84 protein-coding genes (2 of these 84 cut by a window edge) are annotated in these 115343 nt (G+C 56.6%); 35 read left to right on the forward strand and 49 right to left on the reverse strand.

What is annotated here, in order from left to right:
- The 12 genes from B3075_RS08570 to larC form a co-directional block, all read right to left on the reverse strand.
- Nucleotides 1-1445 carry the 5' portion of a GspE/PulE family protein gene (locus B3075_RS08570; RefSeq protein WP_094135865.1) on the reverse strand. Its footprint begins 214 nt before the window's first position, so only the first 1445 of its 1659 coding nucleotides appear in the window; it begins with the start codon at nucleotides 1443-1445; the stop codon falls past the left edge of the window.
- A 28-nt stretch (nucleotides 1446-1473) separates the two neighbouring features.
- The gene (locus B3075_RS08575; protein ID WP_290488104.1) at nucleotides 1474-3114 is read right to left on the reverse strand and encodes a GspE/PulE family protein; all 1641 of its coding nucleotides are present in this window, start codon (nucleotides 3112-3114) and stop codon (nucleotides 1474-1476) included.
- A 211-nt stretch (nucleotides 3115-3325) separates the two neighbouring features.
- Nucleotides 3326-4330, reverse strand: a complete 1005-nt coding sequence (gene dusB, locus B3075_RS08580; protein WP_290488103.1) for a tRNA dihydrouridine synthase DusB — start codon at nucleotides 4328-4330, stop codon at nucleotides 3326-3328.
- Between the two features lie 268 nt (nucleotides 4331-4598).
- Complete coding sequence (locus tag B3075_RS08585) at nucleotides 4599-5108, reverse strand: YlbF family regulator (protein ID WP_012420623.1); 510 nt, start codon at nucleotides 5106-5108, stop codon at nucleotides 4599-4601.
- Nucleotides 5109-5266: 158 nt separating this feature from the next.
- Nucleotides 5267-6433, reverse strand: coding sequence for a pyridoxal phosphate-dependent aminotransferase (locus B3075_RS08590; protein ID WP_094135869.1), 1167 nt, complete (start codon nucleotides 6431-6433; stop codon nucleotides 5267-5269).
- Nucleotides 6434-6602: 169 nt separating this feature from the next.
- Nucleotides 6603-8168, reverse strand: a complete 1566-nt coding sequence (gene murJ, locus B3075_RS08595) for a murein biosynthesis integral membrane protein MurJ (RefSeq protein WP_290488102.1) — start codon at nucleotides 8166-8168, stop codon at nucleotides 6603-6605.
- Between the two features lie 12 nt (nucleotides 8169-8180).
- Nucleotides 8181-9272, reverse strand: a complete 1092-nt coding sequence (locus B3075_RS08600; protein ID WP_094135871.1) for an adenylyltransferase/cytidyltransferase family protein — start codon at nucleotides 9270-9272, stop codon at nucleotides 8181-8183.
- A gap of 147 nt (nucleotides 9273-9419) precedes the next feature.
- Entirely contained in the window at nucleotides 9420-10064 is a 645-nt protein-coding gene (locus B3075_RS08605; protein ID WP_290488101.1) for a superoxide dismutase, read from the reverse strand.
- A gap of 217 nt (nucleotides 10065-10281) precedes the next feature.
- Complete coding sequence (locus B3075_RS08610; protein WP_290488100.1) at nucleotides 10282-11742, reverse strand: glycoside hydrolase family 10 protein; 1461 nt, start codon at nucleotides 11740-11742, stop codon at nucleotides 10282-10284.
- 98 nt (nucleotides 11743-11840) lie between these two features.
- Complete coding sequence (gene larB / locus B3075_RS08615) at nucleotides 11841-12596, reverse strand: nickel pincer cofactor biosynthesis protein LarB (RefSeq protein WP_290488099.1); 756 nt, start codon at nucleotides 12594-12596, stop codon at nucleotides 11841-11843.
- Nucleotides 12593-13408, reverse strand: coding sequence for an ATP-dependent sacrificial sulfur transferase LarE (larE, locus tag B3075_RS08620; protein ID WP_290488098.1), 816 nt, complete (start codon nucleotides 13406-13408; stop codon nucleotides 12593-12595). Before larE ends, larB begins: the two co-directional genes overlap by 4 nt.
- Nucleotides 13405-14601, reverse strand: a complete 1197-nt coding sequence (larC, locus tag B3075_RS08625; protein WP_290488097.1) for a nickel pincer cofactor biosynthesis protein LarC — start codon at nucleotides 14599-14601, stop codon at nucleotides 13405-13407. The genes larE and larC overlap by 4 nt, the downstream gene beginning before the upstream one ends.
- A 200-nt stretch (nucleotides 14602-14801) precedes the next feature.
- Between larC and B3075_RS08630 the strand changes: the two genes are divergently transcribed.
- On the forward strand, nucleotides 14802-15812 hold the full coding sequence (locus B3075_RS08630) for a polyprenyl synthetase family protein (RefSeq protein WP_290488096.1): 1011 nt from the start codon (nucleotides 14802-14804) through the stop codon (nucleotides 15810-15812).
- Between the two features lie 178 nt (nucleotides 15813-15990).
- Here B3075_RS08630 and B3075_RS08635 read toward each other — a convergent pair whose 3' ends face one another.
- Nucleotides 15991-17346: an MFS transporter gene (locus tag B3075_RS08635; RefSeq protein WP_290488095.1), complete on the reverse strand. Its 1356-nt coding sequence runs from the start codon at nucleotides 17344-17346 to the stop codon at nucleotides 15991-15993.
- Nucleotides 17347-17491: 145 nt separating this feature from the next.
- Nucleotides 17492-19267, reverse strand: a complete 1776-nt coding sequence (locus B3075_RS08640; RefSeq protein ID WP_290488094.1) for a peptidylprolyl isomerase — start codon at nucleotides 19265-19267, stop codon at nucleotides 17492-17494.
- A gap of 319 nt (nucleotides 19268-19586) precedes the next feature.
- On the opposite strand from B3075_RS08640, the gene sufT reads away from it, so the two are divergent.
- Nucleotides 19587-20132, forward strand: coding sequence for a putative Fe-S cluster assembly protein SufT (gene sufT, locus B3075_RS08645; RefSeq protein ID WP_290488093.1), 546 nt, complete (start codon nucleotides 19587-19589; stop codon nucleotides 20130-20132).
- 6 nt (nucleotides 20133-20138) lie between these two features.
- Nucleotides 20139-20612, forward strand: a complete 474-nt coding sequence (locus B3075_RS08650) for a hypothetical protein (RefSeq protein WP_094136497.1) — start codon at nucleotides 20139-20141, stop codon at nucleotides 20610-20612.
- A gap of 227 nt (nucleotides 20613-20839) precedes the next feature.
- Here B3075_RS08650 and B3075_RS08655 read toward each other — a convergent pair whose 3' ends face one another.
- Nucleotides 20840-20968, reverse strand: a complete 129-nt coding sequence (locus tag B3075_RS08655; protein ID WP_256943703.1) for a hypothetical protein — start codon at nucleotides 20966-20968, stop codon at nucleotides 20840-20842.
- A 26-nt stretch (nucleotides 20969-20994) separates the two neighbouring features.
- Nucleotides 20995-21879, reverse strand: a complete 885-nt coding sequence (locus tag B3075_RS08660; protein WP_094136496.1) for a DUF3472 domain-containing protein — start codon at nucleotides 21877-21879, stop codon at nucleotides 20995-20997.
- Nucleotides 21880-21977: 98 nt separating this feature from the next.
- Between B3075_RS08660 and B3075_RS08665 the strand changes: the two genes are divergently transcribed.
- Nucleotides 21978-22166 (forward strand): hypothetical protein, encoded by a 189-nt coding sequence (locus B3075_RS08665; RefSeq protein WP_290488092.1) that lies wholly within the window; start codon nucleotides 21978-21980, stop codon nucleotides 22164-22166.
- Between the two features lie 66 nt (nucleotides 22167-22232).
- Here B3075_RS08665 and B3075_RS08670 read toward each other — a convergent pair whose 3' ends face one another.
- From B3075_RS08670 to nuoD, 11 genes are read right to left on the reverse strand one after another with little or no spacing between them, the layout of a single operon-like run.
- Complete coding sequence (locus B3075_RS08670) at nucleotides 22233-23615, reverse strand: NADH-quinone oxidoreductase subunit N (RefSeq protein WP_290488091.1); 1383 nt, start codon at nucleotides 23613-23615, stop codon at nucleotides 22233-22235.
- A gap of 52 nt (nucleotides 23616-23667) precedes the next feature.
- Complete coding sequence (locus tag B3075_RS08675; protein ID WP_290488090.1) at nucleotides 23668-25092, reverse strand: complex I subunit 4 family protein; 1425 nt, start codon at nucleotides 25090-25092, stop codon at nucleotides 23668-23670.
- A gap of 22 nt (nucleotides 25093-25114) precedes the next feature.
- Nucleotides 25115-26947 (reverse strand): NADH-quinone oxidoreductase subunit L, encoded by a 1833-nt coding sequence (gene nuoL / locus B3075_RS08680; protein WP_094136492.1) that lies wholly within the window; start codon nucleotides 26945-26947, stop codon nucleotides 25115-25117.
- Nucleotides 26948-26970: 23 nt separating this feature from the next.
- Entirely contained in the window at nucleotides 26971-27288 is a 318-nt protein-coding gene (gene nuoK / locus B3075_RS08685; RefSeq protein WP_215834112.1) for an NADH-quinone oxidoreductase subunit NuoK, read from the reverse strand.
- Between the two features lie 25 nt (nucleotides 27289-27313).
- On the reverse strand, nucleotides 27314-28024 hold the full coding sequence (locus tag B3075_RS08690) for an NADH-quinone oxidoreductase subunit J (protein ID WP_290488089.1): 711 nt from the start codon (nucleotides 28022-28024) through the stop codon (nucleotides 27314-27316).
- Nucleotides 28025-28052: 28 nt separating this feature from the next.
- On the reverse strand, nucleotides 28053-28616 hold the full coding sequence (locus tag B3075_RS08695; RefSeq protein WP_094136489.1) for a NuoI/complex I 23 kDa subunit family protein: 564 nt from the start codon (nucleotides 28614-28616) through the stop codon (nucleotides 28053-28055).
- A gap of 34 nt (nucleotides 28617-28650) precedes the next feature.
- On the reverse strand, nucleotides 28651-29919 hold the full coding sequence (locus B3075_RS08700; protein WP_094136488.1) for a complex I subunit 1/NuoH family protein: 1269 nt from the start codon (nucleotides 29917-29919) through the stop codon (nucleotides 28651-28653).
- 35 nt (nucleotides 29920-29954) lie between these two features.
- Complete coding sequence (locus B3075_RS08705; protein WP_290488088.1) at nucleotides 29955-31691, reverse strand: molybdopterin-dependent oxidoreductase; 1737 nt, start codon at nucleotides 31689-31691, stop codon at nucleotides 29955-29957.
- A 52-nt stretch (nucleotides 31692-31743) separates the two neighbouring features.
- Nucleotides 31744-33144 (reverse strand): NADH-quinone oxidoreductase subunit NuoF, encoded by a 1401-nt coding sequence (nuoF, locus tag B3075_RS08710; protein WP_290488087.1) that lies wholly within the window; start codon nucleotides 33142-33144, stop codon nucleotides 31744-31746.
- A gap of 31 nt (nucleotides 33145-33175) precedes the next feature.
- Nucleotides 33176-33757: an NAD(P)H-dependent oxidoreductase subunit E gene (locus B3075_RS08715; protein WP_290488086.1), complete on the reverse strand. Its 582-nt coding sequence runs from the start codon at nucleotides 33755-33757 to the stop codon at nucleotides 33176-33178.
- Between the two features lie 49 nt (nucleotides 33758-33806).
- On the reverse strand, nucleotides 33807-35051 hold the full coding sequence (nuoD, locus tag B3075_RS08720) for an NADH dehydrogenase (quinone) subunit D (protein WP_012420649.1): 1245 nt from the start codon (nucleotides 35049-35051) through the stop codon (nucleotides 33807-33809).
- A gap of 421 nt (nucleotides 35052-35472) precedes the next feature.
- Between nuoD and B3075_RS08725 the strand changes: the two genes are divergently transcribed.
- Nucleotides 35473-36828 carry a DUF6056 family protein gene (locus B3075_RS08725; protein ID WP_290488085.1) on the forward strand — a complete coding sequence of 452 codons (1356 nt, stop codon included), beginning with the start codon at nucleotides 35473-35475 and terminating at the stop codon, nucleotides 36826-36828.
- A 10-nt stretch (nucleotides 36829-36838) separates the two neighbouring features.
- Here B3075_RS08725 and B3075_RS08730 read toward each other — a convergent pair whose 3' ends face one another.
- Complete coding sequence (locus tag B3075_RS08730) at nucleotides 36839-38272, reverse strand: polysaccharide deacetylase family protein (RefSeq protein ID WP_290488084.1); 1434 nt, start codon at nucleotides 38270-38272, stop codon at nucleotides 36839-36841.
- A 223-nt stretch (nucleotides 38273-38495) separates the two neighbouring features.
- Between B3075_RS08730 and B3075_RS08735 the strand changes: the two genes are divergently transcribed.
- Entirely contained in the window at nucleotides 38496-40109 is a 1614-nt protein-coding gene (locus tag B3075_RS08735; RefSeq protein WP_290488083.1) for a putative Na+/H+ antiporter, read from the forward strand.
- A 24-nt stretch (nucleotides 40110-40133) separates the two neighbouring features.
- Complete coding sequence (locus B3075_RS08740; RefSeq protein WP_290488082.1) at nucleotides 40134-40736, forward strand: riboflavin synthase; 603 nt, start codon at nucleotides 40134-40136, stop codon at nucleotides 40734-40736.
- A gap of 198 nt (nucleotides 40737-40934) precedes the next feature.
- Here B3075_RS08740 and B3075_RS08745 read toward each other — a convergent pair whose 3' ends face one another.
- Nucleotides 40935-41795: a 50S ribosomal protein L11 methyltransferase gene (locus B3075_RS08745; RefSeq protein ID WP_290488081.1), complete on the reverse strand. Its 861-nt coding sequence runs from the start codon at nucleotides 41793-41795 to the stop codon at nucleotides 40935-40937.
- A 421-nt stretch (nucleotides 41796-42216) separates the two neighbouring features.
- On the opposite strand from B3075_RS08745, the gene B3075_RS08750 reads away from it, so the two are divergent.
- Complete coding sequence (locus tag B3075_RS08750; protein WP_290492073.1) at nucleotides 42217-43068, forward strand: PEP-CTERM sorting domain-containing protein; 852 nt, start codon at nucleotides 42217-42219, stop codon at nucleotides 43066-43068.
- 332 nt (nucleotides 43069-43400) lie between these two features.
- On the opposite strand, the gene B3075_RS08755 is transcribed toward B3075_RS08750, so the two are convergent.
- Complete coding sequence (locus tag B3075_RS08755) at nucleotides 43401-45260, reverse strand: 4-alpha-glucanotransferase (protein WP_290487896.1); 1860 nt, start codon at nucleotides 45258-45260, stop codon at nucleotides 43401-43403.
- 384 nt (nucleotides 45261-45644) lie between these two features.
- On the opposite strand from B3075_RS08755, the gene B3075_RS08760 reads away from it, so the two are divergent.
- Entirely contained in the window at nucleotides 45645-46256 is a 612-nt protein-coding gene (locus B3075_RS08760) for a hypothetical protein (RefSeq protein ID WP_290487898.1), read from the forward strand.
- Nucleotides 46257-46371: 115 nt separating this feature from the next.
- Here the strand turns inward: B3075_RS08760 and rimO are convergent, their stop codons facing one another.
- A complete protein-coding gene (rimO, locus tag B3075_RS08765; protein ID WP_094136475.1) occupies nucleotides 46372-47730 on the reverse strand; it encodes a 30S ribosomal protein S12 methylthiotransferase RimO in 1359 nt (452 codons plus the stop codon).
- 26 nt (nucleotides 47731-47756) lie between these two features.
- The gene (locus B3075_RS08770; protein WP_290487902.1) at nucleotides 47757-49193 is read right to left on the reverse strand and encodes an NfeD family protein; all 1437 of its coding nucleotides are present in this window, start codon (nucleotides 49191-49193) and stop codon (nucleotides 47757-47759) included.
- A 154-nt stretch (nucleotides 49194-49347) separates the two neighbouring features.
- Between B3075_RS08770 and dnaG the strand changes: the two genes are divergently transcribed.
- The 3 genes from dnaG to B3075_RS08785 are packed head-to-tail and all read left to right on the forward strand — an operon-like array spanning nucleotide 49348 to nucleotide 54082.
- On the forward strand, nucleotides 49348-51177 hold the full coding sequence (dnaG, locus tag B3075_RS08775) for a DNA primase (RefSeq protein WP_290487904.1): 1830 nt from the start codon (nucleotides 49348-49350) through the stop codon (nucleotides 51175-51177).
- Between the two features lie 59 nt (nucleotides 51178-51236).
- Complete coding sequence (gene rpoD / locus B3075_RS08780; protein WP_290487906.1) at nucleotides 51237-53303, forward strand: RNA polymerase sigma factor RpoD; 2067 nt, start codon at nucleotides 51237-51239, stop codon at nucleotides 53301-53303.
- A gap of 38 nt (nucleotides 53304-53341) precedes the next feature.
- Complete coding sequence (locus B3075_RS08785; RefSeq protein ID WP_290487908.1) at nucleotides 53342-54082, forward strand: M15 family metallopeptidase; 741 nt, start codon at nucleotides 53342-53344, stop codon at nucleotides 54080-54082.
- A 104-nt stretch (nucleotides 54083-54186) separates the two neighbouring features.
- Here the strand turns inward: B3075_RS08785 and B3075_RS08790 are convergent, their stop codons facing one another.
- Together B3075_RS08790 and B3075_RS08795 are read right to left on the reverse strand one after the other, a co-directional pair.
- On the reverse strand, nucleotides 54187-55854 hold the full coding sequence (locus B3075_RS08790) for an SGNH/GDSL hydrolase family protein (protein ID WP_290487909.1): 1668 nt from the start codon (nucleotides 55852-55854) through the stop codon (nucleotides 54187-54189).
- Nucleotides 55855-55943: 89 nt separating this feature from the next.
- Entirely contained in the window at nucleotides 55944-56651 is a 708-nt protein-coding gene (locus tag B3075_RS08795) for a LamG-like jellyroll fold domain-containing protein (RefSeq protein WP_290492077.1), read from the reverse strand.
- 1132 nt (nucleotides 56652-57783) lie between these two features.
- On the opposite strand from B3075_RS08795, the gene B3075_RS08800 reads away from it, so the two are divergent.
- Nucleotides 57784-58854 (forward strand): hypothetical protein, encoded by a 1071-nt coding sequence (locus B3075_RS08800; RefSeq protein ID WP_290487911.1) that lies wholly within the window; start codon nucleotides 57784-57786, stop codon nucleotides 58852-58854.
- 111 nt (nucleotides 58855-58965) lie between these two features.
- On the opposite strand, the gene B3075_RS08805 is transcribed toward B3075_RS08800, so the two are convergent.
- The 3 genes from B3075_RS08805 to B3075_RS08815 all read right to left on the reverse strand — a co-directional run bounded on the left by B3075_RS08805 (nucleotide 58966) and on the right by B3075_RS08815 (nucleotide 63838).
- Nucleotides 58966-59490: a hypothetical protein gene (locus B3075_RS08805; RefSeq protein ID WP_290487912.1), complete on the reverse strand. Its 525-nt coding sequence runs from the start codon at nucleotides 59488-59490 to the stop codon at nucleotides 58966-58968.
- A gap of 264 nt (nucleotides 59491-59754) precedes the next feature.
- Entirely contained in the window at nucleotides 59755-61443 is a 1689-nt protein-coding gene (rpiB, locus tag B3075_RS08810; protein ID WP_290487913.1) for a ribose 5-phosphate isomerase B, read from the reverse strand.
- A 175-nt stretch (nucleotides 61444-61618) separates the two neighbouring features.
- A complete protein-coding gene (locus B3075_RS08815; RefSeq protein WP_290492074.1) occupies nucleotides 61619-63838 on the reverse strand; it encodes a carboxy terminal-processing peptidase in 2220 nt (739 codons plus the stop codon).
- Between the two features lie 523 nt (nucleotides 63839-64361).
- Between B3075_RS08815 and B3075_RS08820 the strand changes: the two genes are divergently transcribed.
- From B3075_RS08820 to B3075_RS08870, 11 genes are all read left to right on the forward strand, one after another.
- A complete protein-coding gene (locus B3075_RS08820) occupies nucleotides 64362-65327 on the forward strand; it encodes a phosphatidate cytidylyltransferase (protein ID WP_290487915.1) in 966 nt (321 codons plus the stop codon).
- Nucleotides 65328-65363: 36 nt separating this feature from the next.
- Nucleotides 65364-67949: an ATP-dependent helicase HrpB gene (gene hrpB, locus B3075_RS08825; RefSeq protein ID WP_290487916.1), complete on the forward strand. Its 2586-nt coding sequence runs from the start codon at nucleotides 65364-65366 to the stop codon at nucleotides 67947-67949.
- A gap of 114 nt (nucleotides 67950-68063) precedes the next feature.
- On the forward strand, nucleotides 68064-70304 hold the full coding sequence (locus tag B3075_RS08830; protein WP_094136466.1) for an inorganic phosphate transporter: 2241 nt from the start codon (nucleotides 68064-68066) through the stop codon (nucleotides 70302-70304).
- 503 nt (nucleotides 70305-70807) lie between these two features.
- Nucleotides 70808-72106 (forward strand): TlpA family protein disulfide reductase, encoded by a 1299-nt coding sequence (locus B3075_RS08835; RefSeq protein WP_290487918.1) that lies wholly within the window; start codon nucleotides 70808-70810, stop codon nucleotides 72104-72106.
- 8 nt (nucleotides 72107-72114) lie between these two features.
- The gene (locus B3075_RS08840; RefSeq protein ID WP_290487920.1) at nucleotides 72115-73497 is read left to right on the forward strand and encodes a CCA tRNA nucleotidyltransferase; all 1383 of its coding nucleotides are present in this window, start codon (nucleotides 72115-72117) and stop codon (nucleotides 73495-73497) included.
- A gap of 71 nt (nucleotides 73498-73568) precedes the next feature.
- Nucleotides 73569-75293 (forward strand): alpha-amylase family glycosyl hydrolase, encoded by a 1725-nt coding sequence (locus B3075_RS08845; RefSeq protein WP_290487922.1) that lies wholly within the window; start codon nucleotides 73569-73571, stop codon nucleotides 75291-75293.
- Between the two features lie 135 nt (nucleotides 75294-75428).
- Nucleotides 75429-77930, forward strand: coding sequence for an Amuc_1098 family type IV pilus outer membrane protein (locus B3075_RS08850; protein WP_179218399.1), 2502 nt, complete (start codon nucleotides 75429-75431; stop codon nucleotides 77928-77930).
- Nucleotides 77931-78008: 78 nt separating this feature from the next.
- Nucleotides 78009-79592: a hypothetical protein gene (locus B3075_RS08855; RefSeq protein ID WP_143245622.1), complete on the forward strand. Its 1584-nt coding sequence runs from the start codon at nucleotides 78009-78011 to the stop codon at nucleotides 79590-79592.
- 15 nt (nucleotides 79593-79607) lie between these two features.
- Nucleotides 79608-80336: a lysophospholipid acyltransferase family protein gene (locus B3075_RS08860; RefSeq protein WP_094136460.1), complete on the forward strand. Its 729-nt coding sequence runs from the start codon at nucleotides 79608-79610 to the stop codon at nucleotides 80334-80336.
- On the forward strand, nucleotides 80309-81184 hold the full coding sequence (folD, locus tag B3075_RS08865; RefSeq protein WP_290487927.1) for a bifunctional methylenetetrahydrofolate dehydrogenase/methenyltetrahydrofolate cyclohydrolase FolD: 876 nt from the start codon (nucleotides 80309-80311) through the stop codon (nucleotides 81182-81184). The genes B3075_RS08860 and folD overlap by 28 nt, the downstream gene beginning before the upstream one ends.
- Before the next feature lie 66 nt (nucleotides 81185-81250).
- Nucleotides 81251-82033, forward strand: coding sequence for an enoyl-ACP reductase FabI (locus B3075_RS08870; protein ID WP_012420677.1), 783 nt, complete (start codon nucleotides 81251-81253; stop codon nucleotides 82031-82033).
- Nucleotides 82034-82164: 131 nt separating this feature from the next.
- Here the strand turns inward: B3075_RS08870 and B3075_RS08875 are convergent, their stop codons facing one another.
- From B3075_RS08875 to B3075_RS08885, 3 genes are read right to left on the reverse strand one after another with little or no spacing between them, the layout of a single operon-like run.
- Entirely contained in the window at nucleotides 82165-83022 is an 858-nt protein-coding gene (locus B3075_RS08875; RefSeq protein WP_290487956.1) for a diacylglycerol/lipid kinase family protein, read from the reverse strand.
- Nucleotides 83019-84158 (reverse strand): transglutaminase-like domain-containing protein, encoded by a 1140-nt coding sequence (locus tag B3075_RS08880; RefSeq protein WP_290487958.1) that lies wholly within the window; start codon nucleotides 84156-84158, stop codon nucleotides 83019-83021. Before B3075_RS08880 ends, B3075_RS08875 begins: the two co-directional genes overlap by 4 nt.
- Nucleotides 84159-84170: 12 nt before the next feature.
- On the reverse strand, nucleotides 84171-85229 hold the full coding sequence (locus B3075_RS08885) for a tRNA dihydrouridine synthase (RefSeq protein WP_290487960.1): 1059 nt from the start codon (nucleotides 85227-85229) through the stop codon (nucleotides 84171-84173).
- A 70-nt stretch (nucleotides 85230-85299) separates the two neighbouring features.
- Between B3075_RS08885 and B3075_RS08890 the strand changes: the two genes are divergently transcribed.
- The gene (locus B3075_RS08890; protein ID WP_290487962.1) at nucleotides 85300-86499 is read left to right on the forward strand and encodes a 4-hydroxy-3-methylbut-2-enyl diphosphate reductase; all 1200 of its coding nucleotides are present in this window, start codon (nucleotides 85300-85302) and stop codon (nucleotides 86497-86499) included.
- Nucleotides 86500-86634: 135 nt separating this feature from the next.
- Here the strand turns inward: B3075_RS08890 and B3075_RS08895 are convergent, their stop codons facing one another.
- Both B3075_RS08895 and rpsT read right to left on the reverse strand, forming a co-directional pair.
- Nucleotides 86635-86856, reverse strand: a complete 222-nt coding sequence (locus B3075_RS08895) for a hypothetical protein (protein ID WP_094136454.1) — start codon at nucleotides 86854-86856, stop codon at nucleotides 86635-86637.
- 80 nt (nucleotides 86857-86936) lie between these two features.
- Nucleotides 86937-87200: a 30S ribosomal protein S20 gene (gene rpsT, locus B3075_RS08900; RefSeq protein ID WP_094136453.1), complete on the reverse strand. Its 264-nt coding sequence runs from the start codon at nucleotides 87198-87200 to the stop codon at nucleotides 86937-86939.
- A 160-nt stretch (nucleotides 87201-87360) separates the two neighbouring features.
- Here rpsT and B3075_RS08905 point away from each other — a divergent pair, with 160 nt between their 5' ends.
- The 3 genes from B3075_RS08905 to B3075_RS08915 all read left to right on the forward strand — a co-directional run bounded on the left by B3075_RS08905 (nucleotide 87361) and on the right by B3075_RS08915 (nucleotide 91620).
- Nucleotides 87361-87969 carry an HAD family hydrolase gene (locus B3075_RS08905; RefSeq protein ID WP_094136452.1) on the forward strand — a complete coding sequence of 203 codons (609 nt, stop codon included), beginning with the start codon at nucleotides 87361-87363 and terminating at the stop codon, nucleotides 87967-87969.
- Between the two features lie 149 nt (nucleotides 87970-88118).
- Nucleotides 88119-89972 carry a biosynthetic-type acetolactate synthase large subunit gene (gene ilvB / locus B3075_RS08910; RefSeq protein WP_094136509.1) on the forward strand — a complete coding sequence of 618 codons (1854 nt, stop codon included), beginning with the start codon at nucleotides 88119-88121 and terminating at the stop codon, nucleotides 89970-89972.
- A 751-nt stretch (nucleotides 89973-90723) separates the two neighbouring features.
- Nucleotides 90724-91620, forward strand: a complete 897-nt coding sequence (locus B3075_RS08915; RefSeq protein ID WP_094136451.1) for a phosphatidylserine decarboxylase — start codon at nucleotides 90724-90726, stop codon at nucleotides 91618-91620.
- 138 nt (nucleotides 91621-91758) lie between these two features.
- On the opposite strand, the gene rpe is transcribed toward B3075_RS08915, so the two are convergent.
- Nucleotides 91759-92412, reverse strand: a complete 654-nt coding sequence (gene rpe / locus B3075_RS08920; RefSeq protein WP_290487967.1) for a ribulose-phosphate 3-epimerase — start codon at nucleotides 92410-92412, stop codon at nucleotides 91759-91761.
- A gap of 24 nt (nucleotides 92413-92436) precedes the next feature.
- The gene (gene leuS / locus B3075_RS08925; protein WP_290487969.1) at nucleotides 92437-95010 is read right to left on the reverse strand and encodes a leucine--tRNA ligase; all 2574 of its coding nucleotides are present in this window, start codon (nucleotides 95008-95010) and stop codon (nucleotides 92437-92439) included.
- Nucleotides 95011-95192: 182 nt separating this feature from the next.
- On the opposite strand from leuS, the gene B3075_RS08930 reads away from it, so the two are divergent.
- Nucleotides 95193-96878 carry a sulfatase gene (locus B3075_RS08930; RefSeq protein ID WP_290487971.1) on the forward strand — a complete coding sequence of 562 codons (1686 nt, stop codon included), beginning with the start codon at nucleotides 95193-95195 and terminating at the stop codon, nucleotides 96876-96878.
- A 326-nt stretch (nucleotides 96879-97204) separates the two neighbouring features.
- Here the strand turns inward: B3075_RS08930 and B3075_RS08935 are convergent, their stop codons facing one another.
- A complete protein-coding gene (locus B3075_RS08935) occupies nucleotides 97205-97939 on the reverse strand; it encodes a hypothetical protein (RefSeq protein WP_290487972.1) in 735 nt (244 codons plus the stop codon).
- A gap of 221 nt (nucleotides 97940-98160) precedes the next feature.
- On the opposite strand from B3075_RS08935, the gene nspC reads away from it, so the two are divergent.
- Together nspC and speA are read left to right on the forward strand one after the other, a co-directional pair.
- Nucleotides 98161-99363, forward strand: coding sequence for a carboxynorspermidine decarboxylase (nspC, locus tag B3075_RS08940; protein WP_290487974.1), 1203 nt, complete (start codon nucleotides 98161-98163; stop codon nucleotides 99361-99363).
- A 23-nt stretch (nucleotides 99364-99386) separates the two neighbouring features.
- The gene (gene speA / locus B3075_RS08945) at nucleotides 99387-101324 is read left to right on the forward strand and encodes a biosynthetic arginine decarboxylase (protein WP_094136506.1); all 1938 of its coding nucleotides are present in this window, start codon (nucleotides 99387-99389) and stop codon (nucleotides 101322-101324) included.
- 71 nt (nucleotides 101325-101395) lie between these two features.
- Here speA and B3075_RS08950 read toward each other — a convergent pair whose 3' ends face one another.
- A complete protein-coding gene (locus B3075_RS08950) occupies nucleotides 101396-102490 on the reverse strand; it encodes a tyrosine-type recombinase/integrase (protein ID WP_290487976.1) in 1095 nt (364 codons plus the stop codon).
- A 327-nt stretch (nucleotides 102491-102817) separates the two neighbouring features.
- On the opposite strand from B3075_RS08950, the gene B3075_RS08955 reads away from it, so the two are divergent.
- The 4 genes from B3075_RS08955 to B3075_RS08970 all read left to right on the forward strand — a co-directional run bounded on the left by B3075_RS08955 (nucleotide 102818) and on the right by B3075_RS08970 (nucleotide 111567).
- Nucleotides 102818-104956, forward strand: coding sequence for a glycoside hydrolase family 2 protein (locus tag B3075_RS08955; protein ID WP_290487978.1), 2139 nt, complete (start codon nucleotides 102818-102820; stop codon nucleotides 104954-104956).
- A gap of 22 nt (nucleotides 104957-104978) precedes the next feature.
- Nucleotides 104979-106175, forward strand: coding sequence for a glycoside hydrolase family 2 protein (locus B3075_RS08960; RefSeq protein ID WP_290487980.1), 1197 nt, complete (start codon nucleotides 104979-104981; stop codon nucleotides 106173-106175).
- 11 nt (nucleotides 106176-106186) lie between these two features.
- Nucleotides 106187-108838 (forward strand): glycoside hydrolase family 2 TIM barrel-domain containing protein, encoded by a 2652-nt coding sequence (locus B3075_RS08965; protein WP_290487982.1) that lies wholly within the window; start codon nucleotides 106187-106189, stop codon nucleotides 108836-108838.
- 152 nt (nucleotides 108839-108990) lie between these two features.
- Complete coding sequence (locus tag B3075_RS08970; protein WP_290487984.1) at nucleotides 108991-111567, forward strand: glycoside hydrolase family 2 protein; 2577 nt, start codon at nucleotides 108991-108993, stop codon at nucleotides 111565-111567.
- Here the strand turns inward: B3075_RS08970 and B3075_RS08975 are convergent.
- From B3075_RS08975 to B3075_RS08985, 3 genes are all read right to left on the reverse strand, one after another.
- Nucleotides 111562-112941, reverse strand: a complete 1380-nt coding sequence (locus tag B3075_RS08975; protein ID WP_290487986.1) for a replication-associated recombination protein A — start codon at nucleotides 112939-112941, stop codon at nucleotides 111562-111564. The two genes, B3075_RS08970 and B3075_RS08975, sit on opposite strands and share 6 nt — an antisense overlap.
- 500 nt (nucleotides 112942-113441) lie before the next feature.
- Nucleotides 113442-114437: a hypothetical protein gene (locus B3075_RS08980; protein WP_290487988.1), complete on the reverse strand. Its 996-nt coding sequence runs from the start codon at nucleotides 114435-114437 to the stop codon at nucleotides 113442-113444.
- A gap of 520 nt (nucleotides 114438-114957) precedes the next feature.
- Nucleotides 114958-115343, reverse strand: the final stretch of a protein-coding gene (locus B3075_RS08985; protein WP_290487990.1) for a 6-phosphofructokinase. Its footprint extends 859 nt past the window's final position; the window shows 386 of its 1245 coding nt (coding positions 860-1245); the start codon falls outside the window, past its right edge; the stop codon is at nucleotides 114958-114960.

A 115343-nucleotide genomic window follows, 5' to 3' on the forward strand; every position in this document is an offset into this window, starting at 1 on the left:
TCACAGCCGCGGCCCGTGAAAAAGTGCTTGTCCCCCAATTCATAGGGAGATACGCCAAGCTGGGAGAGGATGGTGGATGAGGGTTCATACGGCGTGCGGCAGTCCGGACAGATGGTGCGCACCAGGCGCTGGGCAAGCACCCCTTCCAGGGAGGCGGCCACCAGGAAAGGTTCGCACCCCATGTCCACCAGTCGCGTAATGGCTCCGGCAGAGTCGTTCGTATGCAGGGTGGAGAGAACCAGGTGCCCCGTCAGGGATGCCTGGATGGCGATTTGAGCTGTTGCCATGTCTCGCATTTCCCCCACCAGAATACGGTCCGGGTCCTGTCGCAGGAAGGCGCGCAGCACCATTGGGAAGTCCAGGCCGATGGCTTCATTGATGGGAATCTGGATGATGCCGTCAATGTCGTATTCAACGGGGTCTTCCGCCGTCAGAACCTTGGAATCAATGGTATTGATTTCACGCAGGGCGGCATACAGCGTGGTTGTCTTGCCGGCGCCGGTGGGGCCGGTAACGATGAAAATGCCGTTGGGTTTGTGGACTGTGTCCAGAATATACTCGTGGATATGCGAGGGAAGCCCCAGATTGTCCATGTTCAGGTTGACGGAAGAACGGTCCAGGACGCGGAGCACTACGGATTCTCCGTACTGAGTGGGGAGGGAAGAAACGCGCATGTCCACGGAACGGTCCCCTATCTGCTTGACGATGCGGCCGTCCTGCGGAATGCGACGTTCCGCAATGTTCATGTTCGCCATGACCTTGACGCGGGAAATGACCGGCACAGACAGGTGAACGGGGGGCGGCTGCATTTCATACAGGGCGCCGTCCACACGGTAGCGGATTTTGAATTCCTTCTCAAAGGGTTCAAAGTGAATGTCGGAGGCCTTCTCCTTGATGGCCTGCGTAATGACGAGGTCCACAAAGCGGATGACGGGAGCGGCAGCGGAATCTTCCGTCTCATTGTTGACCTGCATGTTGTTTAGTTCCTGCATCAGGTCGGACATGGCGGCGGATTCGCCTCCATAGAGTTCATTGATACGGTCGGAAATCTGGTAATCCGGCGCTACCAGAACATGGATGTCCTGGCCGAGGGCGAAGCGCAGGTCTTCTACCGTCTGGGGATTCAGGGGATCCACCAGGCAGACGTACAGGCCTTCCGGGCCGTGCCGGACAGGGAGCGCCCCGTGCAGGCGCACGAGCGTGGCCGGCATCATGTTCTGCACATTCGGGTCAGGCTGGAAGTTGTCCAGTGTAATAAATTCCGTGCCCAGGTCGCTGGCGATCATCTGCCAGATGTCGTCCTTGCTGCCGATAATGCCGAAGTCCGCAAGCACTTCCGGCAGTTCCTTGCCGGAGGCGGTCATTTCCTCCTTGATGTCCTTTGCCAGGGATTTGTCGATCATTCCCCGGCCGATAAAAAGTTCCAGTGTGAGGTTGGTGTCCATAATAAGCAGAATGAATAGCGGGGAAAAATCAGTTGGCGTCTCCCATGGTGACGTTCAGCACTTCTTCCGGAGAAGTAAGCCCGGCCAGCACTTTGCGTACGCCGTCTTCTCTCAAGGTTCTCATGCCCAGTTCCCGGGCGCGCTGGCGCAGCTGGGGGGAAGTCAGGTTCTCGTTAATCATGCGGCGCACCTCGTCGTCGATTTCGAAAATTTCAAACAGGCCCATTCGTCCCTTGAATCCGCCGCCGCGGCAAAAGTCGCAGCCGTGGGGCGCCTTGATTTGGCCCTGGGCAAGACGGGACATATCAATGTTCAGCGTATGCGCCTGCTTTTCCGTCAGAGCGCCGTCCACCTTGCAGCGGTCACACAGCTTGCGGACGAGACGCTGGGCCATGATGGCGCGGACGGAGGAGGCGATCAGGAAGCGTTTGATGCCGATGTCTGCCAGACGGGCCACGGCGCTGGGAGCATCATTGGTGTGAAGGGTGGAGAATACGAGGTGCCCCGTCAGGGAGGCGTTGATGGCGATACTGGCTGTTTCCATGTCTCGAATTTCCCCAATCATAATGATGTTGGGAGCCTGGCGGAGCATGGCGCGCAGGGCGGCGGCGAAGGTCATGCCGATATCCGCTTTCACCATGACCTGGTTGATGCCGGAGAGTTCATATTCCACAGGATCTTCCACCGTGATGATTTTTTTATCCGGGCGGTTGATGTGGTTCAGGCACGCGTAGAGGGTCGTGGTCTTACCGGAGCCGGTAGGCCCCGTTACCAGGATAATGCCGTCCGGCAGGGTGATGAGGCGGTCGAACACGGCTTCATCATCCGAGAAAAATCCGAGCTGGGGAAGGCCCAGCACCAGGGCGGATTTATCCAGAATACGCATGACGATGCTTTCCCCGTGGTTGCTGGGGACGGAGGAAACACGGAGGTCGATTTGCTTGCCGCCGATGCTCATCTGGATGCGTCCGTCCTGGGGCATGCGTTTTTCCGCAATGCTCATGGTGGTGCTCATTACCTTGAGGCGCGCGATGATGGGGCTGAGCAGTTTTTTGGGATGCGTGGCAACCTCCACCAGCTTGCCGTCCACGCGGTAGCGGATGCGGAGCCTGTTTTCCATGGGTTCAATGTGAATATCGGAGGCCCTCATCTTGAAAGCGTCCGTCAGCATTTGCTGCACCAGCCGGATAATGGGAGCGTCCTCCCCTTCCAGTCCGTCGGTTTCTTCCGGAACGCTCAGATCCCGGTAAAATTCATTTAACCGGCTTTCTACCGCGCTGCGGGTGGCGACGCTGAAAATCACGTCCCGTCCCATCAGCTGGGGCAGGCTGTCCATCGTCTCCAGATTCAGGGGATCGTCAATGGCTATGTTGATGGAAAAACCGTCGTCGGAAATGGGAATGGCCCGGAAACGTCTGGCAAGTTCCGGCGTGATGAGTTCGCGCACCTCCTGGGGAATGTGCATGGCGCCCAGGTCTACAACGGGGAGAAGGGAGTTGGACGCCGCCACCTGGGCGATGACGTCTTCCGTAAGATAATTGGCCTGAATCAGAAAATCGACCAGGTCCTGGGTGGGAGATTTTTGACTGCGCGCGTACTGAAGAATTTCTTCATTCAGATATCCGGCCTGCGTAAGAAGTTCGATGAGATATGATTCGTTGGAGTACACGTCGATCTCTGGATGCTATTGTTGAAAGTCTGCCGAAATGGAGCGGCAGGATACTCCCCTATTTCTGACAGGTTCGGAACGTAAAGTCAACTTAGCTTCCCTCAAAATGGCATTTTTTTTCAGGCGTGTGCGGAGGAGGAAAAAAACTCTTTCCCTCTCCGCCGTTTCCCGAACCTGCGGAATCTCCCGGAAGGAGGGATTTTCCCTGTTTTCAGGGCTTCTGGCCGGGAAGGTTGGAAAGCAGGTCTTCCAGTTCCGACATGCTGGATACGCGCACCAGGCGGGAGCGCATTTCCTTGGCGCCGGGAAATCCCTTCGTATAAGTCAGGATTCGTGACCTCATATGGCGCATGGTGTGAAGTTCGTCCCCATAATGGCGGGACTCCAGGGCCATCCGGGCATGCCGCAAAATCAGGTTTGTCTTTTCCTGCGGGGCTCTGGCCGGCGGCATGGCCCCGTGCAGCAGATAATACTTGGCGTCTCCGAAAATCCATGGGTTTTCCATGGCCGCACGACCAATCATGACGCCGCTGACGGCCGTATTCTCTTTTACATACGCTACTGCCTGCGGGGTGGAAATATCCCCGTTCCCGATAACCGGCACGGACATGGCCCGCGCGCATTCGTCAATAATGTCCCAGTTGGCCGTCCCCGAATACTGCTGGGAGCGGGTGCGTCCGTGAATGGTAATCATGGAAATTCCCTCATTCTCCAGCAGGCGGCACGCGTCCATGGCGCACAGGCTCTGGAAATCCCAGCCAATGCGTATTTTGGCTGTGACGGGGATTCGTTCTCCTACGGCTTTCACGACGCTTCCGGCTACGGAAGCCAGCAGGGGCAGATCTTTCAGGAGGGAAGAACCTCCATTTTTGCCAACCACTTTGGGAACCGGGCAGCCGAAGTTGATGTCGATAAAATCCGGCTTCTCATGGTCAAGGATCATTCTGGCCGCCTCTCCCATGTGGTTTCCGTCCGCCCCGAAGAGCTGGATGCCTATGGGGCGGTGGGCATTTTCTATCTTTGCGTACCTGCGGTTCCTCTCCCATGCCTGGAGAATGCCTTCCGCAGAGACGAATTCCGTCACCATCACATCCACTCCCAGTTCCTTGCAGATGGTGCGGAATATAGGGTCCGTCACTCCTGCCATTGGAGCCAGGAACAGTGGGAAATCCGTTTTGAAGAACGGGAGGGGAGCGGGACGGTTGGAAAAAGTCATGATTCCTTAGGGTGAGGCTAGCACGGGTTTCTATTCCATTCAAGCATCTTGCCTGTTTGGGCGGGGAGGGGAAGACGCAACATGACGGTACTGCGCAGGCATCGGAACTTTGGAAAAATACGGTGAGCGATAAAGAGGCGCGGTATTCCTCCCGGTTTCCCGGAGGGAATTGCAGGCGTGCAGGACAACATCTTTGCGTGCGTTTTCAGGAAGAAAAAACGGCTTCACTTGTTGAGTGAAGCCGTTTGGCAAAAGTTGAAAGATTGTTTTAATGGTTGCCGCAGCCGCAACCGCCGTCCTTGTGGTCGTGGTCGCACTTGCCGTCGCAATCACAATTTTCCTTGTCGCACTGGCCGCCGCAGGAGCAGGAGGACTGGGCGCTCATGGCGCGCTGGCGGGCTTCCTCTATTTCTTCTGGAGTGGGGGCGCGGCCCAGGTCAATGGACATGCCCAGATAATGATTGATGGTGTTCAGAAGTTCGTCAATGGTCTGGCGCGCTTCCAGGAAGCCGCGGGCCGCATCATTTTTGATGACGTTTTCACGCAGGGCGTCGAACTTGGAAATTTCCTCTTCGGTAGGAGGCATCCCGGCCAGGTGCTTGTTGCGCAGTTCTTCGCCGTAAGCGTTGACTTCTTCAAAAAGCTTGGTTGCTTCAGGATTCTGGAAAAAGAGACCTATTTTTGCCTTGGAGGCCACAACTTTGTCTTCCTTGGCGAGCAGGTTGCAAAGGGCTTCCGTGGCGGCGCGCAGGTTGTCGTTGAGAACGGGAGTATTCATATGGAATTTATTTAATCATGTCTTTTCGTGCAGGGCAATCCGGTTGCGAGGCATGGCGTGCATTTCCTTGACGCAGATTTGCTGCAGGCGGGAAGTCCAGAAGAATAAAAAGGCGTTCCACGTCAAGCGGAACGCCTTTTGATGACGATCAACGTTTTTTAATGCGCCTTGCAGAATTCTTCAAAACGGTCCAGCGCTTCCTTCAGAATGTCCAGCGTGGTGCAGTAGCTGATGCGGATGGCCTTGTCATTGCCGAAGGCGATGCCGGGGACGGCCGCGACCTTGTAGCGTTCCAGAAGCTTGTCGCACAGGTTCAGGGAGGTGAGCCCCAGCCTGCTCGTGTCCACAAAGAAATAGAAAGCGCCCTGCGGTTCCACAACGCTGATATTCGGGATGGCGCTGAGGCGGGAGTAAACGTATTGGCGTCGCATGTCGTATTCGTCGCGCATGTCGCTGATGAAACTCTGGTCTCCCGTAAGGGCCTCAATACCGCCATACTGGGCGAAGGTGCAGACGTTGGACGTAGTGTGGTCCTGAATCATCTGGATGGCCTTGGCAATGGCGGCCGGAGCTGCGGAGTAGCCCAGGCGCCAGCCGGTCATGGCGTAGCCCTTGGAAAAGCCGTTGATGGTGATGGTCAGGTCGTACAGTTCCGGACTGAGGGAGGCGATGCTGACGTGCTTGGTGTCTCCATATACGAGGTGTTCGTAAATTTCATCAGCCAGGATGAGGATGTCTTCGCTCAGGGCCACTTCTCCCAGGGCGCGCAGTTCTTCTTCGGAATAAACGGCTCCGGTCGGATTGTTCGGGGTAGTGAGGATGACCATTTTGGTGCGGGGGGTCATGGCTTCCTCAAATTGTTCGGCGGTAAGCTTCCATCCGTTTTCCGCCGTAGTTTCCACGATGACGGGAATGCCGCCGCACATGCGGACCATTTCCGGATAGCTGACCCAGTACGGTGCGGGGATGATGACTTCGTCTCCCTCGGATACGGTCGCCATGATGGCGTTGAAACAGGCATGCTTGGCGCCGGCTCCCACAGTGATCTGGGTGAAATCGTATTCCAGGTTGTTTTCCCTCTTGAGCTTTTCAGCAATGGCCTGGCGGAGTGCGGGCAGACCGGCGGAAGGCGTATATTTGGTGGCTCCGTTGTTCAGGGCCTCGATGGCTGCCTGTTTGATGTTTTCCGGGGTGTCCATTTCAGGTTCACCGCCTGCCAAACCGTAAACTTCTTCACCGGAGGCTTTCATAGCCTTGGCCCGGTTGGTCACCTTGAGGGTCAGGGAAGGGGTCAATGCCGCAATGCTGGGGGAAATCATGTCCATTGTTGTGGTGCAGTCGTAAATTTTGATGCCCTGGCGGAAAACAGGCTATTCTCCGCATAAGCGGAAAAACTTTACTCACTGAGCGCACCCCTGGCAAGGAGAATGCTTGCGGCGGCCATTCTTTTTCTTGCGGAGGGCGTTTCTCCCTTTGTAGAAGGGAATTTTCCCGTCAGCGTTTCAGGAGTTTGGCGCGCACCGCTTCCAGCTCCGGCGTTTTCAGCAGGAAAGCGGCCGCCAGATAAACGATGCCGGCACAGCCGCAGACCAGGGATATCCCCAGCACTCTGGCCGGGAAGGGCCAGTTCAGGAAGCCCTGGAGGAACCATGTCTTGCCTGCCCAGCACACCGCACCCAGCAATATTCCCGCCGCCATGATTCTGGACAGCCCGGAAAGCAGCGTCCGTCCGTCTGCGCCGCCCAGCTGGCGGCGCAGGTAAAGGAAGTAAAAGAGAAAATTGAAGGTAGTGACTACGGAGGTGGTCAGCGCCAGCCACGCCGCGTTTTTATGCAGGATATAGACAAAACAGTAGTTGAGGCCGATGCTGATGGCCAGAGCCGCGGCGGCGGCGATCAGAGGAACCCAGCGTTTTTCAAGAGCCAGGAAGACGGGCTGCACCACCTTGGTTCCGGCATAGCCCAGCAGGCCCAGGGAATAGGCCCCCAGCACTTCCCCCGTGTAGCGCACGGCCTCCTGGTTAAAGCGCCCCCACTGGTACACGGCGGAGACGAATTCCGTTCCCAGGATGGAGAGGATGAGAAAAGCGGGTACCGCAAAGAATGCCACCAGCCGCAACCCCTTGGCGATGTGGACGGCCACTTCCTTTCTCCCGTCTCCCACCATCATGCGGGAAACGGCGGGCAGCACCACCATGCCCGTCGCTACTCCGAAGAGCCCCACGGGAAGCTGCCAGAGGCGGAACGCCGTGGTCAGGGCGGTGACGGAGCCTTTTTGGAGATCCAGAGCGAACCCCGTATTGATGAAGATGGTGAATTGCGTCACGCCTGAAGCCAGCACGGAGGGAAGCATCAGCCCCCAGATTTTGCGCATGCGGGGATCGTCCCAGCGGAAATTGGGTTTCCAGCGGAAGCCGGTTTTTCTGAGTTTGGGAAGCTGCACGGCAATCTGGGCCATGCCCCCGATGGTAACGCCGCAGGCAAAACCATACAAAGCTTTGGGGCCGAAGGATGGATCAATGAAATATCCGATCAGCAGGCCGAACAGGACGGAAGTAACGTTGAAAGCGGCGGAGGCCAGCATGGGCAATCCGAAAACTCCCACTATGTTCAGCGCTCCCATGATGAGGGCGGACAGGGAGGCGAAGCCGATGAAAGGCCACATGAGGCGGCTCAGGTCCGTGGCGAACAATTGCTCCGCCGGAGAGTGATCCCCGCTGTAAAGGGCTTCCATGACGGGCCCCGCAAACAGAATCCCCAGGGTTACAATAGCGATCATCAGGGTGGAAAGCTGGGTTGCCACCTTGTTGGTCAGTTCCCACGCGGCCGCATCGCCCTGCGCCTCCCTCGTTTTGGAGGCTACGCTGGTATAGGATTGGGAGAGAGCTCCTTCCGCAAACAGGTCCCTTAACAGGTTAGGGATGCGGAAAGCCGTGTAAAAGGCGTCCAGGGCCCCGGTAGCCCCGAACAGGGAGGTGTACACAACTTCCCTGACCATGCCTGTCAGGCGACAGGCAAAGATAGCGCTGGAGGCAACCAGGCTGTTCCGCATCAGGGACATGGAAGAGGGAGTCTACTTGAACAGCTGGCGGCAATAAGGCTCCACCTTTTTCATTGCCGGGTTGTCCTTGACAGCCTGATCGCGATCATCCCGGCAGGGGAAAAGGTACAGGGCATATCCTCCGTAGCCGCCCCCCAGGTATTTTTTTGCAAGGGCGTTGGGAATATCCGGCAGGGGCCGCATTCCTTCGTCAAGCTGTACGCTGTAATACAGGGCTACGCCTGCCGCCAGGGTATTGATGTTGCGTTCCAGCACTCCGGTGCGGGCAATGAGGGAGGATTGGGAGATGCGTACGTAGTCCCGTTGTTCATCCGCCATTTTTGGAGTGTCGTGTTCCTCGCCCGTGTATAGAATAGCCATTCTGCCTTCCAGGAAGTCGCCCGTGCCTTTGACGTCCAGCACCGGAGAACTGCCGGAGCGCCATACGCACAACCCCGTTTCCGCGATGACGGCGGGATCCTGCCAGCCGACGCCCAGAGCGAGTTCGGAAGCGACCGGATCGCGCCCTTCCAACATGGCCCACGCGCCGCTGCCTCCCAGCCCGGAACGTTTTTCATACGGCCATTCGCAGAGGGAAACCATGGGGGTGATGGCGCAGTTGACCACATAGGAACCTTTTCTGGAGTAGCGGGGCACATCCAGCCATCCCCCGGCGAAGTCCACGCGAAGAGGTACGGAGGACGGGGCCTTAATGCGGTTCACCAGCATGGTGGTGGAAACGGGAGTGAATTTGGGGGGCGTTTTGGGAAGCACCACATAATCGGCTCCGACGCGGGCGCACAGCTCTTTCTTGATATCGCTGTAAAGGTCATCTTCCGTGACGGCCAGAATGTCCGGTTTTTCCTGAAGAAATTCCTCTTCAAAATCCAGGCCTTTCTTCATGCCGGTACCCAGAATAACCTTGTCAACCATGCGCAGGCTTTCCAGCAGAACTTTTTTGTGTTCGTCCGGAATGGACGGCTTGCGCTGCTTGTGGTGCCACAGCACGGGTTCCGAAGCAAAAGAGACGATCAGAAAGTCGCCCAGAGCACGGGCTTCTTCAAAAAACTGGATATGGCCAGCGTGGACAATATCATAGCAACCGGAGACGAAAACTTTTTTCATACGTGTGAAAATGATAATTAGTCTGCGGCAGTATGCCCTATTGCCGCGCCGGATGCAAGAGCGAGATGCAGGTATATCAAAAAACGGCACGGGCTGAAGGAAGCCCGTGCCGTCAGGGGTAAGAAAATCAACCTTTGCAAAGAACGGTCAGGAAGCCATGGCTTCCTGGTAGCGGCGTTCCACATCGTCCCAGTTGATCAGGCGGCAGAAGTCTTCAATATAGTCCGCCCGGAGGTTCTGGTGCTTCAGATAATAAGCGTGTTCCCAAACGTCGCAGACGAGAATGGGGACAAGGCCGGGAATTTCCAGATTCTGATGTTTTTCCGCCCCGCAGATTACCAGCGTCTTGCTGACGGGGTCCACGCCCAGAATGCCCCAGCCGGAACCTTCCACGCCCTGGGAGGCCGCCTTGAATTCCTTCATCATGGCTTCCAGAGAACCGAATTTTTCCTTGATGGCATCTGCCAGAGGACCTTGCGGCTCTTTTTTGGGATCAGGCGTCATGTTGGTCCAGTAAATGGTATGGAGAACATGGCCGGAAACATTGAAGGACAAGTTGCGCACCCAGTTGGTGGTGGCGGAAGCTTCCAGCTTCCCGTCCGCAATTTCACGGAGCTTTTCAGCCGCGGCATTGGCGCCGGCGACATAGGCCGCATGATGCTTGTCGTGGTGGATGCGCACGGTCTTTTCATCCAGCATGGGTTCAAGCGCGTCGTAGGCGTACGGAAGGGGAGGTAACACATATTTGCCGTCGGCATAACCGATCGTGGAGGGATTTTGCTTTTTAGTCATCTTGCGTTGTGAATGTAGGAATGGCCCTGCTGCCCGGGCCTGGCTGATTGTTCCCAGCGCCGCCAATGAGGAAAGAACAATAAAACGTCTTCTGTTCATGTCCGCGCCACGGGAATCCATGGGAGTTTGGACATGGGTTGTTTTGGAGTTGTTCAAAAAAACTGGAACCCCGGGTGTTTTATTATGCTCCCTGGGTGGCGGCCGGGGAAAAGCTTTTCTACCTCTTGACGGCCGATGCCGGCCCCTGGGCCCCGTAGGCGCTGACGCCCCTGATGGCGACAGACCCCGCATCTCCCAGGAAAGATTTGGGCAGGGTTACGCGGGTCTGGCTGCCCGGAAGGAGGATGCGCGTGGCCCACCGGCTGCCGTAGCGCGCCTGAACGGCCCATTTCCGGGAGGGATTGCCGGACGGCTGCCAGGAGAGGGTTACGGTGGACCCGTTGTCCGCCACGTAAAAATTCTGCGGTTGTCCGGGCGTGCCGGTTCCGCACCAGGGCATGGCGGGCGGAACAGCCATGGAGGGATACAATCTGTTCAGGTATTTCTGGATGCCTCCTGCATTCCGCATGATGGATTTGATGCTCCAGAAGCATTGCCCGGGGGCGGTTCTGGCAAGGCTGCGGGAATAGTTGACCTGAGCCGCTATTTCAGACGCAGGGCGGCCCGGGTCTTCGCTGCTCATGATGCGTGCCGTGGCAATGCCGGGCCACACCGGGCGTCTGGAGTTCTGGGCAGCCCACCATTGCATCAATGCGGGGAAGCTCTGCTTGGCTGGGCTGCAGCGCCAGTAAAGCTGGGGGGCCAGGTAATCCACCCATCCGCGGGAAAGCCACTTGCGGGCGTCGCAGGCCAGGTGTTCGTAGGCGTCCACTCCCGCTTCAATGCCGCCGGGAACGCCCGGCCTCCAGATGCCGAACGGGCTGACGCCCACCCGCACCCAGGGTTTGGAAGATTTGACGGATTTGTACATGTCCTGTACGAAGTCGTCGATATAGCTCCGGCGCTGGGAGGGAGATTTCCCGTCTCCAAAGGCGGCGGGAGACCACGCCCGGCCGGGAGTGGGGTAGGGGTAGAAATAGTCGTCCAGATGCACCCCGTCAATGTCGTAGCGGCGCACGACGTCCATGATAACTTTCAGCGCGTGGTCGCGGGAGGCGGAAGCGCTGGGGTTCATCAGCAGCACGGAGCCGGTTCGTTTCATCAAATCGGGGCGCATGAGGGAAACATGGTTGCGGCCTACGGCATGCTTGACGTTGGCCTTCGCCCGGAAGGGGTTGAACCAGGCGTGCAATTCAATGCCGCGGCGGTGAGCCTCCTGAATGGCGAAGGCCAGAGGGTCATACCCCGGATTGACTCCCGGGCCGGAGAGCCACTGGCTCCATGGCTCCAGAGAAGAGCGGTACAGGGCGTCGGCATTCGGGCGCACCTGGAGAAACACGGCGTTCAGCTTTAACTGGGCGCAGGTATTCAGAATGTTCAACAGCTCCGCGCGCTGGGCTGCTCCGGGGAGGCCGGAACGGGAGGGCCAGTCAATGTTATGAACGGTGGATATCCATGCCGCGCGGAATTCCTGAGGGACGGCGGGGACGGATTCTCCGGAGGGCTGCCACCCGAGCGCCTGGGAAGCCAGGGCAAGCAGGGAGCAGGAAAAGGTACGAAACAGGGGAAATTTGGTCATGACGAGGGAGGGAAAGGGGTGTTTCCGGAACATTTAACGCCCATTCGGCGGATCTGTCCATGACGGATGCCGGAGGTTTCGTCATGGAGAGGCGCCCCTCAGCAGGGCCTGGACGCCAGGCTGTTGATCAGGTGGGCGTTGAATCCGGCCCCGAAACCGTTGTCTATGTTGACGACGGAAACTCCGTTGGCGCAGGAATTCATCATGGCGAGCAGGGTGGTCACCCCGCGGAAATTGGCTCCATAGCCCACGCTCGTAGGCACGGCGATCACGGGGGCCTTTACCAGGCCTGCCAGCACGCTGGGAAGTGCTCCTTCCATGCCCGCCACGGCCACCAGCGCGGTAGCTTGGCGAATGGAATCCAGATGGGAGACCAGGCGGTGCAGGCCGGCTACGCCGCAGTCCCGGTACCGGACTACTCGGCTGCCCAGAAATTCCGCCGTCAGGGCGGCTTCCTCCGCTACGGATTGGTCCGAGGTCCCCGCGCTGACGATGCCGACGAAACCCTTCGTCCGCGGGACGGGATTCGGAGCAATGCGCATGAGACGGGCTGCCGGGTGCATGTCCGCCGCCGGAAAGGCGCGGGCCAGGTAGTCCAGAGCTTCCCCGCTCAGGCGCGTAGCCAGAACATTTTGTCCGGCGGCAAGCAGACTGCGGGCTATCTCTTCAATTTGCTCCGGCGTTTTTCCTGCGCCGTAAATGACTTCCGGGCATCCGGTACGTTCCAGGCGGTTGTAATCAATATCCGTGTGGGAAGAGGCGGGAGCGGTGGCGGCCCGGATTTTTTCCGCCGCTTCCTCCGTGGAAAGGCGACCTTCCTCAAACTGGTGCAGGATGGCGGTAATGTCATTCATGATGGTTCGTTCATGCTCCCTCTGGAATATCCTTCCATATCCAGGGTGATGTGGCGGAAACCCAGTTCCCGCAGTCGGCGCGCCACGGTGGCGGCAAGTTTCCTGTTCCAGAACAGGTCGCCTTCCTTTTCCGGCAATTCAATGCGGGCCAGGCTGTCTCCGTGGACGCGGACGCGGCAGCCTTTCAGCCCCAGGGTCCTCAGGAAAGATTCCGCTGCGTCCACGCGTCTCAGCAGGGCTTCCGTTACGGGACGGTTGTGTTCCAGCCGGGTCAGCAGGCATGCGTAGGCCGGTTTGCCGCTGACTGATTCCGGAAGGCCCAGCCAGCAGGCCAGACGGCGGATATCCGCCTTGTTCATGGCAGCTTCCAGAAAGGGACTCGGAATGCCGAGTTCCTGCAAAGCTCTGCGTCCGGGCCGGTAGTCGTCCAGGTCGTCAAGATTGGAGCCGTCCGCCAGCAGAGGGAACCCCAGCTCCGCCGCTTTGTCTGCCAGGGAGGAAAACAGGGCGTGCTTGCACAGATAGCAGCGCAGGGGCGGATTATTCGCAAGGGCGGGCGGGATGGGAAACGCCAGTTTTTCCTGCCGGACGCCCAGGCGGCGGCATAACGCCGTGCTGTCCCGCACTTCCTCCTCCATCACGTAGGGCGTTTGCGCGGTCAGGGCCAGGCAGTGATCCGCTCCCAGGATTTGGACGGCGGCGGCAAGCAGCACACTGCTGTCCAGCCCCCCGGACAAGGCGACGGCAAGGCGCTCCCTGGGGAGAAGGACGGCGCGCAGCCGTTCAAACGGAGTCTGTGGCGTCGTCGTCATGGGAAGGTGTGGGGAAAAAGCCCCATCAGCTGGCATTGCGCCAGAGGCAACCCGGTCTTTTCCGCCAGGGTTCTGCAATCTTCAAATTCCGCTTTCCGGTGATGGGGTCGGTCGTGCATAAAAGAAGTTTTTACATGAACCGTTCCATGGGGCGTAGGGACAGGAGCGCTTTCCCGGCGCAAAAGATGGCGGAGCGTGCCATGTTGCCTGATGCCCGGCGTGCTGCTGTGCAGGAAGAAGGCTTCCCGCACGCGGTCCGTCTGTTCCGGTAGGCACAGGGCGCAAACCTTGACCGCCAGACGGCCTTTCTTCATGCAGACGGACTCCTGCCAGGTATCCAGAGCGCCTGCCTCCATCAGCTTTTCCGCCAGGTAGGCAGTCTGTTCCGGCGTCATATCGTCTATATTGGCGCACAGCTCCGTCAGCAGTTCCGGGGAAGTTTCCACTTCTTCCGTTTCTACCAGCATCACCCGGAGAATATTCGGTATGGGCAGTCCCTGGCGGTGGCCTATCCCATAGCCGGTTGCGGTAATCCGGCCTGCCAGCGGAGAGGGGACGGGCTGCGCCAGGGCGGCAATGTAGGCGGCTCCGGTGGGTGTAGTGGCCTCATGGGCGGTTCCATTCAGGGTGGCCCGGAAATGTTTCGCCAGCAAAGCCGTTGCCGGCGCAGGAACGGGCATTGTTCCGTGCTGGCAGGTTACGGTGCCGGACCCCAGCTCCACCGGTCCGGTGAAAACGGCGTCCACCCGGAGCATTTCCAGGCAGATGGCGGCTCCCGTGATATCGATGATGGAATCCACTGCGCCCACCTCATGGAAATGTACTTCCTCAGGAGCCGTGCCGTGTACGCGGGCTTCCGCCTCCGCCAGCAGGGTGAAAATAGAAAGGGCCGTCCGTTTGACGGTGTTGGAAAGGGCGCTTGTCTCAATAAGCGTTCGTATATCAGCCATAGCCCGGTGGTGGTGCGCATGGCTGCAGCCGGAATGCCCTTCTTCCTCCGTCAGCACGTCAATCCGGGTTCCCTGGATGCCGTGCTGCTGCGCCCGGCGGCATTCCAGCTTCCACTCCCCGTGCACATGCAATTTGGACAGTTCCCGTTCCAGGTTTTCCCGGTCCGCTCCCAAATCAATCAGGGCGGCCAGATTCATATCTCCGCTGATGCCCGCACTGCAATCATAGACCAAGGCTCTCATGATGGCCCAGTGTAGAAGGAAAAACTCCTGGCTCAAGGTCAAAATGAGCCTTATCCCGGGAGGGGGCCGGCGCCTGGCGAATCGGGTTTGGCGGATTGCCGTCCGGTTATGAAAAGATGTCCTGTGAAATACATTGCTAGGGAACTTTAAATATGCCACAATCCCTGCGGCGCTGACCAGCGCCGCCCCCGTTCTATATCATGTCCATTCCGTTCTTTTCGAAATTACGATCCCAGAAGCACTATCTTCAACTGGTTAAGCCGGAATTGAAGCAGGTTTCCGAGTTTGTTGAAGCGCAATCATCATGTTTTGACCCGGAGGTGGCCGATTACATGGAGACGGTATGCCAGTCCAAGGGCAAAATGCTTCGGCCGGCCCTGGTTCTGCTGGTTGCCGGCGCTACGGGCGGCGTCAAACCGGCCCATATCCGGCTGGGCGCTCTGCTGGAAATGGTGCATCTGGCTTCCCTCGTGCATGATGACGTGATTGACGGGGCTGATAAACGCCGGGACGAGGCTACGGCGAATGCCCTCTGGGGCAACAGCCTCGCCGTACTGCTGGGGGATGTTCTCTTTTCCCATGCCATGGTGCTGGGCACGGAATTCGGCAGTACGGAATTCTGCCGCAGGCTGGCGAATACCGTCAGGAACGTATGCCAGGGGGAAGTGGCCCAGTCCAGCCGCCTGTATGATCTGAGCATGACCCGGGAGGAATATTTTGAAATCATCCGGAAAAAAACCGCTTCCCTTTTCTCCGCGGCTACGGGGGGGGCAGGCTGGATTTCCGGAGTAACCCCGGAAGTGGAAGAATCCCTCTATCAGCTGGGGGATCTGCTGGGTGTAGCCTACCAGATTTACGACGACTGCCTGGACATGGTGGGAGATGAAGACGACGCCGGAAAGACGCTTCATACGGACGCCACCAAGGGCAAGCTGACCCTTCCCATCTTCAATTTGCTGGAATGCGGTGACAGGAATGTGGAGGCGACCCTGCGGGACGCCATTGAAAACCGTGAAGTAGTGGATTACTCCGCCTTTCAGGATAATCCCGTTTTTGCGGAGGCGCTGGACAAGGCGATTCAGGTAGCGCTGGAGAAAAACGAGGCGGCCCGCGAAATCCTGTGGCTCCTTCCCCAAACGGAATACCGTGAAGCTTTGGCGGAGATGACCTTTTATATGGACGAGCTGCTTAACGACTGCCGTATCTCCTGACCTTCTTCAGAACTTTTTGTTCGGTCATATCCTCATGTAATTTGTGTCTTCCGGCGCTTTTCCGAAAGGAAACCTGACGGAGGGAATGGCCGGGCTGCATGCTGCCCTCTTACGGCCCGGTTGTTTTTCAAGACATGATTAAACCCCGGCCATATGTTCGGGAACGGCGGCGTTTTCTTTATTCCGTTTTTCCGTACCTGCGCGCCCGGAAGGAGTAGGCTACCGCCACCACGGCGGCCAGTACGGCGTACAGGATGAAGCGGTCCGTGGAAATGGCGTTGGCTGCTTCTCCGTTGGACAGGAAAAAAGTAATTGCGGCCACCAGCATGTTGCCTGCAAAAATCGTGAGGTTCCAGAAGCTGGTGATGAGGCTTTTTAAATGCGCCGGAGCTTGCGTATAGGCAAATTCCAGGCCGGTGGTGCTGACCAGGATTTCAGAGATGGTGAGTACGCAGTAAGGAATCAGCTGCCATGCGATGGACATGGAGGCTCCTTCTTCCAGCCGGTATTGCAGGAAAGCGACAATCAGGAATGTAGCGGAACTAAGGGCCAACCCCGTTCCGAGACGCACCAGGGGCTTCGCCAGTGTTACCGCCCTGGGATAAACAAATACGGTGATGAGGGGGATAAACACCATGACAAAAATGGGATTGGCCGCCTGGATTTGGGCCGGCCCGATGGACCAGGAACCGCCCGGAAGCAGGATGGAAAGAGGAATCATCCTGCTGCCCTGGGCCACCCAGGAGGAAGCCGTCTGTTCGAAAATGGACCAGAATGGGATGATAAAGGCAAAGATGGAAAGGATTTTCAGGATGTGCCTGGTGTCTTCCACGGCAGAAGTTCCGCAGCGTTGTTCCGCGTTTTTCCAGCCTCCGTGGAACAGGATGATGAAAAGGACTTTCCAGAAGCCGGCCTGGCCGTTGTTCCGATCCGGAGACGTTTTGTGGTATTTTTTGCGGCCCAGCCAGAAGACGAAAGTGGCGACTCCCATGAAAAGGCCCGGGACGGCAAACGCCCAACTGTACCCGTAATGCTGTTCCATGGCCGGAATGACCAGGAAGGAGAAGAAGGAACCCAGGTTGATGGCCCAGTAGAAGGCATTGAAGGCCTTGGTCATTAACTGCGGGGACTTATTGGGAATCTGGTCTCCCATAAAAGCGGAGACGCATGGCTTGATGCCTCCGGCTCCCAGCGCGATGATGAACAGGCCCGCCATGAGAATGTAACGGCGCGCTTCAATGGTGTGGAAAAGATCCGCTGTCGCCAGAACTCCGTGCCCTACGCAGTAAAGCAGGGAAATATAAAGAATGGTTTTATATCGGCCCCAGACCTTGTCCGCCAGCCATGCCCCCGCCAGGGGAAGCAGATAAACCATTCCCACAAAGATATGGAGGGTGGAGGTTGCCCAGTTGTCGCTCATCAGCAGGTGGCCCGTCATGTACAGCATGAGGATGGACTTCATGCCGTAGAAGCTGAAACGTTCGCAGGCTTCCGTTCCGATGATGTATCTGGATTGGGAGGGCAGGGCGCTCATTGGATGATGAAAAGGCAGAGGATGGAGAGAATAATAAAAATGATGGCCTCCGGGCGGAGGCCATCATGGTGAATGCGTTCAGACGGCGTTCAGGGCCTGTGAAAAGGAGACGGGCGCACTGACGGTTGTCATGAAAGGAAAAACGTTAGCGTTCCTGATTCAGGATGGGGGCAATTTCCACCTTGTATTGGGCAATGCACGCTTTCAGCCAGTCCAGCATGATCATGGATTTTGCCTGGGCAGTCAGAGCCGGGGCAATTTGCTGGGTAGCTTTGATTTGGAATTCCGGCGTATCCTCCAGTTCGCGCTTGACGAGCTGGGTCAGCAGGATGCCGTCCCCCGTGTTGATGGGCTGGGCCATCTGGCCGGGGTTGATGACGGAAACCGCCTGGAATACTTCTTCAGGAGCCGGGAGTTCTTTGGGAGGGGCCAGGCGGGAATTCATGGCCCGTTCCAGAAGAGACTGGAGTTCTTCCTGTGTTTTGGCGTTTTGCAGGTTGACGCTGCTCAAGAGTGCGTTCGGATTAATAAAGGGGCCGTAAGCGCCGGTTTTTGCGCCGGCTTTTCCGGCGATGGCATTGAACTGTTCCATAGGGTTCTCCGCCTTCTGCAGTTCCGTATTGAGTTCCGTAGCTGCCTTGTTCATGGATTCAACAGTCATGCTTTCCAGCAGGTCGGCACGCGCGCTGTTGCGGGCAGACTCGTAAGGCAGGGCTTTGACCGGAGTAACGCCTTCCAGGCGGATCAGGACGACTTGCCCGTTTTCCAGTACCTGCATGGTGCTGATCTGTTCGGCCCCGGTTTTGGCGCGCGCTTCTTCAATGGCCTTGGCATCCGCATCCGCATTCAGGGCGGGGGCTCCCGTCAGGGAGAAAGCCACATCCAGCAGATTGGCGCTGCGTCCGTCGGAAGCGGATTGGTTGATTGTCTGGTTGATTTCCTGAGGCGCGTTTTTGCGCGTTACGGCCGTGTAAGATTTTTTCTCCATTTTGCAGACGCCGGGAGCCTTGGCCAGGGCTTCGCTGATGGCCTGGTCCATGTTCCTGCCGTTGGTGGCGTTCAGCGGTTCCCAGATGTCATTTTCCACCAGGTTCATGGTCTCCATGGTGGCGTTGGAAATGTCGCCGGGCTTGGGAGCCTGGGCATCTCCTGCGGGGATAAAGGTGTAAACGGTGAAGAAGCGCGCTTCTTCATTCTTGTAATTTTCCTTATGCTTGTCCCAGAAGGTTTTTATTTCCTCTTCTCCGGGATCCGTCTTGGGACGGAAGGCGCTTTTTTCCAGGAAGGCGGTGTTGATGGTAATCTGCTGGCTGTTGGATTCGGCGACAGCTTCGGCAAAACCGGGCTCCACGGAAATACCCCCGGTCAGCACGTCCTTGATGCGTTCCAGGCTGATGGTGTCTTCCATCAGTCCGCGCAGCAGTTCCTCCTGCAGCTTTTTACCCATGTTGCCGCGCATGGAAATGAAATTGTCGTATTTTTGGGGGTCGAAAACGCCTTTGTCGTCCTGGAACTCCGGAATCTTGCAAATGGCATCGTCAATTTCCGTGGTGCTGGGCGTCAAGCCCAGGCGTCCCGCCTCCCGGCGGATAATGCCGCGGTAGGCCAGAAAAGCCGCATTGGGGTTATTTGTTTTCAACAGGTAGCAGAGTTCGCGCAGATTTTCTTCCGAGCTGAAATTGTCCTGAAGCAGCGGGCCGAAGGTGGAAGGGAAGGAAAAAGCCACGGACAGGCCGGTCCTGCCCATGTTGTTATAATCCTTTTCCCCATAAGATTTCCCATCCACGGAAACGAAAGTCTGCTTGAACATGCCGGTCAGGGAGCCGCCGCTTACGTCCCCTCCGATGAACATGAGGCCCACAAACACCAGGGCCATGGCTGCCATGATGACGATTGTATGTTTACGTAAGTAATCTAGCATGGAATATCAGGTTGAAAATGCACATGCAGCCGGGGCAGCCCGGACAGCCCGAACTTTTTACACTTTTTCCCTCCGCTAGGCAAGAACGAAGCTCTCCGCTTCCGGCGGCTTTTCCAAAACATGGCGGCATGCTCTTTCCTGTCATGAAGGGCTTTCCCGGCCGGGGCAGAACAGTTTTTGACCTCGACGGTGATGCAAATACGCCTTATGTTGCTCCTGCGCGAAAGATTCCGGGATCCATGGGACGGTTCTGCCCTATGGCGTTCGGATGCCTCCGGCGCGTGTCCATAGTCGGATATTCCTTTAATCGCAAGGATTTATGCTGAGCCAGGTAATAGAACTCAAAAGAGAAGTGACGGCGGTCCAGATCCCCAGCGGGGATGTGCTCACCCTGCCGGAAGGGGAACGCGTGTATGTCACCCAGATACTGGGTGGCTCCTATACCGTGGCTACGGACCATGGCCTGGCCCGTATTTCCAGGGAGAACGCGGACGCCCTTGGCGCTGGAGCGGAAGAACCTTCTCCGGAAGCGGCTGCGCTGGATGAGAACGCCACACTGGAAGAAAGGGTCTGGGATACGCTGAAATGTGTGTATGACCCGGAAATTCCCGTGGACATCGTCAACCTGGGCCTGATCTATGATGTGACCGTCATTGAGCTGGAGAACGGCCTTCACCATGTGGCGGTAAAAATGACCCTCACGGCGCCCGGCTGCGGAATGGGTCCTCATCTGGTCATGGAAGCTAAGGACCGTATTGAAGCGTTGGAAGGGGTGGAGGCCGCGGATGTGGAAATGGTGTGGGATCCCCCCTGGAACCAGGACATGGTCAGCGAGGAGGGCAGAATGAAACTCGGATTGATCTGATTTTTCATGCCGGTAACGTTGAAATTATCAGATGAGGAAGCGCGTGATTTGGCGGAAATGCTTTCCACCGCCGCCACGGTGGCTGCCTCCAACCAGCAGGACGGGGCGGAAGCGCGCCTGGCTGCGTGGGGAAATTTGGTTTCCCGGCTGATGAAGGAGCTTTCCGTCACTCCCAAATTGAAAGGGCGCATTGCCTATGCGGAGGACCTGGGCGGCTATGCCTTCACACGGGAATATGAAGAAAACGCTTTTTTTCAGGATTGCCTGGATGAATATCGGGATAACTCTTTCTGGGCGGATCTCGTGACGCGTATGGCGGACAAGGCCATCAGCGAACACCTGGGAGCGGAATATTTTGAAAACATGCCGGAAGAGGAACGCCGCCGCACTGCGGAAGCCCTGGAAAAATCCCTGTGGCAGGAATGCGCCAGATACGGCATTGACCGGCTGGGCTTCATCCTGCCCCCGTCAGACGGGTAAGGAGAAAAACCGTTTAAAAATCCTGTGAACCGGGGCGGCTCGCAGGTTCGGGCGCGATTTGCACGCATACTCTGGGGAACACCGGGCCGTGTTGCCTTTCTGCCGGGAAAATACTCCCTTATATCCGTCCTGTTTCAGGTCTCGGGAACATGCGCGCTTTCTGGATGCGGCAAAATGATCCGGGGGATTGTTCAATCTTGCGTACGGCGGTTCACCGCATCGGGACCTTATTCCTCCGCATTTTCCGGCAGTGGCGGGGTAGGGCTGCCCAGGTGTTCCGTTTCCTTGGGAGTGGAGAGCACCTTGTAATACGCCCATGCGGCGGCGGCCAGTACGCCGCCGATGGAAACAATCATGGTTAACCAGCCGGTTGGGGACATAATCAGTTCATGTTCTCCTGAACTAGACTGGTAACAGTCTTGTCAGGCAGGACGAGTTTAATATTTTGGGGCAGGGGGCGATTTTGGAACAGCTTGAAATCCGTCATTTTCGTGCTTCCCCCCGTCTGAAGCAGCACGGAACCATCAGGTTGGATATTCGCCATGACGTTGGTGGAAGGGGTTCGGTCGCCGGTGAACGTTACGCTGGTATTGGGATGCCATTTGCCGTCCTTGTACGCGAAGCTTGGGCCAAAGAAGGCTCCGCGGGCCTTCTTGGCGGATTCAAAATTGCGCATAAAATCTTCCACGAATCCGACGGAGAAGGAAAGCTCCTTTTCCGAGGAATGCGTTTTCCATTTGGAAATAAGATCCCAGGACTTGTTTTTGTTATTAAAGTAATAGCCGCTGATTTCTTTGAATTTGCCCATTTTTTTGACGCAGACGAGGAAGCGCATCTCCTCCCCGATTGTCCAGGGATAATCCACGAAGCTTTGTCCGCCTGTCCCTTCACCGCCAAAACGTCCGGAGCGTGCATCTTTGCCCAGTTTTACCAGCTTGGTGCGTTCTTCTTCCGGAACGTCGTTGGGGTTGTCCCCGTGTGCCACCGGATCCCAGATGGAAAAGATGATTACTTTTTTACCGTTGGATTGTTCCTGAAAACCGATATAGCCGTCATCAAAGTTCATGGCGCAGAAGTAGGTGCCGGGAACGGATGTTTTGGCTTTTACTACATTGTACAGGGCGCTCGCCTGGACGGGATGTCCCTGCTGATTGATATGGACGGAACGGCACTGGCGCTTGGCCAGCAGTTCCGGGTCCTGTGCTTGCAGGATAGTTCCGGAAAACAGGGCGGCGCAAATGACGGCGGTGGAGGTTAAAAGACGCATGGCTGTGAATGATTGATGGTTGTCTGCCTGATGACCGGAGGAAGGGCAGGCAAATAATTAGAACAGGCTAATTACGGTTGTCCTGAGGGAAATCTCGCATGCAGGCCGCACTTTTTTCACAATTTTTCCGGCATGAATATGATAAAAGAAATGTATGGCTCAGGCGAATTGCTCAGGATCCTGAAACGGCTGAAATCGTAAGCCCGGAAGGCCGGGCAGCTGCAACCTTTCCTTCTCCCTTCCGTTTTCGGCCGACCGGCGCGGAACACGCGGCTTTTCCTGAATGAGGAAGGCCGTTCTGCGAACAATTCGGAGAACGGCCTTCGGAATCATGGGCGGAAAGGAAGCGTTTGTTACCGGATGGGATTCAGGAACAGAGGCATCAGGCCCCCCAGCACGATGAAAATGGAGAACGCGGCCAGCATGACTCCGGAAATGACCGGCACCTGCACGGGTTCCGCGTTTTCTGCGGGTTTGTCCCAGTACATGGAGCGGATGACTTTGAAGTAATAGTAAAACCCGGACGCTGCGCAGACGATCATGACGGGGAGCATCCAGCCCAGGTACAGCCCCGTATTGATGACGTGCACGAAAGAAATCATTTTGGCGAAAAATCCGGCTGTCAGCGGCACGCCCGCCAGGGAGGCGAACATGATGGTGACAGCCAGGGCCAGCCGGGGATTGGTTTTGCCCAGACCGCGGAACGCGGAAATTTCCTCGCTTCCTCGCTGGATGCGAATCATAGCAAGGGCGAAAAAGGCGCCGAAGGTCATGACCAGGTACACAGCCAGGTAGAACGGAGCGTTCGGAGCCAGCTGGCCGTCCACAGTACCGATGAATAAGGGAAGGATGAAGCCTGCCTGCGCGATGGAGGAATAACCCATCATGCGTTTCAGGTTCGTCTGGGGAATGGCGCCCAGGTTGCCCACCAGCAGGGTAGCGGCGGCCATCAGGGCTACGACGAATTCGACGGGGGGCAGCGCGGCGAATGGGGCCAGGATGATGCCGAGCAGGGCGAATCCGGCTACTTTGGAGGCTACGGAAAGGAAAGCCGTCACCGGAGTGGGAGCTCCCTGGTACACATCCGGAATCCACAGCTGCATGGGAACTGCGCCGATTTTGAATGCTGTGCCGAGCAGCAGCATGGCGAGGGCCAGGTACATGGCGGGGGCTGTCTGGCCGGCCAGAGCGTGGCTGACGATGGTTTCATTATAAATGAATGTTCCCGTAATGCCGAAATACCAGGCCAGGCCGAAAACGAGGAATCCCGTGCTGACGGCGCCCAGAATCAGGTACTTGATGCCCGCTTCCGTGGAACCCAGGTTCCGCCGGAAATAGCCTACCATGATGAAGGAGCTCAGGGTGAGCACTTCCAGAGAGACGAACAGTTCCACCAGGTTGGAGGCCTTGCACAGGGAGGTGATGCCTACGCAGGCCAGCAGGGGCAGGATGTAGAATTCCCCCGTGCCCTCCTGGGATTTGGAGTCATTGGAGGAAAAGTTGATGACGGCCCGGAAATCTACGGAAAGCAGCAGGGTGACAGCTGTGGCGACGAGCGCCAGGATGATGTAGGTATTGTCATAGAGCCCTTCCATGTAGAAGGGAAGCATTGCCAGGGTTCCCGCCGCGCCAATCAGCCCGAAAAAGAATTTGGGCGTTTTTTTGCAGAAGGTCTCCGCCAGAAGCAAAAGCATTGCCAGGCCGGCCAGGATAAATTCCGGAATATACGCTTGCATGGGTAAAAGAAAAATCAGGTTAAACTAGGATTGTATTCGGAAGGGGGGGAAATCAGGAGAAGAACTGAAGCACCAGCGTGGGGAAGAAGCCGAAGACCGCCAGGGCGATGACCAGGAAGCAGTTGGCCGCCCGTTCGGAGGGAAGCAGTTCCGTGGCGTAGGCGGAGGCTCTGGACAAATCCCCCTGGAAGATGTTACGGTAGGCTCTCAGCATGTATACCGCGCCGATGACCAGCCCCCAGAGGCACAGGATGGTGGCGATTTGAACGGGGCCGAAGCCGTTGTTGAAACCGGCGAACCCGGAGAAAAAGACCATGAATTCCCCAGGGAAATTGGCGAGGCCGGGGAGGCCGATGGAGGCCATGCCCGCCAGGCCGAAAACGAAAGCCATGCGCGGCAGCCTAGTGCCCAGTCCACCCAGAGAGTTGATTTCCAGTGTGCCTGTCTGCTTTTCAATCTGTCCGCAGAGCAGGAAGAGAAGGGCGATTGTCAGGCCATGGGCCAGCATCAGCAGAGCAGCCCCTTTCAGCGCCCAGGGATTGGCTTCCGCGGAACCGGAAACCACCAGGGCGGCGAAAGCCAGGAAAATATAACCCATGTGCATCACGGATGAGTTGCCCAGCAGCAGGTCCAGCCTTTTCTGGTTGACGGTCACGTAACCCACCCAAATGACATTGCAGACAAGCAGAACCAGCAGGATGTTCGTCCAGGGAAGGAATCCTGTTTCCATCAGCGACTGGAACATGAAGAGCCCGTACAGGCCAAATTTCTTAAGGACTCCGGCGTGCATCATCGCTACCGGAGCGGGTGCGGACGCATAGGCGGGGGCTGCCCAGGAATGGAAGGGGAAAAGGGAAATCAGCGTGCCGAATCCGGCGATGAGCAGAGCTCCGATAAGTTCCGCATGGGCAAGTTCGCGCCCGCTGGCCATGAAGTCTTTCAGGCCGGAGAAGGTGAAGCCCGCCTGCGTGCCGATCATCAGCAGGGCGGCCAGCAGAACCATGGAGGCAAGCCCCAGGTAAAGCGTGGCGCGCCAGGCCGTGGTGCGGCGGTCGCCGCGTCCATACAGGCCGATCATCACGAAGGTGGGGATAAGAGCCAGTTCATGGAAGGCGAAGAAGGAGATCATGTTGTCGGACAGAAACGCCCCGGTGGCGCCTGCGGAAATCAGAAGGGCGGAATTGTACCAGGAAGCTCCCCCCCCCTGGGGAGGGTTGGTGCCCAACACGGAGGCGAAGGTAACCAGGATGGTCAGCAGCAGCATTACTTTGGACAGGGCCGGAGCCAACGTGAGCTGGAGGTCCATCCCTTCAAAGCGGGACCAGCAGGAGGAACAGCCGTCAAAGCTAACCAGGGCCCAGATGCCGAGGGCCAGCGTCAGGGTGGCGCTGAGCAGGGCTGTCGGGCGTGCGGGCGCCTTGCACAGACCGATGAGGGCCGCGGCAATCAGAGGAATGAGAACAAGCCAGATAAGCATGGTATGTGATTGGTTGGTTAGGTTAGCAGGAATAGAAGACGGTAAAGTAAATGACCAGGAGCAGGCCAATGCCGAAGAGGGCCGTATAAGCGGCCATGTTGCCGGACTGCAGACGGCGCAGCAGGGAGCCTATGGCGGCAGTCAGCCGCGCCAGTCCGCCCACGATGAGGCCGGAGATGATGAACTGGTCCATAAAGTCGATGATGGCGGCCAGAACTCCCTGGATGCCCCTGACCAGCACCTTATCATAGAACAGGTCGATATAAAGGCGGTTGGCGAGAGCCCGGGAAACAACATTGCCGGAGAGCTTGTCAGAAGCCGGGGAACCTGCGTAGAAGGCAGCCGCCAGCAGGATTCCGAGCACCAGCGCCCCCATGGAGACGTAGAAAGGCATGCCCATGTGGAAGCTTTCGGAAACGAATCCGTTGAAAGGAACCAGCCTGTCTGCGATAAATCCGTAGCCGGAGATGAGAGCCAGGACCGCCAGAATCAGCAGGGGAACCAGCATGAGGCCGCCTACTTCCGAAGCGTGTTCCGAGCTGTGGCTGCGGCTCCTGCCGAAGAAGACCACAAAGATGACGCGCATCATATAGAAGGTGGTCAGCAGGGCAACGCCCGCGCCGATCCAGAAGAAGACCGGGTTTTTGTGAAGGGCTGCTTCCAGAATGGCTTCCTTGGAGAAGAAGCCGGACGTGAACGGAATGGCAATCAGCGCCATGGTGGCGATGATGAAGGTGAGGGAGGTCAGCTTCATGCGCTTCATGATGCCGCCCATTTTCCAGATGTCCTGTTCATGGTGGCAGGCGAAGATGATGGCCCCGGCGCCCAGGAAGAGCAGGGCCTTGAACCACGCGTGGGTGAAGAGGTGGAACATGGCTGCCTCCCCGGCCAGCAGCCCCAGGGCCATGACCATGTAGCCGAGCTGGGAGAGGGTGGAGTAGGCCAGAACGCGTTTGATGTCATTCTGCTGGGTAGCCATGAAGGCGGCGATGACGGCCGTAATGGCCCCGATGCCGGTAATGACGTTGCAGGCCAGGGCGGGGAAAGCCTCAATGCCGATGGAGTATTGAACGCGCACCATCATGTAAACGCCGGCGGCTACCATGGTGGCCGCATGGATCAGGGCGGAGACGGGGGTGGGACCTTCCATGGCGTCCGGAAGCCAGACGTGCAGCGGGAATTGGGCGGATTTGCCCACCGCTCCGCAGAAAAGGCACAGCACCGTAATGTTCAGCAGGTTTTTACTGATTCCTGCGGGTATTTCCATCAGGCTGAAATCCAGCGTGTTGGTCAGCGCCCAGAGGGTCAGAATGCCGATCAGGAAGCCGAAGTCCCCGACGCGGTTGCAGATGAAGGCTTTTTTGGCGGCGTTGGCGGCAGTGTCCCGGGTGTACCAGTGGCCGATGAGCAGATAGGAGGAGAGGCCCACCAATTCCCAGAAGATAAAGGTCATGGCGATGTTGTTCGCCAGAACGATGCCCGTCATGGAGAACATGAAAAGGCTCAGGCACGCGAAGTAGCGCGTTTTCGCCTTGTCGTCCGCCATGTAACCCAGAGAGAAAACATGAACCAGCAGGCCGATGCCCGTGACCACCAGCATCATGCGGGAGGAAAGGGGATCCAGAATGAAGCCCAGATCCACGGAAAAGATGTCGGAAATCGGAAGCCAGGAGAAGGAGGCAGACCCGGTCCGGTCCAGCAGGCCCAGGGAAAGAACGAAGGTCGCCAGGCAGGAGAAGGTGGAGGTGAGGGCCGCGACGTTAGGACGTTTGGTCAGCAGGAACCAGTCAAAGGCGGCTACGACCAGCGGCAGGAAGAGCAGAAGCCAGGTGTATTGAATATCAATATTGAACATATTCGTGGAGTAGTGTGTTGCTCTTAATCTTTCAGCGTGTTGAGATTTTGCGTGCTGGCCGTGCGCCTGGCCCTGTACAGGGAGACGATGAGGGCCAGACCGATGGCCACTTCCGCCGCGGCGATGGTCAGGATAAAGATGGAAAGGGCCTGGCCGTCATAGTTGGGCAGGCCCATGGTGCCCTGGGCGCGGGAAAACGCTACCAGGGATAGGTTGGCTGCACTGAGCATCATTTCCAGGCACATGAAGATGACGATGATGTCGCGCCGGACAATCACCCCCATCAGGCCGATGGCGAACAGGACGCCGGAAAGGATCAGATAATGCGTAAGAGGTATCATGGTGATGGCTGTGGTAAGGGGTTCTTTATTTTCCAGAGGGGCGGCGGCTCAGCACGACGACGCCGATGGAGGCCACCAGCAGGGCCAGTCCGGCGATGACCAGGCTCCGGTTATATTTGTCAAACAGAGTACGGCCCAGCAGGGCGGTGTCTGGGAATTCTCCGTTGTCTATCTCCGCACGGATGGTGGTGCCTTCCGGATAGAGGTGAGCGGAACATTGGGGAGAAAGGGGAGGGAGAATGACGGAAGGGGCTCCGTTGTTGCGAAAGCCGCAGGCGGGAGCTCCCATTCCGGTTTTGGAGGGGGCTGCGTTCTCCTGCCCGATTTTCAAATCGTTCCAGGCCTGTTCCGCGCCGGCCATCGGACAGCGGTGCGTTTCTTTGGCGCCGGGCAAAGAATAGATGATGCCGATAAGCTGGCCCAGGAAGAGGCCGGCGATGATGACCCCGATGGCGACGGAGAAAGGCCTGCTGAAGGGGGATGTTTCCTGCTTCACATTCAGCAGCATGATGATGAACGCGAAGAGCACCATAATGGCCCCGGCGTATACAAGGATCTGGAGAATGCCCAGGAAGTGGGCTCCCAGCCCGATCATGACGGCGGCGGTGGCTCCAAAGGAAAGAGCCATCATCATGGCGGAGGAGACGGGGTTGCGCATGAAGACGACCATCAGGGACAGGACCACGGCCAGGGCCCCGAAAACGTAAAAAAGTATGTCGCTGGCAAAAATGTTCATAACGTACGGGAAATGGAGTGTTCGGGGGTTATTTGTATTGGTTCCACTTGTTGACCAGCCCCTTGCGGGTGCCGCCCAGTTCATAGAGCTTGGCCTTGTTGTGGATGGCCTGGGTTTTATCCGTGGGGGTAAACAGGTAGTTATGGCTCATGAAGATGGCCTGTTCCGGGCAGGCTTCCTCACACATGCCGCAGTAGATGCAGCGCAGCATGTCAATTTGAAATTCCCTGGGGGCTTTTTCCACTTTGCCCCACGGTCCTTCCTGGATGGGTCCGGGGGTGATGGTGATGGCGCGGGCCGGGCAGATGAATTCGCAGAGCTGGCAGGAAACGCAGCGTTCACGGCCGTCTTCGCCTTTCACCAGCACGGGGGCTCCGCGGTAATATTTCGGCAGATGTTTGTCCCATCTGGCTTCCGGATACTGCATCGTAACGCCGATGCCGGAACCGGCCAGTTCTTTTTTGTTGCGGGATTTGCCCAGCAGAGCCAGAACGAGGTGCTTGATAGTGAGCCAAAGACCGCCAAGAATGGATTGCAGATAGAACCGCTCTCCAAGGGAGATCTTCGGACGCTTGATCGTTTTGAAGGCCATAATAGTGATGTTGTCGGAATGAAGAAAGGGGAGATTACTTGACGAAGTACAGGATGGCGGCTGTAAGGAAGATGTTGATGACGGCCAGTTCAAAGAAGACCATCCAGCCGAGCTTCATCACCTGGTCATAACGGAAGCGGGGGAGCGTCCACCGCACCCAGACGAAGAAGAAGGCGAAGAAGAGAAGCTTGAGCACATATGCGATGAGCTGGCAGATAACCGCCACCCAGTTGGCTACGTGTTCGTTGAGCCAGCCGTCCAGGCCGAAGCCGATGGACCAGCCCCCCAGGAACAGCGTGATGACCAGGGAGGACCCCACCACCATGGCGGCATATTCCCCCATGAAGAACTGGGCGAATTTCATGGAGGAGTATTCCGTATGGTAGCCGCCCACGAGGTCCGTTTCACATTCGGACATGTCAAAGGGGGTGCGGTTGGCTTCCGCGAAAATGGAAGTGAGGAAGATGATGAAGCTGATGGCTACGGGCACCAGCAGTATCCAGCGCTGCCAGCTTAGGCCCTCGCCCCACACGGGAAGCAGAAGCCAGCCGTTGGCGGCCTGGTATTCCACGATGTTGGACAGGTCCAGCGTGCTGTAAATCATCAGTACGGGGATGATGGACAGGCCCATGCTGATTTCATAGGAAATCATCTGGGCTGAGGAGCGCACGCCTCCCAGGAAGGGGAATTTGGAGTTGGATGACCATCCGGCCAGCACCAGACCGTACACGGAGAGGGAGGAAATGGCGAACATCCAGAGGGGGCCTACGCTGAGGTTGGCCACCGCCATGTTGACGTTGCCGTAAGAGGTTTGAAGGTCTCCGGCGAAGGGAACGACGGCTGCCGTCATCAGCGGGGGGGCAAGCACCAGAATGGGGGCGATCCAGAAGTACACGCGGCGCACGAAGGGCGGCGTGAAATCCTGCTTCAGGAACAGTTTGCCGCCATCCACCATGGGCTGCACGAGACCGAAGACGGGGATGTCGCGGTCCAGGCGGAAAAAACGGCACAGGTTGGCGATTTTGCCGTCATGAGGCAACCCGAAGTAGTCCAGCGTCTTTTTGAACGGCAGGTCGGATTTCATGCCGAAGCGGCGGAAGATGCTTAACGGAATGCCGGCGCGGTTGGGGCCCACGCGGTCCTGGATCCAGGCGGCCACCCGGCGTTCAATGTACACGCAGACCGGAATAAACAGAATGGTGATGGCAAAACAGATGACGATTTTGATCAGCAGAGTGATGATATAAAACCACACAGGGTTGCTGAGCACCTCGTCGCAAAAGGTTAGAATCGAATCAATCATGGCGGATTAACAGGTTATGTGCGTGTGAAGTGTGATTAGCGGCCCTGGTTTTTTTCGCGTTCCACCACGGGAATGGTGACGCCGGTTTCCAGAATGGGCTGGCCCCCGTCTCCGATGGAACCCCAGGAGACTCCATTGAGCGCGCCGTATTCCGTGCTCATGGCGGTGAGGATGTCCAGGGCGGAGTTGAAGTCTTTCAGAGCGGGATTGCCGCCCAGCAGAAGGGTGATGTCTCTGAAAATCTGCCAGTCGTCCCGGGCGTATCCTATGGGCTGGATGGCGCGGTTCAGGCGTTGAATGCGGCCCGTGACATTAATCATGGTGCCGAATTTTTCAGCGTAGGTGACGCCCGGCAGAACCAGGTCCGCATGGCGCGCCGTTTCATTGGCGCTGTGGGCGGTCATGAACAGGTAGTCCAGCTTGTCCAGGTCTTCCGCCGTGAAGCCTGCTTCCGGAGAGGTGAGGTCTTCCCCCAGGGTAAGGATGCCCTTGACGGAGCCGTTGCGCACTCCTTCGCGAATGGCGTCCAGCCTGGAACCGGGTTCGATGCCCAGCACCAGCCTGACCCCGTTCGTGTTCGGGTTGCGGTCCGCAGAAATAAGCATGCCGTCGCTTTCTCCCACGCGGGGAACGATGTCCACCATATCCGTGCCGATTTGGGCGGCCAGATGGCGGACCATGTAAAGCTCTTCATTGGTCATGCGACCGGAGGCGATGATGGCGAGCTGGTTCGGGGCGATGCGTTTGACGGCTTCCGCGGCGGAAACCAGGGCCGGCTCCCAGGTGGAGGGGCGGTGGGGCGCTTCCGCATCCGTACGGATGACGGGCTGGGGAATGCGGGTTTCCGCATTGATGTATTTGTAGTTAAGGCGGTGAGAGTCCGGCATCCAGCAGGAGTTTACGGCATCATTCTGGCGCGGGGTAATGCGGTACACCTTGTCTTCCCTTGTCCAGAGGGTGATATTGGTGCCCGTCCCGCAGTCCACGTCAATGGTTTTGGTTTCCTTCAGGAACCAGACGCGCATTTTAAAGCGGAAATCCTTGGAGGTGAGGGCGCCTACCGGGCAGAGGTCCACGGTGTTCATGGAGTAGTTGCTGTCCAGCTCGCGGCCGGGATAAACCGTGATGGCGTTGAAGGTGCCGCGTTGGGACATGGTGAGCACTTCATCGTGCATGATGTCGCGCATGAAGCGCACGCAGCGGCCGCAGAGCACGCAGCGTTCCTGGTCCAGGTTTACGCGCGGGCCAATGCTCAGGTTTTTCCCTTTTTTTGTCTTTTTTTCTTCAAAACGGCCTTCCACCTGACCGTAGTCGTTGGAGTATTCCTGAAGCTTGCATTCCCCAGCCTGGTCGCAGATGGGGCAGTCCAGAGGGTGGCTGGTGAGCAGGAATTCCATCACGCCGCGGCGGGCTTCACTGGCCAGCGGGCTGTCCGTGCGGATGCCCATGTTTTCCGCCACCGTGTTGGCGCAGGAGATGATGGGGCGGGGCATCCACTGGATGCGCTGGTAGCCGTTTTCATCATAGGAGGGCGTCTGGCCCGGTGCGAGCCTGGGCGGCATCCCCTGTTCCACCATGCACATGCGGCAGGAGCCGGCGACAGCCAGCTTGGGGTGGTAACAGAAGCACGGAATGGGCACGCCCACGGAACGGCAGGCGTCTGCAATCCGCGTGCCGCGCGGGAACCGGTGCCACGTTCCGTTGATTTGGACGTTCACCTTGCCTTCCGCAGCGGCAATGTCTTTGGGGAGTTTGGAAGCTTCTTCACTCATGATGACGGATGGGAGAGGGATGGTTTTGAGAACTGGTGTTGCGTGCTGCTGTTTAGCGGGTGAGGAAACGGTTTTGCTCCCTGCCTTCCTCCGTGTGGGGCAGACAGGCGTTGAAGGGATCCGTCAGGGCCACGAATTCCTCCTTGAACTTGGAGACCATGGCCTGGGTGGGCCAGGAGGCGGCTTCACCGAAGGCGCAGACCGTTTTCCCTTCAATCTGGTTGGCCACTTCAATGAGCAGATCTACGTCCGACGGGGCGGCTTTCCCTTCCAGGATGCGGGTGCTGAGTTTCATCATCCACGGGCAGCCTTCCCGGCAGGGGGTGCACTGTCCGCAGGATTCATGGGCGTAGAAGCGGTTGATGTTGTTCATGGCCCAGGGCATGGAGCGGGAGTCGTCCATCACGATGACCGCGCCGGAACCGGACATGGAGCCGTGCTGGGCGATGCTGTCCAGATCCAGCGGAATGTCAAAGAAGGTGATTTTCCCCATGGTGCCGTCCGGATTCTTCACTTTGTATTCCGCATCCGTGCGCATGACCTTGGAAGAGGAACCGCCGGGTATCACGGCTTTGAACTGGCGCCCGTCCCGCGGGCCGCCGCAGACGTCATACAGCAGTTCGCCGAAAGTCATGGAGCCGGAGATGATTTCATAGAACCCGGGACGTTTAACGTCGCCGGAAACGCCGATGATGCGGGTGCCGGGGGAACGTTTGGCCCCTTCCTGGCTGTAAGCTTCTCCACCCATGGCCATGATGTGCTTCACCTGGCAGAGGGATTCCACGTTGTTGACAATGGTGGGGCAGCCGTACAGGCCGATGGCGGCCGGGAAGTAGGGGGGCTTGATGCGGGGATAGGGGCGGTCCCCTTCAAGGGAGTTGAGCAGGGCCGTTTCCTCACCGCAAATGTACGCTCCCGCCCCGCGGTGCAGGTGGATTTCCAGATCATAGCCGGACCCCTGGATATTGCTGCCCAGGAAGCCGCGTTCGCGGGCTTCCTGAAGAGCCTTGAGCATGATTTCCGCGGCGATGGGAAATTCTTCGCGCATGTAGATGTAGGCCTGATGCGCCCCCACCGCGTAGCTGGAGATGACCATTCCTTCAATGAGCTGGTGGGGATCCTGGTGGACAATGTAGCGGTCCTTGAACGTGCCTGGTTCGGATTCGTCACAGTTGCAAACCAGATAGACAGGTTTCGTGTTGTTCGGCGGAATGAAAGTCCACTTCACGCCGGTGGGGAACCCTGCGCCGCCACGGCCGCGAAGGCCGGATTTTTTCACCTCGTCAATGACGGCCCTGGGCTCCATGCCGAGCGCCTTTTTCAGTTCTTCATAACCGCCGTCGGCCAGATAGCAGTCAATGGACGTGTTCCAGCCTTCGCGGTTAACGTTTTTCAGGATGCGGCGCGTTTCCCTGGGGTGGGGTTCTTTACCGGGAAGATAGGTGATGCTCATGGCGAAAATCTGGTGCGGGGATGGAAAAGGATTAGGCGTTCTGGTATTTGGCGATTACTTCCTCCAGCACTTCCGGAGTGACTTTTTCGTACAGGAGGTCGTTGACCATCATGTTGGGGCCGAAGCCGCAGTTGGCCAGGCATTCCACTCCCTCCACGCTCCACAGGCCGTCCGGGCTGACTCCAATGGGGTGGTGATGGTCGATGCCGTTTTTGTCAATGCTCAGACGCGTGCAGATGGCGTCGAACAGGCTGTCCGCCCCCGCCATGGCGCAGGAAAGAGTGCGGCATACGCGGATGTGGTTTTTTCCGGGGCACATCTGGCGCAGACCGGGATAGAAAGTCACCACGCCCAGAACATGGGCGGCGGAGATATTCAGTTTCTCACCCACCCAGGCGATGGCGTCTCCGCTGATGAAGCCGAACTTTTTCTGGATTTCATGAAGGATGGGCAGCACGGCGGATTTCTGCTTGCCTTCCGGGTAATGCGTAACGTATTCGCTGGCGGCGGCGTCAAGTTCCGGCGTTACTTCAAAGGCCGGATAGAACCGTTCGCCCGGGCTGGGCTGGTGGGCGATAGTCGCGTCGATGGCGTTTTCAGCGTAATCGGACATGGGGAGAAAGTTTGGTGTTTGCGTTGAAGTGGATGAGAGTGGCGGGTGTTTAACGGTCGCATTCGCCCATCACGAAGTCGAAGGAACCGAGAATGGCCGGAACGTCGGAAACCAGGTGGCCTTTCATCAGTTCCGGCAGGATGGACAGGTTGCAGAAGGAGGGGGAGCGCATGCGCAGACGGTTGGGAAGTCCGCCTCCCTTGGAGTCCAGGAAGAAGCCCAGCTCTCCCTTCGGGTTTTCCGCAGCAAAGTAAACCTGCCCGGCGGGGGCGTTCACTCCCATGGTCGTCGTCATGAACTGGCGAATCAGGGATTCCATGTCCGTCAGGACTTTTTTCTTTTCTGGCAGCGTGCCTTTGGTGTCCACCATATTGATGGGGCCGTCCGGCATGGTTTCAATGACCTGGCGGATGATGCGCAGGGACTGGCGCATTTCTTCAATGCGCACGGTAAAACGGTCGTAGCAGTCTCCGTGTTCGCCTACGGGGACGTCGAATTCGTAATTTTCATATCCCAGATAGGGGGTGAGTTTGCGCAGGTCCCGCTTAATGCCGCTGGCTCGCAGGTTGGCCCCCGTAATGCCCCAGGAAAGCGCTTTTTCACGGCTGATGACGCCTACGCCCTGAAGACGGTCAATGAAGATTTTGTTCTTGAGCAGGAGCGCTTCCGTTTCATCAAGAGTTTTGGCCGCTTCATCGCAGAAGACGAGCACTTCCTTGAGCATTTCATTGGGAACGTCGCGTGTCTGGCCGCCGATGCGGGTGTAGGAGGAAGTGAAGCGCGCCCCGGTGAGCTGTTCGTAAAAATTATGGATTTTTTCACGTTCCTCATAACAGTACAGGAAAACGGTCATGGCGCCTACGTCCATGCCGTACACGCCCACCCCCAGGATGTGGGAGGAAAAGCGGGAAAGCTCCAGGGCCAGTACGCGCAGAGCCTGTCCACGGGGCGGCAGTTCCCAGCCCAGCAATTTTTCCACCGCGCAGGCATAGGCGATGTTGTTGGACAGGGGCGCCAGGTAATCAAAACGGTCGGTGTAGGGGACAAACTGGTTGTACTGGATGGTTTCGCCGATTTTTTCCATCCCGCGGTGCAGATGGCCAACCACCGGATCACAGCTGATGATTTCTTCACCGTCAAGTTCCAGCACCAGGCGCAGCACGCCGTGAGTGGCGGGGTGGGAGGGGCCCACGTTCAGGGTCATCGTTTCTCCGAGCGGTTCGGATGTATTGGTGAGATAGTCTGCGTTAGCGGCTGTATCTGCAATGGCGAAAGTTTTGGTGCTCGTCTTCATGTGGATGTCCGTGCCTGGCTGAACCTGATAATGGTGCCGGATGATTATGCCACTTCACACCATGCGGGCAAGCCAAATGTCAGTTTTTTTGGCATTCCGGGAAGGTAGTGCGGGAGTCTCCTCAACTGATGAATGTTAGTCTATTCTAATAATGAGCTTTTATCCGGAACCTGCCGAATATGGGAAAAAGCGGATTGGGAATCCGGAGTCAACCTACAAATTTGAGAAAAAATAATTTAATGCAAATTTGATCAGTTATTTCCGAATGGTAGGTCTGGGCAATCAGGTCTGCCGGATATACGGGTGGACGTGTCCGAACGCAGCAAAGGAGAATCTTTTTCCTTTGTAGCCGCCCCTCCCCGGCATAGCCCTTTTCGAGATTCGCTTTATATGCGGATTCCCAATCCGTTAGGAAAAAAGTATGTTGAAACCGAGGAAAATTTTTGTCTTTCCCATTGCTGTAACATTTTCAGTATTATTTATTTTATATATTATTTCGTGGTTTTCCCCTATTGCCGGGGATTCCTTTATTCACGACAGGACAGGGTACCTTGGGCAGTTTCATATCCATCATGTCTGGAAGGCCTGCGTGGACAGCTACCTGTATTGGAATCCCAGGCTGGGGGAGATGGCGACGTTTTTTATTACTTCTGCTCCCCGGCTGGTCTGGACGGTTTTGAATCCCGTGTTTGTGCTTGCGCTCATTCTCGGTCTTTATGTGCTCGCTCTGGGGAGAATGCCCGATCTCCGGAGGGAGTGCGGCGCCTGGACATGGCTGTTTGCTTTAAGCATGTTCATTTCAGCCGGGGTAACCGTTTATTATGTCTGCCTGACGCGCGCAGGGTCCATGAATTATGTGTGGACTGGAGGTCTGATTGTGTGGTTCATGAATATTTACAGAATCAGGTGGAGGAAGCGGACGACCTCCCCTCAATGGGGTCTGTCCTCAGGGTGCCTGATTTATGGGATTTTCTGCGGCGCCTGCAATGAGGGGGCTACGGTGGGAATGGCGGCGGCGTTTTGCATCATGGCCGCAGTCGGCATGCTCCGGGACCGCAGGGTGGACGTTTATGTATGGTGCGGGTTTGCCGGCGTTGTTTTGGGAGGCCTGTTTCTATTTACCGCCCCCGGGCTGTACTCGCGGCTTGGCCATGATTTGGGAGCGAGTGAAGTTTTGAGGAAGGGCGGTTTTGGCGCTTATGCGGAGTCTTTCGGGATATTGCTTTATTACCACGCGAGGATGTTGTGTAAAATATATGCCGTTTCCGCAGTATTAACGGGGTTTTTGCTGTTCAGCGGCATGGAGCGGTGCCGGGAAGTAATCAGGAAGGAGAAGGAATCCTTCTTTTATCTTCTTTTTTTATTGTTGCTGGGGCTCATCATGTCCGTTTGTTATTTTCCGGTGTGCATTCCCGCCCATCATGTCCAGTTCGTGTCGTCCATGCCTGTTTTAGCGGCGTCAACCGTGTTGTTCTCCGTATTGTACCGGAATGGAATCATGGTGCGTGGACTGCGCGCGGTAACTGCATGCCTTGCCGGTGCGACTTTGCTGTTTGGGGTGATGTTCGTCCTGGAATATTATCATGTAGGCTCTCTGGTTTTCCAGAGAGAGGAGTTGATTCATGAGGCTCTTCAAAAGGGGAATCTGGAACCGGAAGTACCTTCCATTTCTCCTCTTTTCTTTGAGGGAAAAGTGTCCGGGACGGATGGAAATTGGGGAGGGCCGGATACCAACCGCCGGTTTGGCATCCGCGGGCTGGTGGTGAAAAAGCCCTGAGGGAAGATGTCTATTTGACGATGTTCCGGGGAGTGAAGTGCATTTCCTGTTCCTCAATGCCGAATTGCCAGGTGGCTGTCTGCCACATGTTGGCAGCAGGATTTTTCCAACGGACCTGGACGGTTACGGGGCTGAACCGCAGGGGACGGGATGGAGTCCATTTCAGAATTTTTTCCTTGGCGTCGTACCGGGCGTTTACCAGGCCGAAGCCGGAGATGCGCATTTCCATCTGCCTGGGGTCCAGGGAGGGTTCCCCTGCCAGGGAAATGGATATATCGGGAGTCTGGTTTTTCACCACGGTATTGGCTGCCGGATAAACGGGCTGGGCCGGAGCCGGGTAGGAATTCAGCTTTTTGCCGCTGCCGCCGCCAGGGGTGGCAGCCGGAGTTTCCGGAGTGGAGGGAACGTTGAAATTCACGGCTCTGGTGAATGTCTTAGGGTCTTTGCCGAAGACCATGTAGCGGTGAATCCGCCAGCGGTCCGTGTCCTTGGTCACTTTTTTGGGGATTACCGTAAAGGCCGCCTGGAATCCGGCTTCTTCCGCCCTGGAGATCATTTCCGGCAGGATGAAGCCGCCCGGATAGCAATAGGCCTCCACGGAAGAACCGGGGAATTTTTCCTGAAGGATTTTCCGGGAATGGCCTATTTCCGCCGTTGCCAGCTCCTGAACCGCCTGGGCGCCTTTACGCTGGGCGGCACGCCAGGATCTCGGGTACAGGTGGCTGACGGAGTGGCTGCCCAGGGTGGCGCCGTTATCCAGCATTTCCTGAATCTGGGCGGGGCTCATGGCCGAACCGCGGCCCGTGATGAATTTGGTGTATGGGAAAATGGTAAAGGGGAATCCCGCTTCTTTCAGGATGGGATAGGCGTCCGTGTAAACGCTCTTCCAGCCGTCGTCAATGGTGATCATGACGCATTTGGCCGGAAGCCGCCTGTCCCCCAGTTTCCATTCCAGGAATTCCTTCATGGAGATGACGGGCACTCCGGACGCTTTCAGCGCCCGCATCTGGGAGCGGAACACATCCGTATTCATGCGCATCTCCGTAGCGGGAAGGGTGCGGCTGAAATCATGGTAGCCCAGAATGGCTACGCGGGTTTCATGCTGAGGGACCGGAACGGAGGAAAAGGCCGTGGAAGGGATGACGAGGGGCGCCACCGCAGGTTGTGCCGGGGCATGCAGGTTCGTTTCCCCGGGGATGGGTTCCGCGTTCGGGATGGACTCCGCCTGGGGAGCGGAAGAGCCTGTCTCTCCGGGAATGGGTTCCGCCATGGGGATGTATTCATCCTTGCGGTTGGCTTCAATCAGGTCTCTGACGGGAACGATGCCGGCGGCCGGGTCTCCCTTGACGGTTCCCCCGATGACCGGGCCGGGGGCAAGGGGAAGGGGTGACGCCGGCGGCAGGTCGGGCGGAAGCTCCGCACATGCAGCACCGGCTGCGATCAAGAAAACGGAGAGGAGGCCTGGGACGGAGCGCATATCTGCAACTACTATTTTTAAGTTTTCTGTTCAACCTTAAACTCAGGCAGGCATGACAGCCTGTTCTATGCCGCGCGCGTTTTTCCGGGGCCTGTCTGGATTTTCCCGCTGAGCGCGTTTCTGTTAAAAAGCATGCAGACTCATTTTCCGCTCGCGGAAGAAAGGAGAGGCGTTTAGTCTGTCCGCAGACATGATCTGTATTTGTCATTTCTTCAAAGTTCTGGCGCGCCGTGCGGGTCTGCTCACTATCATAGCTGCCGCCGCTTTTTTCCTGGGGGCTCCCGCCGGTGAGGCTTCGGCCCGCGCGGCGGCTCCCGCCTATCCGGCCGCGGAAGTGGGGGGGGAATCCCAGTACAGCCATTTTCCCATTCCCCTGAATCAGTACAAGCCGGTGCCGCCGGATGCCGGCCTGTACCAGGTGCTCAGTGAACGCAACAAGCAGTCCGGCGGTTTCAACCTGGCCGTGACGCTCGTTTTCTTCGGGGCTATTATCCATACGTTTCTGGCCGGCCGCTTTGAGCGTTATTCCCATAAGCTGGCCCTGCGCTACAAGGAAAAGCTCAAGGAAACCAATTTCCGCGTGATGCATCCGGAAGAGCGCCTCCCGGTTTCCTTCGCGTCCGCCATTTTCCATTTCCTGGGAGAAGTGGAAGCCGTGTTCGGAATCTGGCTTATCCCTTTTATGTTCGTGTGCTGGAAATATTATTCCTTTGAGGATTTTTCCGCCTACTTGAATTATGATTGTTCCTTCACGGAGCCGATGTTCGTGATGATTATCATGATTATCGCTTCCTCCCGCCCTATTTTCAAGCTGGCGGAGTATGTCGTGAACTGCGGCGCCAGGCTTGGGAAGGCCACGCCGGGCGCGTGGTGGATTTCCGTGATGTGCCTGGCTCCCCTGCTGGGTTCTCTGATTACGGAACCCGCCGCCATGACGATCGGGGCCCTGATCCTAAGCAAGAAATTTTACGACCTCAAACCGAAGAAAACGTTGATGTACGCCACTCTGGGGCTGCTCTTCGTGAATATTTCCATTGGGGGCACCCTGACGCATTTTGCAGCTCCGCCCGTGGTAATGGTGGCGGAAAAGTGGGACTGGGGACTGACTCACATGATCCAGCATTTCGGATGGAAGGCCGTTTCCGCCATCGTCATTTCCAATTTGGCGTATTTTCTCCTTTTCCGCAGGGAGTTCGCCCGCCTGGCTTCCCAGCAGAGAGAGTTTGACGAATTTGACGACGCCGTTCCCCAGTCCTGGGAAGACCGCAATGACAAAATACCGCTGTGGGTGACCCTGGCGCATGTCTGCTTCCTGGTCTGGACGGTTCTCTTCGCCCATGAGCCGGTCATGTTCATCGGCAGTTTCCTGTTCTTTATCGGTTTTACGCTGGCTACGCCGCAATACCAGAACCAAATGTCTCTGCGCGTGCCCATCATGGTGGGATTCTTCTTGGCGGGGCTGGTCATTCTGGGCGGCGTGCAGGCCTGGTGGCTGGAACCGGTGCTGACGCGGCTGGGGGACTACGCCATGGTCGGGGCTACGCTGCTGACGGCATTTAATGACAATGCCGCCGTCACCTTTCTGGCGTCCACGGTTCCCAACCTGCCGGAAGCCGTCAAGTATTCCGTGGTGGCGGGCGCTGTGACGGGCGGCGGCCTGACGGTCATCGCCAACGCCCCCAACCCGGCCGGGCAGGCCATTCTGGGTAAATACTTCAAGGGCATCAATCCCCTATGGCTGTTCGCCTGGGCGGCTTTTCCCACAGCCATCGTGTTCATTTTCTTCACCTGCTTCGGCCATTAAGGCCCGGAGCGGAATGTCACTCTTATGTTTACCGGACTCGTTGAAACAACAGGAACTGTGGAAGGGTTTACGCCTATTAACGGCGGAGCCCGGCTGACGCTGGCCATTCCGTTCGGCCGTGAACTTTCCCTGGGGGATTCCGTTGCCGTCAACGGATGCTGCCTGACGGTGGATGCCCTGGAGGGTGAACGCATCTCCTTTGATCTTCTTTCCCAGACTCTCCGCGTCACCAGTCTGGGAAACCTTAAGCCGGGGGGGCTGGTTAATCTGGAACGCGCCATGTCCGCCATGGACCGTTTCGGCGGCCACTTCGTGATGGGGCATGTGGATCATACCGGCACGATTGCCTCCCTGGAGCCCGTAGGGCAGGACCACCGTCTGGAGGTGCGCATTCCGGAGGAACTAACCCGCTATTGTATTGACAAGGGTTCCATCACCATTGACGGCATTTCCCTGACCATAGCCAATTTGAACGGTTCCCTGCTGGAGTTCTGGATTACTCCCCATACTTTCGGCCGAACGAATTTGCAGGATGCCGTTCCCGGCCAGCCGGTGAATCTGGAAGTGGATATGCTGGCCAAGTATGTAGAGAAACTGTTTTCTGCCCGTGAACGTGCGGAAGGATAGCCCTGCCCGTAAGGAGAAACAAATGCCGGGCATGCCAGGGATGGTTTTTCTCTGCCGGGCTATAAAAAGGCATTCCTGTTTTCCGCAGAAGAAGGGAAGGGCTGCGGAGATTTTTGAACAGGAAGCCGGGACATTGCTGTTCCGGTGAGAGAAAGGCCGTGGGAGGGGGGCGGAGAAAAATGCGGAAGGTTCTGTTTGCTACCGGGCCATGCCTCCTTTTGCCGTGATCCATTTGCCGCGTTTGACGACCTGTTCAAAGAACAGCCCGTGGCGTTCCGCTGCCTCTTTCGTTTCTTCCCACTGGGAGGCCAGAATGCCGGAGATGATCAGCGCGGCATCCTTCTTCATGGCGGCAATGATATGCGGAAAAGCTCTTTGCAGGATAGTTGAAAACAGGTTGGCGACGACAAGATCCCCCTGCTGGGATTCCGAAGGCTTCCATTCGAAGACGTCTCCCACAAATAAGTCCAGCTGTTCCGCCGTGACGGCGTTGCGGACCATGTTGTGCCGGGCCACTTCAATAGCCATGGGGTCAAAGTCGAAGGCCGTGGCGTGCTCCGCCCCCAGCTTCAGAGCCGCCATAGCCAGCACGGCGGTGCCGCAGCCTATGTCCGTCATGGTCCATGATGTTTTTCTGCGGGATTTGGCAACGTCGCAGATAAAACGCAGGCAGGTGGATGTGGTAGCGTGGTCTCCTGTTCCGAAAGCCATTTCGGCGGGGACGCTCAGGATGCTGCGCGAGGGGAACTGCTTCCGCAGGGCGGCCAGATTTTCCGGAGAGCTCTGTTCCGTAATGACCAGGGCGTCTCTTATTTTGAGCGGAGGGCGTTTTTCCCGCTTTTGGGCCGCCACCCAGTCCTGCGTCCTGACTTCCCGGACGGTTCCTCCAAAATATTTTTTCAAAGCCAGGGCGTCTTCTTTATCATCGCAGTAAACGGTAATTCGGACCGTTTTCCCCCCTTTGATTTTTGTAATCACGGCGTTCGGATTCCCGGCGATGCGTTCGCTCCACGCGTCTTCCCATTTGGCGGCGGAAAGTTTGTTCCAACTCCATGTCATGCAGAAAGTATGGGATTTTTCCGGCAGGGAGGCAAGAATGGATTGCCAGTGGCGGCGTTTCCACTTTTCTGGGCTGTGGAATTCTATTGTTAAGAAATTGATTTATTTGAAAAAACATTAAATATCAACTAATAATAAATTTTATTTCCAGTGTGGACGCGAATTATGAATCCGCCGTCAACACTCAAATTTGATAAAAAACAATTTAATGCTTATTTACCCTGTTATTTTCGAGCGCCGGCTTTTGAAAAAGCTTCTCTCCCTTTATGGATAAAGTTCTTCTCACACGACGGAAAGGTGATGCTGCCCAAGGCATCAGGAAATTCCGCAAGCCCTTCCATCCCAGGATTCCCTTTATATACGGATTCATAATCCGTTAACATCCGAAAGCCGTCTAGGTTTTTTAATTGTAAAATCGATTATGAAGAAATCATTGTTTTTATTGATGAGTGCTGCCTTGTTAGGAAGCGCTTCCGCTTCTTCCGTATCATGGACTGGTGGAGCAGGAACTGAAAATTGGACAGATGCGGCCAACTGGGATACTAATGCTGTCCCGGGCAATGGCGATACCATTAGCATCAGCGGCGCTTCCGTTAATTGGGAAAAAAACGGAGGTTCCATCTTTGGTAATTCTTCCACCATTTTCAATCTAACCGACGGAGCAACGGTTTCTCTGGGAAACTTAACTCCTTCTTCATCAATTCCCAGCAAAAATCCCCGGTTTGACGGGCAATTCAATGTGGGAGAAGGAAGCGTTTTGAACGTCAATGCGCTGTTTGCGTACGGCACAAGCCGGATTGACGGGACGGTGAACGTTTACAATATCTTTGATCCGGGCGCCAACCATTCCATGGTTTTTGGTGTTCATGGCGTGATCAATTACATGTCCGGCTCCATGAATGGGGTGGAAGGCAATAACCGCACGACGACCATTTCCGCTTCCCTGAATACCGGGATAGTAACAGCGACATCTACATATGGTCTTGAAAAGAGGTATTTGATTTGCGGGGCTGAAGAAGAAGCTTTCAACACAAATCTTTATCAAACGTGGAACCTTGCAGCGGGGACAATAACTGGAACCGATGGAGGCGCACTGACTTCTACTGAAGGAGAGCTGACTGCGACAGCCGAGGATTTTGGCAAATATCATCTGGGTACTGACGAGAAGGGTGTGTATGTCCAATATGTGGCCGTTGTCCCGGAACCTGCCACAGCCTCCCTGAGCCTCCTGGGGCTGACTGCTCTTATGATGCGCCGCCGCCGATTGGCATAGAATAATATATTATTTTTCAGCCCGCCGCTTTCCTGACAGAAAATACAGGCAGGAAAGCGGCGTTTTTTATTTTGAACCTGTTGAGCAGGTTGGGATTCGCCTACACCGTTTGTTCCATTGCCTTGGCGTTCCTTTTTTGGGTGGAGCTTGTCTGCTGCGTGTTTCCGGCCCGTTGAATTTCTCCCAGGCTCCAAGGCAACAAGGAAGGGCGCGTCGTATCTCCAACCTCCGCCTCCCGAACTGGTCAGCCATTATCTTTTCCTGTTACCCAGGGAAGGGAAGACCAAAAACCGCCGTAACGGGATGAAAAAGATGCGGCCGCCGGCTGTTGGCTATAGGGATTTGCCGTTTGGCCACATCAGCATCCGTTTCAGGAAGCGTTCGTTGTTGACGGTGATTTTCGGGAAGAGGCGTTTGCTGGATTCCTTGAGCGCCCTGATGGCGTCTTCACCCTGCAGCGGCATGCGGCCGGAGCCGTCGATGATGGTGCGCAGCCAAGCAGTCTGCGGCATGCCGCATGCTTCCACGGCCTTGAAGGGCATGCGCTCCCTCCAGTTGGTTCCTCCCGTAGTGCCGGGAATATTGAGGCGTTTGTTGATGCCGAAGAGGGCAGGCCAGAGAATGGCCGCATAACGGGAACGGGAACGGAACAGGGCGTTGTACATGGCCGTTTTGATTTCCTGGTTCCAGCAGGAAAGCCAGGTTTCAGGCTGCATGCCGGAAAAATCCGCAAACCATTTCAGCAGGCGCGCTCCGTCCTCCGCCTGGCGCACGATGTTTTCCTGTTCCGGGCCGGACGGCGTTTTGGGGGAGCCGTCCTCCCACAGTCCCAGCTTGCGGGCGCGTTCTATTTTCGCGTAGCTGTCGTTCCATGTCTGCATGATGGTTTCGAAGTCATGCGTTCCGAACGCCGCAAAGGAACATTCGTGATACTCCTGTCCGGATGTAATGGTTCCGTCCTCCTTGATTTCCCAGTGAGGAATCTTGAAACCGGGAATATCCAGCTGGCGCATGTTCGGGCGCACGTAATCCGGAACGCAGCCCAGGTCTTCCCCCACCACGCTGACGCCGGGAGCGGCGGAAAGCAGAAGGCGCAGATACAGGTCTCCGTCCGCCAGGTTCATGTTGCGGTCCGCAGCATTATCATCCCCGCGGGGCTTGAAGCCGGGCAGCCTCCCGCCCGTCCTCTGGGCCGCCTGATCGTGGGAAAGAGGCAGGAAGTCCCCGTTTTCCGTAGGTTTCCACGGGAAGGAGTAAATGCGGTAAAAGCCCAGGATGTGGTCAATCCTGTACATGCTGAAAATCTTGGTACAGTACTTTACCCTGCGGCGCCACCAGGCGAAGTTATCCTGAGCCATGACATCCCATTTATACAGCGGAATGCCCCAGTTTTGCCCCCATTTGGCCGTGAATGGGTCTTCCGCATAGCTGCCTTCCGCCGGGGCTCCTCCGCACCATTCCGTGTCAAACAGGTGGCGTTCAAAAAAGACGTCGGCGCTGGAAAGGGAAACGCCAATGGGGATATCCCCCATCAGCTTCACATTGCGTTCGTCCGCATAAATACGGATGAATTCCCACTGTTTTTCACAGAGCCACTGGAGCCAGCGGGCAAAGTCCTTTTCCTCCTCGTAATCGGCGGCAATGGCCTTGGCCCGCGCCGGATCCTGTTCCGGCCAGCGCCACCAGATTTCCGTGCCGAACAGGTCGCAGAGGACCTGAAAACAGACAAAGTCTTCCAGCCAGCTTCCCTGTTCTTTCACCCATTCCCTGAATTTGGGCATGATGCATTCATATTCCGGCTTGGTCTTGAAATTGTTCCAGGCTCCCCGCAGAATCCACATTTTCCAGAATCTGACCTTGGGATAGTCCACCAGATCCGGGCCGGAGGGCTGTTCCCACGGCGGCGTGTCCCCCGTTTCATTGAATACGCGTTCTTCCAGGCCGGGGATGGTCCAGGGTTCCAGGGAAAGGTACAGGGGTTCCAAAGCTACGGAGCTGATGGCGGAATAGGGGGAGGGGCATTCGTCCCTGCCCAGGGCATTGACGGGGAGCAGCTGAAGGAACCCCACATGGGCGTCCGCCGCCCAGTCAATCCATTGGCGCAAGGCCGTCAAGTCACCGATGCCGTGGTCATTGCTACGGCGCAGGGAAAACAATGGCAGAACTACGCCGGCTAATCTTTTCTCATCCATATCAGAACGCATTACTTGAGCGGTTCCTCCGGATAGACCTTCGTCAGCCGTTGGAACAGTAAGCGCCAGAATAGCATTTCCGGTGGGAAGGCAGCAAGCTTAATACGTTGTCTTTGCGCCATGCTTTGCGGTTTTTCCTGGGAAGTGGAGCAGGGGCGGGCGTCGGTAAGGCAGGCTGTTTGTTTTCCGCCGCGGGAATAAATGCCTTACCGGGAATCCGGTTATTTACCCGGGAGGCCGGTTCGGGAGCGGCATGGTTTTCTCTGCGGAAACAGCATGAACAGGAAGGAAAGGCGGAATTTTTCTTTTAGAAACAGCCTCCGGCGGAAACAGGCGCAAATTCTGCTTCCATCCGTAAGCCGCGGCAATTAAGATAATCCGCAAATGAAATTGCTTTTTCCCTCTTCCGCTCTGCTGGTGCTGCTGGCCTCCTGCGGTCCGAACAAGCATGTGAATGCCTGGGACCGCCAGAGTTCCGCGTTGGATCCCGTAGGAATCACTTCCAAGAAAATGGCGGCTAAAAACAAGGCGGAACAGGCATTTTACAAGCCTGGGGAAGCCGTTACGTTCAAGAAGGACAGAATGATGGTGTTTGAGCAGAATCCGGAAAATAATTTTTCCACCAGCGGAACCGTCAGGGGTGGTGTGAAAACCGGAAAGGTGCTGGTCTGCGGGGATTTATTCGCCAAAGTTGAGTTTGAAGACGGCAGCCAGGGCTACGTGAGCCTCTCGGAGATTGTTAATCCGCAGGAAATGATGAGTTTTTATCCTGTTTCCGCCTCCGATATGATTGGCCCGGACGGTGCCTTGCTTCCTTTGCCCTCCAATATGGGCGCCGTCAGTCCGGAAGCCGCCGCCGCTTCCCGTGAGCTGGATATATCCCGGATGAATACCTCTCTGGTTCCTGTTCCGAATTCCGTTTCTCCGTCGGGAGCCGCGCCTCAGGAAGCGCCTCCGGAAAACGTTCCCCTGCCTGAATCCAGCGTGAAGCAGTAGGGCCTTTGAGGAAAAATCCGGAAAGCCGGGCGGAAAACAGGAGGCAACATATGCAGGCCTGCGCTCCGCCCGTGTTTTTGTCCCCGGTTTCTTTCTGCCGGGCAAGGAAGTAATCTTATTCCGCCGTCAGTTCATACGCAACGGCATCCGTTACGGTGACGGTGGCAAATTGCCCGACGGGCAGCGTCAGAGGAACGGAAACGGTTCCGTCGATGTCCGGAGCATCCCATTCCGTCCTGGCGACTCCGGGAGCATCCACCAGCACGCGGATTTGTCTGCCGATTTGCTCCTGGCCCGTTTCCGAGGCGAGACGCGCCAGCAACATGGTTGCTTCATTGTAGCGGCGCGCCTTGGTGCGGTGGTGCACCTGGTTGGGCATCTTGTAGGCTTTTGTCCCTTCCTCCCGTGAGAAGGTGAATATGCCGGCGCGTTCAAAACGGAATTCCTCGATAAACTCCATCAGCTCCTGATGGTCTTCTTCCGTTTCTCCGGGGAATCCGGTGATGAAGGTGGTGCGGATGGCGATGCCCGGAACGGCTTTCCGGATCTTCCGGAGCAAGGTGCGGATATAGTCTCCGTCCGTTACGCGCTGCATGGCGTCCAGCATGTTATCGGAAATGTGCTGGAGGGGGATGTCTACATAGCGGGCCACTTTGGGGCATTCCGCGATGGCTGCGGTCAGTTCGTCGCTCCAGTGGGCGGGGTGGGTGTAGAGCAGCCTGATCCAGAATTCCCCCTCAATGGCGTTCAGGGCGCGGAGCAGGGAGGCCAGGGACTCTCCGCGGGAGGAATCGACCGCGCTGCGGCGGTTGGGGCGTTCGTCCGTCCATTTATCCATGCCGTAATAGGTGATGTCCTGCGCGATGAGGCAGATTTCCTTCACGCCGGACCGGATAAGGGCTTCCGCTTCACGCACCACGTCCTGCTGGGAACGGCTGCGGTGGCGTCCGCGGATCATGGGAATAATGCAGTAGGCGCAGCCGTGGTTGCAGCCTTCCGCTATCTTGATGTAGGCCGTGTGCGGCGGGGTAAGGCGGTAGCGTGGCGTGTTCCAGTCAGGAACGTACCTGCATTTCCCTTCAATGAAATTCCGGTCCTGTATGGTCCGGTTCATCACTTGAGTGATGATTTCCGGCAGTTTGGTGATTTGATCCGGACCGATAAAGGCGTCCACCTCCGGCAGCAGGGCGGGCAGTTCCTTCCGGAAACGCTGGGACAGGCAGCCCGCCACGATGAGTTTCTGGTTTTCCGGATAAGCCCCGTTTTCCCGGGCGCGCACGATGTCCAGAATGGCGTCGATGGCTTCCTGCTTGGCCTGGTCAATGAAAGCGCAGGTATTGACTACCATTACGTCCGCAAGTTCCGGTTCCGGAGTCATGGTCATGCCGGCTTTTTGCAGGTGGCCGATCATGATTTCAGAGTCAACCAGATTTTTGGGACAGCCCAGGGAAATGAGTCCAACGGTGAGAGGCATGGCAGTAAGTAGGAAGCGTGATGGCGTCAATCCCCGGAGGGGGAGTCGTCCTTGACGACGACGAGGTCGAATGGACGGATGTCCACGACGCGCACAGGGGTACCCTTAATCAGTATGCCTTGTCGAGAGAAAACCTCGCATATTTCGCCATGAATCATGGCTTTTCCGTTAGGTTTCAGCTCCGTGACGGCGTTCCCGCGGTCTCCTACCTGAACGCGCGCAATGTTGACCGCCTCGCCGGCGGAACCTCCGCTGACTGTGGCGTTGGTGACGCGGCGCATCAGGACGGAATCCGGGAGGTATTTCATCAGCAGGGCAATCAGGAGGGAGCCTCCGGTCAGGCCCAGGACCAGTTTCAGGAGGGGGATGCCCAGGACTGCCGCCAGCGTGTTGACGTCATCCCACTGTCCGTCCCGGATGATATGGTCCCATTCCCAGGAGCTGACCATGCCGCCGAACAGGGCCAGAAAAATGCAGACGCCGCCCGCAATGGCCGCAATGAACGTGCCCGGGATAACGAAGAATTCCACGCAAAGAAGGACTATGCCCAGAACGAGCAGGGCCGCCGTCTCATAGCCGGCCAGATTCCCGGCAATGTTGTTGCCGAAGAAGAACAGGGCAAACGCGGCAATGGCCACAACGCCGCCGATGCCGAATCCCGGCGTTTTGAATTCCATGTAAATGCCGCCGATGCCCAGCAGGATCAGGATAGGGGAAGCCCACGCAATCCACAGGCCGATGCGCTCAAAGGCCGTAGGTTCCGCCGTGACCACAGGGGCATTCACTTTCTCCTGGGCCAGCAGGTCCGTGACGGAGGAGGCTGTGCCCTGGGCCAGCAGGGGCCTGCCGTCTTCCAGCCGCGCGGCGGCTTCCTTGCCCGTCAGGGTCAGGAGGGCGCCTTTTTCCAGTTTGACGGGGCCGAACTGCTGTTCCTGGTCGGACGGGATCATCATGGCTTTCACCACTTCCGGGCGGTAACCCTTTTCCGTCACGACGGAGCGGGTAAAGGCCCAGAAGGCGCTTTCCGCTTTCTTGCGCATGACGGGGTCCATTTCCTCTCCGGATGAAGTGATGATGCCGGCCGCCCCTATGGAGGAGACGGGCGCCATGTAAATTTTATCGCACGCCGCGGAGATGAGCGCCCCGGCGGACATGGCCCTGGGGTTCACGTAGGCGTAGGTGGGAATGGTGAGCGGCTGGATGCTTTTCATCATCATCTCGCTGGTTTCCCAGGCCAGGCCCCCGGGCGTGTTCAAGTCGAATATTACCGCGCGCGCCTGTTCCTCTTGCGCCCTCTTCAGGATGCGGTTCATGAAGCCGAAGCTTTGTTTGCTGGTCAGGGAGTCTTCCCCCACGGGGATGACGACTACCCTGTCGCGGAAGGTTTCCTCCGCGGCCGCCCGGAAGGGGTAGCCGGCAAACAGGGCCAGCAGAGCCAGCAACAGAAGGTGAATGAGCTTCATAAGGGCAGGCTAGCATGTTCCGTTCCCGCGCTCAATGGGGAAATGCGTTCCTCCGGGGCGGGAGGCCATTGGCGCTGCGCCATTTTTCCCGGCCTGCCTGCGGAGGCGTCGTTTTTCCGCGCATGGCGTTCCGATTCTGTCTTCTTGTGCACCCGTGCCCCCTGTGATAGACTGGTCCCGCCTTATGGGAAGGATTGATGAAGACAGCATCCGGCGCGTTCTGGAGGCCACTGACATTGTAGATGTAGTGGGGGCCTATCTTCCCCTGAAAAGGGCCGGTTCCCGGTGGAAAGCGTGCTGTCCGTTCCACAATGAAAAGACGCCTTCCTTTATTGTGGACCAGAGTCGGCAGAATTTCAAATGCTTTGGTTGCGGGGAAGGAGGGTCCGCCATCACTTTTGTAATGAAGATGGAGAACCTGGGGTTTGCGGATACCGTGCGAAGGCTGGCGGAAAAAGCCGGAATCTCCATTGTGGAGGAAGTTTATGACGCGGCGGAGGAAAGGCGGCGCAAGGCACGCACGGCGTTGCTGGTGGCCCACAAGAAAGCAGCTGGGTTTTTCCACAGGCTCCTGCTTTGTTCCCCGAAGGCGGCGGAGGCCAGGGCTTACCTGAATTCCCGCGGATACGGGGCGGACATGGCGAAACGCTGGCAGGTGGGATGGGCGCCTGACTCCTCGCGGGAGTTTCTGGCCTGGGCTCGCAGAGAGGGGATTCCAGACCAGGTGCTGATTGATTCCGGTCTCGCCAACCGCGGAGAACGGGGAGATTTGTACGCCCGCTTCCGGGACAGGCTGATGTTCCCCATCAACAATGTTTATGGAGAATGCGTGGCGTTTTCCGGCCGCGTCCTGCGGCCTCAGGAAAACGCAGGCAAGTACGTTAATTCCCCGGAGACGGCCATTTTCAAAAAGGGGGATGTGGTGTTTGCCCTGGACAAGGCGCGCGGCCCAATGGGAAAAAGCGGCAAAGCCCTGTTGTGCGAAGGGCAGATTGACGTCATTGCCTGCCATGAGGCGGGGATTTCTTTTGCCGTAGCGCCTTTGGGGACGGCGTTTACTCCGGAGCATGCCAGGATTCTTTCACGCTATGCTTCGCGGATAGTGTTGTGTTTTGACGCGGACAAGGCGGGCATGGCTGCGGCGGACCGGGCATTCCGTGAACTGGCCCCCTTCGGCAAGGATATTTACCTGGTGAACCTTCCTGCCGGGGACGATCCGGATTCTTTCATGAAGAGGGAAGGGAAAGAGGCTTTTTCCGGGATGGTGGAGCAGGCCCGTTCCTTCTTTGAGGTCCGCATGGAACGGGCCAGGGAGAGCGGCTTGTTGGATGACGCGGCTTCCGGCGCCTCTTTTGCCCGTGAGATGACGGCCTTGCTGGCCTGCATGAGCGATCCGGTGGCCCGGGACCTGGCTACGGCTGACATGGCCACGCGCATGCGCATGGCTGCGGATAATTTGCGCGGCGCCGTCAGAATGGCCGGACGCCGGAAGGGGCAGGAACAGGCCCAGTCCGCAGAACGCAAGATGGCTGCGGAGGTTCCGCATCAGCCTCCTGTAAAGATGGATCGCGCCGTGGCCGTGCTTTGTGAACTGGCCATTCAGAATTCCCGTGCGCAGGGGCTTATCGTGGACCGCATTGAAGAATTGCTGGAGCCGATGCGGCTGCTGCAGGGCGGAGGCATCTTAAAGAAAATTCTGGCCAGGCTGCCTTCTCCGGACAGCCCCGCGGCCGTTCAGGCTTTTCTGGCGTCCCTGCCTCAGCCGGAACGGGACGCCCTGGGCATGCTGAATCTGGAGCCTATCCCCATTCCCGATGTGGACAGGAGCGTACAGGAAGCCTGCTCCGGCATTGCGAAGGCCGCTTTGGAGAGGCACATCGCCTCCCTGATGGCGGAACTGGCGGATCCCTCCACGGATGCTGCCAGAAGGCTGGAATTATCCAAACTTAGTGTTGACTTGAAGCGTTTGCTGGGTACAATGTAACGCCTCAATACCTCCGGGTGTTGATATAATGGTGAATTGTGCCCTCTTCTTTTCAAGATATGTCCAAATCCGGTGACCCATCCCCCTCTTCTCCCAAGAAGACTTCCGCCAACAAAAAAGCTTCTGAATCCAAGGAAAAAATAGCGGCCCGGCCTGCCGCAAAAAATTCCAAAACCGCTCCCAAGGCGGCTCCTGTCAAAAAAAGCTCCGCCAAGGCTGCCGCTCCGGTTGCGGAAAAGGCCGCCGCCAAGCCCGTTGCGGAAAAAAAGGCCCCGGCAAAGAAAGAGTCTCCGGCTTCTGCCTCCAGGAAGGCGGCGCCGGCCGCCAAAAAGGCTCCGGCAAAGGCGCCTGAAGCAGTTCCCGCCAAGAAAGCTCCAGCCAAGGCTGCGGAGAAGAAGCCGGTGGAGAAGAAGACTGCCAAACCTGCCGCGAAGGAGGAAGCTCCCAAAAAGCTGAGCGAAATTCTGGAAGAGGAACGCAAGAGGGCTGCCAGCCGCAAGATCACGAATCCGATTGACGCTCCGGAGATTCAGGAAAAAATCCGTGAACTTATCAAGCTCGCCAAGGAACAGGGGTATCTGACTTTTGACGACATCAATGACTCCCTTCCCAACGACATCGTCGATCAGCAGGATTACGAGGCCATCATGGACCGCCTGCGCAGCATGGCGTTTGACATCATTGACGCGTCCGACGTGGACAGCTACACGGACCGCACCCGCATCAGCACGGAAGAAGAGGATGAAGAGGAAAAGCTCGAAGCCAAGATGGACATTCTGGATGATCCCGTCCGCATGTACCTGAAGCAAATGGGCCAGGTTTCCCTGCTTACCCGTGAAGAGGAAGTAGCCATTTCCAAGAGAATTGAGGACGCGGAACAGAACGTCCAGCGCTGCGTGCACCGCTTCGGTTTCATTGCGAATGCTTATCTGGACGTAGCCTATCGCCTGCTCGATAATGAGGAACGTTTTGACCGCGTTATCCTTGACAAAAAGATAGACTCCCGCGAGCGCTACATGAAAGGGCTGGCCCAGCTCTGCGCCCAGATCCAGCAGACCCATCAGGACGCCTCCGATTCCTTCCGCAAGCTGTACCGCAGCAAGGAGGCTGCCAAGTCCGTCAAGGCCCGCCAGGCCGAGTTTGACAAGGTTGCCGGCGCTTTGGTGAAGTTTTTCGGCCGCCTGTATTTCAAGCACAAGGTGATTGAGGATTTCTGTTCCATGATTGACGAAGCCCGCGACCGCGTGCTCCGCATGCAGAAGAAGATTTCCCTGGATCCGGCCAACAAGGAACTCAAGGAACATCTGGCAGAGCTGGAGCTCCGCATGTGGATGACTGCGGATGAAATGGGAGAAGCCTACCAGGAACTCCGCAAATGGCTTCGTGAAGCCCGCAGGGCCAAGGATGAAATGGTGGAGGCCAACCTGCGCCTGGTTATTTCCATTGCCAAGAAATATACCAACCGCGGCCTCTCCTTCCTGGATCTCATTCAGGAAGGCAACATGGGCCTGATGAAGGCGGTGGAAAAATTTGAATACCGCCGCGGCTACAAATTCTCCACCTATGCCACCTGGTGGATTCGCCAGGCCATCACCCGTTCCATTGCGGACCAGGCCCGCACCATCCGCATTCCCGTGCACATGATTGAAACCATCAACAAATTGATGCGCGTGCAAAAGCAGCTGGTGCAGGAGTACGGGAGGGAACCCACGCCGGAAGAAATCGCGGAAGAAATCCATCTGCCTGTGGAACGCGTGCGTTCCGTTTTGAAAATGGCCCAGCAGCCCATTTCCCTGCAAGCCCCCGTGGGGGATTCCGACGATACCTCCTTTGGTGACTTTATTGAAGACAAGGCGGCGGAGAATCCCATGGAGGAAGCTTCCTTCTCTTTCCTGAAAGAAAAAATCAAGGATGTTCTGGACACCCTCACGGATCGTGAACGCGAAGTCATTGAACAGCGCTTCGGCCTCCGGGACGGCAGTCCCCGCACTCTGGAGGAAGTGGGCCGCCAGTTTAGCGTCACCCGCGAACGCATTCGCCAGATTGAAGCCAAAGCCCTCCGCAAGCTGCGCCATCCCACGCGCATCAGCAAGATCAAGGGATTCCTGGAAATGACGGAATCCTGACCGGATTTGCGCCGCATGCCGTGCTACGCTTCGTAGTCATGAAGACTTGCGTAGCTGCGGCATGCGGCATGTTTTTGTTACTGGTTTCCTGTTCCGGCAGCAGGGAATTCAAACCGGCGTTCAATCAGCCCCTTCAGCCCGTGATGCAGCCGGGCTTTGTGTATGTGGACCAGGTGGCTCCGCTGGTGAAGACTGATTTGAAATATGCCGGATATGACAATTTTGTAGGGCGTCCTCTGGACGGCTACCGCGGCCGGCGCGCCATCCTGCGCATCCAGGCGGCGCAGGCGTTGAAAAAAGTCTCGGAAGATTTGTACAGGCAGGGTTACCTGCTGGAAATTGATGACGCCTACCGTCCCCATACCGCCGTGCTGGACATTTGCAAATGGGGAGCTGACGACGGGGACCAAAAGATGAAGTCCCGGTATTATCCCCATATTGACAAGGCCAAGGTGTTCGGAGACCACTATGTGCGCGATTTCTCGGAACATTCCCGGGGCGTGGCTGTGGATGTTTCCCTGCTGTACGCCAGGACTGGAAAACCAGTGGACATGGGCGGCCATCATGACCTGCTGGATCCCAGTTCCGCCACGGACTCCACATTAGTGACTCCGTCCCAGCGCCGGAACAGGATGATTCTGAAAAAGGCTTTTGAAAAACAGGGTTTTGCCAATTATGCCCCGGAATGGTGGCATTACCGCCTGTTGAATGAGCCTGAACCTGCCCTGCATTATTACTTTCCCGTGTGGGACGGCATGGCTTCCGCAGGCCAACCGTAACATTTTCTGTTGCGAATGCGTCTTCCTCCTCTCTCCATTCCGGCGGGAGGAAGAGACTCCATGCGGGAAGATGAATTTCTACTCCTGGAAATAGCAGGGTGTTTTTAATGACAAACCGCCCTGCGGCGTTTCCAGATCAGGAATGCCATGCCGACTATTCCCAAAGAGGCAGAGGCCGGTTCCGGAATGGGGGCAAAGGCTGTTCCCATTTCCAGTGAAACGCCGTAGATGTTGGCATGGGTGGATTCGGAAGAAGTTCTTTTGGCCAACAGGATATCATTCTGGTAGTAATTGCCCAGGGTGGGGGTTCTGTTTTCCCCGATCAGCTGGCCGTCCAGCCATATCTGGAACAGGCCTTTGGAGCCGTCTTCCGTAGCGCCGCTGATGACAATCCTGAGATCATGAATTCCCTGGGTCATGAAGTGGCTGTTAGCGTCATCGTATGCGGCGCCATAAAGCAGAGTGCCGCTGGAGCCGTTGCCCCAGTAGATGCCGTCTTCCCCAATGGCCAGAAGCCCGGCCCCGTACAGTCCGTCTCCTAGGAATACTGTCAGGAAGTTGCTGCCGGGCGTCACTTCATCATGAACCATGCTCAGCTGAATGGAAAGGGTGATGGTCCGCGCCTCTCCGGCCGTATTTGCCGGCAGGGCCAACCGGAGCCAGTCAGAGGTGTTCTGAGGGGAGGAGAAGGAGAGGGTGGAGCCGTTGCTGCTCCACAGGTTGCCTGCTCCGGAGGATGCGTGTGTAAACGTGCCGAGAACGGCGCCAGAGGCGTTCTTGACTACGGGAGACGTTGTGGAGAGATCCGCGTGAAAGGTCAGATTTGCCCCGGAGCGTCTTTCAAGCCCCATGGTGCGTTGCCCCACGCCCAGAACGCGGGCGATGTTGCCGGCTACGATCAATTCCCCCTGCGCATTGGGATGCGCACCCCGGATGGTATCAATCATCGCTCCGTTGCTGGCGTAAAACCCCTGGGAAACGTCCGCGTACCGAACGCTGGAGGTTGCGGTGGACCATCCGGAAACGGCTTGTTGAAGAAGGCTGTTATAGTTTGAAACGTTATTTACTCCCGCGCCAAGGGCACCGTTGTTGCTGCCAACTGGCAGACAACCCATGACCACCACGTTCATATCCGGGTTGTATTCCTGGAGAGTGGTGACGATTCGTTGGATATTTTCCACGATTTGTTCATGAGTCTGGGCATATCCTTTCTGGCTCATGTCATAGAGATCGTTAATGCCTATCATGATGCAGGCGGTGGAAGCTTTGACGTCTCCGTACAGGGACTGGTAAGTGTCTCCCGTGTAGGTGACCAGCGAAGTGCCGTCATAAAACTGGTCGGAGGACTGGGTAAAGGGATTTTCAAGCCCCAGCTTGACAGAGAGCGGCCCCCTGTTTTTTTCAGGCATTACTGTTCCGGGATCCTGCCGGTACATGGCGTTAGCTTCATGGCCCGCGTATTGGTAGGAGCGCCCGCTGGCGGCGGATTCCGAGACATTGGAGAATTGTACGCCCATGTAGTCCGGCGTTTGGGATGAGACGTCCGTTCCCATGGCTGCTCCTTGCGTCGTCCCCATGGGGTTGTAACGGATTCCGTTGTCTACAAAGTTTTTAAACAGGGAATAACGGTAACTGGCGACTTTCCCGGCAAGAAAACTTCCTCCTTGGGTAATGGAATCGCCAATAAAAATGACGCCGCCCGGATCTGCGGCCGCGGCTGTTGAAAATATTCCGGAAGCAATGCAGGAAAGGAGGAAGAGAGAACGTTTCATGGTAAAACTTAAAAGAAAAAGAGAAAAACAGCCTTGGCTGGGCCAAGGCTGGAAATTAAAGATGAAGAGGATTTGTTTCCTTGTCCGGTTTAGGCCCGGCGGCGTCTGTTGAAGCACAGGATACCCAGTCCTAGCAGACCAAGGGTGGCCGTTGCCGGTTCCGGAACAATTTCAGCGTAGAAGTCGGCTACTTCCTCCGCTGTCAGCCTGGTATCATGAAGATACAGATTATGCAGCGTGAAGGAGGTTCCCTTGTTCCCGGAGCTGTTGTTGCCGATGCAGTACTGATTGGTATTCAGGCTCGACCCATAGAGGCCCGAAATAAACGCCTCCTCTTGGCCGTTAATGTAGAGCAATGTTCCATTCTGTCCGTTTTTTGTTCCCATGGTCACCGTCAGGGTGAAGGTCCCTTCCGGAATGCTGATGGCCCGGTTATTCGCGTTGTTCCACTGGACATTATTCCACATGCCCGTTATTTTTGACTGGCCGCTGGAGCTGAGGCATAATCCCCATGTATTTGACGAAGTAAACAAGGCGTTCAGCGTATTGCCGGCGTTTCCTCCGGGCTGAAGGCCGGAGATGGTCATGGTCAGGGTTTGATTATTGGCAGCGAATGAAGAATTGTCGCTTTTCTTCAGATAAAGAACATCGGCTCCGTTTTGAAAAATGGCAGTGCCGTTTTCAAACAAAGGGTTAACAGCACTGTTGTTCAAGAACGCCCAATCCCCGGATGTCTGAGAAATTCCGGTCAGGGAATCAAAGGAGGCGACGAGCTCCGCATTTGCAACAGTAACCATCACGGCTGAAAATAAGACGGAGAAGATGTTGTTTTTTCTCATAACGGCGCACCTTGTATCGGATTTAGAATCCGCAGTCAAGCTCTTAGTTTGAAGGGAAAGGATTTAAGAACAAATCCCGATGTTTTCCGAAGGGCTCCATGCCGGAGACGAAACCCTCTCAGCTTTTCATGTGAAGAAGAAGATTCCAAGGGAAGAAAAGAGCCATTTTTGTTATTCGTATCTTTTTGAAATACATAAATAATTTGCTTTCAATAATTTATTATCATCACATTTATAATGAACGCACATTGCCTTTCAGAGAAGAAACGCTTTCTCCCCTGAAAATTTTTTACTATTAATGAAACCGCGGATTCTAAAACCCGCGTAAGAAAAAGGATAGGACGGCTACCACGACCGGCGCGGCATCCTGCGCATCCAGGCGGCGCAGGCGTTGAAAAAAGTCTCGGAAGATTTGTACAGGCAGGGTTACCTGCTGGAAATTGATGACGCCTATTACCAACCTGCTGCTGTCTTTGTTTTCCGGTTGGGCCGTGAAGAGGGCAAATGTTCCAGCGAGGACGTGAGGATGAATAATGATTGTTGATTTCCAAACCGGTTTGTCCGTAATATAGGAGAGGAAAAGCGCAGTTTGGTCAATTCCTGGCTATTCATTGACGAAGAGTTTTTTTGTTGCGGGCGTCTTGGCCTCCCGTATTTTAAGTGACTGTGCAAATGGCGTTTGTTCATGCCGTACCTCTCCATGCTGCAGCAAAGCGTGCATGGCTGTTGTGAATGATGGTTCTCCGTATTGGGAAGGCCCTGTTTCCATTCCGGGCACAGAGAAGGATTTTCTTAAACGTAAGATGTTGAACGATGTGGTCACTGCATATCAATAATACTTTATCTCTTCTCGCAGTTGTTCAGATATGGCATCTAATGCCATGATTTTTATTATCTTATAAAAATCGTCTGTCTATCAAAGACTCGGCTTCAAGGCAACATTTCCTTCAGGAAATGAACTCATAACGTGATACATTTCTTTGTTGAACCATAGGATGTTCGTATCTCTGTAAGGGGATATTCTTCATTTTTTATGATAGATAGAATAATCCCGACGTACAAAAAATCTAATCATAGAAAAAATCATATTATGGCAGATGACATTAAATTCGTATCCGTGTCTTTCATCAAAATGAAAGAAAAGGAATCCAAGCCGGTTCCCGGCTACTTTATCCATGCGGACGACGACGGCAATCCGATCATGACCGATCCCGTGCTTATCCCCATTAAGCAGAATGTCAATGAACGCAACGAAACCTGGAAAGGTTACATCAAGGTGGAAAAGTCTGGTATGCACTATTTCCGTATCGATGGAGACGATGCGCTGACCCTCAAAATCCCCCATGCTAAAGTTGACATCACGACCGGAGGAGGTTCCCTCACCACTCAGACGGCGCAGGCCAACCTGGAACGCGGGTTTCACTACTGCGAGCTGACCTACAATAACAGGGCCTATAAACCGGAAAACAAGTCCTATGAAGGCTGCATTGCTATCATGAGCACAGCGGAAATGCCCCCGGAAGGCAAGTATGTCAAGAATGACACTACTAAGTCAGAACTGGCTTCAGGCGCCCCCATGACGCTCTACCAAATCGCATTGGGCTGCCGTATCGACTGGCCCAAGGAATCTGTTAATCTTCCGTCTCCTATCAAATGGTATGAAGTCTATAATGACAATGACGGGAATCCGCAGAAAAAGGATTCCGGCTCCATTGCGGGAGTAACCGCCGCAGAATTCAAGCAGATTGCCTGTATCATTTTTGCAGAACAGTCCCAGTACAACGAACAGGAATATCTTGCCATTGCTTCCGTCTTTCGTAACCGCTGGGGACGAGGTAAACACGGCAGTCTGGATAACCGAACCGTTGTTAAAACTGTTGCTGATGATCTTACGAAAAAATCGTGGGCAAGTATCGGAGGAACCCAGTATCAAAAAGCCATGGAAGGCTCTCTTAACCCACAGGAATGCCCGAATTTGGAGAAAGCCAGGGAAGCACTTGAAACGGTTCTGGGAATGGAGGAAGCTCCCTATACCTATGACCGTTACGTGACGCACCCCGGCAGTCTGGACTCCAGCAATTACGTGACGATTGGCGGTCATGATTTCTATAAGAACAATCAATATCGTTCTTGTGACAAGCCCGATTGGTGGGTTGAGTAATCCTGTTAATCCGGTGGTATTTATCCCACTCGGATAACATCTGCTCCAACCGTTCCGTAGCAATACGGGACGGTTTTTATTCACAGAGAAAAATGCCTGTGGCAAACAGGATCATTGGTCCAGAAAATGCTCCCATTCCTTTTTCAGATCCTCATTGTCCACTCCGTTCAAGTGCTTCGGTTCATTTCGCAGAAATGATATTTGAGCCTGTGGAATCGTAAACGGGAAATGATGGCTGATCTTCGTTGTTCCCGGTCTTCCCCCAGATCCTTCCAGCATGACGGTGAGACCTTTTTCATCCAGCAGGATTCCTTTTTTTAAAAGATCTGTCCATATTTTGTATTTGGCAATGGGGACCATCGTTCCCTTCGCATTTCTCTTCAGGCACCAGAACGTATAACAAAGCACGCCCGAGGCCGTCTCGTCATAAACGACGGCCAGGGAACGGTCATCATTCCAGACAATGGGATTTGCCGTGACCTGATAGACCTTACCGCTAAAGTTCCAGTCCGGCAGGAAATCGTCTTTGGAGGCCTTTGCTGGCGCAGGCGCGGCCGGGGCGCTTTCTTCGCTACTTCCGTTCAGGGGGCACAGCATGGATGCTCCCGTAAGCAGGTATATTACAAGGTTGTTCATCGTATCTTATATCAAATTGTTATTAAAATGGTTTTTTTGGATAACCATTATCCCGTATTAGATATGATAAATGAGTGGGGAGCAAGGTTATTTCCCGTTTCACGGAATTCGCCGGAAGAAGCCTCATCCCCTTCAGCAGGACTCTGGGGGCCGTCCGGGAAGGCCCTTTGATGCATTCCCCTGCCGTTCTCATTATTCCCATGAAAAGCGCAAGCCGTCCCATTGCTGGCAATGGGACGGCTTGAACGTGAAAAGGCAATGCTTTTAATGAGGCAGGCGGAAGTTGCGGTTGAACGCGGAAACTTCTTCCTTAAGCCGGGAGAAGCCGTCCGGATTCGGGCATACCTGGTCGCCTACATACAGGGCCAGCGCACGGGCAATGAATTCGGCCACCTGTTCCACGTCTTTTTCCTTCATGCCGCGGGTGGTCACGGCAGGCGTGCCGATGCGGATGCCGGAGGGTTTCATGGGAGAACCCGTGTCAAACGGGATGGCGTTCTTGTTTACGGTGATGCCTACGCGGTCCAGGGCTTCCTGCGCGTCTGCGCCGTTAATGCCCTTGTTGCGGAGGTCTACCATGAATACGTGGTTGTCCGTGCCGTTGGAGACGACGCGGAAGCCGAGTTCCGCCATTTTTGCCGCCATGGCCTTGGCGTTTTTGACAACCTGGGCCGCGTAGTCCTTGAATTCGGGCTTCAGAGCTTCCCCGAAACAGGCTGCCTTGGCGGCAATGATGTGCATGAGGGGACCGCCCTGCATTCCGGGGAAGACGGCTGCATCCAGTTTTTTGGCGTATTCCTCCTTGCAGATGACGAAGCCGCCGCGGGGACCGCGCAGGGATTTATGTGTGGTGGAGGAGACGAAGTCCGCATGGGGAACCGGATTCGGGTGCTGTCCCCCGGCCACCAGGCCCGCGATGTGGGCCATGTCCACGAACAGGTAGGCACCGCAGGCCCTGGCAATCTGGCCCATGCGTTCAAAGTCTATTGTGCGTGAGTAGGCGCTTGCTCCCGCCGTGATCATTTGCGGCTTCACCTCCAGAGCCAGTTTTTCCAAAGCATCATAGTCAATAGCTTCTGTTTCCTGGGATACGCCGTAGTGAACCACATTGTACAGTTTGCCGGAGAAGTTGGCCCTGTGCCCGTGGGTGAGGTGGCCGCCATGGGAGAGATCCATCGTGAGAATGGTGTCGCCCGGTTTCAGAACAGAGAAGTAAACGGCCATGTTGGCCTGGGAACCGGAGTGGGGCTGCACGTTGGCATGATCCCCACCGAAAATTTTCAGCACGCGGTCAATGGCGAGCTGTTCCACTTTGTCCACCACCTCGCAGCCGCCATACCAGCGCTTGCCGGGATAGCCTTCCGCGTATTTGTTGGTCAGCAGGGAACCCTGGGCTTCCCGGACGGAGGGGGAAGTGAAGTTTTCAGAGGCAATCAGCTCAATGTTGTTGCTTTCCCGGCGCCCTTCCTCCTGGATGAGGGCCACCAGTTCCGGGTCCGTCCATTGCAGGGGGCTGCCGGAGGATTTAACGACGCGGCGTTCATGGCGTCCGCCTTCAAAGTCAGCATGCAGCCAGGCGTCCAGGACGTCTTCCACACTTTCATTGTCCACATAGGCGGAAGCCAGGCAGAGCAGGTTGGAATCATTGTGCTGGCGGGAGAGGGCCGCAGCAGGGGCCGTGCGGCAGAGGGCGGCGCGGACGCCCACCCAGCGGTTGGCGGCAATGCTCATGCCGATGCCGGACCGGCAGATAAGGATGCCGCGGTCATTGGTGCCGTCAGCAATGCTGCTTGCGACTGCATTGGCGTAGTCGGAATAATCACAGGAATTTTTGGTCATGGTTCCCATGTCGGTCACTTCATGACCCCATGCCTTGAGGAGTTCTGCTACGGTTTCCTTGAGATCGACTCCGGCGTGATCCGCGCCGATGGCAATTTTGTATGTCGTATTCATGGTGGTGCTCATTGCTGACGGGCAAAAATACTGCCTTATTTCCCTCCGGCTGGCAAGCCCCGGATTCATTCCAGGCCGTTCGGAGGGCACGGCTTCCGGGATTGACCCCGGAAAAAAGAACCCCGGTCCCCTGAATGGGGCCGGGGCGGTAAGGGGGCAAGCGAGGGGCGTGCCGTTATTTTCCGGAGGATTCCAGCTTCAGCATATCCTGGACGATGTTGATGCCTTCGCGGAGTTCCGGATCAAGGCCGGAGGGGTATTCCGGGGAGTCGTCCAGTTCTGCCGTGGGGTCTTCCGCCAGGTGCATGAATTGTTCATTGTCCTTGTCCGGATCTGCCAGAGGCAGCTCCCTGGCGTTGACGTCGTCCAGCGTCAGGCGGTAAATTTTGTATTTGGTAGCATCTTCCTTGGCCATTTCCGCGAAGCGGATTTTGCGTTCCTTGTTGATGGATTTGCGGCGTTCTTCCAGGGCGGAGTTTTCCTGTTCCCTGGTTTTTTTGTTCAGGGAAAGCTTGTTGTCCTTGATGCGCTGTTTCATCATGGCGATGTCTTCCCTGGCGATCTGGAGGTCGCGGTCTTTTTCCACGCGCTTCGCGCTGGCGTCTTTCAGGGTGGGTAGCATGGCCGCGATGGAGGAGTCCTTTTTGTAGTTGGTGCAGGGCGTGATCTGGTCATAGGGCATCGCGTAGTCCAGAATGTCTTCTCCCAGTTCAAATGCCGTCGTAGCGGTGGGAAGCTGGATGTCGCTTTCCACGCCTTTGAGCTGGGTGGAGCCGCCCGCCACCCGGTAGAATTTCTGGGTGGTGACTTTCAGCAGGCCCGCGCGGTCCCTGGCCGCGAAGAAAGGCAGGTACTGGCCGATGTCCACAGGCTGCTGCACGGACCCCTTCCCGAAGGTGGAGTCATCCCCCACGATTACGGCGCGGCCGTAATCCTGAAGGGCCGCCGCCAGAATTTCAGAGGCGGACGCGCTGAGTTTGTTGATGAGCACCACAATGGGGCCGTTGAAGAGTTTCTGGCGATTGTGGGCGGATTTAATATCTACGTTGCCGCGGGTGTCCTTGATTTGCACCACGGGGCCGTTTCCGGTAAAGAAACCCGTCATCAGGCGCACTTCTTCCAGGGAGCCGCCTCCGTTGCTGCGCAGGTCGATTACCAGGCCGTCCACATTTTCCTTGTTCATCCGTTCCAGGATTTTTTTGACGTCCTTGGCGCAGCGGCGGTCTCCGCCTTCCATGTCTGCATAGAAGGAGGGAAGACTCAGCACGCCAATGCGGTTCCTGCCTTCCGGAGCTCCGGTAAGTTCAATGATTTCACCTTTGGCAAGTTCATCCTTCAGAGGAACCTTGGAGCGGGTCAAAGTAATGATTTTGGCCTGTCCGGGGGCGTCCGCAGGTTCTACCTTCAGGCGCATCCGGGTATTTTCGGCTCCGCGGATCATATCCACCACCTTGTCCAGCTTCATGAACAGGATATCCACCATTTCTCCGGAGTTGTCGGAGTCAATGGCAACGATGCGGTCGTTCAGCTTCAGTTCTCCGGATTTGTCAGCCGGTCCGCCCACGACGATACCGGTAATTTTGGTGGAACCGTCGTCTTCACTTCCCAGCAGGGCGCCGATGCCGGTGAGTTCCGTTCCCATGGAAATCTTGAAGCGGTCCACCTGGCGCGCGCCCATGTAATCCGTATGCGGGTCATACGTCAGGGCTACGGCGCTGAGCAGTGTTTCCGCCACGTCTTCCAGATCCGTTTCCTGAATATTGCGCTGGATGCGTTCATAACGCATAAGCAGTTTTTCCTCCGCGGGCTTTTCATTGGCCAGGGGATCGGGCTTGTTCTGTTCCTTGGCCAGGCGCGCTACGGTTTCACGGCGCAGGATTTCAGACAGGAGCTGTTCTTCCACCATGTCTTTCCAGACCTGCTGCATTTCTGCCTCATTCCTGGGCCAGGAGGCTGTTTTGCGGCGGGAACGTTCGATAGACTTGTCTTTGTCAAAGGTGAAGCCTCCCTTTTTCAGCAAATCCCGCGCATAGGAGATGCGCTGCATGGCGCGCTGGCGGTACAGGGCGTGCATGGCCTGGGCCGCGTCCATCATCTGGCCGGACATCAGGTAGTCGTCCAGCTCCTTGCCGTATTTTCTTTTGAGGGCGTCTACGTCCTGCTGGGTGAAGAATATTTTGTTGGGGTCTACCTTGCGCAGGTAGGTTTCCAGGAATTTGGCGGATAGTTCATCGCTGAATTCCTTGCGGGAGAAGTGGAAGTTCTGGAGCAGAAGGGACATTTGCTTGCCCACCTGGTTGAAGTCCGTAGCCGCAGAGGCGCAGGAAGTGATGGCTGCTGCGGCCAGGGCCGAGAACGCGGTGAGTCTGATCCAACGGAATGAGTGCATGTTCATAACGGAAAAGGGGGCGTTTTTTCCCATTTGGGGAAAAGCTGGCGCTGGGATGTGAGTGTTACTGATTTGCAGGTGATTGTCTATCTTATAAAACGTCCACATGACGCTATTTTGATCTCCTTGTTTCCGGAAGGGGGGCAGGAGTAAATGGAACCCGGTTCATCCGTAAATGTCTGACGGTGGCGGGAGCGGCCCTGCGCGGCGCAGGAGAAGGAAAGAAGAGAATTCATGGGTGGATAAATCCACCATAAAGTTTGAAATTTTGCGCGGAAGTCCGGCATTTGTCATATTGGAATTGCATGGAAATGGCTTTTTCCCCGCATGCCTGTCCGCCGATTGTTGTCGGGCGCTTTCGTTTGGTTTTCCGTTGCTGCATCCCTCCCGGAGAGGGAAAGGCGGCGGGATGATTGCTTTCCTGTTCGCGGCGGAAGGGGAGGGAGCGCGGACGTTTTCTGAAGAGCCGCCGCAGGAAAGGAAGCATTTCAGGATTGAGGTTGCAACGGTTTTCTGTACACTTCGCGTGATGATGAGCATACCGAATCGGGACAAGAATTTTTCCGGAAGCAAGATGGGGGTTCTGCTGCAGCGTTCATTCAGCACCGTGGTTTTGCTTGGGTTGCTGGCCGGGGCTCTGTGGTGGGACCGCGAATTTGGATATTACGGTCTGGTTTGCATCTTCTGTATTCTGGCCGCCTGGGAATGGCGGCACATGCTGCTGCGTTCCGGCAAAGCCTCCCAGCCTAACTTGGGCTTTTTTTTCGGGGTGGCGTATCCCGTGTTGCTGTCCTGGTCATGCTGCATCACCAAATTCCGGGAAAGCGCCCTGGCGGAACAGGTTACTTTCCTCATCCCCCTTCCTCTTCTGGTGGCGCTTGCCGCTCCGGTTCTCCTGGTAGTGATTTCCTTTATCCGTGAGATGAAGCGCCCGGTGGACGGAAGCAGGGCGCTCCGTTCCGTGGGTACGACGCTGCTTTCCTTTATTTATCCCGTCTGGCTGTTCTCTTTTGCCATTCTGGCCCTGCATCTGGCATATATGAGGGCGGGGTATGTTTATCCGGCCATTGTCATGTGTGTGCTGTGGGTCATTCTGGTAACGAAGATGGCGGACATTTTTGCCTATGTGAGCGGGTTTTTGTTGGGGGGCCGCATTTTTTCCCGCAGGCTTATTCCCCACATCAGCCCCAAGAAGACGTGGGAGGGCATCCTCGGTTCCTGGGCGCTGACGAATGCGGCGGCCATAGGGCTGGTTTTCCCGATGTTCGGAATTTCCGCCCTGTCCATCAACCAGGTGCTGATGCTGATGGGATGCATTTCCTTCATTTTTCTGCTTTCCGTTTACGGGGATCTGGCCGGATCCCTGGTTAAACGCAGCCTGGCCATCAAGGATTCCGGTTCCCTGCTGCCGGGGATTGGCGGAATTTTTGATCTGATTGACAGCCCTTCCTTCACCGTGCCGTTTTTCTGGTTCCTGCTGGCCTGCATCGGCTGAATGTCCCCGGCGCGAACGGATTCCCTGTAACCCGGTATGGTTTTTTCTTCTCTCCCCATTGAGGAAATCCGCGGAGAATTGCTGGACGCTCTGCGGGTTCCTTCTCCGCGCATTTTGTTGAAAGCTCCTACTGGCTCCGGCAAGTCCACCGGCGTTCCTCCCATGATGGATGACGCCGGGCTGGGAGAGCGCGGCCTGATTGTCGTTGTGCAGCCCCGGCGGATGGCCGCTCGTCTGCTGGCGCGGCATGTGGCCCGGCTGCGCGGGGTGGAGCTGGGAAAAGAAGTGGGGTATGCGGTGCGTTTTGAACGGCATATTTCCTCCCGCACCCGTATCGCGTATGTGACGGACGGCATGCTGGAGCGCTGGCTGACGGAACGGCCCACCCTGGAAGGGGTGAGCGCCGTGGTGTTTGATGAGTTCCATGAACGGAGCCTTTCCGGGGATTTATCCCTGGGGCGTGTGCTGGATCTGCAGGAAGGGCCGCGCCGGGATCTGGCCGTGGCGGTGATGTCCGCCACACTGGAGATATCCGGCCTGCGGGAATATATGGGAAGTTCCTGCCGGGTTCTGGAAGCGCAAGGCAGGCAGTATCCCGTGGAAATCGTTTACCGGGCCCCCCGCCTGGTCAGTGACGGACGCGGCAGGGTGGCGCCTCCCCCCATATGGGAGCAGGCGGCGGATGTTGTGCGGGAGGCGGTGAGGGAGGACGGCTGCGGGGATGTGCTGGTATTTATGCCGGGCGTGTATGAAATACGGAAAACGGTGGATCTGCTGGCAGGAAAGCCGTGGATGGGCGGCAGGGACGTTTTCCCCCTTTACGGGGCTCTGACGCCGGAGCAGCAGAATCGCGCCGTGGAGCGGGGGGAGATTCCCCGTGTTATTGTTTCCACCAATGTGGCGGAAACTTCCCTGACGATTGAGGGGGTGCGCACCGTGGTTGATTCCGGGCTGGTGCGCCGGTCCGGCTGGGATCCGTACCGGGGGATGGATACGCTGCATCTGGTGAAGATTTCCAAGGCGTCCGCCGCCCAGCGCGCGGGCCGTGCCGGGCGCGTGGCTCCGGGGCGCTGTTTCCGGCTGTGGAGTGAGGCGGAACAGGCCCGGAAGGAAGATTTTGACCCGCCCGAATGTTTCCGGGTGGATTTGGCCGGGGCCGTTTTGAATTTGGCTGCCTGGGGCGTCAACGTGCCGGAAAATTTCCGTTGGCTGGATGTTCCTGCCCCTCTGGTGATGCAGCGGGCAGTAAATTTGTTGGCTGCCCTGGGCGCTACGGAGGCGGACGGAAGCCTGACGGATACGGGAAAAAGGATGACCGCTTTTCCCCTGCCGCCCCGGCTGGCCCGCCTGATGGTGGCCGGGCAGGATGAGCAGTGCGCCGTGGAACTGGCCGCTATTGCTGCCCTGATGCAGGGAGAAGGTGTTGCGGTGAAGGGTGGGCTGAACGATCATTTGCGCGATTCCGCGGATTACACGGATTTTCAGGCGGAGTGGCGCGCGGTGGAGAAGGCTGTGGAGGCCGGTTTTGGGGCGGGGACGTGTACCCGCTGGGGCATTTCCGCCCGCGGGGCGCGGGAGGCATGGATGGCATACCGGCAGCTTCTGTCCGTCGGCAGCCGGGGAAAAGTCCGGGAAACGCCGGGACCGGATTTTACGGCGGCGCGTCCTGCCGTAGTCCGTGCGATGATTGAGAGTTTTGCGGACCATGTGGGTGTTCGAAATGGCGTGGCCGCCAATACATGCCGCATGGCCGGCGGTGTGGGCGGCAGGCTGGCGGAAGGAAGCGTGGTGTTTCATGGGGAGCATTTTGTGGCCGCAGAGGTGGCGGAATTGTCCGGGAAGGCGGTGGAAACCCGTGTGGGACGCTGTACGCTTGTTGCGCCGGAAGATTTGCGTTCCATTTGGCCGGAACGTTTTTCCTGCGGGGAGGTAGCCGTCTTCGATGCCGCTTTGCGCCGCGTGCGTCTGCGCCGGAGGCTGATGTATGGAGATCTGGTGCTGGAGGATCGTGACCGCGGAGATGCTTCTCCGGATCTGGCCGCCCCGGTTCTGGCGGAAAAGGTAGTGGACGGTACCCTGAAGCTGGTGAAATGGAATGATGCCGTGGAACAGTGGATACGCCGTCTTAATGGTTTGAGCGTTTGGATGCCGGAACTGGAGCTGCCCCGTTTTTCGGAGGAGGACAAGCTGGTCGCCATTTCCCTGGTCTGTGAAGGGGCCGTAGGTTATAAGGACATCAAGGAACGGGAGATTCTTCCCGTGCTGAGGGATTGGCTTTCCGGCTGGCAGGCGAAGGCGCTGGACGATTATGCGCCGGTAAGCCTCACGCTGCCCAACGGCCAGCATGCCAGGGTCAGGTACGGGGAGGATTCCTCCCCGGTGATCAGTCTGACGGTGCAGCGCCTGTTCGGCGTGGCTGTTTCCCCGCGCATTGCCAACGGGGCCGTCCCCGTGATTGTGGAGGTGCTGGCTCCCAGCCAGAGGCCGTGGCAGGTAACGGGTTCTCTGGAAAGTTTTTGGCGGAACGGCTACGGGCAAATGAAAAAGGACCTGGCGGGGCGTTATCCCCGGCACCGCTGGCCCGACCCCGGGGAGCTGGATTTCCTGTCACGCTCCCGTTGATAAGGAGAAAGGATTTTTCTGTAACAAAACAGTAGCAAAATCGACCGTTTCCGTGTAAAGAGGCGGTGGTGCAGCTCGCGGACGCCCTCCGCCCACCATTCACAAGAGACAGTTATGGACTCAATCTACTGGATTATCATCACGGCCCTGTTGCTTCTGGCGGCATTTGACTTGATCAACGGCGTAGCGAATGACGCCGTCAACTTCCTCAATTCCGCTATCGGTTCCAAGGCCGCTCCCGTGCGGGTGATCCTGACCGTGGCTTCCATCGGCGTGCTGGTGGGGGCCTGCTTCTCCGGAGGCATGATGGAAGTGGCCCGCAACGGCATTTTTCACCCGAACATGTTCAGTTATCATGAAGTGATGTTGCTCTTCCTGGGGGTGATGATCAGTGAGGTGATCCTGCTGGATACCTTCAATACGTTCGGATTGCCTACGTCCACCACCGTTTCCCTGGTGTTCGGTATTTTAGGGTCTTCCGTAGCGACGGCCCTGTTCAAGATTTCCAAACTCCGCCTGGTTCAGTCTGTGTGGGATTTCATTAATACGGACAAGGCTTTTGAAATTGTCACCAGCATTCTTCTTTCCGTAGCCATCGCCTTTACGGTAGGCACCATCGTCATGTGGATTTCCCGTCTGGCGTTCACGTTTAAATACCAGTCCCGATTCAAATGGTTCGGCTGCTTCTGGTGCGGCATGGCCATGACGGCGATCGCCTATTTCGCCGTTTTCAAGGGCCTGAAGGAATCTACCCTGATGGAACCCTCGTTCATCCAATACATTGACCAGAATCTGGGCATGGCCCTGCTCACGGCCTTTGGCGGTTTTTCCGTGCTCATGTTCCTGCTCCAGCATTTGTTCATGACGAATATCCTGCGCCTGACCGTTCTGGCGGGCACTTTTTCCCTGGCCCTGGCCTTTGCGGGCAACGACCTGGTGAATTTCATCGGCGTTTTCATGGGCGGCCTGGATTCCTTCCAATACGCCAGAGGTGTGGCGGCGGCCGGAGGCTCTCCCTCATCCATCCTCTCCATGGAGTGTCTGATGCCGGGGCAGGGCATGCCGGTAAACCATTACATTCTGTTCGCCGCAGGCTGCATGATGATTTTTGCCCTGTGGTTCTCCAAAAAGGCGAAAACGGTGATCGCCACCGGCGTGGAACTTTCCAGACAGGGTGAAGGCGGTATTGAGCGTTTCGGCTCCGTTCCCCCCGCCCGCGCCATTGTTCGCAGCGCTATCGCCCTGGGACGCGGGGTAAAAAGGCTTATTCCCGCCCGCATGCTGGTACGCATGAACCACCAGTGGGATCCCGCCCCCCAGCCTTTGAATCCCAAGGACCGGGTAGCCTTTGACCTGATTCGAGCCACGGTGAACCTGACGGTCGCTTCCCTGCTGATCGCATGGGCTACGGGCAAGCAGCTCCCCCTTTCCACCACGTATGTGACATTCATGGTGGCCATGGGGTCTTCCCTGGCGGACAAGGCATGGGGCAGGGAGAGCGCGGTTTACCGCGTGACTGGCGTGCTGACGGTGATTTCCGGCTGGTTCATGACCGGGCTGGCTGCCTTTACGCTGGCTGCCATCATGGCTACCATCCTGCATTACGGGCAGGTTTACGCCATCTTCGGCCTGCTGTTCCTGGTCGTTGTCATTCTGGTGAAGTCCACTATCATGCACCGCAGGCGGGAGAGTAAGCTTTCCGTAGAGCGTTTTGACCAGATTACGGAAGAAAATATTCTGGATGTATGCAGCCACCAGATTGTGGACAGCACGCTCAAGCTGCGGGAGATTTACAATGACACCGTGGAAAACTTTTTCCAGGGAGACAGGAAGGCCCTGAAGGAACTGGCGGATGCCGCGGAACGGCTGGCCATGACCAGCAGCGAGCATCACAAGTACGATATTCTCCCTATCCTGTACAAGATGCAGTCCCGCTCCCTGGATATGGGTTACCACTTTGTGCAGGCCCTGGAGCATTTGAACGAAGCTACGCAGAGCCTGTCGCAATTTTCCGAGTCCATCTTTACGTACGTGGATAATAACCACACGCCGTTTACGATTGACCAGGTGGACGATCTGAAGGAGGTGCATGCCGCTCTCATCAAGCTGCTGGATGAATATTGCAAAATGCTCCAGACGGGGACGTACATTCAGTTCGATTACACGATGGTGGCCCAGGAACAGCTTCTTCAACTGGTGGCGAAGGCCACCAAGCGCCAGATCAAGCGGGCTCAGCGCAACCAGACGCGCACCCGTTCCTCCCTGCTTTATCTGAACATGCTTAATGAGATGAGGTTCATGGCCGTGCAGGTGCGGGCCCTGACCAATGACGAACGAAACTTTGTAGCGGCCTAAAGCGGCGGTTCTCTGTTTTTTTCACGGGAGGTAAAAAATTCTTGAGCGTTTAGTTCATGAGGGTATGTTGAATGAACAGGGATGTTCGATAAGGGAGGAACGAGAGCTTTCCTTATCACCAAGAATAGCCCTGATTTCATAGGTAGTTAGTTGGAGCGGCTACGGGAGAAATTCCGTAGCCGCTTTTTTGTTGCCCCGGGGCTTGTGTCATACAAAAGAAGTAATGTTTGAACATATTTGCCGGGCGTTTGTCTTACCCATAACGGTTATGATCCGGATGCAGTGAAAGAGAGAGCGCTTCATCCACTTAAGGACTCGGCCGTCTTCATAGGTAGTTAGTTGAACAGCAGCCCCGGCGAAGGGATTCGCCGGGGTTTGTTCATTTCCGGAACATGTGTTCCGGGGACGTAAACAGCTGGGCGGGAGCGGGAAAGAAAAATAGGCAGCGTTTTGCCGCGGGGTTTGATTGACGTGTGGGACGCGTCAGGGCATAGTGGCAGGGTATGAAGAGAGCGTTTTGCGTGATAGCCGGTGCGTGCAGCCTGATTGGATGGGCTCCGGCGGACGAGACGGGCATGAACAGGGTGCTGGAGGATTGGCGGATGAGGCAGTCCGACTGGGAATCCGCATTGAAAACGGCTGAAAGCGCAGAAAAAAGGGCGGAATTAATGGAGAACCGTCCGGATGCCGTTCCGGTGGCTCGGGAATTATGGAGGCAGGCTGGGAGCGACCTTCAGAAGTCCGAAACTCAAAAACCCTGCCTTCTTCCGGCTGTCGTCTGGTTCCTGAATCATCCCCAGGCTGTAGCGCAGGCGTTCCCGAATGGAGATATGGCCAGAAAGATTGTCGTGTTTTGCCTGGATTCCCTGGAAAATACGCTGTTCCGGGAACAAGGGGCGGGGAAGGCGGCGTATGCCCTGAGCAATTCCCGCGACCTGCGCTGCCGCGTTATTCTGGAACAGATCAAGGATTACAACCAGTTCCCGGAGGACCAGGGCTTGGCTTCCCTGGGACTGGCCATGGTGATGAAGGAAACGACAGGGATGCTTCAGGATGACGTTAGGCTGGTGGCGGCCCGCGGAAAATTGCTGAAAGACGCCATTATCAAATGCTATGATTCCAGCTTCGGCCCTATTCCTGTTCAGGATATTGTGAAGGAGGAACTATACGAAATACGTAATCTCAATATCGGGCAGACCGGGCCTGGAATCAGCCTTCCTTCCACCGCGGCGGCCGGAAATGTGACGCTCCCTTCCGGGGATAAGCCCGTGCTGGTAGTTTTTTGGGATCCGCAGGATATGCGTTCCGTTCAGTTTTTGCAAAAAGCCGCGTCTCTCCGGAAAGAGTTTCCCGGTTTGACGGTGATGCCGGTGGCTCCCGGAAAGAGGGAGAACGTGGAAAAGGCCCTGTTGAACTTGAAAATGGATATGCCTTCCCTGGTGGATGAAAAGGCGGCGGCGTTTAAGGATTACCGGGTGAGGCTCACCCCGCGCGTGTATCTGCTGGACCCCGCGGGGAAAATCCTGATGCGCGGCACGCCGGATATGCTGTTTGACGCCAACCTGTACGCAGTCATGGGCAAACTGGAGGGAAAGAAGAAAGAAATGCCGGATGGGAAAAAGGTCCCCTCCACACCTGCTTCCTCCAAGCCTGTTTCTCTGCCGGCCAGGATTAATTCCCCAGATACGCGCGTTCCCTCCGCTTCCCGGCCTGACAGGCTGCGGCACGCATTCCCTTCCTCCCCCTCCGGTGCGGAGGAAGATTCTCTTTCCGCTCCTCCTTTGAGGCCCATGCCTGAATGATCCGTTTCATGGAGGGGATTCTGTTGAGAAAGGCCGCGGAGGCCGTGGCCCGGGTTCTTTCCGGAGCAGGACACACCGTATATTTTGTGGGCGGCTGTGTCCGGGACAGGTTGCTGGGATATTCCGTGAAGGATATCGATATTGCCACCTCCGCCCGTCCGGATGAGGTGTTGCGCCTGTTTCCGGATGCCTGGGAAGTGGGCGCCGCCTTCGGCGTGGTGCTGGTCCGCCGAGAAGGTTTTTCCTTTGAAGTGGCAACCTTCCGCAGAGACGGCAGCTACAGGGATGGCCGGAGGCCGGAAGCCGTCTGCTTTACGGATGCGGAAGAAGATGCCCGGCGGCGTGATTTTACCATGAACGGCCTTTTTGAAGATCCGTTTTCTTCTCCTCCGGGCCGTGTGGTGGATTATGTAGGCGGAGTGGAGGATATACGGGCCCGCGTATTGAGATGCATCGGGGAGCCGGACCGCCGTTTTGAAGAAGATTCCCTGCGGCTGATGCGCGCCGTACGTTTTGCCGTTACCAGGGAAGTTCAGGTGGAGAAGGAAACTTGCTCCTCCATTTTCAGGAACGCGCCGCTGCTGGCCCGGATTGCCCCGGAACGCATCCGGGAGGAACTGGACAGGATTTTATTGTCTCCCGGAAGGAAACGGGGCGTGGAAATGCTGGTGGAAACGGGGTTGATGAAGCATATCATTCCGGAAATATACGATATGATAGGCTGTACGCAGCCTCCCCAATGGCATCCGGAAGGGGATGTATACACCCATACGCTGATGATGCTGGACGCGCTGGGAAGGGACGGTTCCCCCATGTCTTTGGAGCTGGCCCTGGGGGTTCTGCTGCATGACATCGGGAAGCCCCCCTGCCGCCAGGTGGATGAAACGGGACGCATCCGTTTTTCCGGCCATGACAAGGAAGGCTCTTCCATGGCCAGGGTCATTTTAAGAAGGCTGAAATATTCCAATGCCGTGGTGGATGCGGTGTGTTCCATGGTGGAGCGCCATATGCGCTTCATCAACGTGAGGCAGATGAGGAAATCTACGCTGCGAATGTTCATGAACGCTCCTCATTTCCGGGAGGAACTGGAACTCCACCGCCTGGATTGTCTTTCCTCCAACGGATTGATGGACAACTGGCAATTTGTCAGGGACTTCATGGATTCCTACCGGAATGCCCCTCTGGTGCCTCCCCCGTTGGTGACCGGGCGTGATCTGGTGAACCTGGGGCTGTCCCCGGGGCCTGGTTTCGGGAAATGGCTGTCCCGTCTGCAGGAGCTTCAGTTGGAGGGAACGCTCCGGACCAGGAAGGAAGCCCTGCTGCAGCTGGGACAAATTGCTCCGGTGGAACAGAATGCGCTTGCAGAATACCTGGAAAAGTTAGCATTATAAGCGTCAATATTTGATCATTTCAACTCATGCGTCCTGTCATTTATCAACTATTTGTTCGTCATTTTTCCAATATGGAGACCCACGGAGTTGACTGGGGGAGCCGGGAAACGAACGGGTGCGGAACTTTTAATGGAGTGACGGATAAAGCATTACGTGAAATAGCGCGGATGGGTTTTACGCACATCTGGCTGACCGGGGTGCTGAGGCACGCTACGCAGACGGCCCATCCCGGGCTGGCCGCCCAGCCGGAATCCATCGTAAAAGGCCTGGCCGGAAGTCCCTATGCGGTGGTGGATTATTTTGACGTGGATCCGGATCTGGCCTCCTCCCCGGAGAAGAGAATGGATGAGTTCAAGGCGCTGGTAAAGCGTTGCCGGACGGTGGGGCTGCTGCCGATGATCGACTTTATTCCCAACCATGTTTCCCGCGCTTACCTGGCGGACTGGGACGGGCATGACGATTTTGGAGAAGGGGATGATCCCCATACGTTTTTTTCTCCGGAGCAGGGGTACTTTTACCTGACCTCCAACAGCCCTGGGGACGGGCCTCCCCTGCGTCTGCCGGACGGCCTGTTTGAAGGGGAAATGACTTTCGGCCGCGTGACGGGCAATAATGCCGTTACATGGAATCCCGGCAAGTACGACTGGTATGAAACGGTCAAGCTCAACTACGGCTATAACTTTATGGCCGGTCTTCCGGCCCTCCGCCTGCTGCCGGGGTGGACCAGCCCCAAGCAGCATGTGCCCAAGACATGGCGCATCATGGACGATATCCTTTCCTTCTGGCAGAGCCTGGGCATTGGCGGGTTCAGGTGCGACATGGCCCAAATGATCCCCATGGCCTTCTGGAAGTGGGCCATTTCCCGTTCCCGGGTGCGTCTGCCGGATGTGTTTTTCATGGCGGAGGCATACAACGACCACATGAAAACCACACCCGGCGATCCTTGCGCCGCCCTTCTGGATGCCGGATTTAATGCCGTTTACGATTCCGACTGTTATCATCTGGCGCTCCATATGTACACGGGAAATAACTGGGCCAATGACTTCGACCGCCTTTTCCGAAGCAATCCCATCTACATGACCCACGGCGTCCGCTACGTGGAGAACCATGATGAAACGCGCGTGTGCTCCCCTCTTTCCTGGGGAGGCGTGGGCCCTGTCGTTTTGCCGGCAATCATGACGCTGGTGTATGCCTCCGGGAGCGGTCCTGTGCTGGTGTACAACGGGCAGGAAGTGGGGGAACGGGCGGAGGGGCCCGGCGGTTTTGGCGGCCATGACGGGCGCACCAGCATTTTTGACTATACCTGCCTCCCCAGGCTCCAGCCCTGGGTGGCGGATGGCCGGTTTGACTCCTCCCTGCTGCCGGAGGAATCCGCAGAGCTGAGAAACTTTCATCGGCGGCTTCTTCCCCTGATGCAGCATCCGGCGCTGGACCGGGGAGATTTCTACGGCCTGAACTGGGCTAATATGAAAAACACCACGTTCGGCAGGGAACCGGCGGAAGACACTTCCGGCCACTGGGTGTATGCCATGCTCCGGCATGATGCCCGCGCCAGGGCTACCGTGCTTGTGGTGGGAAATCTTTCTCCCAGCATTAATTTCTACAATCTGCGCATTTCCATTCCGCAGCATGCTTTCTGCTGGTGCGGCATCCAGACGGATCGTGTGCGTGTCAGAAACCTGATGGACGCGGAGGATGAGGACAGGATTTTTGAGCGGCGGGAATTGATGGACCGCGGGCTGTCTTACCCCCTGAAACCGGGTCATGTGGGCGTGCTGGAACTGTCTGCCGTTTAGAGAAGCATTTCCTCCGGAGGGAAGCTGTTGCCTTTGCCGATATTTTTTGCTCTGCTGGGCGTTTTTATAATGACGGGCGGTTTTTAATTCGGTATAGTCCCGGAAATTCCTATGATTAGACGTTTCCCTCACTCCATGTCTGCCATTCAGCAAATTGCCATGGCGCTTGCCGTTGCCGGTATTGGAGCCGGCCAGGGGCTGGCCCAGGAAGGGGCAGGGGCCGCACGCCGGGCTGCAGCCCGGATGGAAGAGCAGGCTCAGGAATCCATGCTGCTGTTGGGGCAGGCGCGTCAGCAATATTCAGAGGGCAAGTACCAGGAAGCCCTGGACAATTACCGCAGAAGCCTGACTGCGCTGCCCAAATCCCCCAACATGGAGAAGCGCCGCCGTTTCCTGGAAACCAGCATCGCGGATGCCAGCGTGGCCGTGGCTCAGGAATATGTCAAAGCGGGGCGTTACGATGAGGCCGTCAAGCTGCTGGAAGATGCCTTGAAAGCCACTCCGGACCATGCCCTGGCCAGACGCACGTTGGAAATAGCCCGCGACCCGGTGCGTACGAATCCGGCCTTGTCCCCGGAACACGTCAAAAATGTGGGGGAAGTCAACCGTCTGCTCCACCTGGCTTTCGGCTATTATGAACTGGGCCAGTACGATGCGGCCCTGAAGGAATTCACGTCCGTCCTTAAGACGGACCCTTACAATACGGCGGCGCGGCGCGGCATGGAACTGGTTAACCGCGCCAGAACCGCTTATTTTGGCGCTGCCAGGGATGAAACCCGCAGCAGCGCTCTGGCGGACGTTTCCAAACAGTGGGAGATGCCCGTTCCTTTGACGGAAACTCCGGAGGAACCCGCTTCATTCTCTCGTCCGTTGGACAACCCGGTGGTGAATGTGGACCAGAAACTGGGTATGATCCGCCTGCCCCGTGTGCAGCTGGACGGCGCGACGGTTCAGGAAGCCGTGGATTATTTGCGCAGCCAGGCCAGGACGCATGATGCCGCTGCCATGACTGAGGCGGAACGCGGCGTGAATATTTCCGTGGATCCCGGCCCAGCAGACAGCGTTTCCGCCAGGGATGCCGCCGCCAAAAGAATTACGCTTAATCTTCAAAATGTACCGCTTCGTGAAGCCCTGGAATACGTGGCGCGCGCATCCGGCCTTATTCTGCGGACCAATGCCTTTGGCGCGGAGCTGGTATCCAGTTCAGACGGAACTTCCTACATGGTCACCAAGTCCATTACCCTTCCGCCGGGCTTCTTCTCCGGATTGTCAGAGGCTTCTGACGCCGACGATTCAGACCCGTTCAGTTCCGGTGATTCCGGTTCTTCCGGCATGACCCTGAAACGGGTGGATCCGCAAAAGGCGCTGGCTTCCATGGGGGTGAAATTCCCGGAAGGCAGCTTTATTAAATACAACTCGGGTAACTCCACTCTTCTTTTTCATGGCACGCCCAGGGATTTGAGCATGCTGGAAGAGCTGGTAGCGTCCAGAACTGCGGAACAGCCTCTCCAGGTGGTGGTCAGCGCGACTTTTCTGGAAGTCAATCAGACGGATTTGGAGGAATTGGGCTTTAACTGGATCGTCAATCTGAACCTGGATCCTACCAAGTGGTTCATGGGCGGCGCGGGAACCGATAAAAATGGCTATAACAATTCCGTGCTGGACAGCGCCGCCAGTGTGGCCGGAGCCGCCGCCCCGGTGGGAGTGGTGGGCGGGCTGCGTTCCGGCAGCCAGGTGTTTACGGAAAATAGCATTGACAGCATGATTGAACGCGGCACTTCCGCCAGAAGTTCTGATGCAACCTATGTTCCCGGCGGAGCTCCCAGTATCGTCACTTTGCGCGGCATGTGGAGCCATGCGGATATCACGATGATTATGCGCGGCTTGAGCCAGAAAAAAGGCACAGACATCATGCAGCATCCTTCCGTGATTGTGCGCCCCGGTGAAAAAGCCTCCTTCTTCAGCGGCAGGGAACTGATTTACCCTACGGAATATGATCCGCCTGAAGTTCCCAACAGCACCGGCAATAATAATGACTGGGGCGACGATGACAATAACGGCGGCGGTATTCCGGTCATGCCCATGACTCCCGCCCACCCCACTGCCTTTGAAACCAGGCAGCTCGGCACGATTTTCAATGTGGAAGTGACCGGCATCAGCGATGACAAATCCATCGTGGAAATGACCGTGGTGCCGGAAATCGTGGATTTTGACGGCTTCATCAACTACGGCACATCGCTTTTCGTTCCCATGGTCTCCCAGGAAAAGGACGCAAAGGAAGATGTCGTCATGGTGAAAACTTCAGACAACTTCATCCTCCAGCCCGTGTTTTCCACGCGGCGCCTGACCGCTCCGGTGCGCATAGCCACCGGCAATACGCTCGTCATCGGCGCCTTGAAAAAATCCACTTCCATTACGTACGAGGATAAAATTCCCGTTCTGGGGGATATTCCCTGGGTGGGGCGCCTGTTCCGTTCCAAGGGCTCCAAGGAACAGCGCAAGGCCATCATTATCATGGTAAAGGCGGAAGTGGTGGATCCGGGCGGCAAGAAGCTTTACACGCCGGATACTTCCATTCCGGACGAGGAGGCCCCGGCAGGGGCCGCTCCGCTCCCCGCCCTCAGCAATGCCCAGTAACCTTTAACCGGATCAAGACCATTGAAAAACAGCGATTCTGATTTTGAGTCTTCTCCGCCCCAGGGAGCTGACAATATCATGCGTCAGCTGCATGCGTCGGATTCCCAAGGAGTAGAGCGGAGAAGGGAAGTTGTGGTGCGCCCGGACGGCAGCAAGGTGATCCGGGTGGAAAAGCGCCGGCGGACTTACAATGACGACCGGCAGGACTCCAAACAGGCCGTGTTGAAAAACAAGCGTTTTTTAATAGGCCTTTGTATTCTGGTCCTTCTGGTTGCCGGTGCGCTGGCGGGGACATATATGTACCGCCTTTCTTCCTTCAATACGGAGGAATTTGCCGACCGTCTGCAAGCTGATCTTTCCGCCGCCTGGGGCGGAGAAGTGAACATTTCCGGAATGGCGATGGATGGCCTTACCATGAAGGCTTCACGCGTCAGGATATCCTTTCCGGAAGATTCATGCCTGTCCTTTGTGGCAATGGAAGGCATCTCCGGGGAAATTTCCGCCGTGCCTTTATTCATGGGAAAAATCAGAGGGGAAGGCCTTAATGTGTCCAGGGCTGTTATTGGCCTGCGTCCCGGATTCGTTAAATTTGCCGTGCCCCAGACGAACCGGGAATTGCCGTTCGTTTTCCGGCGGTACACAGCTCCGCGTCTGGAAGTGGGTTATGCCCACGGGACGGAAGAGTTTGCTCTGGAAAGGAATGACGCTCCCCTTTATATGACGGCGGAAGCCTACATCCGCACGTCCGGAAACGGAACTGAACCGGAATACGTGCTGGATCTGTCACAGCAAAAATTGAAAATCAAGGGCTGGCCGCTGATGGGAGTTGATTCCGGTTCCGTCATTCTCAACGGGAGCGGCGTCAAGCAGCTCACTTTTTCCGGTTTTCTGGACAAAGGGCGTCTGCTCAACAAGCCTACGGATCTCAGCCCCTTCATGATTACGGGGAATTTTCCTCTGGGCACGGATTTCCGTCACCAGGCCTGGACGTTGACAGGAAGAAATTTCGATCTCGCCTCTCTGCTGGGAGATGATTTCTCTTCCGTTCTCAAGGTGCAGGCGGGAGAACAGGAAGGGGATGAGAAGCATGAATTGAAACTGGATTTTGCCCTGCCTGTAACAGCTGAACAGAAAAGGCCCTCTCTAAAAGGATACAGCGGTTCCGTGATCAAGGCGACCATGATCAGGCTGCCTGTTTTGCGCCTGCTGGCGGCCATGACTGCCCGGAATACGGAAATAAGGCTGCCGTATTCTTCTCCCGTCTTTACTTCCGGCTCTTTCCTTCTGGAAAGCGATGGAACGGGACGTTCCGCTTCCCTGAAAGAGATTTCCCTGTTTGAGCAGGGCTTTCTGGGGGTGACCGGAGTTTTGTACAGCAACGGTGCTTCCTTGACGGGGAAACTGGTCTTTAAAATCCCTTCCTACATGGTGGACGTCCGGAAACTGCCGTCCGGCGTGACGCAGGAAGGGCATGAAATGATTCTTCCTGTGAAAATTTCCGGCACTCCGGCGTTTCCGCAGGACAACTCCGCGGGAATGCTCCAGGAAAAGGCGCCGGGCACGGACCGTCCGGAAATGCATGCCGTTCCTTCCCGCGGGGTATCCCTTCCTGCTCCGTCAAATCCCTCTCCCTCCCGGATTACAGTGGACGGATTCATGTGATATTGCCAAGATTCCATGTTGCTGCTCAATCCCATTGTTCGCAAAACATCTGAAAAGAGGTCCCGCTGGTGGACCCGGCTGGCCGGCTTTGGCCTGTGGTCCGTACTTCAGCCCATCTGCATGAGTCTGAATATCCGTTCCATCAAGGAGGAGCATGACGATGTTTATACGGCGCCTTTTCTTGTAGCCCTCTGGCACAACCGCACGATGGTGCCGGGTTATGCGTGGTCTCTGGCCCAGAAGCCGCTCAGGATGTGTGTGCTTACCAGCGCCAGCAAGGACGGCGCCCTGGTGGAAGCCGTATGCAGGCACTTCGGCCTGGGAGCCGTCCGGGGTTCTTCCGGAAGGCGGGGGGCGTTAGCCTACATGGAAATGATGCGGAAGGTTCAGGAGGGGGATGTCTGTTTCTGCCTCACTCCGGATGGTCCGCGGGGGCCCCTTTACGAAGTGCATCATGGCATTGTCAAGCTGGCCTCCCAGTCAGGGCTGCCCATCGTTCCCGTATGCATCGAATATGAAAGCTGCTGGCGTCTGAACAGAACCTGGGACCGTTACGCCATTCCCAAGCCGTGTTCCAACGTAAATATTCTATGGAAAAAGCGCCTGTTCATTCCCCCGGACGCAACAGATGAGCAGGTGGCGAATTATGCCCGTCTTCTGGCCGGGCTGCTGGGCGAGGGGCTTCCGGACTTCCCGCCTCTTAACCAATCATTATTATGCAAATCATCGATGGAAAGCAAGTAGCCTCCCAGGTGCTGGAAGAGGTTGAAAGAGATATTGCCCGGCTCAGGGAACAGGGAATAACGCCCGGTTTGGCCGTGGTGCTGGTAGGGGATGATCCCGCCTCCCAGGTATATGTAAATTCCAAGGTGAAAAAATGTGCGGAACTGGGGATGAATTCCCGTAAAATAGTTCTCCCCTCCGACGCTTCCCAGGAAGAACTGCTTCAGGTTGTCCGCGACTTGAACGCGGATTCTTCCATTCACGGCATCCTGGTGCAAAGCCCGCCTCCTCCCCACATCGACGAAGCGGCCGTGGTTCTGGAAATAAACCCCGCCAAGGATGTGGACGGCTTCCATCCGGAGAATGTCGCCAAGCTGGTGCTGGAAGATGAGACCGGTTTTGTGCCCTGCACCCCTCTGGGCTGCATAAGGCTGTTAAAAGCCGCCGGCATTGAAACGGCGGGGGCGAAAGCCGTAGTCATTGGCCGCAGCATGATTGTGGGCAAGCCGATGGCGCATCTTTTGATGTCCAAGCAGGCAAACGCCACCGTGACCGTGGCTCATTCCCGCACGAAGAACCTACCGGAACTTTGCCGCTCCGCAGACATTATCGTGGCAGCCATAGGCCGGCCCGCTTTTGTGACGGCTGATTTTGTGAAAGACGGCGCCGTAGTGGTGGATGTGGGCATCAACCGCGTGGAGGATGCTTCCGCCAAGCGCGGCTACCGGATTGTGGGGGACGTGGCCTATGATGAGGTGGCGCCCAAGTGCCGGGCGATTACTCCCGTGCCCGGCGGCGTGGGTCCGATGACTATCGCCATGCTGATGGCCAATACGGTCAAAGCGTGCCGCCAGCAGACGGGAGCCTGACAAAATGCCGTGACGTCCGTTTTTCTTGTCAAATGAAGGAAAGTAAGGCAGTATTCATTTACCATTATGTCAAGTAAATTACTCGAAGGCAAAGTTGGTGTCGTAGTCGGCGTGGCGAACAAGCGCAGCATCGCGTTCGCAATTGCCAAGGCGTGGCATGAAGCGGGCGCAAAGCTCATCTTCAATTATCAGGGCGAACGTCTCAAGGACGGCGTTCTCAAGCTGATCCATGAGAACTTCGGCGAGGATGTCCCCGTTTACGATCTGGATGTCAGCAGTGATGAGTCCGTTAACGCTTTCTTTGAAAGGGTCCGCCAGCATACGGATAAAGTAGACTGTCTGCTGCATTCCGTGGCTTTTGCCCCGAAGGAGGCCCTCGGCGGCAGTTTTCTGGAAACGGGCCGCGAGGCATTCAAGATTTCCCTGGATATATCCGCTTATTCCTTGGTAGCCCTTTCCCGCGCCGTGGAACCCATGATGTCCGACAACGGCAGCATTCTGGCCATGTCCTATCTGGGATCCGAAAAAGTGGTTCCCAACTACAATCTGATGGGCGTTTCCAAAGCTGCCCTGGAAGCCTGCACCCGTTATCTGGCTTATGATTTGGGCCGTTCCCGCGGTATCCGTGTCAACTGCATCAGCGCGGGGCCCATGCAGACGCTTGCAGCGCGCGGCGTTTCCGGTTTTAACACCATGTTCAAGGTGTATGAGGAGCATGCTCCTCTGGGCCGTTCCTGCACGGGTGAGGAATTGGGAGCCACCGGCGTTTTCCTGGCCAGTGACGGCGCAGCCGCAATCACCGGGCAGGTGATTTACGTGGACGGCGGTTATCAGATCATGGGCATGTAGCGCGTTCCTTACGGAAGCTTTTTCCTATTCGCAGGCCGTACCGGTTTTACCGGTACGGCTTTTTTGCGATTCCATGCGGGGGCAAAGGAGGGTCCTGTTTTCCGTCAAAAAGCCTGTTTTCACGCTGCGTTTCAGGGAACGAACACTTTCAGCGAGCCGAGGCGGGTGATGCGGACCGGGGCGTTTCCTGCATAATCGCCGTCCAGTTCGCAGGAGGCCTGTCCGGCGGAGGTGACGGTTCCCCCCGTCATCCGGATGTATTCAAAATTGCCGCTCCTCCGGGAATGAAAGCCCCCATGAACCGCGGCCGTCAGGCATTCCCCGATGATGGAAGTAATGGAATGCCTGAATACCACTGCATCCAGAAGGCCGTCACTGTTGTCCGCTTCCGCAAAGAAGTTAAGCGAGCCGCCATATTTGCGCCCGTTGCCGAAGATGATGGAGCGTCCTTCCAGTACCCGGCCTTCATCTGTGGTCAGGGTGAGGCGCGGCTGTTTTTCCATACAGACCCGGGCGCCGGCAATTACGTAGGCGAAGGCTTTCCATTTTTTTTTCATTTCCCACGTGGTCAGTTCTACGGCGCGGGCGTCCGCGCCAATGCCCGCCATTTGAAGAAAAACTTGCCCGTTGAATGCGAACAGGTCCACATTTTTGAAACGCCCCGTGTTCAGAATATGCAGGGCGTGGTCGAAATCCGGACGGATTCCTATTTCCCGTGAAAAAACATTCATGGTGCCCGCAGGAAAGGGGGCCAGAGCCGTTTCCGTGTTGCAGAGAGCCCTTGCCGCGATTCCCAGCGTGCCGTCTCCTCCCGCCACAGCCACGGCGGGCGCTCCGGAATTCGCCTGGGAAACCAAATGGTTCAACATGTCTTCCCTGCTTTCTGGTTCAATAACGTTAAAAAAATCCCGGTGCTGATCCAGCCAGCGGCGGAATCGACCGGCTCTGGCGCTGCGCGCCGTATTGTTGAAAAACAGGGGAATTTTCATGGAGCGGGCACGAAGAAGTTCAAAATCTGTACCGGAGCTTCCGTGTGTGCCACAGGTTCATGGCGCACGGTTCCGTCAGGCAGCTTGAACTCCAGCATGCCGCGGGAAATGTTGTCCGGCAGGCGTATTTCCAGAAATTTCCTCATGTCGTCGGATGGTCCGGGAGTGATCCCATCCGCCAGAACTTCCCCTTCTTCCGATTTGAGGACGACGTGCAGGGGCAGCCTTCTGACGCCGTTTTCTTTCTTTTCCCTGATGTCCAGCATCAGCCGGCTGCCGGGCACATATTCCGGTTGAGACGCCACCCATTCGCACGCCAGCTTCATGTAGCGGTCCGTGATATTGACGGCGGGGACGGTACGGCTTTCCGGCGGGAAGGCCAGCGCGTGCCGTTTTCCGTCGTAGCGGGCTTCCCATATCATGGGAAAGAATGCTCCTGAAGGTCCCTTTTTCCAGGAGGTGGCATAAATGGCGTTCTCCGGTTTACGGGGATCCAGCATGCTGATGGCGGACATTACCCACGGGGTGTTGAAGTCCTTTTCATTGTATTCCAGCATTTTCCATTCCCCGTCACACCAGGCTTCCACCCAGTTGTGGTTGCCGCGCACGTGGTTCCAGGTAAGAACGCCCGCCATGCGGGCCGGAATGCCCACGGAACGAAGCGCGCAGATGAGCAGGATGCTTTGGCCCGTACAGGAGACTTTGCCGGATTGCAGGGATTCCCTGACTCCCTGGTGAGGGGCTCTTCTCTCTGTGGAATAGCGTACGTTCAGGGTTTTCTGGATGCTGGAGGAGATGGTGAGGGCGGCTTCCCGCCCCGTCTTGCATGAGGAAACAAGCGGCGCGAAGAGGCGATGGAACTGCTCCCTCCATTCGTCGCGCGGTTCGTTGACCACGGCATAAGGGAGAACGTTATTTTCATAAAGCTCCCAGGGAACCTGGGCGGCCCAGGGGAATTGGTCCCGTGCTGCCAGGGCGAGGCGGACTTCCCGGACCAGCCTTTCTTGCGTAACCGTTTCCCTGTCCTGCTCAGGCATGCAGGCACGCAGAAACTCCACCCCGGCCGGAATGGTGTCATGGGCGGCGCAAATAGCGGCGGTCAGTCCCGGGAGAAGGACGAAAGGCAGCAGATTCATGAACGGTGAAATTCATACCTGAATTCCGGGAGGGAGACAAGCTTCCTCTTGCGCAAGGAGGGTATGGAAATGGGCAAAGAGATGCGTGTCTTCCGGCGGAGTGGGAGCAAAAGGTTCGTCGTTATCCAGAATGTCCTCGCAAATGCGCATGAAATCGCGGGCGGTTTTCGCCCTTTTCATATCATGGTCAAAGGTGCCGGGAAGTCCCCGCGCAGTATAAACCAGATATTTTTTCATGCGGTGGATGTGTTTTTCTTCCACGTAATGTTCCTGCATTTCCCGCGTGCGTTCATAAAGGCGGCGAATATAGTGCAGCACGTTCCGGAAGGTGAGGTTCACGGCGGCATGGCCCCGAAAGCGGGCATGAAGCTGGGAAAATATCCATGGATTGCGCAGGGCCGCCCGCCCGATCATCAGCCCTGCCGGCCGGGCCAGCCGCACCCATGCCTCCGCTGTGGCCGCATCCACAATATTGCCGTTGGCGACCACGGGACATTTCAGCATCCCTGCGGCCCATTTCACCCATTCCGGGTGCACCGGGGAGCGGTAGCCTTCACGGACGGTGCGGGCGTGAATGCACACCCTGTCCGGGGAATGGGAGGCAATTACTGGAAGGATCCGTTCAAATTCGTCCGGCGTTTCGTATCCCAGGCGGCATTTGACGGTGAAGGCTCCGGCGGGCAGTACGTCCCGGAGCGCTCCCAGGGCCGCGTCCATGGCCTTCAGGGACCGCAGCATGCCGCCCCCCGCATTTCTCCGGCATACGATGGGGGCGGGGCAGCCCATATTCAGATCCACGCCTGCACAGGCGTGTTCCATCAGGGCCTGTGCATCCCTTGCCAGATATTCCGGTTCATGGCCCACGAGCTGTCCGTAAATGGGGCGGCCCGTGGGATTTTCATCAATGGAACGCAGAATGTATGGCGACATCTTTTTATGATGGGCCACCGTCCGGAAATACTCCGTGATGAAATAATCCGGCAGGGAATTCAAGTCCTTCAATGTGTTGAGGAAAGCCAGATCCGTCACGTCTTTCATGGGGGCCAGGGCCAGGAGCATGGGTCTGTGCATACCGTGAAAAGCTCCGGTTGGCAAGCTGTGATTGTCTTGACGAAAGAAGGAAAGTGTGGAAGCTGGGAGCATGAATCAGGATTCAACCCGCAAAGCCAGAGTGAATGTGAGACGGGCCGAAGTAATGGAGCAGGTGGAGAAGGAAATCCAGCAGCATTACCAGAGTGAATTGATTTCCCATATCCGTTCTGCGGGCAATGTGTACAATCTGGGCCATACGGAATTTTTTCTCGCCCGGGAATTCGGGTTCTGCAACGGCGTACGCCGTGCCATTGATATAGCTTATGCGGCACGCAGAGTGTTTCCGGACCGGCGGATTTTTCTGATCGGGGACATTATCCACAATCCGGAGGTGAACCGGCAGCTGGAGGAGATGGGCATTCAAAAACTTCCCTGGAAGCAACTGGATTCCTCCTATGACCGGATTAACCCGGATGATGTGGTGATTATCCCCGCGTTCGGTGTTCCCACTTCTTTCATGGAGGCGCTGGAAGAGAAGGGAGTGCAGATTGTAGACACGACATGCGGGGACGTGATGAAGGTTTGGAAAAGAGTCAAGAATTACGCAGCCATGGGGATTACCTCCATTATCCACGGGAAGGCCACGCATGAGGAAACCAGCGCTACGGCTTCCCGTGCTCTTGGAGAACGGGGCAGGGGAAAATACCTGGTGGTTTACGATCTGGAGGATGCCCGCATCCTGTGTGACTACATTCTGGGCCGAGGAGACCGCGAGGCGTTTTTGAAACGGTTTGAAGGCTGTTATTCTCCGGGATTCGACCCTGACCGTGATCTGGAGGAAGTGGGTATCGCCAACCAGACTACCATGCTGAAAACGGAGACGCAGACGCTTCAGAAGATGGTGAAGGATGCCGTTGTCCAGAGGGACGGAGATGATGATAATTTCTATGTGTTTGACACTATTTGCGGCGCTACCCAGGATCGCCAGGATGCCCTGTATGAACTGTTGAAGAACTCTCTGGACGTTATGTTTGTGGTGGGCGGCTACAACAGTTCCAACACAACGCACCTGGTGGATATTGCCAGGGAGCATGTGCCCACGTATTTCATTGAATCCTCAGAATGCATCAAGTCCATCCAGTATGTGGATGCTTTTGACACGAAAACGCGGGAAGTGCGCCGCATGACTACGGAACCGGTAGTGCAGAATCTGGGCAAGTGCCTGAAAGTGGGAATTACGGCAGGTGCTTCATGCCCGGCCAACCTGATTGAGGCTACCATCCTCCGCATTGCGGATCTGCGCAAGTAGCGAAACGCCTCCGGTTTGGCGGATGAGAAAAAAGAAGCGTTCTTTTCCAACGGCGGTACTGCCGCTTTTTCCGTAGCACGGAGCAGCAACCTGGGCCGTGGAAGAAGACATGGGGAAAACCGCCGGGGCCGTTTTCTAAATTTCCAAATCTTCCGGTGTAACGGAACGTTGTTCCCGGGATGCAAGCAGTACGGCTTGCTCCACAACGTATTCCGTATTGGAGTCAAAACGGTAGGCGTTGCAGTTGGGGCACACGGCCGTAGTCTGGGATACGATGGAGCCGCAGGCTTCGCAAACCTTGAAGTCCCCGGGACGGTCAATAATCAGTTTGGCTTTATCCAGGCGGGATTGCTGCATGGGAGTAGAAAATAAAACAAGCCGCTCAGCAGAACAGAGCGGCTTGCCATAAAGAATCGTCAGAAAACCGAAGTGAAAACTTAGGCGATTTTTGCGATGGCCTTGGCGGCCTTGCTCTTGTAGTTGGCGGCGCGATTGGCGGGGATGGTGCCAACCTTGGCGGCTTTGTCAACGGCTGAGGAGAAAGTGTTGTAGGCAGCGGCAGCGGCTTCCTTATCGGACGTTTCCACCGCAGCGGCAACTTTCTTGCGGAGGGTCTTCAACCTGGAGGTCACGGCGCGGTTGCGGGCGGTGCGGGTTTCTGTCTGGCGGATGCGCTTGAGTGCAGATTTGGTATTGGCCATGTTTAAAAAAGGTTCGGTTTCCGTTTCGAGGTGGCAGAAACATTAGAATAACAGGACAAAATGTCAAGCTCTTGATGTATTTTTTAAGGCATTCCTTTCCCGCGCGGGCTGACTGCGGGCTTTACCGGAAAAGGAGTTTGTGGCACTATATCCTCCCGTTATGAAGAAACGCGTGGATTTGCCTGAAAAAAAATATGAAGGGTATATTTTTGATTTGGACGGCACCCTGGTGGACAGCATGCCGCTCCATTACAGGGCATGGCGCGAAGCTTTGGCACGTGCGGGGGCTCCGGACCATGTGTTCCGGGCGGATGAATTCTATTCCTGCGGCGGAAAGTCCGCCAATGATGTGGTGCGTTTTTTAAATGAGCGGTACGGCATGCACATGGATGCGGCATCCACGGCTGCGGATAAGCGCCGCATTTATCTGGAAATGCTGGAAAAGGAAGGCATGCAGCCTATCCGGGAAGTGGTGGAGTTCGTGCATTCCCTTGGAGACGCCCCCAAGGCGATAGCCACCGGGAGCGCCATGCCGGGAGCGTCCCGGACTTTGGCTGCCGCCGGGCTTTCAGGCCTTTTTGACGTGATTTTGACGCCGGATGAGGTGGAGCATGGCAAACCTGCGCCGGACATGTTTCTGAAGGCGGCGGAGCTCCTGGGGGTTGCCCCGGACCGTTGCGTGGTTTTTGAGGATGCCGAGCCCGGCATGAAAGCTGCCGAAGCCGCAGGAATGGACTGTGTGCAGGTCCGGCGGCCATCCCTGGACTGATTCCTCTTTCCTGATTTTTGGCGGAAGAGGATTCCGGAATTTTCCTCCTTTCTTCATGCCCTTCTTCCTTTTAAGGAAAAGGCTTCACATTGCGTCCGGAATGCGTTAGAACCTTTTTTCCTATTGAACAAATAAAATATTATTTGCACATGAGCACAAACGACAAAACATCATCCGCCCCGACGAAAACCCGCATGACAGGAGCTGAAGTGCTCGTGGAATGCCTCGTGCGTGAAGGTGTAGACGTCGTCTTTGCCTATCCTGGCGGCGCCAGCATGCCGATTCATCAGGCCCTGAGCCATCAGCCCAAGATACGGACCATCCTGCCCCGTCATGAACAGGGCGGGGCATTCGGCGCGGAAGGTTACGGCCGCGTTACGGGCAAGGTGGGCGTTTGTATTTCCACCTCCGGCCCTGGCGCCACCAATATGATTACCTCCATTGCGGATGCTTATCTGGATTCCACGCCTCTGGTGGCGATTACGGCGCAGGTCATGCGCTCCCTGATTGGGCGCGGCGCCTTTCAGGAAACGGACGTATTCGGCATGACCTCCCCTATCGTGAAGCACAGCTATTTGGTGACGGAACCGGAAGAATTGCCTCGCATCATCAAGGAAGCTTTTTACATTGCCTCTACGGGCCGTCCGGGCCCTGTGCTGATTGATATGCCCAAGGACGTGCAGGAGGCTGTGTTTACGCCGGACTTCGACATGGAAATGGATATTCCCGGCTACAATCCCGTGTTGCCCGTTCCTGCGGAAAAGCTGGAAGAACTTATCCCGTTGATTGAAAACGCCCAGCGGCCTGTTATTTATGCTGGCGGCGGCATCATTTCTGCGGAAGCCTCCGGAGACCTTCTGGAATTTGCGGAACGTTCCCAGATTCCTGTGGCGACTACCCTGATGGGCATTGGCGCCATGCCGGAAACCCACCCTCTTTCCCTGCGCTGGCTGGGCATGCACGGAGCCGTGTTTGCGAATAACGCCGTAAATGAAGCGGATCTGGTCATTGCCCTGGGAGCCCGGTTTGACGATCGCGTGACGGGCGCCGTCAATATGTTCTGCCCGGGTTCCACGATCGTTCACATTGACATTGACGCCAGCGAGATCAATAAAAACAAGAAAGTGGCGTATCCCATCCGCGCGAACGTGAAGGATGCCCTCCAGGTGCTCAACTCCGCTCTGGCCGCAAAAGGCTGGGAACGCAGATCCTCCGGCTTCACCCGCACGCCGGAATGGTTCGGCGTGATTGACGGCTGGAAAAAACAGTACCCCTTCTCCTATGAAGACCGCAAGGGGTATATCGCCCCGCAGGCCGTCATTGAAGAGCTCTACCGCCAGACGGCGGACAAGGACCCCATCATCTGCACGGGGGTGGGCCAGCATCAGATGTTTGCCGCCCAATTCTTCAAATTTGACAAGCCCCGCCGTCTGGCTACTTCCGGCGGTTTGGGAACCATGGGCTATGGGCTTCCGGCCTCCATGGGGGCGTGCCTGGCTTATCCGGACAGGCTGGTGGTGAATATCGACGGGGACGGTTCCATGCTCATGAATATTCAGGAGCTGGCCACCATTCATGTGGAGCGTCTGCCCGTCAAATGCATTATCCTGAACAACCAGCACCTGGGAATGGTGGTTCAGTGGGAAGATTTGAAATATGATTCCAACCGGGCACAGACCTTCCTGGCGGACCCGCACGACAATTATGACCCTACCCATAAAACGGAAGACGTCATCTACCCGAACTATCCGCTTATTTGCGCCGGATTCGGCGTCAAGTGCGAGCGTGTGCTTCGCATAGAGGAGCTTCCGGCGGCTATCACCCGGATGATTGAATCCCCTGAGGCCTATGTCCTGGACGTCATGGTTCCCCATGATGTGCATGTGCTGCCGATGATTCTGGGGGGCATGAGCTACAAGGATGTGATTCTGGAACGTATTGCCGGGGATGGTTCCGCCAAAAAGGCGTCTGAACTGGGCAAGGAAATTCCGACAGCCTTGTAAAGGTGAGGAGAATTTTTCCCATTGAGCCTTAAAGCTGGAGCCGTCCGTAAGGGCGGCTCCTGTTTTTCATGGCGGAACATTCCTGTTTCCCGGGAGGTGGATGCCTGGTTTTGTAAGGTATGAGGAAGATGGTTCTGGACGCGGCGGAAAAGAACGGTTAACATCAACGAAACAAATTGAGTGCAAGCTGGCTCGGACGTGAAGAAACTGAGTTTTTCTGAAATGATACCGCTTCGGATGCTGCCTTGCGCCAACCTCAAGCTCACAGAAAATTTCCGGGAATCCGGCGCATGCTGTAAGTGCTTGGGAAATGTATCTTGAAAAAAATCTCCTTTGATCAGGCCTGTCTGTATCCGTTTTGTTCATCAGGTTGGCGCAAAATCTTTGTTGCATGTTTGATGCTCAAACTGTATTAGTCTGGTCGTCGCACCCTCACGGGTGTGTGAATTGAAACAGGAATTCATTGAGACAGAACCCGGTTTATGGCTGTCGCACCCTCACGGGTGCGTGAATGGAACCCCGTGGTTTGAGAGTGCCGTTTACTATTTTTAAAAAGCAAGGTCTGAGTAATACAGAAGAAAGACAGAATGCCCCTTGTTTCTCAGTATTTGAATCCTGAGCGGGACAGGGTGACTTGTACAGAGAGGGCGGTGCGCAGGAGCAAAGCGCCCGTGCTGCGTACTGGAAACAGGAAGCAGGGATATTCTTTCGACTGGACAAATGGAGAAGCGGAAGACACTCTAAGCGTTCCATGGAGGACATACGCTATTACAACCGTTATACGGGCAGAGTGGAACGGGAGCAGGTACTGGGGGAGAAGTATATGCAATGGATTTACGGCACTGCCTCGGGGAAGGCGGCGCTGCATGTCCTGATTAAACGAGGCGTTTTTTCCCGTCTGCTGGGGTGGTTGAAGAACCGCCCTTCCAGCGCCCGTTCCATTCCCTCTTTTGTGAAGGAGTACGGCATTAATATGGAAGATTCTCTCAAGGGGATGGGAGAGTTCAGGCATTTCAACGATTTTTTCTACCGCCGCCTGAAACCGGGCGCCCGCCCTTTGGCTGGTGGAGAGGATACGGCCGTTTTCCCTGCAGATGCCCGGCACATGGGCTGGGAACGCGCCGACCGAATTAAGAACGTTTTCGTGAAGGGGCAGAGTTTTGACCTGCCTTCCCTGCTGGGGAGCGACACCCTGGCTGAGCGGTATGCGGCAGGCGCCGTTGTCTTGTCGCGCCTGTGCCCTACGGATTACCACCGTTTTCATTTTCCCGTATCCGGGGTGCCCGGTTCCTGGACGAAGCTGGGAGGCCCGCTGGCAAGCGTGTCTCCATATTGCCTGCGCAGCCGTCTGGCATGGCTATGGACTAATAAAAGGAATTTGACCCTGATCCAGTCGGAGTTATGGGGAGAGGTCGCCATGCTGGAGGTGGGGGCTACCGGAGTTGGGCTGATTGAAGAGACGTATGTTCCGGGCGCTTTCTCCGCAAGAGGGGCGGAGAAGGGGTATTTTGCCTTTGGGGGCTCCACGGTAATGTGCTTTTTTGAACCGGGCAGAGTCAGGCTGGCTTCCGATTTGTTGGAAAAGACGGAGGAAGGTTTGGAGCTGTTTGCCCGGCAGGGCGACATGATGGGCACGGCAGCGACATAGCGTTGAGGCTGGCATGCTTGTCCCGCCATGTTTTGAATAGGGCTTTCCCTTAAAGCCTGATAGCAGGAGGCCGGAGATGGAACTCCGGCGTTTCAGGGCGGATGTTCGGATTTTTGATTTCCCGAAGTGCCAGGCGGGTTATTTCATTTCCGCAATGGCTTGGGCCATATTCGGAGCCTTGAAGGTAGAGGAGCCTGCCACCAGCACGTCCGCCCCGGCCAGAGCGCACTGGGCTGCGTTGTTTTTGCCAATTCCTCCGTCCATTTGAATAAGGAAGGAAGCGCGGTTTTCCGTACGCCATTCGACGGCTTTTTCCACCTTGTCCAATACGGAGGGCATGAAGGATTGGCCGCCGAAGCCCGGCACTACGGACATGACCAGCAACAGGTCTATTTCTGCCAGGTAGGGTTCTACGGTTTCAAAGGGAGTGGCCGGGTTGAGAGCCAGGCCGTTTTTTACTCCGGCTTTCCGGATTCGTCCGAGGGTGTTGCGAATGTAGTAAGGGTCGCCCAGTTCCACGTGAAAGCAGATGAGGTTCACGCCCGCCCTGACGAAGCGGTCAAAGTAGTGGTCCGGCCGTTCTATCATCAGGTGGGCATCCAGAAAGCGGTCCGGCCCCACCGCTTTTCTGACGGCGGTGCAGATTTCCGGGCCAAAGGAGATGTTGTCCACAAAGTGGCCGTCCATGATGTCCAGATGCAGCCAGTCGGCTCCGGAGTCAAAGGCGCGGCGCGCTTCCTCCCCGATGCGGGAGAAGTCGGCGGCCAGCAGGGACGGGGAGATCATGGTCATGATGGCAGGGTCTTTCCGGGGTTGTCAGTTGGCTACGATGTTGACCAGGCGGCCGGGCACGACAATTACCTTGCGCACGGTGACGCCGTCCAGGAAGATGTTCACCTTGGCGGAGGCCAGGGCCAGCTTTTCCAGTTCTTCCCGGGAGATGTCCTTGGGCACTTCCAGCTTGTCCCTCAGTTTGCCGTTCACCTGGATGACCATGGGAACGGTATTTTCCTCCAGAAGGGCTTCCTCCCATTCAGGCCAGTTTTTCTGGCAAAGCTGCGTCTGGGCCAGAGCCGGGAAGGCTGTTTGCAGGCGGCTGTGGATTTCTTCCGTAAGGTGGGGGGCAAAGGGATTCAACAGGGTCAGGAAGGCATCATAGTCCTGAACGTCCACCACGTCCGCGGAGGTCATGGCATTGGTGCATTCCATCATTTTCGCAATGGCAGTGTTGAAGGACATGGCATTGATGTCCTCCGTCACTTTTTTAATGGTTTTGTGCAGTTCCTTGCGTACGGCAAGCACCTCGGCTTCCGCAGCGTTCTCCGCCAGTTTGGAGTTGATTTCCCATTCTCCTTCCTGATTTTCCCGGAAGGCCACGCGCCAGACGCGGGCCAGAAAGCGGGAAATGCCTTCCACGCCTTTGGTCGCCCAGGGTTTCACGTCCTTGAGAGGGCCCATGAACATTTCATATAACCGCAGGGAGTCCGCTCCATATTCGCGGACGATGTCGTCCGGATTGACGACGTTGCCGCGGGATTTGGACATTTTCTGGCCGTCTTCCCCCAGGATGAGCCCCTGGTTGACGAGTTTCTGGAAGGGTTCGTTGGTGCTGAGGTACCCGAGGTCAAAGAGGACCTTGTGCCAGAAGCGGGCATAGAGAAGGTGGAGAACGGCGTGTTCCGTGCCGCCTACGTACAGGTCCACGCCTCCGGGGGTGCCGGCGGACCCCATCCAGTATTGTTCCGCTTCCCGGCTGACGAAGCGTTCCGTGTTGGCCGGGTCCAGGTAGCGCAGGTAGTACCAGCAGGAGCCGGCCCATTGGGGCATGGTATTCGTTTCCCGGTGGGCCGTGGGCGTGTAGGCTATCCATTCCTCAGCCTTGACCAGAGGGCCGCGGGGGTCTCCCGTGGGGGCGAAGTCGTCCAGATCCGGCTGGAGTACGGGGAGTTCGCTTTCCGGCAGGGCATGGTGGCGGCCGTTTTCCCATACGATGGGGAACGGTTCCCCCCAGTAACGCTGGCGGGAGAAGAGCCAGTCGCGCAGCTTGTAGTTTACTTTGCGGCGTCCCTTGCCGTTTTCTTCCAGCCAGAGGATCATTTTTTCCTTGGCTTCCGGAGTAGGCAGCCCAGTCAGGAAGCCGGAGTTCACGCTGGAACCTTCATAACCGCAGAAGCCGCGCCAGTCCATGTCTTCACTGGGCGGCTGAACTACCTGGAGAACAGGCAGGCCGAAGACCTGGGCAAAGGCGAAGTCGCGTTCATCATGGGCGGGGACGGCCATGATGGCTCCGGTTCCGTAGCCCATCAGCACATAGTCCGCAATCCAGACGGGGATTTTCTTTCCATTGACCGGATTGACGGCATAAGCTCCGGTGAAGACCCCTGTTTTTTCCTTGGAGAGGTCTGTGCGTTCCAGGTCGCTTTTGGAGGCGCATTGGGCGCGGTATTGTTCCACGGCATTTTTCTGTTCCGGCGTGGTGACGGCATCCACCAGCGGGTGTTCCGGGGAAAGAACCATGTAGGTGGCCCCAAAGAGGGTGTCCGGCCTGGTGGTATAGACAGTGATTGTTTCTCCGTCCAGGGTAAAGTCCACTTCCGCCCCTTCCGATTTGCCTATCCAGTTGCGCTGAAGCAGTTTGATGGATTCCGGCCAGTCCAGGGGCTCCAGCTCGTCAATAAGGCGTTCCGCATAGTCCGTGATGCGCAGCATCCACTGGCGCAGGGGACGGCGTTCCACGCGGTGCCCCTTGGATTTCCATTCCTCCACTTCCTCATTGGCAAGGACGGTTCCCAGGTCCGGGGACCAGTTGACGGCCGCTTCCGCCACGTAAGCCAGCCGGCGCTGGTCGATTTCCTCCCGGCTTAATCCCTGTTCCTCCAGCTCGGAAACGGGGCGCGCCTTTTTCAGTTCCTTGTTGTAGTAGGAGTTGTAAAGCTGGAGGAATATCCACTGGGTCCACCGGACGTATTTATGGTCCGTTGTTGCTATTTCCCGGTCCCAGTCGTAAGAGAACCCCAGCATTTTGAGCTGGCGGCGGAAGTTGTCTATATTCCGGAAGGTAGTGACGGAGGGGTGCTGCCCGGTTTTAATGGCGTATTGCTCCGCCGGAAGGCCGAAGGAGTCCCACCCCATGGGATGGAGCACGTTAAAGCCGTTCATGCGTTTGAAACGCGCTATAATGTCCGTGGCGGTGTATCCTTCCGGATGGCCCACATGCAGCCCCGCTCCGCTGGGGTAGGGGAACATGTCCAGCACGTAGTATTTGGGTTTGGACGCATCAAAGCCCTCTTCCCCCGGGTTGTTTACTTTAAAGGTTTTCCTTTCGTCCCAGATCTGTTGCCATTTAGGTTCAAAAACGTCAAAGGGATATGGTTTCTTACGCTCGGACATGACGGGAGGGAATGTATACTCCGCCCGCGGGTCAATCAAGCCTAAACCCGGCGGAATACAGGCGCTTCCCATGCGCCGGGGGCATGATGCCGTTTTTCGGAGAAAAGAGGAAAGGGCAGAAGGTGTTTGCGCGTATTTTTTAACTGAAAGGTTTTTGTTGACCGTATTAAATGATTGCAACCATGAAGTTTACTTCCTGTATTATATCTGCCGTCTGCGGCGCAAGTTTCCTGTTTGCCGGGGCATCTGCCCAGGGCAACGGTTCCGGCCCTGCTTCCGGAAAGAAGCCCAACATCATCGTTTTCCTGGTAGATGACATGGGCTGGCAGGATACGTCCCTCCCTTTCTGGTCCGACAGCCAGGGCAATCCGAAGAAAACGTTTTTGAACAGGCGCTACCGGACGCCGAATATGGAGAAGCTGGCTTCCCAGGGCATGACGTTTACGGATGCGTATGCCCATCCCCTTTGCACGCCTTCCCGGGTGAGTCTGATGTCCGGCATGAATCCGGCGCGGCACCGCGTGACCTGCTGGGTACGGGAGCAGAACGGGACGACGGACGCCAACAGCAGGAGCCTCCAGCCTCCGGACTGGGCGCTGAACGGCCTTCAGCCGGTTGGCGCTTCCGCCAGGGGAACGACGAAACGCCCCATTTCCGGGGAGGATATGCGCTATCATATGACGCGCCCTTTTGTCACGGCGGCCACGCTGCCGGAGATGCTGAAGAAGTGCGGGTATGTTACCGTCCATTGCGGGAAGGCCCATTTCGGCACGCAGGGAACTCCGGGCTCCAATCCGTTGAATATGGGATTTGATTATAATATCGCGGGTACGGAGATCGGCCATCCGGCGGATTACCGCGGTTCCAGGCATTACGGAAAGGGGTTCAACCATGTGCGCGGGCTGGATGAGAATAATTATTACCAGAACGATGTATTTTTGACGGAGGCCCTGACGCAGGAGGCCATTAAACGCCTGGAAGCCATCAGGACCAATCCGGAGGAGGCAGGCAAGCCCTTTTATCTGTACATGGCCCATTACGCTTTGCATTCTCCGCTGGATGAGCGCGCTTACGACAAGAGGTTTGCGGATGCCTACAAAAATCCGGAGGACGGCCACACGTGGTCCCGGACGGAGAAGCATTATTCCGGGCTGATCGAGGGGATGGACAAGAGCCTGGGTGATATCATGACGTACCTCCGGGAGCATCATTTGGATAAAAATACCGTATTGGTGTTTATGTCGGATAACGGGGGCTTGTCCATCTCCGGCAGACTGGGCAATGAAGAGGCCAATTATCCTCTTTCCTTCGGCAAGGGGTCGTGCATGGAAGGCGGTATCCGGGAGCCTATGATTGTTTCCTGGCCAGGCGTGACGAAGGGCGGTTCAAGGTGTGCCGTCCCGGTGGTTATTGACGATTTTTTCCCGACTCTTCTGGATATCGCCGGATGCCGGAACGCAAAGGTTCCGCAGAAGCTTGACGGCTTGAGCCTGGTTCCTTTGCTCAAAGGCGGCCGGTTTCCTGAAGACCGCCCCCTTTTGTTCCACCAGCCGAATAATTGGGGGGAGGGCAGCCGGCTGGCGCCGCAGTACACTTCTTCCACCGCATTGCGCCAGGGGGATTGGAAACTGATTTACCGCCACCTGAACCAACGCTTTGAGTTGTATCATTTAAGGAAAGATATCGGCGAAAAGGAAAATCTGGCTTCCAGGGAGCCGCGGAAAACCAGGGAAATGGCTGCTGTCATGGGCAGGTTGCTCCGGGAGAGGAAGGCGCAAATGCCAACTTATAAGAAGGATAACGAGCTGGGCGTTCCTGCCGGGAGTTCCGTCCCGTGGCCCGACCAGGTGAAAGGGCATGGTTTTTGATGCTTCGCCATAACGTTTTTCCAAAGTTTTTTCATGAACCCCGGCAGGATTCGCCTCCGCCGGGCGGGACAGGTTGAGACCGGAAGATCCCTCGCTTCCTTTTCAGGAGTTTTTGCTCCAGTCCGGATCAGGGATGAAGGGACATTTTTTTATTTCCGGCTGCAGGATCATCGCTCTTCCGTGAATGAAAACCGTTATCGCTTTTCCCGGAACAGGGGAGGTAAGGAGGGCGGAAACGGGGCCGGGAGGAATAAAAAAACGCCCCGACGGGTATGGCGTCGAGGCGTGGCAGGGTTTAAATAACAAGGTTCCCTGAAAGGGTGGGATTAAAAATCGTCGGTGACGGCGGCATCATCCGTTGCCGCGGCATCTTCGCTTTCAGCAGCGCTGTCTGCGGAGGAAGCTTCCGTATCGTCAGCAGGAGTTTCGTCCGTGGCGCCGGGTTCAGAAGCGGCCGCTGCGGCAGATTTGGCGGCGGGCGCTGCGCCCGGAGCGGTTCCCTTGGGCGGGACAACTACCTTCATGGCCGGAGGGACAGGGACGGGGGTTTCCAGTCCGTCAGCCTTGCGGGTGCTGACGCGGAGGCCATCGGCATAAGCCAGGTTTTTCAGGATGGCGTAACCCAGCGCGGGAGCCCGGTCCGTCGTGTTGACCAGCATCTTGAAGTGGTTGTTGACGGACATCTTGCGGGCGTCCTCGCCATTGCGGAAGGGAATGACGCCCATCATGTTGCCGGCATTGTCAATGCAGATCGCCCAGAAGGAGCGGTCTACCTGGATGAAGTACTGCGGGCGGATGTAGTCCATTGTTTTCCATTCAGCGCCCTTGATGTATTCTTCCATGGCGCGGCGCGCGTTGGCCGGCATGCTGCCCCAGTCGGCGTAAACCCGGGCGGTCAGCGTTTCGCGGCCGTTGTATCCGTGCACGGATACGTTCTGGGCAGTAGCGAATTGACGGGCATAGCTCCCGGGAGAGGCTGGTTGGCAAGAGGTGGTGAAGAGCGCTGCCCCGGCGGTCAGGATGCAGGCTGCTGCAGTAGTGAAGGGATGAATGTTAGTCATGGCAATCGCAATGGTTACGTTATAAAAGAGGAAAATACCTCCCATTTCAAGGAAAAGAATGCGGGAAGCGCCGATTTGTGGCGTTTTTTGACGTTTCCGTTTGACGCGGGAGGGAGCGGGTGCGACAGGCGGCTCCCACGCATCCGCCCGGGAGGTATGATGGTATATTACTAAAATTTTTCTCGCAAATCGTTCTGAATCGCTTAGGTTGTCGTTGCTTTATGTCCGCCTTTATCGTCAACCTGCCGGCCCTGGAACGCAACGCTCTTATCCTGAGGGATGTGGCGGATGACGCGGGGTGCCGTATCGTTCTGGCGCTGAAGGGGTTTTCCTGCTGGCCCTGTTTCGAGACCCTGTCCCCCTGGCTGGACGGCTGCTGCGCTTCCGGCCTGTGGGAGGCGCGGCTGGCCCGGCGCAGGTTCGGGAAGCATGTGCTGACGTATTCTCCCGGTCATGCGCCGGAGGAAATAGCGGAGCTGGCGGAGATTTCCAGCCATCTTGATTTTAACAGCCTGACGCAGTGGGCCCGTTTCCGGGAGGAAGTGATGCGGCATCCCCGCTTTGCTTCCGGTGAATTGAAATGCGGCCTGCGCGTCAATCCCCAATGTTCCACAGGGCATACGCCCATGTATGATCCCTGCGCTCCCGGTTCCCGCCTGGGCGTGACGCCGGACATGATGCAGGGTGCGGATCTGTCCGGCATTTCCGGTCTTCATTTCCATACTTTGTGCGAACAGGGAGCGGATGACCTGGCAGTGACGGTGGATGCGGTGGAGCGCCACTTCGGCCATCTTCTGCGCCGTCCGGAGATTTCCTGGCTGAATATGGGAGGAGGGCATTGGATTACCAAACCCGATTATGACCGGAAGCAGCTGGCGGCGCTTATCCGCCGCATCCGTGAACGCTACGGCGTGGAGGTGTGGCTGGAACCGGGAGAGGCCGCGGCCATTCATACCGGAGTGCTGCGGTGCCGGGTGCTGGATCTTTTTTCCTCGGAGGGGGTGAATCATGCCATTCTGGATGTTTCCGCATCCGCCCATATGCCTGATACGATGGAAATGCCTTATCGGCCGGATGTGTTCCAGATTGCAGGTGACGCTTCCCTCCGTTCCGAGCAGCAGCCCGCTGTACGGATGGAAGGGGAGAGTTATGCGCTGGCGGGGAAGGCCGGGGAAGGAGCCTATACATACCGGCTGGGCGCACCCACGTGCCTGGCGGGAGACCGGATTGGGGATTATTCCTTCGCGGAGCCTCTGGCGGTGGGAGACGAACTCGTGTTTGACGATATGGCGCATTATACGATGGTGAAGACCACGTTTTTCAACGGCGTGCGCCATCCGGACATCGCCATTCAGAGAAAAGACGGTTCCGTGGAGACGGTGCGCCGTTTTTCCTATGAAGATTTTGAAGCCCGCCTGGGCTAAAACATTTGACCAGACAAATTGACATGGCAGCAGCTAAAGAAGGCATCAAGCAGAAAGTCCGCGGATGGAGTCACCATGATTCCGCAGATTTGTACGGCATTGACGATTGGGGGAACGGTTATTTCCGCATCAGCAAAAAGGGAGAGGTTACCGTACGCCTGAATGACGAGGATGGCGGGAAGAAGGATGTCAGCCTGTGCGATCTGCTGGAGGGGCTGAAGGAGCGCGGGACTACCGTTCCCGTTCTGTTCCGGTTCCGGGATTTGCTGCGCAGCCGTATTGCGGAGCTGAACGACAGTTTCCGGAAAGCAATCAAGGAGGCGGGGTATCAGGGTAAGTACCAGGGCGTTTATCCCATTAAGGTAAACCAGCAGCGCCAGGTGGTGGAGGAGATTGCGGAGTTCGGCACCAAGTATGATTACGGTCTGGAGGCCGGTTCCAAGCCGGAGCTGATAGCCGCCATGGCCCACATGAATAATCCGAATGCCTATCTGATTTGCAACGGGTACAAGGATGACGAGTTCATTGACCTGGCGTTGACGGCCCAGAAGATGGGGCTGAATATTTTTATCGTTCTGGAAATGCCTTCCGAGCTGGACGTTATTCTGGAGCGCGCCAGGAGAATGGATATCCGCCCCAATCTGGGCGTGCGCGTCAAGCTGGCCGCCAAAGGTTCCGGCTTGTGGCAGGAATCCGCGGGGGACAAGTCCGTTTTTGGACTGAACGCGGCTCAGGTGGTGGATGTGGTGGATAAGCTAAAGCAGGTGGATGCGCTGGACTGCCTGAAGCTGCTCCATTATCATCAGGGTTCCCAGATTCCAAATATTTCCGTGGTGCGCGAGGGGCTGACGGAGGCGGTCCGCATTTACGTGGACCTGGTGAAGGAGGGGGCTCCATTGGGCACGCTGGACATGGGCGGCGGCCTGGCCGTGGATTATGACGGTTCCAAGACGAATTTCCATTCTTCCTGCAATTATTCCATTGCGGAGTTTGCCCGTGACGTGGTGGAGGTGGTGGGGGACATGTGTTCCAAGTACGGGGTTCCCCATCCCACGCTGGTGACGGAGTCCGGACGGGCCGTGGTGGCTTATTATTCCGTGCTGGTGTTCAACGTGCTGGATGTGACGAGCGCTCCCGGCGAGGAACCTCCGCCCGAACTTCCGGAAGACGCTCCGGAATTGTTGAAGGCTTTTGCGGATACGGACAGGACGCTGGCCAGGAAGAATATGCAGGAGTGTTATAATGACGCCTGTTATTACCGGGATCAGCTTCGCGCCCAGTTTTTTTACGGGAACGCCACCCTGCGGCAGCGCGGGCTGGGAGAGGCCTATTACTGGCATATCCTGAGCCGCATTTCCCGCATGCTGGCGGAAATGGAGACCATTCCGGAAGATCTCAGGGAACTTTCCTGCTCCATGGTGGACTTTTATTACGGTAATTTTTCACTGTTCCAGTCTCTTCCTGATTCCTGGGCCATACGCCAGCTTTTCCCCGTGATGCCTCTGCACCGTTTGAATGAGCGGCCCACGAATAAGGCCGTCTTGGCGGACATCACGTGCGATTGCGACGGAAAGATAGACCAGTTCATTGACCGTGAGGACGTGGCAACCGCCCTTCCCCTGCATGCCATCAAACCCGGCGAGGACGATTATTACATAGGCGTGTTCCTGGTAGGAGCCTATCAGGAGACCCTGGGGGATTTGCATAACCTGCTGGGAGACACGAATGTGGTTGGCGTGCATCTGGAAGGCGGCCGTCCCGTTTATACCCATGAAGTGGAGGGCGACACGGTGTCCGATGTTCTTTCCTACGTGGAGTATGATCCCAAGGAGTTGATCAACAAGTTCCGCACGTTTGCGGAGCAGGCCGTAGCCGAGGGGAACATATCTCCGTCCGAACGCCGGAGGGCCCTGGAAGTGTTCCGTTCCGGATTGAATGGATACACTTATTACGAGCTGTAGGAAACAGCCTTGTTTTTTTGCTTCGGCAAGGAGCGTTTGTCCCGTTCCGGCGCGTTTTCCTTTGTTGCGGATCAGGAGGCCGCCGGTTCTTCCGGCGGTTTCGTTTCCTCAATGACCTTGGCCGGCGTCAGAGCCCAGAAGCGCGTGGCCGTTTGCGGGGAGATGCCTTTCATGTTCAGGTACCGCGTGCGGAGCAGGGAGGAGGAACGATGCCCCATTTCCATTTGCAACAGGTTGTAGTCCTTGAAGTGCTTGGCGTGGTAGCTGGCGTAAGTGTGCCGCAGGCAGTCCGGCATCCATGATTTTTTTCTTCCTCCCCAGCCGGCTTTTTTCCGGATTTTGCGCCACTTGATGGTCCATCCTTTCGGGCAGATGGGGGAACAGGGACCGGGTTTGGTCCTGTCACGGCAGAATTTGAGCCATTTGGCGAGTACGGGCAGGATGGTGACGTGCCTGGCGCCCCCGGTTTTGGTGTGTTTGGAGTTCAGGATGACGCAGCCGTCGCGGATAGCGATGTTTTCCCAGAGCAGGCGTTCCACTTCCTGCGGACGGATGCCTGCAAAGATCATCAGAGCCGCTCCAGCTGCGCAACTCCCGTCAAATTCTTCCATGGACGCTTTGAGAAGCCGGGTAATTTCCTTCAGCGTCAGGGCAGGAATTTCCTGTTCCTGCAGGAAAGGCGTGTCCACGCGGAGGATGGGATTCTCGTCACACCATCCGCGTTTGACGGAGAAAGAGAAGATGCCGCTCAGGATGAGCCTGGCCTTATGCCTCTGCCGGGATGTGGTAAAGGTATTCATCAGGATGTTCTGGCATTCCTCCACGTTCAGACTGCGCAGGGAGGTCTGTTCCAGTTCCGGATTGCTCTTTTTGAGCTTGTGGATGATGCTCCTGATATCCGTCAGCGTTCGGGGACGGCGGTGGCTTTTGGAACGCAGGCATTCCACGGCCGCCGTACCGAAGCTGACGGTTTGACGCTTGTTTTTAATGGCATTCAGCCCCAGGGAGACGACTTCCCGGCACCGGGTAATGGTGCAGATTTCATCCCCCAAGGCTTCCTTGATTTCCAATACCAGCCTTGCAGCCTGGATCAGGGTGACTGATTCCCCTTCCAGAAGCGCGGCTCCGACATATTTCAATTTGTTTGTATTCGGTGCTTTTTTCATGTTCATTTCTCGTGTTTGTCCAAACACGGTTTTAATGAAAAAGGCCATTCTTATAATGAGGAAAACTTATGCTTACCACTAGAAAAAGCGTAACCGTCAAGGATATGTTGTTACTTATGTTTTCTTTGAACCGGACGGAAAATCAAAGTTTCTGATGGTACAGGAACCGAAAATGTGAGAAAGCGCGGTATCCTGTGTTGAATGTCAACATGGACGCGGCTTGTCCGGTCTGAGTAGATTTTTTGTGGAAAAGGGGGGGAAAGAAACGGCTGTATGAAAGTATTTTACCCGGTTGAACGTATATGGAACATACCGCTTTTCTATACCATGAACCTCAGAATTCATTCTTTCAACGTATCGTGTGCCGGCTTTTGCTGCGTGCTGGGAGCTTTTTTAGCGGCGGACGCCCGCGAGGTTTATCCCCTGAACGGTTCCTGGGATTTCAGTTTTAACGGAGAACCGGCTGGAAAAGTGACGGTGCCCCATACCTGGAACGCGGAGGATGCCGCCAACGGTGCCCAGGGGAAGCGGGAAGACGCCAAATCCGTCAACAGCAACGCCTACCGCCGCGGCCCGGCCGTTTATTCGCGCACGCTTCCGGTGGAGCCCAAGCCGGGCAAGAGGTATTTCATCCGCGGCGGGGGAGCCAGCATTGTTTCCGAGGTTTCCGTCAATGGGAAGCCTGCCGGCAGCCATGAGGGGGCGTTTACGGCTTTCTGTTATGAAATCACGCCCCTTTTGAAAAAAGGCTCCAATACGATTTCCGTTCTGGTGGACAACACGCAGCGGAATCATATCGCCCCCCAGCGTGGGGATTTTTCCATGTTCGGCGGCCTGTACCGGCCCATTGAACTGATTGAGACGGACGGCATCTGCATTGACCCTCTTTTTTACGCTTCTCCCGGTATTTTCGTCACGACGAAGTCTCTAAGCGAATCCAAGGCCGTGGTGGAAGTAAAGACTCTTCTCAATTCGGACGGAAAGGCCGGGGAGGTGGAGGTAGCGGTGGAAATTCTGGACATGAAGGGCAGGAAGGCAGCCGGGAAGACAGTAAAGGCCGCCGCCGGGGAAAAGAATGGACTGGAGGTCCCCGTAACGCTGGAAATCGCCAATCCCGTACTCTGGAACGGAGTGAAGAATCCTTACCTGTACCAGGTGAAAACTTCCATCAGGACGGCGGACGGCCAGACGGATGAGCTGGTGCAGCCGCTGGGGCTGAGGACGGTTTCCGTCAATCCCAAGGAAGGTTTTGTCCTGAACGGAAAGGCCATGCAGATCAAAGGGGTCAGCCGCCATCAGGATATGAAGGGGAAGGGGTGGGCTCTTTCCCCGGAAGATGAGGCGCGGGATATCAGGCTGATTGCGGATATGGGGGCGGACGGGGTTAGAACGGGCCACTATCCCGCATCCGCCAATATTTACGACCTGTGCGACAAGACGGGGCTGGTTGTCTGGTCCGAGGTTCCCAACGTCAACCTGGTGTGGGATACGCCGGAGTTCCGGGAGAATAACCGCCTCCAGGCCCGGGAGATGATTTTCCAGCATTGGAATCATCCCTCCATTTGCATGTGGGGCATTTTCAATGAGATCGGCCACCAGCCCGAGGCTGCCACCAAGGGTGTGGACATGGAAGCTGAGTTGACGGCGTTGAACAGGTTCGTGAAGGAGACGGATCCTTCACGCATGACCGTGGGGGCCAGCAACCAGCCGGGCCGCAAAAAACTGAACCATATTCCCGACCACATTGCGTTCAATACGTATCCCGGCTGGTATGGAGGAGGCCCCGAAACCATGAAGGGCAATCTGAACGGCTACATCCGCGACTATGGCGGCAAGATGGGCATTGCCGTCAGTGAATACGGCCATGGAGCCAGCGTGGGCATGCATGAGAATCCGGCCCAAAGGCCGTCTCCTGCCGGGTTCTGGCATCCGGAGGAATGGCAGTCCCATGCTCATGAGGTCAATTACAGGTGCATCAGGGAAAGGCCGGAGGTGTGGGGAGCTTTTGTCTGGAACATGTTTGACTTCGGTTCCTCTTCCCGTTTTGAGGGGGAGAGCCCCGGCATGAACGACAAGGGACTGGTGACCTATGACCGCAAGACGCCCAAGGACGCCTATTTTTTCTACAGGGCCAACTGGAGCCCTCGTCCTACCGTGTACATCACATCCCGCAGGTTTGCGGAACGTACGGAAAAAACGGTGCCCGTGAAGGTTTACTGCAATGGTTCCGAGGTGAAGCTGAGCGTCAACGGGAAGACCGTCGGGAGCGTCAAACCGGATGATTTGAAGCGCGCCGTCTGGCCTGAAGTGACTCTCAAGCCCGGTCTCAACACGATTACGGCCACGGCCTCCATAGGAGGGAAAACGTACACGGATTCCTGCAAATGGACGTTGAAACTTGCCGGAGGTGACGGGAAGAAGGATTCAGAGCGTTATCAGGATCCGTCCCTGAAAAAGTATAAGTAAGCAATTTCATATTCATTCCGAGATGAAGACGGTGCGCTTGTTTCTGTTTTCCTTGATGGCTCTGGCTCCGGCTCTTCCCCTGCTGGGGGACGTTCCGGATTGGGAAAATGAAGAGGTGACGGGAATCAATAAGGAGGCTCCCCGAGCCTCCGTTTTCCCGGCATCAGATAAAACGTTGAGCTTGAATGGGGATTGGAAGTTCAAATTTTCCATGACTCCGGACGAGAGGCCTGCCGATTTCTTCAATCCTTCCTATTCCGTTTCCGGATGGGATACGGTCAAGGTTCCTTCCAACTGGCAGCTTTACGGTTATGGAACGGCCATTTACACGAATGTTCCCTATCCATTCAAGCCGAATCCTCCCAAGGTAATGGGGGAACCTCCCAGGAACTGGCCGGCGTACAGGGAGCGTAATTCCGTGGGTTCCTACCGCCGGGATTTCAATTTGCCCGCTTCCTGGCAGGGAGAGCAGGTGGTGGTCCGGTTCGACGGGGTGGAGTCCGCCTTTTATGTGTGGGTGAATGGCCGTAAGGTCGGCTATTCCGAAGATTCCTATACAGGGGCGGAGTTTGACCTTACTCCCTATGTTAAGCCTGGCAGGAACACGATTGCCGTGGAAGTATACCGCTGGAGCGACGGTTCTTATCTGGAGGACCAGGATTTCCTGCGCCTTTCCGGCATTTTCCGGGACGTGACCCTGTTTGCCCAGCCGCAGGCGCACGTGCGCGACCTGTTTCTGAAGGCCGGACTGGACAGGGAGGATTACACAACCGGGGCGCTGGACGGAACGTTCACCATCCGCAATTCCGGTAAAAAGGATATTCCCGCCGGCATGAAGCTGAATTATTCTATCGACGGGATTTCCACTAACTTGAACTGGGAGGGCCGGAACGGTTCCGGCCGCGTGCAGACGGACAACAGGGGAAGGCTGGATTCCGGAACGCTGGAGGTTCCCTCCATTCCCTCCGGAGGCGAGGTGCAGATTTCCCTGAACAGGAAATTTCCCGGCGTGAAGCCATGGACGGCGGAAACGCCCAACTTGTACAGGGTGACTTATTCTCTGAATGGAAAGGATACCCGTTCCGTCAATATCGGGTTCCGTTCCGTGGAGATTGCGGATAACGGAGCCGTGCTGATCAACGGCAGGGCCGTCAAGTTCAAGGGGGTCAACCGCCATGAAGCCCATCCCGATTACGGCGCGCCATTCCGCGGGAAGTGATGGAAAAGGACGTGCAGATTATCAAGGCGCATAATATCAATACCGTCCGCTGCTCCCACTATCCCAATCATCCTTATTTTTATGAGCTGTGCGACCGCTACGGCCTGTACGTGATGGACGAAGCCAACTGCGAGGCCCACGGCATCCGCAATGGCAGCATGGATATTTCCCGGAAGCCTTCCTGGAAAAAAGCCCATGTGGAGCGCAATATGAGCATGGTGCACCGTTCCAAGAATCACCCATCCATTGTTTTCTGGTCCCTGGGCAATGAGTCCGGCAACGGCCCCAATTTTGAGGCGGCAGCGGCGGCTGTCAGGGCTTATGACGGTACGTGGCCCCTCCATTACTGCGAATTTCCGCACGGCCACAAGGCCGTGGATATGGATTCCGCCATGTATCCGCCCGTGGACCGGGTGGAAAACTGGGGGAAGCAGAAAACTTCCCGCCCCTTTTTCGTGTGCGAGTATGCCCACTCCATGGGGAATGCCCTGGGTAATTTCAAGGAGTACATGGATGCCTTCGAGTCTTCCCCGCGCATGGTGGGCGGGGCCATCTGGGATTTCGCGGACCAGTCCCTCCGCGCCAATCCTGCCGGAAACGGCATTTACAAACCCGCCCCTTTTAAGGGAGTGACGCAGGCTTACGGCGGCATGTTCGGAGACAGGCCCAACCAGGCCAATTTCTGCGACAACGGCATTCTTCTTGGCAACCGGAACACCACGGCCAAGACGAAGGAGGTGAAGAAAGTATACCAGTACATGGCTTTTGAGCGCAAGGACGGCTCCCTGTCCGTCCGCAACAAATATTTCCATAAGCCTTTGAAAGGTTATACGCTTTATCTGGTATCCCTAACTCCCGGCGGCGGCCATGCCGTGGAGCGCATGGTTCTTCCGGAGGTCCCCCCCGGCAAATCCGCAACGGTGAATCTGTCTTCAGCCGCCATGCGGACCGGTTCCCTGATGGTTCTGGCGGATGTCCGCTTCAAGCTCCCGGAAGACATGAAGGAACTTTCCGCCAGTCAGCTGGAACATGTGGTGAATGAGTGCGAAGCTTATGAGTGGTTTCCGGCGTCCGCGGAGAAGGCGGTTCCCGCGCCTCCCCCGGCGGGTTTGCCTGCCGTTTCCGTGCGTCAGGGGGATCCCGTGGTCGTGCAGGGGAAGGATTTTTCCGCATCCTTCAAAAACGGGATGCTTTCCTCCCTCCGGTATGGCGGCCGGGATTTGATGTTGCCCGGCTATCCGGTGGAGCTCCAGGCGTACCGCTCTCCGGTGGATAACGACGCCTGGATCAGGAGCAAGGTTGAAGGGAAAATGAAGATGCAGAATATGAAAGCGGAATATTCCGACGTTAACGCTGCCGTCATTTCCCCCGGCGTGGCCCGTATCACGGCGCAGTTCCGGACGAAAGGTTCCGAGCTTGCCTTTTCCGGGGAAGTCGCGTGGACGGTTTTCGGCAACGGCATTATCAATGCTTCCGTCCGAATGTATCCTTCCGCCAGGGGAGAAGAACTCCTCCGGCTGGGCGTCACTTTCGGGATGCCTGCCGCGTATGACCGGGTAGAGTACCTGGGGCTGGGACCGTGGGATAATTACCGGGACCGCCGTACGAGCTGCTGGAAGGACGTTTTCCGCACTTCCGTGGACGATATGTTTTTTGCTTATTCCCGGCCCCAGGATATGGGCAACCGCATGGAGACGGACTGGATAGCCTTGTCCAACCCCCGGGAGGCCCGGGCTCTGTGGGTAGGTTCAGCCTCTCCCGGGGCTCTGCTGGAGGTTTCCGTTCTGCGTTATACGCCGAAGGAGCTTAACGACGCCAGGAGCCTGGACAGGCTGTCGGAGAAAAATAAAGTGATTGTGAATCTGGATGCTTTCCAGATGGGGCTGGGCGGCTCTTCCTGCGGGCCGCGCCCGCTGGCCAGGTACCAGACATTGAGCAAGGCCACAGCTCTGGGGTTTGTGCTGGCGCCCTCGTCCGCCCTGCTGAATCTGGCGCGCACGGGACTGGCTGTTCCCCATTCCCCCGTCATTGAACGGGATGGAAACGGCATGGTCAGCCTGGTTTCCTCCACGCCTGAGGCGGAGATAACGTATTCCGTCAACAAGGGGCCGGAAAAAGCGTACCGGAATCCCTTCAAGCTTCCCGAAGGGGAAGTGAGGGCCTGGGTGAAGTCCGGCAAGGTTCCTTCCACGTCTCCCGGAGAGAGAAAATTCCCCCTCGTCAAGGGGCAGGGCGAATGGAAAATTTTAAGCGCTTCCTCGGAAGAGCCGGATACCGGTTTCGCCCACTTTGCCATTGACGGGAATCCGGATACCTGTTGGCACACGTCGTACACGAACGGCCTGCCGGGTTTTCCCCACTCCATTGCCGTGGATATGGGAACCAGAATGAAATTTACCGGGTTTATCTATACGCCCAGAATGGACAGGGACAAGGGCCTCATCAGCCAGTACGCGTTTTCCGTTTCCGATGACGGGCGGAACTGGAAGGAAGTGAAGAAAGGCCAGTTCACGTACCATTATATCAGGAAGGATCCCGCGGTTCAGCGCATCGACTTCGGCAGGCCTGTGGAGGCCCGCTACTTCAAGCTGGATGCCCGGTCTCCGGTGAAGGGCTGCGAGCAGAGCGCCACTGTTGCGGAACTGAATATCATCACCCAGTAACGGGGCGGCAGGCGTTTTGCGCTGCTCCCCGGATGGAGAAGTTTTCCAGCCGTGCTCCCTGTCCGGGATGCACGGCTTGTTGTTGCGGGCTTTTCACGGGCGGAAATATTTTTTAACTGAAAGAAAAAGCAGGACGGAATGGTAACATACGCATGCGCAAGATGATGGCCTGCATGCTGGGCGCTGCCCTGTGTTTTTCCATGGCCGGAGCGGAAACAGGCGTTTCCTCTGCGGAAAAAGTTGCATTCCCCTGCGAGAGGATGATCTGGAACCGCGGCTGGGAGTTCCGGTTTGAGGACGAGCCCGGAAAGAGCGGCTGGCAGACGGTTCATCTGCCCCATACGTTCAGTCTGCCCTACTTTATGTCCGATTCCTTTTACACAGGGCGAGGCGCCTACCGCAAGAAGCTGGTCATGCCGGAGGAATGGCAGGGGAAGAAGGTGTTTCTGGATTGCGGCGCAGCTTTCCAGGTGGCGGAGGTGAAGGTGAACGGGAAGACTGCGGGAAGGCATGAAGGGGGATATACGGCCTTCCGGTCGGATTTGACGCCTTTCCTGAAACCCGGCGAGAACTGGGTGGAGGTACGGGTGGATAACCGCTGGAGCCCCCGCATGGCGCCGCGGGCGGGGGAGCATACTTTTTCCGGAGGCCTGTACCGGAACGTACATCTGCACGTGTGTTCTCCCGTGTATTTGCCTGCGCACGGAGTATGGGTTCAGACGCCGGAGGTGACGGCGGCCCGCGGGAAGGTCCGGATTCTGACGGAAGTGAAGAATGATACCGGGATTGTGAGGAAAGTGACGGTGCGGCATACTGTGCGGGAGGAGCAAAGCGGCCGCGTGGTGCTGCGGGGAGAGAAGGTCGCGGAGCTGGGCGCCGGAGAAGAGTCTCGCGTACAGGCTGACCTGCCTCCGCTGGCCTCTCCCGGGTTGTGGAGCCCCGCAGCCCCCAATATGTACCGCGTGGCGACGGAGTTGCTGGACGAGAAGGGGCAGGTGCTGGACCGGGTTGAAAATCCCCTGGGTTTCCGTACTCTGGAACTGACGGCGGACCGTGGCATGCTGATGAACGGGAAACCTGTTTATCTGCAGGGAGCCAATGTGCACCAGGACCACGCCGGATGGGGGGATGCCGTGACGGACGCCGGGGCCCGCCGTGATGTGCGGCTGATGAAGAACGCCGGGTTTAATTTCATACGCGGCTCCCATTACCCTCATTCCCAGGCGTTTCTGGATGCTTGCGACCGGGAGGGAATGTGCATGCTGAATGAAGGCGTTTTTTGGGGAATGGGCGGGTTCAAGGAGCATGACAGGTACTGGAATTGCGATGCCTATCCAACGGAAAAGAAGGACCGTATTGCGTTTGAGGAAAGCTGCATGCGCCAGGTGAGGGAGATGGTGCTGCAATTCCGCAACCATCCTTCCATCGTCATCTGGAGCATTAGCAATGAACCGTTTTTTACCAGGCATGGGCCGGAGGCCAGGGCCTTGTGCAACAGGCTTATTGCCTTGGTGAAGGAGCTGGACCCGACGCGCCCCGTGTGCGCCGGGGGAGGGCAGCGCGGAAATTTTGACAAGCTGGGGGACATGGCCGCCTTCAACGGGGACGGCTCCCATGTGAAGACGCCCGGCAGGCCCAGCATGGTGACGGAGTACGGTTCCGTGAGCTGCCGGAGGCCGGGGATGTATGCGCCGGGGTGGGGGGATATGAAGAAGGATAAAGAGGCGGGGATTCGCTATCCCTGGCGCGTGGGAGAGGCGGTCTGGTGCGGCTTTGACCACGGCAGCATCTGGCCTTCCGGCGGGCGCATGGGCATTGTGGATTACTTCCGCATTCCCAAGCGGGCCTGGTACTGGTACAGGAATGAATTCAGGAATATTCCTCCTCCGGAGTGGCCCGTGGAGGGGGCTCCGGCACAGGTGAAGCTGTCCGCGGACAAGAAGGTTATCAGCCCGGCGGACGGCACGGACGACGTGCATGTGACCGTGAAAGTGGCGGACGCCGCCGGAAAGCGGATAGCCAATGCCGTTCCGGTGACGCTTACGGTGGAATCGGGGCCTGGGGAGTTCCCCACCGGCAAGAGCATCACGTTCACGCCCGGAACGGATATTGATTTGATTGACGGCTGTGCGGCGATTGAGTTCCGGTCTTATTATGCCGGGAAGACGGTGATCAGGGCGTCTTCTCCCGGATTGAAGGGGGATAACCTCCAAATCGTTTGCCGGAATGCTCCGGCTTACGCAGCGGGCAGGAGCGCGGAAACGCAGGAAAGAACCTACAAGCGTTTTACTGCCAAGGAGAGGGGTGTCCAGCTGGCGCGGTACGGACGGTCCGAACCCGGAGAGAAGGCCAATTTGGCCGTATTGAGGCCCTGTTCCGCTTCCTCCGGGCTTCAGGAGGCGATGAAGGCTTCCGACGGCGACGATGTTTCCGCATGGCATCCGTCCGAGGAAGACAAAGCGCCGTGGTGGCAGCTGGACATGGAGTTTGAATTCCGCCTGGACCGGGTGGAGGTGAAGGCCGCCGGAAGCTGGAAGGGGCCGGCCCCCGCGGTTCAGGTCAGCAGGGACGGAAATAGCTGGAAGGACATTAACGCCGTTTTGCGCAAGGATGGGACGGAGCTGACCGCAATGTGTCCGGAAGGGACCGGCGCCAGGTACGTACGCATCCGTCTGTCTCCGGGGCAGGGCATTGCGGAAGTGGCCGTATGGCCGGCGGATGCGTCATGAAGGCTTCTGCTTTTCCGGAACGGGAGGCTTTTTCCAGTTCCTGCGCGTACCGGAGTTTCCGGCGTCCTCTTCCGCCCGCTGGCGGCGCAGTTTGTCCCAATAGGCCAGGCGTTTGTTGATTTCCCGTTCAAAACCCCGTTCCGGCGGCCTGTAGAACTGGCGGCGGGGCATGTTGTCCGGAAAGTAGTTTTGCCCGGAGAATGCGTCCGGCGCGTCATGATCGTAGGCGTAATTTTTTCCATAGCCCAGTTCTTTCATTAATCTGGTGGGCGCGTTGAGGATGTGTGCCGGGGGCATCAGGGAGCCGTGTTCCCGTGCCGTTTTCCGGGCTGCGCTCCACGCGGTGTAGGCGCTGTTGGATTTGGGGGCGCAGCCCAGGTAGATGACCAGTTCCGCAATCGCCAGCTCTCCTTCCGGGGAGCCCAGGCGTTCATAGGTGTCCCACGCGGCAATGGCCATTTGAAGTGCGGCAGGGTCCGCCAGGCTGATATCCTCCATGGCGAAACGGGTCAGGCGGCGCAGGAGGTAGAGAGGGTCCTCGCCGCCCTCGAGCATGCGCGCGGCCCAGTACAGGGCCGCGTCCGTATCCGATCCCCGCAGGGATTTATGCAGGGCGCTGATGAGGTTGTAATGGCCTTCCCGGTCCTTGTCGTAAACCGGGGCGCGCTGCTGGACAATTTTCAGCAGCGCGTCCGAGCCCAGCATTTCATCGGGCTTGCAGAGGTCGAAGACGCTTTCCATCAGGTTAATGAGGTAGCGTCCGTCTCCGTCTGCCAGTTCTGTCAGGGTGGCGCGCGCCTCCGGCGCGAGCGGAAGTTTGCGCTGAAGAAGGGCTTCCGCCCGTTCAATGATGCTTTCCAGAGCCGGGGCGTCCAGGGAGTGCATGACGAAGACCTTGCAGCGCGAGAGAAGGGCGCTGTTCAGTTCAAAGGAAGGGTTTTCTGTAGTGGCCCCCACCAGCGTAACGGTTCCGTTTTCCACATATGGCAGAAAGCCGTCCTGCTGGGCGCGGTTGAACCGATGGATTTCATCCACGAACAGGAGGGTTCCCTGACCGTATTCCCTGCGCCTGGCCGCTTCGTCAAAGGCTTTTCTCAAATCCGCCATGCCGGAGAAGACGGCGGAGAGAGCTGTGAAATGCATGGACGTGCGCGTCGCCAGAATGCGCGCCAGCGTGGTTTTTCCGCAGCCGGGAGGCCCCCACAAAATAAAGCTGGTCATTTTGCCGGAGTCCGCCATGAGCCGGAGAGGTCCTCCTTCCCCCAGCAGGTGGTCCTGGCCCATGATTTCTTCCAGTGCTGTCGGCCTCAGGCGATCCGCCAGAGGGCGGTCTGCAAAGGCGGCGAACAGGCCCGGCGCATCGTCTTTTTTCATGATGCCCATCATACGCCGCCGGTAAAAGGAAGGCAAGGGGAGCATGAAGGCATTTCAGGCGTTCCGGGCAAAACGGCACGTCATGGAGAGGATGCTGCCCCCGGCTTTGAGGGGCGGAAGAGAATTAGGGAGGAAAAAGAAAGATGCCTGAGAAAAACAGTGTATAGGGAACATGATCTTCCGGCATGTTTTCCATGTGTTTTCTGTTCTGTTTTCCGGCGTATGCGGCATGTCCGAGAATGCTCAGAATCAGAGCATACTCCGGCCCGTGTCCGTGAAGGTGGAGGCCAGGGAGGCGGCAAAGCCCGTGAAGCTGGATGAAGGAATGCGCATCCTATGCAGAGAGAAGGGCGGGGAGTTCCGGCGTCGGGCGCGTTTGTTGTAGCAGTTTTTGTCACGCGGAACCGGATTGGCTCTGGAAGGGGGCGGAGGCACGGTGATCCGCGCCATTCGCCGCCGGGGAGGAGACGCCCCGGCTGGGTTAACAGTAAGCCCGCTTGTTACTCGGCTGAGGATTCGTGAGAGTTTGTGTCAATGGCTTCCTGGAGGCGCTCCGTCCGCGCCAGCATGTTTTCCAGAATTTTCAAAATATAAGAACGTGTTGTAGCTGAGTGGTCCGCTCCGCGTACGAAGGAAAGCCCCCGGTACCGTCCTACCGTTTCCAGGCGAAGATTCATATCTTCTCCGGACAGGTCTTCACCGGCAGGAGGAGGGTAATTGGAAGCGGGGCCGCTCAGGGATTTCATTTGCATGGTATCCATATTAAGCAGGCAGCTTTGTATTCCGTTGGTGAAGATCAGGCTGCCCTGATGACGCTTGTTTTCCGGCCACAGCCTGTAAATGGTAACGGCGCTTCTTCCCCCGGGATTGATCAGAATGGCAGGGAAAACATATCTGCCGCCTCCCTTTTTCCGGACGGTCACGTCAAAGTCGCATTCTCCGGAAAATCTGGTCGTGACGCGGGAGGAGAGGCGTACGTCAAAAGGCGCTTCCGGCGGCAGGGGAATCATGGTGGCGGCAGACAGGGGCGATCCCGGAGGGAGTTCCGGAATCGGGAAGGGGAGTGTAATGATGTCAATGGCGCAGCTGATGATGCCGATGATTGCGAATAGCAGGATGCCTTTGTTCCGGAGCTGGGCTGAGAGCATTTTTCCATATTCCTCCGGATAATGCCTGCCTGCGGATGGCTCCTGCCGAAGGTAATAGCCGGTCAGGCGTGAAATGACAATCAGAGCTGCCGCCATGGCTGCCAGCCATGCCAGGGCAAAAGCCAGACTTTCCGCTAAGGGAATTGTGGTGAACAAGCCGAATGTCCCAATAATGAAAGCCGTCAGCAGGAGAAAGACGGCCAGGAAGGTGATGCAGCCTAAAGGGGCCGTGGAGACGGGAATCCAGAAACTGCCGCGTTTGCCGAGGGCTCTCAGAATCAGGATGGCAATGCAGAAAGCAAGGATAGCCAGCGTTGAATAAAAATGTTGAAACAGATAATCGAGCATGGCATGCGGGAAAAACTTGGATAGGCAAGCGGGAAGCGATTCCATGCCGGTTTCCTGAAAGATATCCGGAAACAAGCAGTTTTGCGCCGCGAAATGATAGAAGCCGAATGTTGAACTCCTTTATTATTTTAGCCTTTTTCTATCCTTGCCTGCAAGATTTTTCGTTTACCGGTTCCTTCCCATTTGTTTTTGATATATTTGAAAAACATTGTTTCATAAGAAGATATGAGGGAAATCGGTTCCATTTCCATTCAGTAAAAAAGATGCGGTTTTCTATAAGCGGAGGATTCTGAAAAGATAAAACGCACGTTATGGATAAGAGAGAAAGACGGAAGGAGCCGTCAGAGAAGAGGCTGGTTTTTCCTGTTGATGAACGAAACTGCTATACCGGCTTTCCTTTCTCATCCCTTTCAGGAGACCGGGAAAGGGGAAGGGCGCCGACCGGATGTTTACCTGAAAAAGCGTGGGGCGGGCCACTCCGGCCGGGGTGATGAGGCAAAACGCTTTCCCGAAGAAACAGCTACTGCTGTTCCGGTTTCGCCAGCACTTTCCTGAGTTTCGCGAAGCGGGGCAGGGAACATTCCTTCCGCATGGCCGTCTCTCCCTGGATCAGAGGCAGAACATAGTCAATGAAAGGCTGTTCCACGCCATTGCCGCGGGCGTTGATCCATTCGCGGGGGACAAGTTTTTCCACATTGGCCACTTCTCCCAGACCTATCAATTTAGTCTTGCAGGAATAAATGCCATTCTCCGTAACCCGTTCAAAAGCCACCATTTTATCCGTCTGGCCGGAAACGGCGGCTTCCACGGCGGCTGTTCCCGCCATATACGCTTCATCAATATCCGTCTTGGAGGCGACATGGGAAGCGCAGCGCTGGAGGAGTGAAAGTTCAATGCTTCTGACTT

Origin of the sequence: Akkermansia sp. UBA7090 (assembly GCF_002493465.1) — a bacterium.
GTDB lineage: Bacteria > Verrucomicrobiota > Verrucomicrobiia > Verrucomicrobiales > Akkermansiaceae > Akkermansia > Akkermansia muciniphila_A.

Coding starts and splice junctions, on each gene's coding strand:
- B3075_RS08695 (WP_094136489.1), bottom strand. CDS start 28,616: ATGGCCTTCAAAACGATCAAGCGTCCGAAGATCTCCCTTGGAGAGCGG.
- B3075_RS08950 (WP_290487976.1), bottom strand. CDS start 102,490: ATGAAAAAAGCACCGAATACAAACAAATTGAAATATGTCGGAGCCGCG.
- B3075_RS08735 (WP_290488083.1), top strand. CDS start 38,496: ATGATCTGTATTTGTCATTTCTTCAAAGTTCTGGCGCGCCGTGCGGGT.
- B3075_RS08905 (WP_094136452.1), top strand. CDS start 87,361: ATGAAGAAACGCGTGGATTTGCCTGAAAAAAAATATGAAGGGTATATT.
- B3075_RS08715 (WP_290488086.1), bottom strand. CDS start 33,757: ATGTCCGATTACGCTGAAAACGCCATCGACGCGACTATCGCCCACCAG.
- B3075_RS08835 (WP_290487918.1), top strand. CDS start 70,808: ATGAAGAGAGCGTTTTGCGTGATAGCCGGTGCGTGCAGCCTGATTGGA.
- dusB (WP_290488103.1), bottom strand. CDS start 4,330: ATGACTTTTTCCAACCGTCCCGCTCCCCTCCCGTTCTTCAAAACGGAT.
- B3075_RS08655 (WP_256943703.1), bottom strand. CDS start 20,968: ATGATTGTTTCCATCGGCGGCGTACTGGCCGCCGCCGCATGGGCGTAT.
- B3075_RS08955 (WP_290487978.1), top strand. CDS start 102,818: ATGAACCTCAGAATTCATTCTTTCAACGTATCGTGTGCCGGCTTTTGC.
- B3075_RS08635 (WP_290488095.1), bottom strand. CDS start 17,346: ATGAGCGCCCTGCCCTCCCAATCCAGATACATCATCGGAACGGAAGCC.
- B3075_RS08670 (WP_290488091.1), bottom strand. CDS start 23,615: ATGCAAGCGTATATTCCGGAATTTATCCTGGCCGGCCTGGCAATGCTT.
- rpe (WP_290487967.1), bottom strand. CDS start 92,412: ATGACCATGATCTCCCCGTCCCTGCTGGCCGCCGACTTCTCCCGCATC.
- B3075_RS08600 (WP_094135871.1), bottom strand. CDS start 9,272: ATGAAAAAAGTTTTCGTCTCCGGTTGCTATGATATTGTCCACGCTGGC.
- larC (WP_290488097.1), bottom strand. CDS start 14,601: ATGAGAGCCTTGGTCTATGATTGCAGTGCGGGCATCAGCGGAGATATG.
- B3075_RS08725 (WP_290488085.1), top strand. CDS start 35,473: ATGTTGAAACCGAGGAAAATTTTTGTCTTTCCCATTGCTGTAACATTT.
- hrpB (WP_290487916.1), top strand. CDS start 65,364: ATGGTTTTTTCTTCTCTCCCCATTGAGGAAATCCGCGGAGAATTGCTG.
- B3075_RS08885 (WP_290487960.1), bottom strand. CDS start 85,229: ATGCACAGACCCATGCTCCTGGCCCTGGCCCCCATGAAAGACGTGACG.
- B3075_RS08915 (WP_094136451.1), top strand. CDS start 90,724: ATGGAGGACATACGCTATTACAACCGTTATACGGGCAGAGTGGAACGG.
- B3075_RS08785 (WP_290487908.1), top strand. CDS start 53,342: ATGAAGACTTGCGTAGCTGCGGCATGCGGCATGTTTTTGTTACTGGTT.
- B3075_RS08610 (WP_290488100.1), bottom strand. CDS start 11,742: ATGACCAAATTTCCCCTGTTTCGTACCTTTTCCTGCTCCCTGCTTGCC.
- rimO (WP_094136475.1), bottom strand. CDS start 47,730: ATGCCTCTCACCGTTGGACTCATTTCCCTGGGCTGTCCCAAAAATCTG.
- B3075_RS08640 (WP_290488094.1), bottom strand. CDS start 19,267: ATGCTAGATTACTTACGTAAACATACAATCGTCATCATGGCAGCCATG.
- B3075_RS08820 (WP_290487915.1), top strand. CDS start 64,362: ATGATGAGCATACCGAATCGGGACAAGAATTTTTCCGGAAGCAAGATG.
- larB (WP_290488099.1), bottom strand. CDS start 12,596: ATGAATGACATTACCGCCATCCTGCACCAGTTTGAGGAAGGTCGCCTT.
- rpoD (WP_290487906.1), top strand. CDS start 51,237: ATGTCCAAATCCGGTGACCCATCCCCCTCTTCTCCCAAGAAGACTTCC.
- nuoD (WP_012420649.1), bottom strand. CDS start 35,051: ATGAAGACGAGCACCAAAACTTTCGCCATTGCAGATACAGCCGCTAAC.
- B3075_RS08795 (WP_290492077.1), bottom strand. CDS start 56,651: ATGGTTACTGTTGCAAATGCGGAGCTCGTCGCCTCCTTTGATTCCCTG.
- B3075_RS08675 (WP_290488090.1), bottom strand. CDS start 25,092: ATGCTTATCTGGCTTGTTCTCATTCCTCTGATTGCCGCGGCCCTCATC.
- B3075_RS08745 (WP_290488081.1), bottom strand. CDS start 41,795: ATGACATGGAGTTGGAACAAACTTTCCGCCGCCAAATGGGAAGACGCG.
- B3075_RS08875 (WP_290487956.1), bottom strand. CDS start 83,022: ATGAAAATTCCCCTGTTTTTCAACAATACGGCGCGCAGCGCCAGAGCC.
- B3075_RS08840 (WP_290487920.1), top strand. CDS start 72,115: ATGGAGGGGATTCTGTTGAGAAAGGCCGCGGAGGCCGTGGCCCGGGTT.
- nuoF (WP_290488087.1), bottom strand. CDS start 33,144: ATGAGCATCACCTATCTTCCCGGTAAAGAACCCCACCCCAGGGAAACG.
- nspC (WP_290487974.1), top strand. CDS start 98,161: ATGTCCGCCTTTATCGTCAACCTGCCGGCCCTGGAACGCAACGCTCTT.
- B3075_RS08970 (WP_290487984.1), top strand. CDS start 108,991: ATGCGCAAGATGATGGCCTGCATGCTGGGCGCTGCCCTGTGTTTTTCC.
- B3075_RS08590 (WP_094135869.1), bottom strand. CDS start 6,433: ATGGACATGATTTCCCCCAGCATTGCGGCATTGACCCCTTCCCTGACC.
- B3075_RS08805 (WP_290487912.1), bottom strand. CDS start 59,490: ATGAACAACCTTGTAATATACCTGCTTACGGGAGCATCCATGCTGTGC.
- murJ (WP_290488102.1), bottom strand. CDS start 8,168: ATGTCCCTGATGCGGAACAGCCTGGTTGCCTCCAGCGCTATCTTTGCC.
- nuoK (WP_215834112.1), bottom strand. CDS start 27,288: ATGATACCTCTTACGCATTATCTGATCCTTTCCGGCGTCCTGTTCGCC.
- B3075_RS08740 (WP_290488082.1), top strand. CDS start 40,134: ATGTTTACCGGACTCGTTGAAACAACAGGAACTGTGGAAGGGTTTACG.
- B3075_RS08980 (WP_290487988.1), bottom strand. CDS start 114,437: ATGCTCGATTATCTGTTTCAACATTTTTATTCAACGCTGGCTATCCTT.
- B3075_RS08800 (WP_290487911.1), top strand. CDS start 57,784: ATGGCAGATGACATTAAATTCGTATCCGTGTCTTTCATCAAAATGAAA.
- B3075_RS08845 (WP_290487922.1), top strand. CDS start 73,569: ATGGAGACCCACGGAGTTGACTGGGGGAGCCGGGAAACGAACGGGTGC.
- rpsT (WP_094136453.1), bottom strand. CDS start 87,200: ATGGCCAATACCAAATCTGCACTCAAGCGCATCCGCCAGACAGAAACC.
- B3075_RS08630 (WP_290488096.1), top strand. CDS start 14,802: ATGTCCATTCCGTTCTTTTCGAAATTACGATCCCAGAAGCACTATCTT.
- speA (WP_094136506.1), top strand. CDS start 99,387: ATGGCAGCAGCTAAAGAAGGCATCAAGCAGAAAGTCCGCGGATGGAGT.
- B3075_RS08960 (WP_290487980.1), top strand. CDS start 104,979: ATGAAGACGGTGCGCTTGTTTCTGTTTTCCTTGATGGCTCTGGCTCCG.
- B3075_RS08760 (WP_290487898.1), top strand. CDS start 45,645: ATGAAATTGCTTTTTCCCTCTTCCGCTCTGCTGGTGCTGCTGGCCTCC.
- larE (WP_290488098.1), bottom strand. CDS start 13,408: ATGACGACGACGCCACAGACTCCGTTTGAACGGCTGCGCGCCGTCCTT.
- B3075_RS08850 (WP_179218399.1), top strand. CDS start 75,429: ATGTCTGCCATTCAGCAAATTGCCATGGCGCTTGCCGTTGCCGGTATT.
- B3075_RS08935 (WP_290487972.1), bottom strand. CDS start 97,939: ATGACTAACATTCATCCCTTCACTACTGCAGCAGCCTGCATCCTGACC.
- B3075_RS08585 (WP_012420623.1), bottom strand. CDS start 5,108: ATGAATACTCCCGTTCTCAACGACAACCTGCGCGCCGCCACGGAAGCC.
- B3075_RS08790 (WP_290487909.1), bottom strand. CDS start 55,854: ATGAAACGTTCTCTCTTCCTCCTTTCCTGCATTGCTTCCGGAATATTT.
- nuoL (WP_094136492.1), bottom strand. CDS start 26,947: ATGTTCAATATTGATATTCAATACACCTGGCTTCTGCTCTTCCTGCCG.
- B3075_RS08895 (WP_094136454.1), bottom strand. CDS start 86,856: ATGCAGCAATCCCGCCTGGATAAAGCCAAACTGATTATTGACCGTCCC.
- B3075_RS08705 (WP_290488088.1), bottom strand. CDS start 31,691: ATGAGTGAAGAAGCTTCCAAACTCCCCAAAGACATTGCCGCTGCGGAA.
- B3075_RS08890 (WP_290487962.1), top strand. CDS start 85,300: ATGAATCAGGATTCAACCCGCAAAGCCAGAGTGAATGTGAGACGGGCC.
- B3075_RS08750 (WP_290492073.1), top strand. CDS start 42,217: ATGAAGAAATCATTGTTTTTATTGATGAGTGCTGCCTTGTTAGGAAGC.
- B3075_RS08855 (WP_143245622.1), top strand. CDS start 78,009: ATGCGTCAGCTGCATGCGTCGGATTCCCAAGGAGTAGAGCGGAGAAGG.
- B3075_RS08815 (WP_290492074.1), bottom strand. CDS start 63,838: ATGAACATGCACTCATTCCGTTGGATCAGACTCACCGCGTTCTCGGCC.
- sufT (WP_290488093.1), top strand. CDS start 19,587: ATGCTGAGCCAGGTAATAGAACTCAAAAGAGAAGTGACGGCGGTCCAG.
- B3075_RS08755 (WP_290487896.1), bottom strand. CDS start 45,260: ATGGATGAGAAAAGATTAGCCGGCGTAGTTCTGCCATTGTTTTCCCTG.
- B3075_RS08690 (WP_290488089.1), bottom strand. CDS start 28,024: ATGAACATTTTTGCCAGCGACATACTTTTTTACGTTTTCGGGGCCCTG.
- B3075_RS08870 (WP_012420677.1), top strand. CDS start 81,251: ATGTCAAGTAAATTACTCGAAGGCAAAGTTGGTGTCGTAGTCGGCGTG.
- B3075_RS08650 (WP_094136497.1), top strand. CDS start 20,139: ATGCCGGTAACGTTGAAATTATCAGATGAGGAAGCGCGTGATTTGGCG.
- B3075_RS08930 (WP_290487971.1), top strand. CDS start 95,193: ATGAAGTTTACTTCCTGTATTATATCTGCCGTCTGCGGCGCAAGTTTC.
- rpiB (WP_290487913.1), bottom strand. CDS start 61,443: ATGAATACGACATACAAAATTGCCATCGGCGCGGATCACGCCGGAGTC.
- B3075_RS08665 (WP_290488092.1), top strand. CDS start 21,978: ATGCAGGCCGCACTTTTTTCACAATTTTTCCGGCATGAATATGATAAA.
- ilvB (WP_094136509.1), top strand. CDS start 88,119: ATGAGCACAAACGACAAAACATCATCCGCCCCGACGAAAACCCGCATG.
- B3075_RS08860 (WP_094136460.1), top strand. CDS start 79,608: ATGTTGCTGCTCAATCCCATTGTTCGCAAAACATCTGAAAAGAGGTCC.
- B3075_RS08605 (WP_290488101.1), bottom strand. CDS start 10,064: ATGACTAAAAAGCAAAATCCCTCCACGATCGGTTATGCCGACGGCAAA.
- B3075_RS08880 (WP_290487958.1), bottom strand. CDS start 84,158: ATGAATCTGCTGCCTTTCGTCCTTCTCCCGGGACTGACCGCCGCTATT.
- B3075_RS08830 (WP_094136466.1), top strand. CDS start 68,064: ATGGACTCAATCTACTGGATTATCATCACGGCCCTGTTGCTTCTGGCG.
- leuS (WP_290487969.1), bottom strand. CDS start 95,010: ATGTCCGAGCGTAAGAAACCATATCCCTTTGACGTTTTTGAACCTAAA.
- B3075_RS08975 (WP_290487986.1), bottom strand. CDS start 112,941: ATGAAAAAAGACGATGCGCCGGGCCTGTTCGCCGCCTTTGCAGACCGC.
- B3075_RS08770 (WP_290487902.1), bottom strand. CDS start 49,193: ATGAAGCTCATTCACCTTCTGTTGCTGGCTCTGCTGGCCCTGTTTGCC.
- B3075_RS08700 (WP_094136488.1), bottom strand. CDS start 29,919: ATGATTGATTCGATTCTAACCTTTTGCGACGAGGTGCTCAGCAACCCT.
- B3075_RS08660 (WP_094136496.1), bottom strand. CDS start 21,879: ATGCGTCTTTTAACCTCCACCGCCGTCATTTGCGCCGCCCTGTTTTCC.
- folD (WP_290487927.1), top strand. CDS start 80,309: ATGCAAATCATCGATGGAAAGCAAGTAGCCTCCCAGGTGCTGGAAGAG.